This window comes from Amycolatopsis sp. NPDC004079, from assembly GCF_040610415.1.
Classification (GTDB): Bacteria; Actinomycetota; Actinomycetes; order Mycobacteriales; family Pseudonocardiaceae; genus Amycolatopsis; species Amycolatopsis halotolerans.
Map to the genome: position 1 here is coordinate 1 of NZ_JBEXMH010000029.1, position 105,833 is coordinate 105,833.

At 69.2% G+C, this 105,833-nt stretch carries 134 protein-coding genes and 1 pseudogene (1 of these 135 running past the window's edge); 66 read left to right on the forward strand and 69 right to left on the reverse strand.

The features are described from left to right. The 3 genes from ABZX37_RS26850 to ABZX37_RS26860 all read right to left on the reverse strand — a co-directional run. Positions 1 to 215: hypothetical protein (locus tag ABZX37_RS26850; protein ID WP_354744000.1), on the reverse strand; the 215-nt coding region annotated here is incomplete at its 3' end. Positions 216 to 537: 322 nt separating this feature from the next. Continuing rightward, entirely contained in the window at positions 538 to 1,287 is a 750-nt protein-coding gene (locus ABZX37_RS26855; RefSeq protein ID WP_354744002.1) for a M50 family metallopeptidase, read from the reverse strand. Then, on the reverse strand, positions 1,284 to 1,586 hold the full coding sequence (locus tag ABZX37_RS26860; protein WP_354744003.1) for a hypothetical protein: 303 nt from the start codon (positions 1,584 to 1,586) through the stop codon (positions 1,284 to 1,286). Before ABZX37_RS26860 ends, ABZX37_RS26855 begins: the two co-directional genes overlap by 4 nt. Before the next feature lie 366 nt (positions 1,587 to 1,952). Between ABZX37_RS26860 and ABZX37_RS26865 the strand changes: the two genes are divergently transcribed. From ABZX37_RS26865 to ABZX37_RS26880, 4 genes are all read left to right on the forward strand, one after another. Further along, positions 1,953 to 2,456 carry a hypothetical protein gene (locus ABZX37_RS26865; RefSeq protein ID WP_354744005.1) on the forward strand — a complete coding sequence of 168 codons (504 nt, stop codon included), beginning with the start codon at positions 1,953 to 1,955 and terminating at the stop codon, positions 2,454 to 2,456. Further along, positions 2,453 to 3,487, forward strand: a complete 1,035-nt coding sequence (locus tag ABZX37_RS26870; protein ID WP_354744007.1) for a hypothetical protein — start codon at positions 2,453 to 2,455, stop codon at positions 3,485 to 3,487. The genes ABZX37_RS26865 and ABZX37_RS26870 overlap by 4 nt, the downstream gene beginning before the upstream one ends. A gap of 104 nt (positions 3,488 to 3,591) precedes the next feature. Beyond that, positions 3,592 to 3,759, forward strand: a complete 168-nt coding sequence (locus ABZX37_RS26875; RefSeq protein WP_354744009.1) for a hypothetical protein — start codon at positions 3,592 to 3,594, stop codon at positions 3,757 to 3,759. Positions 3,760 to 3,950: 191 nt separating this feature from the next. Continuing rightward, entirely contained in the window at positions 3,951 to 4,277 is a 327-nt protein-coding gene (locus ABZX37_RS26880) for a hypothetical protein (RefSeq protein WP_354744011.1), read from the forward strand. A gap of 228 nt (positions 4,278 to 4,505) precedes the next feature. Here the strand turns inward: ABZX37_RS26880 and ABZX37_RS26885 are convergent, their stop codons facing one another. Further along, a complete protein-coding gene (locus ABZX37_RS26885) occupies positions 4,506 to 5,042 on the reverse strand; it encodes a hypothetical protein (protein ID WP_354744013.1) in 537 nt (178 codons plus the stop codon). Positions 5,043 to 5,389: 347 nt separating this feature from the next. Here ABZX37_RS26885 and ABZX37_RS26890 point away from each other — a divergent pair, with 347 nt between their 5' ends. After that, entirely contained in the window at positions 5,390 to 5,677 is a 288-nt protein-coding gene (locus tag ABZX37_RS26890; RefSeq protein WP_354744015.1) for a hypothetical protein, read from the forward strand. A 173-nt stretch (positions 5,678 to 5,850) separates the two neighbouring features. Here ABZX37_RS26890 and ABZX37_RS26895 read toward each other — a convergent pair whose 3' ends face one another. The 8 genes from ABZX37_RS26895 to ABZX37_RS26930 form a co-directional block, all read right to left on the reverse strand. Further along, positions 5,851 to 6,363 carry a hypothetical protein gene (locus ABZX37_RS26895; RefSeq protein ID WP_354744017.1) on the reverse strand — a complete coding sequence of 171 codons (513 nt, stop codon included), beginning with the start codon at positions 6,361 to 6,363 and terminating at the stop codon, positions 5,851 to 5,853. Then, a complete protein-coding gene (locus ABZX37_RS26900; RefSeq protein WP_354744019.1) occupies positions 6,353 to 6,703 on the reverse strand; it encodes a hypothetical protein in 351 nt (116 codons plus the stop codon). Before ABZX37_RS26900 ends, ABZX37_RS26895 begins: the two co-directional genes overlap by 11 nt. Further along, positions 6,693 to 6,950, reverse strand: a complete 258-nt coding sequence (locus tag ABZX37_RS26905) for a hypothetical protein (RefSeq protein WP_354744021.1) — start codon at positions 6,948 to 6,950, stop codon at positions 6,693 to 6,695. Before ABZX37_RS26905 ends, ABZX37_RS26900 begins: the two co-directional genes overlap by 11 nt. Beyond that, positions 6,937 to 7,326, reverse strand: a complete 390-nt coding sequence (locus ABZX37_RS26910) for a hypothetical protein (RefSeq protein ID WP_354744023.1) — start codon at positions 7,324 to 7,326, stop codon at positions 6,937 to 6,939. Before ABZX37_RS26910 ends, ABZX37_RS26905 begins: the two co-directional genes overlap by 14 nt. Positions 7,327 to 7,689: 363 nt before the next feature. Beyond that, positions 7,690 to 8,919 carry a helix-turn-helix transcriptional regulator gene (locus ABZX37_RS26915; RefSeq protein ID WP_354744025.1) on the reverse strand — a complete coding sequence of 410 codons (1,230 nt, stop codon included), beginning with the start codon at positions 8,917 to 8,919 and terminating at the stop codon, positions 7,690 to 7,692. A 243-nt stretch (positions 8,920 to 9,162) separates the two neighbouring features. Beyond that, a complete protein-coding gene (locus tag ABZX37_RS26920) occupies positions 9,163 to 9,360 on the reverse strand; it encodes a hypothetical protein (protein WP_354744027.1) in 198 nt (65 codons plus the stop codon). Between the two features lie 74 nt (positions 9,361 to 9,434). Continuing rightward, positions 9,435 to 9,752, reverse strand: a complete 318-nt coding sequence (locus tag ABZX37_RS26925) for a hypothetical protein (protein ID WP_354744029.1) — start codon at positions 9,750 to 9,752, stop codon at positions 9,435 to 9,437. Between the two features lie 96 nt (positions 9,753 to 9,848). Continuing rightward, positions 9,849 to 10,172, reverse strand: a complete 324-nt coding sequence (locus ABZX37_RS26930) for a hypothetical protein (protein WP_354744031.1) — start codon at positions 10,170 to 10,172, stop codon at positions 9,849 to 9,851. Positions 10,173 to 10,691: 519 nt separating this feature from the next. Between ABZX37_RS26930 and ABZX37_RS26935 the strand changes: the two genes are divergently transcribed. Further along, complete coding sequence (locus ABZX37_RS26935; protein ID WP_354744033.1) at positions 10,692 to 11,081, forward strand: hypothetical protein; 390 nt, start codon at positions 10,692 to 10,694, stop codon at positions 11,079 to 11,081. 274 nt (positions 11,082 to 11,355) lie between these two features. Here ABZX37_RS26935 and ABZX37_RS26940 read toward each other — a convergent pair whose 3' ends face one another. Continuing rightward, on the reverse strand, positions 11,356 to 12,363 hold the full coding sequence (locus ABZX37_RS26940) for a GNAT family N-acetyltransferase (protein WP_354744035.1): 1,008 nt from the start codon (positions 12,361 to 12,363) through the stop codon (positions 11,356 to 11,358). Positions 12,364 to 13,129: 766 nt separating this feature from the next. On the opposite strand from ABZX37_RS26940, the gene ABZX37_RS26945 reads away from it, so the two are divergent. Continuing rightward, a complete protein-coding gene (locus tag ABZX37_RS26945; RefSeq protein ID WP_354744037.1) occupies positions 13,130 to 13,561 on the forward strand; it encodes a hypothetical protein in 432 nt (143 codons plus the stop codon). 630 nt (positions 13,562 to 14,191) lie between these two features. Continuing rightward, positions 14,192 to 14,527: a hypothetical protein gene (locus ABZX37_RS26950; RefSeq protein ID WP_354744039.1), complete on the forward strand. Its 336-nt coding sequence runs from the start codon at positions 14,192 to 14,194 to the stop codon at positions 14,525 to 14,527. A 91-nt stretch (positions 14,528 to 14,618) separates the two neighbouring features. Here the strand turns inward: ABZX37_RS26950 and ABZX37_RS26955 are convergent, their stop codons facing one another. Beyond that, entirely contained in the window at positions 14,619 to 15,149 is a 531-nt protein-coding gene (locus ABZX37_RS26955) for an endonuclease domain-containing protein (RefSeq protein ID WP_354744041.1), read from the reverse strand. Between the two features lie 316 nt (positions 15,150 to 15,465). Here ABZX37_RS26955 and ABZX37_RS26960 point away from each other — a divergent pair, with 316 nt between their 5' ends. Together ABZX37_RS26960 and ABZX37_RS26965 are read left to right on the forward strand one after the other, a co-directional pair. Beyond that, the gene (locus ABZX37_RS26960) at positions 15,466 to 16,098 is read left to right on the forward strand and encodes a hypothetical protein (protein WP_354744043.1); all 633 of its coding nucleotides are present in this window, start codon (positions 15,466 to 15,468) and stop codon (positions 16,096 to 16,098) included. Next, positions 16,095 to 16,382, forward strand: a complete 288-nt coding sequence (locus ABZX37_RS26965) for a hypothetical protein (protein ID WP_354744045.1) — start codon at positions 16,095 to 16,097, stop codon at positions 16,380 to 16,382. The genes ABZX37_RS26960 and ABZX37_RS26965 overlap by 4 nt, the downstream gene beginning before the upstream one ends. A gap of 83 nt (positions 16,383 to 16,465) precedes the next feature. Here the strand turns inward: ABZX37_RS26965 and ABZX37_RS26970 are convergent, their stop codons facing one another. Then, positions 16,466 to 16,795, reverse strand: coding sequence for a hypothetical protein (locus ABZX37_RS26970; RefSeq protein WP_354744047.1), 330 nt, complete (start codon positions 16,793 to 16,795; stop codon positions 16,466 to 16,468). 558 nt (positions 16,796 to 17,353) lie between these two features. Between ABZX37_RS26970 and ABZX37_RS26975 the strand changes: the two genes are divergently transcribed. The 7 genes from ABZX37_RS26975 to ABZX37_RS27005 all read left to right on the forward strand — a co-directional run bounded on the left by ABZX37_RS26975 (position 17,354) and on the right by ABZX37_RS27005 (position 21,632). Beyond that, the gene (locus ABZX37_RS26975; RefSeq protein WP_354744049.1) at positions 17,354 to 17,626 is read left to right on the forward strand and encodes a hypothetical protein; all 273 of its coding nucleotides are present in this window, start codon (positions 17,354 to 17,356) and stop codon (positions 17,624 to 17,626) included. A gap of 312 nt (positions 17,627 to 17,938) precedes the next feature. Next, positions 17,939 to 18,133, forward strand: coding sequence for a DUF4314 domain-containing protein (locus ABZX37_RS26980; protein WP_354744051.1), 195 nt, complete (start codon positions 17,939 to 17,941; stop codon positions 18,131 to 18,133). Positions 18,134 to 18,310: 177 nt separating this feature from the next. Further along, the gene (locus ABZX37_RS26985) at positions 18,311 to 18,490 is read left to right on the forward strand and encodes a hypothetical protein (RefSeq protein ID WP_354744053.1); all 180 of its coding nucleotides are present in this window, start codon (positions 18,311 to 18,313) and stop codon (positions 18,488 to 18,490) included. Between the two features lie 534 nt (positions 18,491 to 19,024). Further along, positions 19,025 to 19,288 carry a hypothetical protein gene (locus tag ABZX37_RS26990; protein ID WP_354744055.1) on the forward strand — a complete coding sequence of 88 codons (264 nt, stop codon included), beginning with the start codon at positions 19,025 to 19,027 and terminating at the stop codon, positions 19,286 to 19,288. A 655-nt stretch (positions 19,289 to 19,943) separates the two neighbouring features. Further along, positions 19,944 to 20,363, forward strand: coding sequence for a hypothetical protein (locus tag ABZX37_RS26995; protein WP_354744057.1), 420 nt, complete (start codon positions 19,944 to 19,946; stop codon positions 20,361 to 20,363). A 122-nt stretch (positions 20,364 to 20,485) separates the two neighbouring features. Continuing rightward, the gene (locus ABZX37_RS27000; protein ID WP_354744059.1) at positions 20,486 to 20,773 is read left to right on the forward strand and encodes a hypothetical protein; all 288 of its coding nucleotides are present in this window, start codon (positions 20,486 to 20,488) and stop codon (positions 20,771 to 20,773) included. A 163-nt stretch (positions 20,774 to 20,936) separates the two neighbouring features. Further along, the gene (locus ABZX37_RS27005; RefSeq protein ID WP_354744061.1) at positions 20,937 to 21,632 is read left to right on the forward strand and encodes an AAA family ATPase; all 696 of its coding nucleotides are present in this window, start codon (positions 20,937 to 20,939) and stop codon (positions 21,630 to 21,632) included. A gap of 346 nt (positions 21,633 to 21,978) precedes the next feature. Here ABZX37_RS27005 and ABZX37_RS27010 read toward each other — a convergent pair whose 3' ends face one another. From ABZX37_RS27010 to ABZX37_RS27025, 4 genes are all read right to left on the reverse strand, one after another. Further along, on the reverse strand, positions 21,979 to 22,545 hold the full coding sequence (locus tag ABZX37_RS27010; protein ID WP_354744063.1) for a hypothetical protein: 567 nt from the start codon (positions 22,543 to 22,545) through the stop codon (positions 21,979 to 21,981). A 146-nt stretch (positions 22,546 to 22,691) separates the two neighbouring features. Beyond that, positions 22,692 to 23,339: a GIY-YIG nuclease family protein gene (locus ABZX37_RS27015; protein ID WP_354744065.1), complete on the reverse strand. Its 648-nt coding sequence runs from the start codon at positions 23,337 to 23,339 to the stop codon at positions 22,692 to 22,694. A 178-nt stretch (positions 23,340 to 23,517) separates the two neighbouring features. Further along, a complete protein-coding gene (locus ABZX37_RS27020) occupies positions 23,518 to 23,976 on the reverse strand; it encodes a hypothetical protein (protein WP_354744067.1) in 459 nt (152 codons plus the stop codon). 421 nt (positions 23,977 to 24,397) lie between these two features. Continuing rightward, positions 24,398 to 24,895 carry an endonuclease domain-containing protein gene (locus tag ABZX37_RS27025; protein ID WP_354744069.1) on the reverse strand — a complete coding sequence of 166 codons (498 nt, stop codon included), beginning with the start codon at positions 24,893 to 24,895 and terminating at the stop codon, positions 24,398 to 24,400. A gap of 444 nt (positions 24,896 to 25,339) precedes the next feature. Here ABZX37_RS27025 and ABZX37_RS27030 point away from each other — a divergent pair, with 444 nt between their 5' ends. Beyond that, a complete protein-coding gene (locus tag ABZX37_RS27030; RefSeq protein WP_354744071.1) occupies positions 25,340 to 26,359 on the forward strand; it encodes a hypothetical protein in 1,020 nt (339 codons plus the stop codon). A 96-nt stretch (positions 26,360 to 26,455) separates the two neighbouring features. Continuing rightward, positions 26,456 to 27,085 carry a hypothetical protein gene (locus tag ABZX37_RS27035; RefSeq protein ID WP_354744073.1) on the forward strand — a complete coding sequence of 210 codons (630 nt, stop codon included), beginning with the start codon at positions 26,456 to 26,458 and terminating at the stop codon, positions 27,083 to 27,085. 399 nt (positions 27,086 to 27,484) lie between these two features. Here the strand turns inward: ABZX37_RS27035 and ABZX37_RS27040 are convergent, their stop codons facing one another. From ABZX37_RS27040 to ABZX37_RS27050, 3 genes are all read right to left on the reverse strand, one after another. After that, on the reverse strand, positions 27,485 to 28,036 hold the full coding sequence (locus ABZX37_RS27040) for a hypothetical protein (RefSeq protein ID WP_354744074.1): 552 nt from the start codon (positions 28,034 to 28,036) through the stop codon (positions 27,485 to 27,487). A gap of 582 nt (positions 28,037 to 28,618) precedes the next feature. Next, positions 28,619 to 29,044, reverse strand: coding sequence for a DUF6283 family protein (locus ABZX37_RS27045; RefSeq protein WP_354744076.1), 426 nt, complete (start codon positions 29,042 to 29,044; stop codon positions 28,619 to 28,621). Between the two features lie 161 nt (positions 29,045 to 29,205). Further along, positions 29,206 to 29,598: a hypothetical protein gene (locus tag ABZX37_RS27050; protein ID WP_354744078.1), complete on the reverse strand. Its 393-nt coding sequence runs from the start codon at positions 29,596 to 29,598 to the stop codon at positions 29,206 to 29,208. A gap of 1,028 nt (positions 29,599 to 30,626) precedes the next feature. Here ABZX37_RS27050 and ABZX37_RS27055 point away from each other — a divergent pair. After that, a complete protein-coding gene (locus tag ABZX37_RS27055; protein ID WP_354744080.1) occupies positions 30,627 to 31,067 on the forward strand; it encodes a hypothetical protein in 441 nt (146 codons plus the stop codon). Between the two features lie 52 nt (positions 31,068 to 31,119). On the opposite strand, the gene ABZX37_RS27060 is transcribed toward ABZX37_RS27055, so the two are convergent. Next, the gene (locus ABZX37_RS27060) at positions 31,120 to 31,980 is read right to left on the reverse strand and encodes a phosphotransferase (protein WP_354744082.1); all 861 of its coding nucleotides are present in this window, start codon (positions 31,978 to 31,980) and stop codon (positions 31,120 to 31,122) included. A gap of 759 nt (positions 31,981 to 32,739) precedes the next feature. On the opposite strand from ABZX37_RS27060, the gene ABZX37_RS27065 reads away from it, so the two are divergent. From ABZX37_RS27065 to ABZX37_RS27080, 4 genes are all read left to right on the forward strand, one after another. Beyond that, on the forward strand, positions 32,740 to 33,726 hold the full coding sequence (locus ABZX37_RS27065; RefSeq protein WP_354744084.1) for a hypothetical protein: 987 nt from the start codon (positions 32,740 to 32,742) through the stop codon (positions 33,724 to 33,726). Positions 33,727 to 34,262: 536 nt separating this feature from the next. Next, positions 34,263 to 34,697: a hypothetical protein gene (locus ABZX37_RS27070; protein ID WP_354744086.1), complete on the forward strand. Its 435-nt coding sequence runs from the start codon at positions 34,263 to 34,265 to the stop codon at positions 34,695 to 34,697. A gap of 1,616 nt (positions 34,698 to 36,313) precedes the next feature. Then, the gene (locus ABZX37_RS27075; protein ID WP_354744088.1) at positions 36,314 to 37,057 is read left to right on the forward strand and encodes a DddA-like double-stranded DNA deaminase toxin; all 744 of its coding nucleotides are present in this window, start codon (positions 36,314 to 36,316) and stop codon (positions 37,055 to 37,057) included. Next, positions 37,045 to 37,476 carry an Imm1 family immunity protein gene (locus tag ABZX37_RS27080; protein WP_354744090.1) on the forward strand — a complete coding sequence of 144 codons (432 nt, stop codon included), beginning with the start codon at positions 37,045 to 37,047 and terminating at the stop codon, positions 37,474 to 37,476. The genes ABZX37_RS27075 and ABZX37_RS27080 overlap by 13 nt, the downstream gene beginning before the upstream one ends. A gap of 308 nt (positions 37,477 to 37,784) precedes the next feature. On the opposite strand, the gene ABZX37_RS27085 is transcribed toward ABZX37_RS27080, so the two are convergent. Continuing rightward, positions 37,785 to 39,323: a hypothetical protein gene (locus ABZX37_RS27085; RefSeq protein ID WP_354744092.1), complete on the reverse strand. Its 1,539-nt coding sequence runs from the start codon at positions 39,321 to 39,323 to the stop codon at positions 37,785 to 37,787. 363 nt (positions 39,324 to 39,686) lie between these two features. On the opposite strand from ABZX37_RS27085, the gene ABZX37_RS27090 reads away from it, so the two are divergent. Beyond that, positions 39,687 to 40,622: a phosphotransferase gene (locus tag ABZX37_RS27090; RefSeq protein WP_354744094.1), complete on the forward strand. Its 936-nt coding sequence runs from the start codon at positions 39,687 to 39,689 to the stop codon at positions 40,620 to 40,622. A 198-nt stretch (positions 40,623 to 40,820) separates the two neighbouring features. On the opposite strand, the gene ABZX37_RS27095 is transcribed toward ABZX37_RS27090, so the two are convergent. Continuing rightward, positions 40,821 to 41,090 (reverse strand): hypothetical protein, encoded by a 270-nt coding sequence (locus tag ABZX37_RS27095; RefSeq protein ID WP_354744096.1) that lies wholly within the window; start codon positions 41,088 to 41,090, stop codon positions 40,821 to 40,823. Between the two features lie 243 nt (positions 41,091 to 41,333). On the opposite strand from ABZX37_RS27095, the gene ABZX37_RS27100 reads away from it, so the two are divergent. Together ABZX37_RS27100 and ABZX37_RS27105 are read left to right on the forward strand one after the other, a co-directional pair. Further along, positions 41,334 to 41,582, forward strand: a complete 249-nt coding sequence (locus tag ABZX37_RS27100; RefSeq protein ID WP_354744098.1) for a diguanylate cyclase — start codon at positions 41,334 to 41,336, stop codon at positions 41,580 to 41,582. Beyond that, a complete protein-coding gene (locus ABZX37_RS27105; RefSeq protein WP_354744100.1) occupies positions 41,566 to 42,057 on the forward strand; it encodes a hypothetical protein in 492 nt (163 codons plus the stop codon). The genes ABZX37_RS27100 and ABZX37_RS27105 overlap by 17 nt, the downstream gene beginning before the upstream one ends. On the opposite strand, the gene ABZX37_RS27110 is transcribed toward ABZX37_RS27105, so the two are convergent. Next, a complete protein-coding gene (locus ABZX37_RS27110; protein WP_354744102.1) occupies positions 42,025 to 42,591 on the reverse strand; it encodes a hypothetical protein in 567 nt (188 codons plus the stop codon). The genes ABZX37_RS27105 and ABZX37_RS27110 overlap by 33 nt on opposite strands. A gap of 129 nt (positions 42,592 to 42,720) precedes the next feature. Between ABZX37_RS27110 and ABZX37_RS27115 the strand changes: the two genes are divergently transcribed. Both ABZX37_RS27115 and ABZX37_RS27120 read left to right on the forward strand, forming a co-directional pair. Then, entirely contained in the window at positions 42,721 to 43,170 is a 450-nt protein-coding gene (locus ABZX37_RS27115) for a hypothetical protein (protein ID WP_354744104.1), read from the forward strand. 47 nt (positions 43,171 to 43,217) lie between these two features. Continuing rightward, positions 43,218 to 43,388: a hypothetical protein gene (locus ABZX37_RS27120; RefSeq protein ID WP_354744106.1), complete on the forward strand. Its 171-nt coding sequence runs from the start codon at positions 43,218 to 43,220 to the stop codon at positions 43,386 to 43,388. A gap of 329 nt (positions 43,389 to 43,717) precedes the next feature. Here the strand turns inward: ABZX37_RS27120 and hisS are convergent, their stop codons facing one another. Next, positions 43,718 to 44,995, reverse strand: a complete 1,278-nt coding sequence (hisS, locus tag ABZX37_RS27125; RefSeq protein ID WP_354744108.1) for a histidine--tRNA ligase — start codon at positions 44,993 to 44,995, stop codon at positions 43,718 to 43,720. An 82-nt stretch (positions 44,996 to 45,077) separates the two neighbouring features. After that, positions 45,078 to 45,638 carry a helix-turn-helix domain-containing protein gene (locus ABZX37_RS27130; RefSeq protein WP_354744110.1) on the reverse strand — a complete coding sequence of 187 codons (561 nt, stop codon included), beginning with the start codon at positions 45,636 to 45,638 and terminating at the stop codon, positions 45,078 to 45,080. A 443-nt stretch (positions 45,639 to 46,081) separates the two neighbouring features. Between ABZX37_RS27130 and ABZX37_RS27135 the strand changes: the two genes are divergently transcribed. After that, positions 46,082 to 46,555: a hypothetical protein gene (locus ABZX37_RS27135; RefSeq protein ID WP_354744112.1), complete on the forward strand. Its 474-nt coding sequence runs from the start codon at positions 46,082 to 46,084 to the stop codon at positions 46,553 to 46,555. Between the two features lie 14 nt (positions 46,556 to 46,569). On the opposite strand, the gene ABZX37_RS27140 is transcribed toward ABZX37_RS27135, so the two are convergent. Continuing rightward, positions 46,570 to 46,902 carry a hypothetical protein gene (locus tag ABZX37_RS27140; RefSeq protein WP_354744114.1) on the reverse strand — a complete coding sequence of 111 codons (333 nt, stop codon included), beginning with the start codon at positions 46,900 to 46,902 and terminating at the stop codon, positions 46,570 to 46,572. Positions 46,903 to 47,498: 596 nt separating this feature from the next. Here ABZX37_RS27140 and ABZX37_RS27145 point away from each other — a divergent pair. Next, a complete protein-coding gene (locus ABZX37_RS27145) occupies positions 47,499 to 47,759 on the forward strand; it encodes a hypothetical protein (RefSeq protein ID WP_354744115.1) in 261 nt (86 codons plus the stop codon). 235 nt (positions 47,760 to 47,994) lie between these two features. Here ABZX37_RS27145 and ABZX37_RS27150 read toward each other — a convergent pair whose 3' ends face one another. Next, entirely contained in the window at positions 47,995 to 49,134 is a 1,140-nt protein-coding gene (locus ABZX37_RS27150; RefSeq protein WP_354744117.1) for a UDP-N-acetylglucosamine--N-acetylmuramyl-(pentapeptide) pyrophosphoryl-undecaprenol N-acetylglucosamine transferase, read from the reverse strand. A 223-nt stretch (positions 49,135 to 49,357) separates the two neighbouring features. Next, on the reverse strand, positions 49,358 to 49,744 hold the full coding sequence (locus ABZX37_RS27155; RefSeq protein ID WP_354744119.1) for a hypothetical protein: 387 nt from the start codon (positions 49,742 to 49,744) through the stop codon (positions 49,358 to 49,360). A 303-nt stretch (positions 49,745 to 50,047) separates the two neighbouring features. On the opposite strand from ABZX37_RS27155, the gene ABZX37_RS27160 reads away from it, so the two are divergent. Together ABZX37_RS27160 and ABZX37_RS27165 are read left to right on the forward strand one after the other, a co-directional pair. Further along, the gene (locus tag ABZX37_RS27160) at positions 50,048 to 50,503 is read left to right on the forward strand and encodes a hypothetical protein (RefSeq protein WP_354744121.1); all 456 of its coding nucleotides are present in this window, start codon (positions 50,048 to 50,050) and stop codon (positions 50,501 to 50,503) included. Between the two features lie 38 nt (positions 50,504 to 50,541). Next, positions 50,542 to 50,880 (forward strand): hypothetical protein, encoded by a 339-nt coding sequence (locus tag ABZX37_RS27165; RefSeq protein WP_354744123.1) that lies wholly within the window; start codon positions 50,542 to 50,544, stop codon positions 50,878 to 50,880. 529 nt (positions 50,881 to 51,409) lie between these two features. On the opposite strand, the gene ABZX37_RS27170 is transcribed toward ABZX37_RS27165, so the two are convergent. Next, positions 51,410 to 51,832: a hypothetical protein gene (locus ABZX37_RS27170; RefSeq protein WP_354744125.1), complete on the reverse strand. Its 423-nt coding sequence runs from the start codon at positions 51,830 to 51,832 to the stop codon at positions 51,410 to 51,412. A gap of 64 nt (positions 51,833 to 51,896) precedes the next feature. Here ABZX37_RS27170 and ABZX37_RS27175 point away from each other — a divergent pair, with 64 nt between their 5' ends. The 3 genes from ABZX37_RS27175 (at position 51,897) to ABZX37_RS27185 (ending at position 54,283) form a co-directional block, all read left to right on the forward strand. Continuing rightward, positions 51,897 to 52,331 (forward strand): hypothetical protein, encoded by a 435-nt coding sequence (locus ABZX37_RS27175; protein WP_354744127.1) that lies wholly within the window; start codon positions 51,897 to 51,899, stop codon positions 52,329 to 52,331. Positions 52,332 to 52,609: 278 nt separating this feature from the next. Further along, the gene (locus ABZX37_RS27180; RefSeq protein ID WP_354744129.1) at positions 52,610 to 53,008 is read left to right on the forward strand and encodes a hypothetical protein; all 399 of its coding nucleotides are present in this window, start codon (positions 52,610 to 52,612) and stop codon (positions 53,006 to 53,008) included. Between the two features lie 276 nt (positions 53,009 to 53,284). Then, entirely contained in the window at positions 53,285 to 54,283 is a 999-nt protein-coding gene (locus ABZX37_RS27185; RefSeq protein WP_354744130.1) for a helix-turn-helix domain-containing protein, read from the forward strand. Positions 54,284 to 54,445: 162 nt separating this feature from the next. Here the strand turns inward: ABZX37_RS27185 and ABZX37_RS27190 are convergent, their stop codons facing one another. After that, positions 54,446 to 55,051 carry a hypothetical protein gene (locus ABZX37_RS27190; RefSeq protein ID WP_354744132.1) on the reverse strand — a complete coding sequence of 202 codons (606 nt, stop codon included), beginning with the start codon at positions 55,049 to 55,051 and terminating at the stop codon, positions 54,446 to 54,448. Positions 55,052 to 55,414: 363 nt separating this feature from the next. Between ABZX37_RS27190 and ABZX37_RS27195 the strand changes: the two genes are divergently transcribed. Next, entirely contained in the window at positions 55,415 to 56,077 is a 663-nt protein-coding gene (locus ABZX37_RS27195; protein WP_354744134.1) for a hypothetical protein, read from the forward strand. Positions 56,078 to 56,693: 616 nt separating this feature from the next. Here ABZX37_RS27195 and ABZX37_RS27200 read toward each other — a convergent pair. The 3 genes from ABZX37_RS27200 to ABZX37_RS27210 all read right to left on the reverse strand — a co-directional run bounded on the left by ABZX37_RS27200 (position 56,694) and on the right by ABZX37_RS27210 (position 57,943). Further along, positions 56,694 to 57,134, reverse strand: coding sequence for a hypothetical protein (locus tag ABZX37_RS27200; RefSeq protein WP_354744136.1), 441 nt, complete (start codon positions 57,132 to 57,134; stop codon positions 56,694 to 56,696). A gap of 172 nt (positions 57,135 to 57,306) precedes the next feature. Continuing rightward, positions 57,307 to 57,732 carry a hypothetical protein gene (locus ABZX37_RS27205; protein ID WP_354744138.1) on the reverse strand — a complete coding sequence of 142 codons (426 nt, stop codon included), beginning with the start codon at positions 57,730 to 57,732 and terminating at the stop codon, positions 57,307 to 57,309. Positions 57,733 to 57,751: 19 nt separating this feature from the next. Then, positions 57,752 to 57,943, reverse strand: coding sequence for a hypothetical protein (locus tag ABZX37_RS27210; protein ID WP_354744140.1), 192 nt, complete (start codon positions 57,941 to 57,943; stop codon positions 57,752 to 57,754). Positions 57,944 to 58,389: 446 nt separating this feature from the next. Between ABZX37_RS27210 and ABZX37_RS27215 the strand changes: the two genes are divergently transcribed. The 4 genes from ABZX37_RS27215 (at position 58,390) to ABZX37_RS27230 (ending at position 61,359) form a co-directional block, all read left to right on the forward strand. Beyond that, positions 58,390 to 59,028: a hypothetical protein gene (locus tag ABZX37_RS27215; protein WP_354744142.1), complete on the forward strand. Its 639-nt coding sequence runs from the start codon at positions 58,390 to 58,392 to the stop codon at positions 59,026 to 59,028. A gap of 621 nt (positions 59,029 to 59,649) precedes the next feature. Continuing rightward, positions 59,650 to 59,907: a hypothetical protein gene (locus ABZX37_RS27220; RefSeq protein WP_354744144.1), complete on the forward strand. Its 258-nt coding sequence runs from the start codon at positions 59,650 to 59,652 to the stop codon at positions 59,905 to 59,907. Positions 59,908 to 60,388: 481 nt separating this feature from the next. Then, the gene (locus ABZX37_RS27225; protein ID WP_354744146.1) at positions 60,389 to 60,904 is read left to right on the forward strand and encodes a hypothetical protein; all 516 of its coding nucleotides are present in this window, start codon (positions 60,389 to 60,391) and stop codon (positions 60,902 to 60,904) included. A gap of 269 nt (positions 60,905 to 61,173) precedes the next feature. Then, positions 61,174 to 61,359, forward strand: coding sequence for a hypothetical protein (locus ABZX37_RS27230; RefSeq protein WP_354744147.1), 186 nt, complete (start codon positions 61,174 to 61,176; stop codon positions 61,357 to 61,359). A 313-nt stretch (positions 61,360 to 61,672) separates the two neighbouring features. On the opposite strand, the gene ABZX37_RS27235 is transcribed toward ABZX37_RS27230, so the two are convergent. Both ABZX37_RS27235 and ABZX37_RS27240 read right to left on the reverse strand, forming a co-directional pair. Continuing rightward, a complete protein-coding gene (locus tag ABZX37_RS27235; protein ID WP_354744149.1) occupies positions 61,673 to 61,885 on the reverse strand; it encodes a hypothetical protein in 213 nt (70 codons plus the stop codon). Positions 61,886 to 62,014: 129 nt separating this feature from the next. Beyond that, positions 62,015 to 62,386: a hypothetical protein gene (locus ABZX37_RS27240; RefSeq protein ID WP_354744151.1), complete on the reverse strand. Its 372-nt coding sequence runs from the start codon at positions 62,384 to 62,386 to the stop codon at positions 62,015 to 62,017. A gap of 531 nt (positions 62,387 to 62,917) precedes the next feature. On the opposite strand from ABZX37_RS27240, the gene ABZX37_RS27245 reads away from it, so the two are divergent. From ABZX37_RS27245 to ABZX37_RS27255, 3 genes are all read left to right on the forward strand, one after another. Further along, complete coding sequence (locus ABZX37_RS27245) at positions 62,918 to 63,910, forward strand: hypothetical protein (RefSeq protein ID WP_354744153.1); 993 nt, start codon at positions 62,918 to 62,920, stop codon at positions 63,908 to 63,910. 102 nt (positions 63,911 to 64,012) lie between these two features. Then, entirely contained in the window at positions 64,013 to 64,147 is a 135-nt protein-coding gene (locus tag ABZX37_RS27250; protein ID WP_354744155.1) for a hypothetical protein, read from the forward strand. 99 nt (positions 64,148 to 64,246) lie between these two features. Next, positions 64,247 to 64,489, forward strand: a complete 243-nt coding sequence (locus ABZX37_RS27255; RefSeq protein ID WP_354744157.1) for a hypothetical protein — start codon at positions 64,247 to 64,249, stop codon at positions 64,487 to 64,489. Between the two features lie 71 nt (positions 64,490 to 64,560). Here the strand turns inward: ABZX37_RS27255 and ABZX37_RS27260 are convergent, their stop codons facing one another. From ABZX37_RS27260 to ABZX37_RS27305, 10 genes and pseudogenes are all read right to left on the reverse strand, one after another. Then, positions 64,561 to 65,205 (reverse strand): hypothetical protein, encoded by a 645-nt coding sequence (locus ABZX37_RS27260; protein WP_354744159.1) that lies wholly within the window; start codon positions 65,203 to 65,205, stop codon positions 64,561 to 64,563. Positions 65,206 to 65,345: 140 nt separating this feature from the next. Next, positions 65,346 to 66,116 (reverse strand): hypothetical protein, encoded by a 771-nt coding sequence (locus ABZX37_RS27265; RefSeq protein WP_354744161.1) that lies wholly within the window; start codon positions 66,114 to 66,116, stop codon positions 65,346 to 65,348. Next, positions 66,113 to 66,673, reverse strand: a complete 561-nt coding sequence (locus ABZX37_RS27270; protein ID WP_354744163.1) for a sigma-70 family RNA polymerase sigma factor — start codon at positions 66,671 to 66,673, stop codon at positions 66,113 to 66,115. Before ABZX37_RS27270 ends, ABZX37_RS27265 begins: the two co-directional genes overlap by 4 nt. Before the next feature lie 46 nt (positions 66,674 to 66,719). Further along, a complete protein-coding gene (locus ABZX37_RS27275; protein ID WP_354744165.1) occupies positions 66,720 to 67,319 on the reverse strand; it encodes a hypothetical protein in 600 nt (199 codons plus the stop codon). Positions 67,320 to 68,513: 1,194 nt separating this feature from the next. Further along, complete coding sequence (locus ABZX37_RS27280; RefSeq protein ID WP_354744269.1) at positions 68,514 to 68,858, reverse strand: hypothetical protein; 345 nt, start codon at positions 68,856 to 68,858, stop codon at positions 68,514 to 68,516. Between the two features lie 52 nt (positions 68,859 to 68,910). Further along, a pseudogene (locus ABZX37_RS27285) lies at positions 68,911 to 69,081 on the reverse strand (zinc-ribbon domain-containing protein); the annotation flags it as partial. 23 nt (positions 69,082 to 69,104) lie between these two features. Continuing rightward, the gene (locus ABZX37_RS27290) at positions 69,105 to 69,836 is read right to left on the reverse strand and encodes a GNAT family N-acetyltransferase (protein WP_354744167.1); all 732 of its coding nucleotides are present in this window, start codon (positions 69,834 to 69,836) and stop codon (positions 69,105 to 69,107) included. 350 nt (positions 69,837 to 70,186) lie between these two features. Then, positions 70,187 to 71,158, reverse strand: a complete 972-nt coding sequence (locus ABZX37_RS27295; protein ID WP_354744169.1) for an endonuclease domain-containing protein — start codon at positions 71,156 to 71,158, stop codon at positions 70,187 to 70,189. Between the two features lie 221 nt (positions 71,159 to 71,379). Further along, a complete protein-coding gene (locus ABZX37_RS27300) occupies positions 71,380 to 72,414 on the reverse strand; it encodes a hypothetical protein (protein ID WP_354744171.1) in 1,035 nt (344 codons plus the stop codon). Continuing rightward, a complete protein-coding gene (locus ABZX37_RS27305) occupies positions 72,414 to 72,656 on the reverse strand; it encodes a hypothetical protein (protein ID WP_354744173.1) in 243 nt (80 codons plus the stop codon). Before ABZX37_RS27305 ends, ABZX37_RS27300 begins: the two co-directional genes overlap by 1 nt. Before the next feature lie 593 nt (positions 72,657 to 73,249). On the opposite strand from ABZX37_RS27305, the gene ABZX37_RS27310 reads away from it, so the two are divergent. Further along, positions 73,250 to 73,522: a hypothetical protein gene (locus ABZX37_RS27310; RefSeq protein ID WP_354744175.1), complete on the forward strand. Its 273-nt coding sequence runs from the start codon at positions 73,250 to 73,252 to the stop codon at positions 73,520 to 73,522. Next, positions 73,519 to 73,935 (forward strand): hypothetical protein, encoded by a 417-nt coding sequence (locus tag ABZX37_RS27315; RefSeq protein WP_354744177.1) that lies wholly within the window; start codon positions 73,519 to 73,521, stop codon positions 73,933 to 73,935. Before ABZX37_RS27310 ends, ABZX37_RS27315 begins: the two co-directional genes overlap by 4 nt. Positions 73,936 to 74,288: 353 nt before the next feature. Here ABZX37_RS27315 and ABZX37_RS27320 read toward each other — a convergent pair whose 3' ends face one another. Then, positions 74,289 to 75,293: a hypothetical protein gene (locus ABZX37_RS27320; protein WP_354744179.1), complete on the reverse strand. Its 1,005-nt coding sequence runs from the start codon at positions 75,291 to 75,293 to the stop codon at positions 74,289 to 74,291. Then, positions 75,293 to 75,865 (reverse strand): hypothetical protein, encoded by a 573-nt coding sequence (locus ABZX37_RS27325; protein WP_354744181.1) that lies wholly within the window; start codon positions 75,863 to 75,865, stop codon positions 75,293 to 75,295. The genes ABZX37_RS27320 and ABZX37_RS27325 overlap by 1 nt, the downstream gene beginning before the upstream one ends. 30 nt (positions 75,866 to 75,895) lie before the next feature. Here ABZX37_RS27325 and ABZX37_RS27330 point away from each other — a divergent pair, with 30 nt between their 5' ends. Beyond that, the gene (locus ABZX37_RS27330; RefSeq protein WP_354744183.1) at positions 75,896 to 76,354 is read left to right on the forward strand and encodes a hypothetical protein; all 459 of its coding nucleotides are present in this window, start codon (positions 75,896 to 75,898) and stop codon (positions 76,352 to 76,354) included. Between the two features lie 4 nt (positions 76,355 to 76,358). Here ABZX37_RS27330 and ABZX37_RS27335 read toward each other — a convergent pair whose 3' ends face one another. Then, entirely contained in the window at positions 76,359 to 76,946 is a 588-nt protein-coding gene (locus ABZX37_RS27335) for a hypothetical protein (protein ID WP_354744184.1), read from the reverse strand. Between the two features lie 173 nt (positions 76,947 to 77,119). On the opposite strand from ABZX37_RS27335, the gene ABZX37_RS27340 reads away from it, so the two are divergent. The 5 genes from ABZX37_RS27340 to ABZX37_RS27360 all read left to right on the forward strand — a co-directional run bounded on the left by ABZX37_RS27340 (position 77,120) and on the right by ABZX37_RS27360 (position 82,075). Next, entirely contained in the window at positions 77,120 to 78,325 is a 1,206-nt protein-coding gene (locus tag ABZX37_RS27340; RefSeq protein WP_354744186.1) for a helix-turn-helix transcriptional regulator, read from the forward strand. A 210-nt stretch (positions 78,326 to 78,535) separates the two neighbouring features. Further along, positions 78,536 to 79,939: a hypothetical protein gene (locus ABZX37_RS27345; RefSeq protein ID WP_354744188.1), complete on the forward strand. Its 1,404-nt coding sequence runs from the start codon at positions 78,536 to 78,538 to the stop codon at positions 79,937 to 79,939. Positions 79,940 to 80,756: 817 nt separating this feature from the next. Further along, entirely contained in the window at positions 80,757 to 81,020 is a 264-nt protein-coding gene (locus tag ABZX37_RS27350) for a hypothetical protein (protein ID WP_354744190.1), read from the forward strand. A gap of 398 nt (positions 81,021 to 81,418) precedes the next feature. Further along, positions 81,419 to 81,733, forward strand: a complete 315-nt coding sequence (locus tag ABZX37_RS27355) for a hypothetical protein (RefSeq protein WP_354744192.1) — start codon at positions 81,419 to 81,421, stop codon at positions 81,731 to 81,733. Positions 81,734 to 81,913: 180 nt separating this feature from the next. Next, positions 81,914 to 82,075, forward strand: coding sequence for a hypothetical protein (locus ABZX37_RS27360; RefSeq protein WP_354744194.1), 162 nt, complete (start codon positions 81,914 to 81,916; stop codon positions 82,073 to 82,075). Between the two features lie 714 nt (positions 82,076 to 82,789). On the opposite strand, the gene ABZX37_RS27365 is transcribed toward ABZX37_RS27360, so the two are convergent. Genes ABZX37_RS27365 through ABZX37_RS27380 form a run of 4 tightly spaced genes read right to left on the reverse strand, consistent with a single transcriptional unit; the run spans position 82,790 to position 84,232 of the window. Continuing rightward, positions 82,790 to 82,972, reverse strand: a complete 183-nt coding sequence (locus tag ABZX37_RS27365) for a hypothetical protein (RefSeq protein ID WP_354744196.1) — start codon at positions 82,970 to 82,972, stop codon at positions 82,790 to 82,792. A gap of 5 nt (positions 82,973 to 82,977) precedes the next feature. Further along, complete coding sequence (locus ABZX37_RS27370; protein WP_354744198.1) at positions 82,978 to 83,346, reverse strand: hypothetical protein; 369 nt, start codon at positions 83,344 to 83,346, stop codon at positions 82,978 to 82,980. A 17-nt stretch (positions 83,347 to 83,363) separates the two neighbouring features. Then, positions 83,364 to 83,939 (reverse strand): hypothetical protein, encoded by a 576-nt coding sequence (locus tag ABZX37_RS27375; RefSeq protein WP_354744200.1) that lies wholly within the window; start codon positions 83,937 to 83,939, stop codon positions 83,364 to 83,366. After that, positions 83,933 to 84,232 carry a hypothetical protein gene (locus ABZX37_RS27380; protein ID WP_354744202.1) on the reverse strand — a complete coding sequence of 100 codons (300 nt, stop codon included), beginning with the start codon at positions 84,230 to 84,232 and terminating at the stop codon, positions 83,933 to 83,935. The genes ABZX37_RS27375 and ABZX37_RS27380 overlap by 7 nt, the downstream gene beginning before the upstream one ends. Before the next feature lie 389 nt (positions 84,233 to 84,621). On the opposite strand from ABZX37_RS27380, the gene ABZX37_RS27385 reads away from it, so the two are divergent. Beyond that, complete coding sequence (locus ABZX37_RS27385) at positions 84,622 to 85,584, forward strand: hypothetical protein (RefSeq protein WP_354744204.1); 963 nt, start codon at positions 84,622 to 84,624, stop codon at positions 85,582 to 85,584. A gap of 1 nt (position 85,585) precedes the next feature. Here the strand turns inward: ABZX37_RS27385 and cutA are convergent, their stop codons facing one another. From cutA to ABZX37_RS27420, 7 genes are all read right to left on the reverse strand, one after another. After that, positions 85,586 to 85,912, reverse strand: coding sequence for a divalent-cation tolerance protein CutA (cutA, locus tag ABZX37_RS27390; protein WP_354744206.1), 327 nt, complete (start codon positions 85,910 to 85,912; stop codon positions 85,586 to 85,588). A gap of 158 nt (positions 85,913 to 86,070) precedes the next feature. After that, positions 86,071 to 86,475 (reverse strand): hypothetical protein, encoded by a 405-nt coding sequence (locus ABZX37_RS27395; RefSeq protein ID WP_354744208.1) that lies wholly within the window; start codon positions 86,473 to 86,475, stop codon positions 86,071 to 86,073. 196 nt (positions 86,476 to 86,671) lie between these two features. Next, positions 86,672 to 87,013 (reverse strand): hypothetical protein, encoded by a 342-nt coding sequence (locus tag ABZX37_RS27400; RefSeq protein ID WP_354744210.1) that lies wholly within the window; start codon positions 87,011 to 87,013, stop codon positions 86,672 to 86,674. After that, positions 87,010 to 87,393: a hypothetical protein gene (locus ABZX37_RS27405; RefSeq protein WP_354744211.1), complete on the reverse strand. Its 384-nt coding sequence runs from the start codon at positions 87,391 to 87,393 to the stop codon at positions 87,010 to 87,012. Before ABZX37_RS27405 ends, ABZX37_RS27400 begins: the two co-directional genes overlap by 4 nt. Before the next feature lie 13 nt (positions 87,394 to 87,406). Next, positions 87,407 to 87,721, reverse strand: coding sequence for a hypothetical protein (locus ABZX37_RS27410; protein ID WP_354744213.1), 315 nt, complete (start codon positions 87,719 to 87,721; stop codon positions 87,407 to 87,409). A 111-nt stretch (positions 87,722 to 87,832) separates the two neighbouring features. After that, positions 87,833 to 88,474, reverse strand: coding sequence for a hypothetical protein (locus ABZX37_RS27415; RefSeq protein WP_354744215.1), 642 nt, complete (start codon positions 88,472 to 88,474; stop codon positions 87,833 to 87,835). A 101-nt stretch (positions 88,475 to 88,575) separates the two neighbouring features. After that, positions 88,576 to 88,995, reverse strand: a complete 420-nt coding sequence (locus tag ABZX37_RS27420; protein ID WP_354744217.1) for a hypothetical protein — start codon at positions 88,993 to 88,995, stop codon at positions 88,576 to 88,578. Between the two features lie 157 nt (positions 88,996 to 89,152). Here ABZX37_RS27420 and ABZX37_RS27425 point away from each other — a divergent pair, with 157 nt between their 5' ends. The 3 genes from ABZX37_RS27425 (at position 89,153) to ABZX37_RS27435 (ending at position 91,323) form a co-directional block, all read left to right on the forward strand. Further along, the gene (locus tag ABZX37_RS27425) at positions 89,153 to 90,358 is read left to right on the forward strand and encodes a hypothetical protein (RefSeq protein ID WP_354744218.1); all 1,206 of its coding nucleotides are present in this window, start codon (positions 89,153 to 89,155) and stop codon (positions 90,356 to 90,358) included. A 175-nt stretch (positions 90,359 to 90,533) separates the two neighbouring features. Next, the gene (locus ABZX37_RS27430; RefSeq protein WP_354744220.1) at positions 90,534 to 90,842 is read left to right on the forward strand and encodes a hypothetical protein; all 309 of its coding nucleotides are present in this window, start codon (positions 90,534 to 90,536) and stop codon (positions 90,840 to 90,842) included. 232 nt (positions 90,843 to 91,074) lie between these two features. Then, positions 91,075 to 91,323, forward strand: a complete 249-nt coding sequence (locus ABZX37_RS27435) for a hypothetical protein (protein WP_354744222.1) — start codon at positions 91,075 to 91,077, stop codon at positions 91,321 to 91,323. A 26-nt stretch (positions 91,324 to 91,349) separates the two neighbouring features. On the opposite strand, the gene ABZX37_RS27440 is transcribed toward ABZX37_RS27435, so the two are convergent. Together ABZX37_RS27440 and ABZX37_RS27445 are read right to left on the reverse strand one after the other, a co-directional pair. Continuing rightward, positions 91,350 to 91,595: a hypothetical protein gene (locus tag ABZX37_RS27440; RefSeq protein ID WP_354744224.1), complete on the reverse strand. Its 246-nt coding sequence runs from the start codon at positions 91,593 to 91,595 to the stop codon at positions 91,350 to 91,352. Between the two features lie 22 nt (positions 91,596 to 91,617). Continuing rightward, positions 91,618 to 92,004: a hypothetical protein gene (locus ABZX37_RS27445; protein ID WP_354744226.1), complete on the reverse strand. Its 387-nt coding sequence runs from the start codon at positions 92,002 to 92,004 to the stop codon at positions 91,618 to 91,620. A 306-nt stretch (positions 92,005 to 92,310) separates the two neighbouring features. Between ABZX37_RS27445 and ABZX37_RS27450 the strand changes: the two genes are divergently transcribed. Continuing rightward, a complete protein-coding gene (locus ABZX37_RS27450) occupies positions 92,311 to 92,613 on the forward strand; it encodes a hypothetical protein (protein ID WP_354744228.1) in 303 nt (100 codons plus the stop codon). A gap of 558 nt (positions 92,614 to 93,171) precedes the next feature. Here the strand turns inward: ABZX37_RS27450 and ABZX37_RS27455 are convergent. Both ABZX37_RS27455 and ABZX37_RS27460 read right to left on the reverse strand, forming a co-directional pair. Then, a complete protein-coding gene (locus ABZX37_RS27455; protein WP_354744229.1) occupies positions 93,172 to 93,495 on the reverse strand; it encodes a hypothetical protein in 324 nt (107 codons plus the stop codon). A gap of 960 nt (positions 93,496 to 94,455) precedes the next feature. Beyond that, positions 94,456 to 94,644 (reverse strand): hypothetical protein, encoded by a 189-nt coding sequence (locus ABZX37_RS27460; protein WP_354744231.1) that lies wholly within the window; start codon positions 94,642 to 94,644, stop codon positions 94,456 to 94,458. Positions 94,645 to 95,258: 614 nt separating this feature from the next. Between ABZX37_RS27460 and ABZX37_RS27465 the strand changes: the two genes are divergently transcribed. From ABZX37_RS27465 to ABZX37_RS27485, 5 genes are all read left to right on the forward strand, one after another. Continuing rightward, positions 95,259 to 95,657, forward strand: a complete 399-nt coding sequence (locus tag ABZX37_RS27465; protein WP_354744233.1) for a hypothetical protein — start codon at positions 95,259 to 95,261, stop codon at positions 95,655 to 95,657. After that, on the forward strand, positions 95,650 to 96,354 hold the full coding sequence (locus tag ABZX37_RS27470) for an NUDIX hydrolase (RefSeq protein WP_354744234.1): 705 nt from the start codon (positions 95,650 to 95,652) through the stop codon (positions 96,352 to 96,354). Before ABZX37_RS27465 ends, ABZX37_RS27470 begins: the two co-directional genes overlap by 8 nt. Before the next feature lie 562 nt (positions 96,355 to 96,916). Next, on the forward strand, positions 96,917 to 97,177 hold the full coding sequence (locus ABZX37_RS27475) for a hypothetical protein (RefSeq protein ID WP_354744236.1): 261 nt from the start codon (positions 96,917 to 96,919) through the stop codon (positions 97,175 to 97,177). Positions 97,178 to 97,502: 325 nt separating this feature from the next. Continuing rightward, entirely contained in the window at positions 97,503 to 98,042 is a 540-nt protein-coding gene (locus ABZX37_RS27480; protein ID WP_354744238.1) for a hypothetical protein, read from the forward strand. A 227-nt stretch (positions 98,043 to 98,269) separates the two neighbouring features. Continuing rightward, positions 98,270 to 98,578 carry a hypothetical protein gene (locus tag ABZX37_RS27485; RefSeq protein ID WP_354744240.1) on the forward strand — a complete coding sequence of 103 codons (309 nt, stop codon included), beginning with the start codon at positions 98,270 to 98,272 and terminating at the stop codon, positions 98,576 to 98,578. A gap of 5 nt (positions 98,579 to 98,583) precedes the next feature. Here the strand turns inward: ABZX37_RS27485 and ABZX37_RS27490 are convergent, their stop codons facing one another. From ABZX37_RS27490 to ABZX37_RS27500, 3 genes are all read right to left on the reverse strand, one after another. Further along, complete coding sequence (locus ABZX37_RS27490) at positions 98,584 to 99,546, reverse strand: HNH endonuclease signature motif containing protein (RefSeq protein ID WP_354744242.1); 963 nt, start codon at positions 99,544 to 99,546, stop codon at positions 98,584 to 98,586. A 553-nt stretch (positions 99,547 to 100,099) separates the two neighbouring features. Next, complete coding sequence (locus tag ABZX37_RS27495; protein ID WP_354744244.1) at positions 100,100 to 100,672, reverse strand: hypothetical protein; 573 nt, start codon at positions 100,670 to 100,672, stop codon at positions 100,100 to 100,102. 978 nt (positions 100,673 to 101,650) lie between these two features. Beyond that, positions 101,651 to 101,941, reverse strand: coding sequence for a hypothetical protein (locus ABZX37_RS27500; RefSeq protein WP_354744245.1), 291 nt, complete (start codon positions 101,939 to 101,941; stop codon positions 101,651 to 101,653). A gap of 144 nt (positions 101,942 to 102,085) precedes the next feature. On the opposite strand from ABZX37_RS27500, the gene ABZX37_RS27505 reads away from it, so the two are divergent. From ABZX37_RS27505 to ABZX37_RS27520, 4 genes are all read left to right on the forward strand, one after another. Continuing rightward, positions 102,086 to 103,909, forward strand: a complete 1,824-nt coding sequence (locus tag ABZX37_RS27505; RefSeq protein WP_354744247.1) for a hypothetical protein — start codon at positions 102,086 to 102,088, stop codon at positions 103,907 to 103,909. Between the two features lie 335 nt (positions 103,910 to 104,244). Beyond that, positions 104,245 to 104,382: a hypothetical protein gene (locus ABZX37_RS27510; protein WP_354744249.1), complete on the forward strand. Its 138-nt coding sequence runs from the start codon at positions 104,245 to 104,247 to the stop codon at positions 104,380 to 104,382. Positions 104,383 to 104,761: 379 nt separating this feature from the next. After that, positions 104,762 to 105,025, forward strand: a complete 264-nt coding sequence (locus tag ABZX37_RS27515; protein ID WP_354744251.1) for a hypothetical protein — start codon at positions 104,762 to 104,764, stop codon at positions 105,023 to 105,025. Positions 105,026 to 105,816: 791 nt separating this feature from the next. Beyond that, on the forward strand, positions 105,817 to 105,833 hold the 5' portion of the coding sequence (locus tag ABZX37_RS27520) for an NUDIX domain-containing protein (protein WP_354744268.1). The gene runs 376 nt beyond the window's last position; only the first 17 of its 393 coding nucleotides appear in the window; its start codon is at positions 105,817 to 105,819; its stop codon lies beyond the right edge, outside the window.

The following is a 105,833-nucleotide window of genomic DNA, read 5'->3' on the forward strand; positions in this document are numbered from 1 at the left end:
TTGGTGCCGGGCAGCGTGATCGGTGCATGGCGGACAATCGCGAACTGAGCACTCAGGGCTTGATCGAAGGCGTTTTCGCCGGTCATGCCTTCACCGGCGAGATCGCCGGTCGCGAGTGCGCCGTGCGGACGATCGAGGCGAGCCGCGACGGCGACTGGGTCGTTCGTCGAGGTGTCCGTGACGCCGAACGACGGTTCCGACGACGACGGTGACACCTGCCATTTTCGAGTCGAGCCGCCCCCGCCCGTATTGCGACGTCACGGGAGGACGCGCAGGCGCGCTGCTCAGCGCGTTGAATACGTCGGCAAGACGGTGAGTGCAGCCGGTGGCCCGAAGGCCAGTCGGTGGTCGGAGTGGCGGGGGTCGGGCTGCCCGGGGACGTTGTTCGTGCGCTCGGCCGCGCCGACGCAGCCTGCCCGGGTTGCTTCCGTCTGCGCAACAGCCTCCTGACGTCGCCGACCACTCCGGCGATCTTGGTCGTCGGCGACGTGGGCGGGAGATCCGACGGCGTCGGACCCGAGCGCGACGCCAGAAGCGTTATCCGCTTGGCAAGAGCATCGGCACTGCGGTCCAGATGGCCCAGGTGATCAGCGCAATCCATCCCGCGATCCACACGGCAGCCGGCAGCGGGCTGGCCTCGGCCAGCTTGGACGCGTCATCGGCCTGGTCACGGGAGCCGTGACGAACCCTGTTCGCCACCAACGTCGCAACGCCGCCGAGTTCGCTGGTCAGCAGCAGCCATGTCTCGAGGTAGGCGACGGCATTCTGGAGCCATTCAGGGCCCCGCCACAGTGTCATGCCTGCGATCGCCCCGAGGGCGGCCACGATCCCAAAGGTGAGCCAGTCGCGGGTGACCAGCAGCACCAGCGCCATGACCAGCACGGTCAGCGCGAGCACGGCCGGCGAGAGGCCGCGGTGCAGCAGCGCGGCCGCGCCGAGCCCGGCCAGCGGGGGCACCGCGTACCCGGCGAACGTCGTCGGGATCCGCGACCAACGCGAGGTGCGCCAGGTGCGGGTGAGCCCGCTGTCGGCGCTGGTGATCTCGATCCGGTACACCCCGCCGCGGGTGAGGATGCTCAGCAGCGCGTGCCCGCCCTCGTGGAAAACCGTGCCCAACGCGTTGGCCCGGGTCAGCGGCCGCCACTTCGTCGGACCTGCCAGCATCGGCGCGAAGGTCGCCGCCGACACCAGCGCCGCGATCAATCCGGTGGCCAGCACCAGCGCAATTCCGGGTGTCGCGGTAGCAGTGTTCAAGACGTCGAATATTCCGCCGCCAGTGGTCGTCATCGAGTCGACCCCTCCTCTGAGCCGGACGCGGCATCGTCGCTCTGGCCGTCGTAGCCGGACTGCTCCCGGAAGCGTTTCACGGCGATCCCCCCGCCGAGGTGCGGCTTCTTCGGCGGCCAATGCGGCTTCAGCAGGGCAAAGAGTTCGCCCGGGTTCTTCGTGAGGGCAGTCAGGCATGCGACGACGAACGAACGCATTTGCAGGCCGCGCAGGGCGAGTTCCTTCTGAGCGTCATTCTTCAGGTTCTTCGGGACCCGGACGGTCAGCTTCGGCTCGCTCTGGTCGTGCTTGCTGGGCATGGGTCCATCCTTGCATATGTGGTGGCTGGCCACCAGACTTTCGGGCAGGTAGTGTGGTGGCCAGCCACCACAAATTAGGAGGGCGTAGTGAGCATCGAGGGCATCGGCACGGGCGATGCATGAGACGCGGAAGACGTTGCGGGACAGGCGAGCGCCCGGGACCGTGCGCGTGGAAGCAAGGTGAAGCGCGTGGCGGGGGTCGTCCAGGACGCCTACCGCGTCGCCGCCCTGTGTTCCGGCCGCTGAAGCTGGCGGCGTGAACGGCGCGCTCGCGCCCGCTGCCGTGCAGGGGAGTCGTCCGCGGATCGAGCGCCGGACGTCGGAGGTCATTGACCAGGACACCCGTAGAGAACCGGAGCAACCACCATGGATCGGGACACTGTCGACCACCGCGCCGCGCACGACCGGCCCGCTCGCCTGGCCGGGATGTGGCTGCGGCTGAAGGACGGTGATCTGGTCCGCGCGGACCAGATCACGCGGGTCTGCGTACGCCGCCGGGCGTTCATCTCCGCAAGTTCTCTGCAGGAAGCTGCAGCAGTAAGCGCGAAGACGGTCGAGCGGCGTTCCCGATTCCGGCGCAGCACCCGTGCCCGTCGAGCGGCGATCCGTCCGGATGACCGGGACGTCTGGACCCTCTGCGTCATGGTGACAGGACTGCGCGAAACGGCAGTCGGCGGCGGAACAGCGTTGGAAGATGTCGCGAGCGTCGGCAGCGGTGGGATTGCCCGGTGCCTGCAGCACCAGCTTGTTGCTGTGCTGGCCCGTGTGGACGTCGTCTCCGGCATCATCGCTTGCGACGATGTCACCGCGTCCGTCGCCGTGTCCCAGCCGGAACCTCCGTACGCCAGCAGCGAAGGGCGAAGCCGATGAACAGCAGCACTCACCGCCCGGCCGAGGCCTGTCCCGTCCGGAAGTGGCCGATCACGAACCCGTCCGCTCCGAGGCGTCCGGAGATCCCGGTCGAACAGGTGTCGCGAGACCTTCCGCCGGAGCCGCTGCCGTATCGGCTGTCTTGCAACCGCGTGGTGCCGCTCTCGGTCAAGTTCGTCCTGGCCGCGGCGGTGCTGGCCGTCCCGACTGTGCCCGGGTACGGCGTCAGCGTGCTGATGCACTGGCTAGGCGCCGAAGACTGGACTCCGCAGCTGTCGTCGGCCGCGGTGCGCGTGGTGGCAGCGCTGGTCATGATCGCGCTGCTCACCCGCCCTCTGCGGTGGTGCATCTGGCAGATCCGTGCGGGCCGCGCCCGGAGTGCCTCGCGACGATCCCTTCTGGCGGCGAGGAACGCGCGTGATCAGCGCCGGGCATGGTGCGAGCAGCACCAGCTCGAGCGGGATCAGCTCCCGCGCGGACCGGTCCGGGCGGCAGCCGACCGTCTGGCCGGCGCGGTCGCCGCAGTCGAGTCCTCCCGCGCTTGTCGCGACGGATGGATTGACGACGACCAGGTCCGTGCGCTGCGGGCACGGCAGTGGTCGACGTTGACCCGCGAGCGCGACAGCGTGGCCGTGCGGGCGCAGCTGGCCGAGGCCGCGCGACTCGACGAGCACGATCCCGGACTGGCGGACATCGCGCGCAGCCGCGCCGAGGAGATCGTCGCACTCGACGACGAACTCGCGGCCCTGGTCGAAGAGGCCGAACTGCTGCGGAACCTTGTCCAGGACGTGGACGAGAAGCTCGCCGCGGCCGACGAGAAGCGGGCGCTGCGCGAGCGGGCCGCTGACCTGGCCCGCCGGCTCGGGTCCGCTCCGTTGTCCGCCGAGGACGCCGATGCCTGGCACCGACGGCTGCGCGACCAGGTGCTGGCCGAGAGCGGCCCTGCGGACGACCTGTCCATTCTCGCCGCGCAGCTGCGCGCAATCGCACGGCATCTCGCCCGCGACACGACCGCGGCACAGGTCGAGTGACGGGCCCCGGCGAACGTTTCCCGTTGTGAAGCGGGACCGTCGCGGCCGTGCGCGGAAATAACGTCGTCGCGTTGCCCGCCGAACCCGAGACGAGAGGAAGTTCCATGAGCTATCGGATCCAGGTCGTGCTCGGCGCCGAGGTCCACGAGGTCGGTTTCGTGGGCGGCGCGGACATCCCGAACCCCGACGATCCCGCCGAGGCGGAGATCGTCGCACGGATGGTGCGCGATTGGGCGGACGACTACGGCCGGTCCGAGGACGGCAGTGCATGACGACAGCGAGCTGATCGCCGCAGCATTGAGGAGGCCGCAACGCTGGTCGGCGGCGCGATCGAGGACGTCGGCGACATCACGGTCGACTCCGCGGGATGGAGCGATGCGCTGCCGAGGAGGAGGACGATCCGCCGCTCACGGCAGACCGGTGCTGACAGATGGGAACGCGACCGCACAGAGGAACGCTGCAGGTGCGGCGGCTCCTGCTGGCGATCCTCGACGAGGCCGACCGGCCGGTGTCGACGCCCGCCGTGCTGAAGGCCATGGCCCGGCGCGCCGGCTGCAACCGCCCGGGCACGGAGCCTGCCTGCCCGTTCGACGGGGACAAGCACGACTCGTGCCCGGCGTGGTGCTGGCGCCAGAGGGTGTACCCGCAGCTGCGCGCGCTGGCGAATATCGGGCTGGTGCAGCGCATCCGCGTGCCCGACCGCCGGTGCATGTACTGGAGCCGCGTCGACAACGAGACCGACGCAGCCATGAACCGACTTCTCGGCGCCGATCCGCCTGTCCAGCCGTAGGCATGTCGCCGCCGGCCCAGGGCCGCGGAGGCAGCGGAGTCTCTTGCGCCGCAGCAGGACATGCGTCGACAAGCGCGCTCATCGGGAGCGGAACAAGCGGCTGTCGTCGATCGCGCGGGCGGCCTGAGCGGGCGTGCGGACCTCCATCGCGTGCGGAGCGCACTCGTTGGCCCTGAGCCACAACGCCAAGTTCGCGGGCGCGGGTTCGGCGGGGTGCGCGGTGCCCCATCAGTAGCCGACGGCACGAGCCACGTTCCATACCGTGCAGCGGTACCACGACTCGTCGTCAGCAGCGTCCGGATCGAGCCCGGCGAAGAATCGAGCGAGCGCGCGCCGGGCGAACGCGCCCGGGCCGTGGTCGTGCACCTCCTCGACGCCGGCGACGACGCCGGTGCCGGTTTCCGTGCGCGGGCACCAGGATTCGCCGTTGTGGCTGTCCTCGATCGCGAACGCGTACCGCTCGGCGGGCAGATCGTGCTCCCCGGCGGTGAGCACGGTGTCGGCGGCGGGATCCCATCCAGCTTCGGCGCTGCGGACCAGGATCGGGTCGCCCGCGGCGCAGACCGCGTCCTGCACAGCGTGTCCGGCACGGCGCAGGTCGCGGGCCAGTTGTGCGTCGAGGCCAGCGTCCCGCTGGTGCAACTGCGCGGAAGCCAGCATCAGCAGTGCGTCGCCGCGCGGCAGGGAGAAGGTGATCGGCGGGTCAGTCCGCCCTTCGTGTCTGATGTCGGCATGACGGTGCTCAGTCGCAGGGTTGTCGGTCACGGGCTCCGATGGTCCTCCGATCGGCGCCGCGACGGCCCGCATCCGGTGCAGTCCGCCACGGGCAGGTGACAACGGAGAACCCGATCGTGTGCGACCCGGTTGCGTCGCAGTCCCTTTCCTCTCGGCGGCCGGCCCTAACAGCCGCGTTCGTGGCTGTTACTGTTCCCGCAGCCCCCGTTAGTTGGGGGTGGTTCTGCGTCGTCCGCTGTCGACGCAGAACATGTTCCCCGCACAAGCAGGGTGAGGGCCGCACGCGGACCCCGGGACGGCCGGGGCCGGTGCGCTCACGTCGTCGGCGAACGCGACGGCCGGATCACCATCGCCCAGGCATGCGAGGGAGCGACTCGATGAACCCCGACCGGAACGACAGCGACCCCGGGCCCACCCCGAGCACGGGCGAGAGCTACGGCGCGCAGCTGTGGCGGTTGATGCCCGCGTTGTTTCGACATCTGATCGGCGGCGGAGGCGGCGGGGCCGGCCGGTCGGCGGATGCGCTGCGGCGGTTGTGGTGGGACCTGCGCCACGGCCACGATCGCGCCCGCAGGCGCGCTCGGTTCATCGTCGCCGCATCCTCGGCGATCGCCCTCGCGCCTGCGGTCGCCGTCGGGCTGACGATGTGGCTGCTCGTGTGCTAGTGCCTGATTCTGAACTCGAAAGCCGTTGTGGTGTAACGATTGCGACGTTGTCCGGATTGTTCCTTGGCGGCCCTGGGCAGTGCCGCCGACGGTCTCGAACTCGTAGCCCGGCTTGGTCTCGACGACCCGGTGCAGTGCCGGTGCGCGCCTGCACCCGGGCATCCGCCTGCGACCTAGTCGGCATACGTCACCTCATGCTGCCCTGAGCTGCTTCCGGCACCGGAGGAGGCCACCGCCTGGAGGACGCGGATCACGGCGTCGCGCCCGAGGCCGAACCGTCGAGCGATCACGCCGACGTTCTCGCCTTCGGCTCCCATCGCCCCGATCAGCTCGTCGCGCCGTGCTCGAGCCAACAACGTCAGCGGGTCCCGGGTGCCGCTCAGCTCACCCCAGTGACCTGTGCATTCCCGCAAGCGGGCATCCACGTCCGCGCTGGTCCACGTCTCCGAGCCGGCGGTCGCGCGAGCGGCGATCTTCCGTCTGACGACGCGACCCACGCCGTCGAGGGAAAGGCCGAACTGGTCGGAGAGCGCTTTCCGGCTTGCGCCGCTGGCGGATTCATTCACGATCAGCTCGTCCCGCAGCGCCCGCGCCTGCGCCGTCAGCGGGTCCCGGTCGTTGCTCACCTCCGCCCATCGGCCGATGCACTCCCGCATCCGCGCATGCACGTCCGCGCTAGTCGGCATACGCCGCCCCGCGCGGCTCGGCCGACCGGGGCGCTCCGCACAGCAGCGGCGCCGGGAGTGGTGGCTTCCGGTCCGGGGCGGGCGATGTCGGCTCGGGGCCGCTGGGCCTGCCTGCAGCGAGCCCATCCTGCGCTTTGATGAGGCGTTTCACGGTGTCGATCGCCATGCCGTTTTTCCGGGCGATCCACTGCGGGCTCCGCCCCTGGGCATGCCACAGTCCGATCAGCTTGTTCCGCCGAGCCCGCGCCAGCATCGTCAGCTCGTCCCGATCCCCGCTGACCTGGGGCCAGCGACCCCAGCACTCTTTGATCCGGGCGTCCACCTCGGCGTCAGTCGGCATGTGCGGCCCCGGTCCCCGAGGACAGCGCCGCCCGCGTCTTCAAGACTCGGGTCACGCCCTCGCGCCCGAGGCCGACCCTCCGGCTGATCTCGCCCACGCCTACGCCTTGGTTCGACATCTGCACGATCCGCTGGTCCCGCACCTCGCGCGCCAGCACCGTCACCGGGTCCTTGCTGTGGCAGACCTGCGACCATCGACCGAAGCACTCCTTGATCCGAGCCTCGATCTGCTCGCTAGTCGGCGGCATACGCTGTCCTGCGGCTCTCGTGGGCCTGGCCGACGATCCGGGACGACACAGCCGGCGAGGACGGGGTGGCATCCGTCCGTGCCGCCGGCTGTGTCTCCCAGGAAGGCCCGGCTGCTTCCGGCGTCGTGGTGATCGGCGGCAGGCCGTCGGTGATCATCGCCCATTCCCCGACGATGCGCCGCACCGCGTGGGCCGAGAGCCCGAAATGATCGGCGATCTCCTTCGTGCCCTTGTTGTCGGCCGTCATCTGCGCGATCTGCCGGTCCCGCCGCTCCCGCGCCAGCATGGTCAACTCGTCCCGGGTGCCGCCTACCGCCGCCCAGCGGCCTTTGCACTCCGCGATCCGGGCATCCACCTGCGCGCTAGTGGGCGACATGCGCAGCCGCCTCGAAAGCGGGCGTGGTGCGATTTCCGGGCTCTGGGGCGAAGCATCCCCTCGGGCAAATTCGGACATCGCCGACCGGGTAGCCGCCAGGCCAGAATATGAGGGGTTCCAATTCGTAGCGGTAATGGCGGTCCGGATAGGAACCGGCCTCGGAGTGCCGCGGCTGCGGCCAATCCCACCCGCGTATTTCGAACCTGGGGTACGCGTGAATAGTGCGGTCCCAGCGACAGAACCGCACCGCGTAGTCCTCGTGCGTGAACCACTCGGGCGGCAAGGCTTTCAGTTCGCCGCAGGTCTGTCCGCTTCCACGCGCAGTCACTTGATGAACTCTAGAAGCGTCCGCGTGCTAAAGGTTTACTGGTTGTAAACCAACCCGAAACGGTTGCGCAGGCTGTTCAGCTCCCACGTCCGTCGAGGTGCACGGCTGTCCAGCGTCGAGACCAGCTCCCGCAGCACGGGGTCTTGCCTGACTCTGCTGGGCGCAGCGCGATCAGCAGCGTCGAGCATCCGCACTGCGTCCAGGTCGCGCGGCCCTCCCTCCAGCGCGAGCGCTCGAGCCGAATCGGCGTTGAGCATGGCGACACGGTCGGCGGAGGCCAGGTCGGCGACGTTGATGGTCGGGGCGACGGCGTCGGCCACGGCCGCGCCTTCTTTCAGCTCGACACCGAGCACGGAGATGCGCCAGACGCCGAGATTCGCGGGCCCGAAGTGCTGGGCGAGAGCGTTGCGCTCTCCCGTCCAGGTGGCCAGCTCATCGGCCGCCTGCAAGTGGTCGTGCGCGGCGGAGGCGTCGCCGCCGCGCGCAGCGTTGAGGGCGGCGGTGAGGTGGAGCAGCCCCACACCCTCAGCGATCCGGGTGTCGCTGTTGCTGGGGTCGGCGAGGTCGACCGTCTCTGCGAGGGCCCGCTCAAGCTCTCGTCCCGCTCGACGCACAGCCCCTACTCGCTGGAACGCCTGCCCTCGGCGTTGCGCGGCAAAGGCGAGCAGCGCAGGGTCTCCCGACTTCAGGGCAGCCTCGTAGCCGCGCCCGGCCGCCGTGAGCGCCAAGTCCGGATGACCGACGTTCTTGGTGACGCCGAACGCCACGATGCACCCCTCGACGAGCAGGCCCATCGCTTCGCGTCTGGTGTCGCTGTCACCGGTCACGGCATGAATGTGGAGGTCGGTCAGGAGACGTCCCAACCCGAGGCCCGCCAAGTCGTAGCGTGCTTTGTCCATGTAATTGGCATGCGCGATGCGCAATGGCTCGCGGAGCGCAGCGAGCGGACGCGCGGGAAGGTCCGGGACGTCGTCGAGCGTGCAGTCAGCAAGCGCCAATTGCACGTCGGGAACCGTGCGGAGAGCGTCAGCGACGTGCCTGTGCATGGGAGCATAGGGCTCGCCGGTGAGGTCGAGCACCGAGCAGCCCAAGGCGTGGGCCAGCCGATCCAACAAACCTCGGGAATCGACCCGACGCTTTCCGTTCTCGATCAGCGAGATATAGCCCTTGGTCAACCCGGCCAGGCCGGCGACCGTCTCTTGTTTCATCCCGCGACGTCGCCGAATGGCCTTGACTGCCTGCCCGATCTCGTTGCCGTCGCTCATCTCGACTCCCTCGCACGTCCCGGCCCCGGCACCCACCGCCCGCAGCGCAAAACCGGCCTCGTCGGCGTCGCTCCCGGCGAGCTTGCCTGCTAGGGCCTGCGGCGGACCACTCCGCCGGACGATCGGTGTCCTCGGCCTACATGCTCGCCAGACTATGACCCGCCCCTGACGCAAGGCCCGGCCGACCGCATCGGACACACCGAAAAACCATCGTTGCGAGCCCGGTGCCGCGGACGCCGTTGCTCAGAGAATGTCCTCGGGATGCTCCAGCAAGTGGCCGATCCGGTCGATGATCCAGTTCGCGGCGCTGTCGCCGTCCATGTCGCCGAACGTCCCGCCGGAGCGTTCGTTGTGAATATGCGCGATCAGGAGGCCCGCAGTCGCCGAGTCCAACTCCGGAGCCTCGACGGCCTCGCCGAGGCCCTTATCGATGCTGGTCATGCCAACGAGCTTGCCAGACAGCGCCGACATCCCCGGCTGCATGCCGCCGCCCGACCCGGTTCGGAAACAGGTGCTTAGCCGTGTGCGCGGCCGGCATCGGTCTCCGTCGCATTCGTTGGCTCGTTGCCCAGCGGCCGGCCGGAGAACGTGTCGCCCATGAGCGTCAGGCTGTGTTTGGTGCGGGCGAGGAATGTGGCAGCGCGTTCGAGCAGGTCGCGAGCGTCGTTCTCGGGCATCGCGGCAGGCACCAGCAGTTCGTTGTCATCGCCGCGCACGAATCCGTACCTGCACAGGATGTCGGCGACATCGGATTCGAGACGCCCGTTGATCAGGAAGCCGCGCTCGGGGTGACGGACAAGAATGAGGTGATCGGAAGGATCGGTTTCGTCCATGAGACGTGCCTTTCGTCGGGTGCGGGTCGCGCAGCGGGCTCGCGTTCGGGGCGAGCGGCGACCCGGACAGGCGCCAGCGCGATCCGGCCGCGTTGGTCATCCGGGTTGTGCCCGCGCAACGGAGAGCGTGCCGTGCATGCCGTACTTGTCGTCGACTTCGTAGTAGCAGCCTCGGCACACGGGGCCCTCGCATCCGATCGATCCCTTGCCCGTGGCGTAGCAGCACGGGGTCAGCGGGACGAGGTATTCGCTGCCGTCGGCCCGGTAGATCGGCCGGCCCGGTTCGCCGAGAGGGATCAGCAGGTCGTCGTCGGCGTCGACGCCCACGACCCGGTCGGCGAATGCCGCGGGTGCCTGGACCTGCCGGCCGTCGGCCAGGGCGATGCCCACCGTGTCGGCAGGAGGCGTGCGCCCGGTCATGGCCGGTTGGGCCCGGACGCCGTCGGCGTTGTCGTACGGGGCCGGATGTTCGGGTGGTCGTTCATCGTCTGTCCCTTCGGGGATGGTCCGGAAAGCGCGGGCCGCTCGGGCAATCCCGTGCTCGTGCGGCGCTCCGGTCGGAAAAGCGGTGTCAGAGCGCGGGTGTTTCGCCGCCCCATCGTCTCCGGCACTGGCATGCGGCGGACACTGTCTCTGTTGGCAAGTCGTTCGGCGAGTGTTTCCCGATGTTCGCGGATGCGGCGTCCGGTCGGGCTTGTGCGGCAAGCTCTCGGTCATTCGCGGCAGCGGCGCTAAGACGACCGCGGGCCGTGCCGTACTCATGCGAGACACGGAATCCTTGCCGGTGTACGGAATTCGGTCGCCGCCTGGCGACCGTCGCGCATCGTGCGCGAAGCCTCGGTCGTCCTCGGCAGGCAGAGACGTTCAAGTCCGGCGCCTGCCCGGGAGACCCGTCGCACCGGCTGTGCCCGCACGGCTGAAACAGAACGAGGGAGCAGGATGGCGGACGCATTCCCGTACCGGCTGGGGCAGGCCGTGGCTGCCGTGGTCGCCGATACTCGCAAGGCTGAGTTGTTCAACGCCACCGTCGTCGATATCGGGCCGCGGGACCCGGACGGCGGCCGGATGGTGCGCGTCAGATTGGTCGGGCCGGACCGGCGGCAGCAGTCGTACTACGTCCGGGGCGATGCCAGCGCCGCGCACCTGAGTCCGTGCGTGCTGCGCCCGACCCTCGACGACGACGGGTTGGTGACGGACGAGCGCTACGCCGCGAGCTGCGACGGCACCGGGGACGCCCCGTGGGTGCTGAGGTTCGAAGGCGAGATCATCGCCGAGACGGCCACCGAAGCCGAATGCTGGTGGGAAGGGATCATCCACAGCCAACGGTGATCGATCGGCCAGACCGACGTCGCGCGCTGGTTCGCACTGCAGGTCGGCCCGCAGCAGGGGACGCGACCGAAACGGCGGCCGACGCCCCGCCTGAGCCGCCGTTCCCCGGACGTGCGGCCTGCGCTGGGTCGGCGGCTCAGAATTCCACGGTGGCCACCGCGTCCACGAACCCATCGCGTGCGGGCGAGAGGTTCTGTCTTCGGTCGGCCGTCGTCCAAACAGCCACGCCCGGCACCTGCCTCTCGCTCCGCAGCTTTCGCCGGCAGCGCCCGGTTCAGCCGCTCTGCCGCAGCCGGGGTGGGCGGCCGACGGGCCACCCGTCGTCCGCGTCCGAGGGGCCGGTGCACGTCCAGTTCGCGCCCGCACGGGACAGCGTCGCCAGCCGGCGGCGGACGAATTGCAGTTGCGCGCTGCGCGACGAGAACGCCCGCGACCCGCGATGCCGGCCCGTCACGGTCTTGCCGTCCGCGTCGGTGTGCTCCTGCACGACCTCCCAGTCGCGCCGGTGCGGGTTGCGCTCGTTGGCGACAGAAACGGTGTACGTGTCCCCGAGGCGCTCGCCGGTGTAGACGGTCGGCTCGAACCGACCGTCCAGTGTCTGGCCGAGTCCGGGGTCCGGGCACGCGGCCAGGAACGCGGCACCGGCCGCTGTGTAGGGCTCCTCGACGCTGGTGATCGGGAACAGCGAGCGTGCTTCGGCGAGCAGGCGCCGGGCGATCCCGCGGCGCTGCCAGGCGGTCGCGGTCCAGATGTGGCCCACCGACTCGTACGCGCCGTCCTCGTCGCGGTCGTAGACCACCACGAACCCGGCCAGCCGGCCGTCGTAGGACCACTGGTCGTCTTCTCCTCCGACGGCTGCCTCAGGAGCCAGCATCACCAGCCACACGCCCGCATCGCCGGGCGGGAAGTCCCATCCGCACGCGCGCTTGTACGCCATGCCCGCGCGGTCCAGAGCGCTGCCGCGCCACGTTCCGGCCGGGCCCTCGACGGTGTTGGCGTCGAGCCGGACGTCGCCGAAGCCGTACGCGTCGTTGTCGCAGTCGATCCCGGACACGGCGAGGTCCCAGTCGTCGTCGCAGCGCGGAGCCTGCCAGGAGACGGGCGGGCCGATCTGCGCAACGGTCGCGAATTCCGCCTTGTCGACCAGGTGCCGGAACTCCGACAGCACCTCGGGCAGGGACGCGGACGCCTCGGCGTTGACCGCATTCGAGGGCACGAGGGCCGCCAGCGCCCGGTACGCCTCCTCGACGTCCGGCAGCCGCGGGAACTCGTAGTCGGCCATCAGATTCCCCCGTTTCGTTCGCGCCGGCGGCGACGTCCGCTCGCCCGGTCGAGCCGGGGCACCGAACGCGTCCCGACGCTACCCGCTACCGCCGGCACGCATGATCGCCGAGGTCCTCGCCGGTGCAGACAGCGGACAGGCCCGGTGCGTCCGGAACGCCGCACGTCCGCGTCGGCCGGTCGCGTGCACCTGCCGATCCTGCTCTCCGGAAACACCGTCGCCCGGTGTTGGAGACAGCGACGCGTTCCACAGCCTGCCTTCCCCGGGAGATAGTCGGTGGCGTGGTCCGTCGCCCGGGCGCGTTCGCAACACAGGCCCGTGCGCCGCCGTGGAGCGCCGCCCGGCTCGCATGGAGGAAGAGGAGCCCGACGATGGGATGGGCCTTCACGAACGACGAATGCCGTCGCGAGAGGACCTGCAACTGCGGTTTTTGCAAGTGGTCGGACGGCGGTCGCGACTGCTGCGAGTACGCGGATTGACGGGACAAGGCGGAAGGACATTGCCCGCGATTCGGCTACCCCGTGTGCAAGCGTCACGCACATGCCAACTGCCATGACCATGCCGAGGGCGAGGAGTGCACCACGATCAAGGCACGGGCGTAGAGCCCGCCGTCCCGATCGTCGTGCCTCCCACCGCGACGGGAGACGGGATCTCGTCGTCGGAGCGAAGGAGAAGTCGCGGCCGAGACATTCCGCAGGTGGCGCTCGACCCTGCCGAGCGCAGTACGTCCCGGCGAACCGCATGCCGCCTGAAGGAGGGCGCTTCCATGAACGACGACACGGGCACCACCCACACCGGCGATGTCGTGACCTTGTGGGTCAACGGGCAGGACTCGCGCGAAGGCGCGGCGACTCTGACCCTGGTCACCGACACGATCGACGGCCACATCGCGCATGTCGTCTCGGTCGACGAACGCGCTACCGAGTACTACGGCATCGCGCAGCCCGTCAGCGTCGTCGGCAGTCTCGTGCGCAGCGGGGGACGATGGTCGCCCACCGCCTTCCACGACCGTGCGCACCTTTTCGACGACGAAGAGCCGGTCTACTACCTGCCGGACGCGCGCAGCCGTGTGCACGGGGTTCGGGTGCTGCTGCGTTGGTGGTGGGTCGTCGCACGCCGGACCCGGGAAGGCGCCGATCCGCGCCTGCTGGACCCGTTCCAATTGTCGGCTTCGGATCGCCGATTCCTGCTGGGCTGACCGTTTCACCCGCCAGGTCGGCCGAGCAGGGGAAGGCACTGCCTCGAAGGCGTTCATCGAGACAGGCCAGGCGAAGGACTGCAGCGTCACGGTCGTGGACGCTGCGCCCGACGACCTCCCGGAGGTGCGAGACCCGGCAACCCTGACGAGGTTCTCCAGCCGCTTCAAGAAACTGCCGTCGCTGCGGCAGACGATCGTCCCTGGCAGCAAACTCATCGGGAAACCGGAAGCAACGGGTAGGCGGATCCCGGCCAGGGAAGTCCTCCGGATCGGCTTCATCGCCTCAAGCCCACCCGGACGACATCAGAAACATGGGCCGAAGGCATCCGCGACCGCCGCAGCGCGAACCTCCGAGTCCGGTCAGACGACGTCGACGAGGAGCTGTCGCGCCTGGCTTCGGGCCGAAGCGACGGCCGCGACAACGCGCGTCCCGCTCCCGGGATCACCGCCGGCGGCGGATTGCGGAGGAGATCGGCGCATCGAATTGCTCAGATCCTGTGCACGCATCGTCGAGACGCTTGCGAGGGCTGCGGTTGGCGTGTCGTCGACGCAGCGTCCGCCCCTCGCGCCAATGGAGACCGACTGACCAGGACGCGTCCGGCGAACGCGCACCGCGAATGGAGGAAGGACATGCCAGGCAACGGTCGGGACGACCTCGCCGACGGCTGCAGCCTGATAGTGACGGCCGACCTGGAACACGGTCGCCACCGTCCGACCTGGACTGTCGACGTCACCAGCGTCGCCGACGACACGGTGGTCGGCGAGAACGAGTTCGGCGACTCGGTCGTGCTCGACCTCGCCGCGGGCGGCGTTGTCCTCTGGATAGCCGGAGGAGCCCTGCGCGGACGGATCGAGGATTGGCGCCCGTGCCGGCCGGAGGAACCGGCTGCCGCCGAGATCCGGCGCAGGATGGAGGAACGGACGTACTGGCGTGCCCGCACCGCCCGGGAATCGCCGTGGCCGTAGCGCGGCCGGTCGACGCATCCCGCAGCCAGACGTGGAATCCCGAGCCGAAACCGAGCGTCCTGCGCTCTTGGATTCGCCTGGCCGTGGTTGTTCAGGCGCGGGGTGTCCACGAGCGAGCCGGAACAAGCGGGTCGATTCCCAGGTACTCGATGCGGGCGCGGTCGTGTTCGCGGACCCGGGCCGCGCGCGGGTGGCGCAGCCGAAGGGGCAAGGCCGGCGGTGCGTTGAAGTAGCTGGCCCAAGGACGGTCGTCCAGGCGCGGGCAGGTGTCGACCCGGGCGTTGCACTCCCAACAAAGCAGCCCGCGGCACAGCCCGGTGAAGTGGTCGTGGTCGACCACGACGCCGATGGTCCGTCGGCAGGCGTGGCACAGGGACCCGGCGTGGTCGATCAACTGCCGCCGGATCCGGCTGAGGCGGGAGGTGCCGTTGTGGTGCGGCCAGACGTTGCGTCCTCCCACGAACGAGCACCGCCGCGCCGGCGGAACGGTGCTGGAGTCGACCGGGTCGCCGAGCAGGCCCACAGCCCACGCGACCCGCTGTTCGGCCCCCGGACGTCGCTGCTGCTCGTCGGTCGCTGTTTTCGGGGCGAACACGCAGTAGGTCGGTCCGCCGGGTCTCACGCTAGCGGCTGGCGATGCATCCAGGCCACCGTCGGCACCGGGGTTGGCCCGCGCTGCCGTCTCTCCGGAGCAGAACGCGGACGGCGGACGTGCTGGCTGGATTCCTCCGTGCCTCGACCGGAAACACCGGATCAGGGATCGGAAACAGCAAGTCGCTGTCGCGGTCCGGCCCCGGGGCGGACAGTCGGTTTCGCCTCGGCCGCAGTGCTTGTCGCGCCGCTGGATCTGGCCGGCCGCTCTGGCGGACCGAACGAAGCCGACGACGCCGCGCGTCCCGCCGGGTTGGTCGGCACTCGCATCGCCGGAAGGTTCCCCAATGACGCGTTCCTATGTGGACATCAGCATTGCCGTCGGTCGCCCGGTCGACACGCGCGCGCTCTTGCGCGAGTGCCGGAGACTGCTGGGCACTCCGGACGAGGCGCCCCCGATCACGTACCGGTCGAGGTTGCCATCCGGGCACGGGTTCCTCTCCAATCCCTTGTTCTGGGATTTTCCCGCGAGCCTGACGATCGAGTACGGGATCGACGGCCCGATGGCGGAGATCCCGTCCGACGACGCCAGCGAGGCGGACTTGCTCCTCATCGCCGAGAACCCGGTTCGCAACGGGTGGGCTGCGGCCGATGTGCAGCTCCAGCCGTTCGTAGGCTGGCCTGAGATCTCACCGGTGGGCGCGACCGACCAGGACCTCGGTGCGTGGCTCGTCCGCGAGCTGGGCCGATGGCTGGATCGCGGCGGGCTGCCGTGGCAATGGGAAGTCAACGGTGCCAGCGTCTACGTTCCCTACACCAGCGGCACCTCGAACGTGGCGGCGCTGGGCGACGCCGATGCCGGGGCAGTGACCCCCGAGACGATCAGGCTGGTCAACGAACGCTATCTGGCCGAGTGGCTGCGCGGCTGGCGCGGGCCGAGCCCGGCGCAAGGGGAATTGCTGCAGGGGTGGCGATCGTGACCCAAGGCAGGGATCCCGCAGCTCCGCTGTCCGCGTTCCGCAGCATGGCGCCCGGTGACACGTTCACCTATCGCGGCGGCGAATACACCTTCCACGGCCACTCCGGCGGAACGAGCGGAATGGTCGTGGCGTTGGCGCTCGGCGGTCCCGTGGACAGTCTCGTGATCGAGGACAAGCTCGGGCAGGTCCTGGTCGAGTACAAAGGCCAGAAGTGCCTCTATGAGATCCAGGCGGAAAAGTTCGGACGCTTCGACTTTGTCGCCGTGTGGCAAGGGGAAGACTGACACCTGCGGGCGCGACACCGATCGACTGCGGCGCGCCGCTCCGCTGCGCGGGCATGTCTGCCGGCGCGGCGCGTTGTGACGGGCTACCGCAGCGTGCCGCCATCGACTGGTCCGCCGATTGGTCCGTGTTGGCTGTCGATGGCCTCGGTGACGGCGAGGCGGAAAACCTGTCCGACGGTGGTGCGGATGACGATCGCGGGAGGTTCTCCCGGCACGACGTCGATGCCGTTCCCGTCGATTTCGCTGGCCCACCAGTTGTCAACGGGATAGCGCCCGGCGAGTACGTTCGCGACGATCGCAGCGAAGATTTCGGGGCTCTTGGACTGGAACCGGTACGGCGAAGCGCTCGAGCCGGCACCAGCGTCGCGATCGTGCGCGTCGCCGACGTGGCTGAAACCGTCCGTGTCTCGCAAGCTGCGTGTTCCCTGTCTTGTGTGGCGCTGGCTGGCATGGAGGTGCCTGCGCAGCGTATCCGGACCGGTCGCGGACGGCAGGCCCGCGTCAGCCCACTGCGAGTCGTCGCCGTGAAGGCGAGGGAGACGGGCCGCTGCGGCATCTTGCGCCGTGCCGAGTCCTACCCCCGCATCCGGCTGTTCATGTCGTGGCGGTTGGCATCGCGGAATTCGCCTCCGGGCAGGCTGCGCGGGCCACTGCCCAACGCGAGCCTGCCCAGACCTGTTCGCCGGTGATGCCGCTGGAACCCCGTGTGCAACGACCGCCTGCGGGGAAGGAAACGTCGGCCAGGGGATTGGAAACAGCAACAGCGGTTCATGCGGAGGTTCTCACAGGGATAGTCGGCTGGACGTCTGGATGGCGGCGCGACAGTGACCGCGGTGCCGGTTCGGCGCGCATTGCGCGCTTGGATCCCTCATCCGGCGCCGGAAGGCCGAGCCTGAGGAAGCGGAGCGCGGCCGTGCTGCGCCACCCGTCTGCAGACTCCGGCCGCTTCGACTGCGAAGGAGAACACAACGGTGATCTCAACATGGGCCGAGTTGTCGGCCGACCGGCAGCGCACTGTCCAGAAGTATCTGGACGACACGGCCATCGGCAAGGAGATCGCTTCCCGCGCGGAAGGCGATCTCGACTTCGCGCTGTGGCTCATCGCGGTCGAACGCGCCTGCCAGAGGCAGTTCGGAGTGTCGTTCACCGACCTGGCCGACTACAACTGGCGCGAGTGCCACGCCGACGAGATGAGCCCTCAGGGCGCGCTCATGGAAGCAGTAAAGGACGAGGGACTGGTGTGAACGGCGCTCCGCGCGATTGAGTACGCGCTGGCATGGGCAGTTCGCCCGTCGCTGTTGTGTGGGCGTGAACCTCTGTCGGGAGTCGCGGTCATTGCCTGCGGTGGCCTGAACCCGTTGGCGTTGTACAGCCGATCGGCGAGCAGCGCCGCCCGCGTTTGCCTCGGCAACACCGGCTCCGTGCGGGAACGGCCCGCGGGAACGGCCGGAGCCTCTGCTGTCGGTCCTTGCCGAAGACGGCCGACGGCGGGAAGTCCCAAGGCGAATCCGGAGAGTCCCGCATGGGCTCACGCGACGAGAAAGGCTGATCGGAACGTGTACGAGTTCGAGAGAGGCCAGCGCGTAAAGCTGGTGTGCGTCAACGACGAGCACACGGACCTGAAGCCCGGCGCGAAAGGCAGCGTCCTGTTTGTCGACGCGGTCGGCACGCTCCACATCTCCTGGGACTCCGGTTCCAGTCTGGGCATCGTGCCGGAAGCCGGCGACCGGGTCATCGCCATCGACGAGTAAGGCCGCAGACGAACATCCGGAGTCCCGCTGCGGAACAACCACGATGATACCCGCCGGCTGCAGGTCGAGATCCCGCATCGGGACCCCACGGTCAGGCGAGGCGGGCGAAGCGCGGCGAGATTCGACGAGAAAGCCTTGGCAGACATGGAAACATGCCCCGCTACGCTGTCCACCGCGGTGGCTGAGCTGCAGAACGAAGGACCCGACCCGTTGGCACTGCTGCGAGGAGGACCGCCGGTAACGGTCGTCGAGTATCGCGCGTGGGCCGGAGAGGACCACATGCTGACGGTGACGTGCCTGACGCCGTTCGGGATCCGGGGCGAGAGCGGCGACGCCACGCGCCCATGGACCGCGTGAATCTGGCCTTTCCACAAGGACGGGACGCGCCACATCTGCCACAGGTGGTGTGACCGCCGGTACCGAACGGCTGGCGAGGCCGCGCGGGCGCTCGAAGCGGAGTACCTCCGTCGCTACCGCCCCGACACCGACTGAGGGTGCCCTTGACAGGCACGGCCAGTCGCCGAGGCCGCAGTGTCGCGGAGGACCGGACGGAATGACGAACGGCCGCAAGAGCCGACGCGGATAGCCCGCGGGCGCGTCGCGGTCGGCACCGCGTGGGGCAGCAGCCGCCGGGATCGAGGGCGCGGCAGTCGGCGAATCGGCGTTCTGCCACGACCTTCGCCGTTCCCGGAACGTCCGGCACGCCATGCAGTCGGAGCGGTGCAGAGGCGAGACGTTGCGCGCGCTCGGTTGAGCGTCAAGGTCCGCTTCGTTCCGGTGGGAACAGCGGCGCAGTCAGCCCGCGACGTCTGGTTGGCGCGGTTCCCGAAAGATCGCGTGGCGACGCCGTGACCGCGCCGTCAGAAGGGAAGAACGAGAAGGGAAAGCACCGTGGAACCGAAGTTCCGGGAACTCGGCACGTTGGAACTCACGCCGGGCATGCGCGTCGCCATCGGCTCCGCCCGGCGCATCACGCGCACCGTGGGACAGGTGACTGACAGCGGTTGCCGCACCGCGCGCGGACTCGTGATCTATTGCGTTCGCTACGACGGGCCTGTGCCGAACGACGGCTGGAGCGACGGAAACTCGGGGACAGCCGAGACGCGCTGGACCGTGTTCGAGGACAGCATTCCGGCTGCCGACACCAGATTCTGACCTTCGAGGGGCCGCGGACAGGCACAGATGTTCGCGGCCGCGGGGAACGTCAGCCCCTCGGCGAGCCCGCGCTCCGTCGCCACGTCGGTCTCCAACACGCAGAGATTCTTTGCCACTGGGGCGGTCTCACCCTGCCAGACGCAATGCCCGGAGCTGTCGCAGCAGATTCTTGGTCGCGATCGCCGGTCCCGCCGGTCGCGAAATGCCGTCTTGCCGGAACCTCACCGGCCCAGGAGCGTCGCGCGGCGGCCGAGGATAAAACACGCGCCGGATCGACACTGGCACCTGGCCGTGCAAAAGGAAACGCGAACGGCGTGCTTGGAAACAGCACAGCGCCTGCTGTCGCGGATCCATGCGAAATAGTGAGAGGCGCCTGAGCTCGTGCCGAAAAGCGCGTGAGCGTACTCGCCGGCTGCCGGGATGGGTTCGATCCGGCAGAAGGACTCGACCAGAAGCTCCGAGCCTGATGCTGTGGGGCTCTGAGGACGACATGCTCACCGGCTCAGCCGTGCGCATGTCTGCGGCGATCGCTGTATCGGCTTTGGGACGCAGCACTTGAGGCATCGCGAAGCGAATTGCGCACACACGTTTTCCGGATTCCGCGCGCTGATGACGCGCGCCCAGGTTTGGCACCAACGAACGAGAGGGACAACACGTGAAGACTCTGACGAAGATCGGCAAGGAACGGTCGAAGCGGACCATGGCAGCGGCGGCTCTCACCGGGGCGCTCGCGATCAGCGCCCTTGCCCTGGACGTGTCCACGGCCTCCGCCAGTTCCATCGAGGAGACAGCGGGTCCGGCGGCGACGTCCGCCGCCGCTTCGGCACGCGCGGAGAGCGTGACGATGTGGATTTGGATGAACGGTGCACGGCTGCGCAGCGCACCGACCACCTCCCGCAACAACGTCATCGACTCCGCGAACGCCGGCAACGGATTCCAAGCCGACTGCTGGACCCAGGAAAACTTCTCCCACGAAGGCTTCATCTGGTTCCACGGCACGATCTGGGGAGGGCGTACCGGCTATATGCGAACCGACATGTTCCCGTCGCCCGACGGCCCGTCCCGGCGCTGCTGAGACAGAACGCGGTCCTCCGCGCGCGACGTGCGGAGGACCGCGTTCTCCGGAAAGGAAAACATGCCCACCGGCCGCGGACGGTCGTCGCGACGGCACGGTCATCGGGAAGAAGGACAGGCAGCATGACGGGCGACCAGCAGACGGACGCGGCGGGCATCGTTGCGGAATTTCCCCGCGACTGGGCGGAAACGGGAAGGGAGTGGTACATCGGGGCGTACGAAGCGTGGGCCGATGCGGCGGAGAGCGCGGGCGCGGAGTTCGACGAGTCGGTGTACGAGTACTTCCCTTTCCTGCACGGTGAATTCGACCCGGATACGACGGCCGCTGCGGTGCGAGTGGGCGAAACGTGGTATGCACTCGTTCTCGAGGGCGACATCGTGCGCCTCGTGCCCGCGGACGCCTGCACGTAGCTACGCGTGCGAAGATTCGGCTGAGCACGCTTCTCCCCTGACCTCGTGCCGACCTCGCGGCCGCGCCGGGCCTCGGTTCGAGCGCTGTCGGGCGAGCACGACGCGCCGCCGGCACGGCGGATGCTGGCCGCAGGCGCTCTGGGAACATGGAGTTCGTGAGCCCATGCGAGGACGACGATCGCCTGCCCGGGCCTCGGGCGTCGACAGCAGAGTCCACGAGCTCCGCCTCCGCACGGTCAACGACGGCGACCTGGCCCTGGGCCGGGACTTTCCCCGTCCGCCTGAGGACTTCGCGTCGAACTCCCGGACCTGCGGCATGAGCGGGGCCATCGGGCACGAGGACACCGTGCTGCTGGTGTTGCGCGGTCCTTCGGCCTCGGGCAAGACAACGGTGGCCGAAGCCTTGCGCGCGTCATACGGTCGCGGCCTGGCCCTGGTGCAGCAGGATCTGCTCCGGCGCCAGGTGCTGCGCGAGCGGGACCTGCCCGGAGCCTCGAACATCGGGCTCATCGACCAGACCGCCCGCTTCGCCCTCGACGCCGGATACCACGTGGTCGTCGAGGGAATCCTGCGATCCGACCACTACGGGACCATGCTTCGCCGCCTCGTCGACGACCATCGCGGCCGCACCGTCGTCGTCTACCTCGACGTGTCGTTCGAGGAGACTCGCGTCCGTCACGCGGGCCGCCCGCAGGCCCGCGAGTTCACCGACGAGGACATGCGCGGCTGGTATCGCCCCGACGACCGCCTCAACCTCCCGGGCGAACACGTCGTCCACGCCAGCGCCCCGGCCGCGGACACGCTCCGTCTGCTCCTGCGATGCCTGGCCGCGTCCGGACGCCACCATCCGCGCGAGTGACCGCCGAGCCGGACGCTCGCCGAACTGCCGTCGGCTGCGGACAGCTCGCCGCGGCGAAAGAGACATCCCGAGAACTGCGCGCCCGTCGTGCCGGGGAAACCGCTCGATCCGGGCACAGGGACGGCCACGGCGTCACACAGCACGATCGCGGAGGAAACTCCGGACGCGGTCGCAATTCGGCAGCTTCCGCTCCGCCGCACACGGCATCGAAAGCCGGGGTGCGCAGCTCGCCGCACCGCGGACCCTCGCCCGGCCGGTCACGCCCGCAGGCCGGAACTTCTGGTCGGTGCCAGTGCCGGCAGCGAACCGGATCACCGCAGGCAGCTGGCTCCGGCGGGCAACGAGGTCAGGGGAGGCTGTCGACGTCGACGGTGGCGACGACGTCCAGCTTCAAGGCGAAGGACGCGCTGCCGCCGAAGAACGTTTCCAGGTGCGCGAGATGGTTCAGGATCCCGGGAACGCCGGCGGCGATCGCCTCGTACGCGGCGGTTTCGTCCGGGATCCCGCCGGCTTGGCCTCGCCGGATGCTGCCGCACAAGTCGGCCCAGCGTTCGGCCGCCGCCGCGAGCGGATAGACGGCGGCGAGCAGCGCAGGCAGACCGACCTGGGTGTCCGGCCCGGGCGGGGCAGCTTCGGCGGCGGGCAGGCCCCAGCCGCCGGCCAGCATCCCGAGCCGGATGGCCGGCGCGCAGTGCGCCAGCCGGGCCAGCCGCAGATCCAGCGGCTCCTCCGGCCACGGCGGTGCGGACGTGTGCACGAGCGCGGACGCGGTCGAGAGATCCCAGGCGATGTCGGCCTCGATCGGCGCGGGTCGCCAGAGCCCGGTCCGCAGCTGGCGCTCAGCTGTCGTCAGCCACTGGTCGGCGACCTCGTGCCGTGCGTTGTAGTCGATCGCTGCATGTTTGTCGCGCACTGGCGCATCCTCTCCTGCTTCCGCCGGATTCGCTCGCTACCCTGCCAGGCCTGCCGATATCGAGTTCCGGCAGAGCCGAAGGTGCCGGTACAGCGGATTTGGTGGCACGTGCCGATCCGGCCCCGGTGCATGCCGGCCCCGGAGCCTCACCGCGGTCGGATATCGTTGACGGCCGACTCGACTGTCGTTACCGGGTTCAAGCGACCGAATTCGAACCACTCGCCCTGAGTTCGGTACTTAGCGAATCGCCTGTGAAGCGCATCCTCCAGACTCCGGTTCCCGCGCGTGTGCCAGAGCACCTCCAGCTGGTAAGGATTACTGGTCTGCAGGTTCTTCAGCCTGCTTGTCACGTCCCGCGCGTATCCGATCTTCACGCGACTCGTTCCGGCCTGCGCGATTACGTAAACGAATCCCTTGGCTGCCGCTCTTGCCTGGCCGGTGCTTCCCTCCGCGCGAAGCTTGGCACGCTGTTCCTGACGCCAGCGCTCTCGCTTGTCGTCCTCTTCCTTCTGGCTGGGGCTCAGCTCGTTCACGATAAGAACGGTTCTGACCGTGCCCGCCTCGTCAACGCGATGGTCTTCCTCGACGGCGCCCACCGCGATGAGTTCCTGACGGGCAGCTTCGTACTGCTCGAGGTCGAGTTGAAGAGTTGCGGCCACCTGCGCCGGGCACTGCGGGAAGTGCACGGGCGGTCGGCTGAAGTTGGGAAGCTGCAGCTTGTAGAGACAGTAGAGCCTCAAGGCCTGAGCGGAGATATCCGCTAACACCAGCCACGCTGGCACCAACACGGGCATGCGTAGTTCATCGGCTGGGTCCACCGACCACGACACTGTCACAGGGCCACGGTAGCCAGCAGCGCCGACAAAACTTCTCAGGAAACAACTTCCAGCGCGGAAGCCCCGCCGGAGAAGCAGACCGGCGGGGCAACGTCACGATCGCAGTCAGGGATGCAGGTGCATCGGCCCGGTGGGACTATGCGAGGCCAAGCTTCTCGGTGGCGTCGTTGTGCAGGGTCATTACTGCGGCGGCGGTGGGTGCGACAAGGGCGGGCCAGTTGTCGGCGACCTGCTGCCATCGACCCCGGCGAGCCAGCAGCATCTCGACGTCGGTGCCGTGACTGTCGGGCAGCGCGCAAGCGGGATCGGCACGGGGAACCAGGCGTACGACGAGATCGCCGTCGTAGAGCCCGTCTGCCGGGGGCTGTCGGGTTACCCAGGCCCCGCTGAACCACGTCACTTCGCCGGGCCGCTCGGGTGCACCGTCGTCGCCGGCGATGTCGACCTCCGTCACGATCATGGCCCAAACGTCGTCGGGCTGGCGCATCGGCGGCGGCGCGGACTCCGGAACGAGGACCATGATGCCCGGTGCCGGTCCTTCCCGCGACGCTGCTTCGCAGTCGGCGGGTTCGTGCATCCTGCGGTCAATCGTCATGGTTCATGCGTCCCTTGCATCTTCCGGGTTTCCGACCGGGCGGCCGGGCGCGACCATGGACGCTTGGCGACCGCCGTTCCGTCAACGGTTCTGTACGCGAAGTGCAGGGAATCGACCCTTGTGGGGCAACGACTTCCCGGACACGCCGTAACCCTGTCGGGATCCCGGCCGTGAACCGAATCCCGTGTCCTGCCGTGCCCCCTGCGGCAGGACTTCGTTGTGATGTCGCGGTCGGGTGTCTCATCGGTGGCCGATTGCCGATACGAAGACGTCATGGAGAACGCCGGGACGCAGGGCGGGGGGTGCGCAGCCCGTGCCGAGTTCAGGATGGAGGTGAGCGGCTCCGCGGTCAGGCTTGGCCTCGTCGACGACAACGTCGAGGTGCGCCGGGCCGAAGACGAGCTCCACGACCGTTCTTGGCTCAGGTGTGCGGGTTCGTGCTCGGCGAGTCCGCGCGGGCCATGTGCCGTGCAGCGTCCTCGCGTGACAAACGCGGCTTCCGGCCTCGGTTCGGGTACCGGATTCCGAGCAGCCGGGCGGGAGGGTCGGTCAAGTAGTCCGCGTACGGGCACCTGCAGGGATGCGGGCACAGATCCACCCATTTGTTGCAGGAATAACACAGAAGCCCGCGGCACAGGCCGGTTTCGTGGTCGTGGTCGACTACGGCGGCTTCGTTGACGACGCAGATCGCGCACATCGGGCCGAACGCCTCGAGCAACCGGCTCCGGATCTTCCCAACCGGAGTGGCCGACGACCATGCCGGCTTGACCGTCGGAAATCGGTGCGGCAGGCGGCACGGGATGTCGGCCGACAGCTGCACCATCTTCTCGACGTCGTCGCGGTCCATGCCATGCCAGACGAAGTACCGGAGAACGAGGTCTTCGCGTCTGAAGGGCGGGAAATCGTCGAGGGACGTCACCAGACCAGCCTCGCATCCAGGCCCGACAAAATCCGCGTCGAAAGCCGCGCGATGCGGACTTTCCATCGCACCGGCCGCGGAACGCGCCCCGGTGCCGGACTGTTGTCGAGATGGGCTGGGTGGCGCGGCGGTGAATCGGACCGAGGGCGAGCCGCCCTCGGCGCTGAGTCCGCCGCCGCGATCGCCTGGACCGGGCCCGGCTTTCCGGCGCCGTTGTTCCCGGCCAGAAGACGGCGCGCCGCCGCGATACTGGAGGATCTGCGCCCGCCCGCCGGCATCCGCCTACAGTGGACAGCGGTCGCATCCGCACGTGCCGGACCTGTGCCCAGACAGGGGACCCGGACGGGGTCCGGTCCTCATCGACGAGGATTCCGGGCACGCCGGTGAGCGGCTGCGCGACCGCGAGCAGTCCGGCCGGACGCCGGATTGGGGGAGGAGGAGGGAGTGGCAGGGCTGATTCGGGCGGTCAGCTGGAACCTGCTCGACTACGGCCGGGCGGGCGAGGACCCGGCTCGGATCGAACGGGTGCACCAGGTGATCATCGGCGAGCGCGAAGCCGCGCGGGCAGAGGGCGACGCGGTCGTGCTGGCCGTGCAGGAGCTGATCGCCGCGGGCGAGGACAAGGCGCGGCTTGCCGGGCGTCGGCTGCGGGAGTTGGGCGAGGCCACCGGCCTGTGCTGCGACCGCGCGCCGAACACGCCTGCGGTCGCGGTGGGGAATCTCGAATTCCACACCGGTCTGCTGTGGACGGACGGGCTCGACCCCGTCGGCGGCTGGGCGGAGATCTCGGGCGTGGACATCCGCCACAGCTTGGCGATGCTGCATTTCGACGTCGGGACCGGGCAGCCGGTCATGCACGCCTCCTACCACGCGCCGCCATGGGGAAAATATCGTCGCGCCGACGAGGCGGAACGGGTCGCGGCGGCGATGACCCTTCCCGGCGACCGGCCGCCCGGCCTGGTCGGGGGCGACTGGAACGCGCCGTCCGCGGATCGGGTCCTGCGCCGAGGCTGGGTCACCGAGGACGACCTCGTGCCGGATGAGCGCAGGTACTACGACGACGACCCGTTCCGCGGGACTGAGGCCTGGGACGGGCAGTTCGTCCACCAGACCCGGTGGAAGCGCGCGAAGGCCGCAGACCTGAGATGGGCGTCGCGCACCGCAGCGGTCGGCGACATCCTGTCGTGGCGCGCCGAGCGCGAGCCGGGGGAGATCCTCGCCGCCGGCGGGCTCCGGGACGTCGCCGCCGAACTGAACCACCAGCCGTGGACGGCCACGACCGGGCACTGGAACGGCGGGGCCGATCCGTATCCGCCCCGCCGGATCGACCGCTGGCACGTCACCGGCGAACTGCTGCCCGCGCTGGTCGGCTACCGCGTGATCGACAGCGACCTCGCGCTCGCCGCGTCCGACCACCTGCCTGTCGTCGCCGTGTACGACCCGAGGCTGGTTTCCGGCGCGTAAGCGTCCCGGCCCTGGCCTGGCGCTGGGGCGGTGGGCGCCGGCCGCCCGGTACCGGGCGGCATGATCTGCAGGGTCCAGTGCAGGAGGAGAGGACACATGATTCCGCACGAATTCAAGTTCGGGGACAAGCCGTGGCCTGATGGCGAGGGCACGCTGCAGATCTACGCCCCGGTCGACCTGGCCGCCAATCCGGAGCTCGCCAGGCTGGTCGCGAAGGCACGGACAGCAATGGAAGGCGCCCCGGTCGCCTTCGTGGGGGACAACGAACTCCACATCACGATCGACATGCTCTCGGGAGTGCACGCGGATCAGGTTTCTCCCGGCGAGCGCAGGAAAATCGCGGAGACGCTCCAGGAAGCACTGGCGGGCACGCCCGTGTACCGCGGAACCGCGGGAAGCCCCCTCGTGTATGTGACCGGGCCGATTCTGGACGTCAGCCCGGCCGCAGCGTTGGACGCGGTGCAGAAGACGACACGATCGGTCCTGTTCGACCTGTACGGCGAGGCCGGGTGCACGTTCCATCAGAGCAAGGCGCACATCACGATCGCCTACTGCCACACCCCGACGGACCCGACACCCTGGATGCGGAAGGTCCGCAAGATCGACCCGGCCCATGCCCCGCTGACGATCGACTCGGTCGAACTGGTGGACGTCCGGCCGGACAACACGACCAAGGCGCTGCCCTGGTCCCCGGTCGCACCGCCGATCCGGTTCGCCGACGCGTAGGGGCCAAAGCAGATTCTCCCTGGACTCGGGCGAGCACCGCCGACAGCGGAGCGTCGACCCCACGCCGCCCGGCCCCCTGCGGGCACGCGCGCTCTGGACGGTTGCGCAGGCGGTCGCGCGCAGTTCCAGCGTGATCCGCAGTCTGACCCCGTCGTCGGCGTTTCGTCGCCGAGCCGAACACATCGCGGTCCTCGGCGATCGTCTCGAGCACAGGAGTTCCGCATCCCGTAGCTGGTGCAGATCTGCGACACCTGGTCGGCACCTGCCCCCGAGGGCGTGTTCCTCGGCGGGCATGCATCGGCCTCGTCCTTCTCTGTCCGGTCGACGTCAGCTGTGCTCGCGGGCGGACCCGTCTGATGCCAGCTGCGAGGGCCGGGGAGGGGGGTGAGGCCGCCAGTCCTACGCTTCGCCGAGGCTGCGTACGTGCTCGAGGATGTCGACGATCCGTTCCGGCGTGCTGTTTCCGCGTCTGGTCACTTCGTTCTCCGCTGCAGCGACGAGTGTTCGGGCAATGTCGACAAGTCGAGTCAGATCCTTCCGGGCATGCGCGTATTCCGGACCGCGTTGGTCCTTTCCATCCCAGACGGCCAGCATGACGTCCTCGGGAGCGGGCATTTTCTCCACGAGCGCTGTGAACACGTCGAATCCGGGATCGTCGGGCTCGGGCTGGAACCGGGCTCGGGCTGGCTCGACGAAAGCCTCGTGCATGTCAGCCACGTTGTCCAACGTCAGGGCGGGCAGAGCCTCGAGCGCGGCCTGGGCATCGCGAGCCTCCGTGATGGCGAGCATGTGCAAGGCCATCACGACCACTGTCTGCTCTAGCTCTGCCGCGGTCAGATTCAGATCTGCAACGGTGTCATCGCGGCGGGAGGCGGCGTAGACAGCGGTTGCGCTGAGGTAGGCCGCAAACCATGGCGTGACGTCGGCGTCGGGTTGAGCCGTGCGACGCAATTGCCCGTCTCCCCTCGGTCGCGTTCCCGCATAATGGCATGGCCTTTGTCCGGGGACCATGCTGCGCCGCCTGACTTCCGATCGCCGCGCGCGCACTTCGACGTCGCCCTCGTGGGCTAGCGGGCCGCGGTGTGGGGCTGTGGGAGCGACAGCTGGCTTTGATGGTGGCGCACTCGGACGACGAACTGGGGCATCCCGCGCGTCCCAGAGGCGTTGCTAAGTCGGCGGTTCCGTCGGTAACAGAGTCCCGAACTGTCGATGCCGCGGGCGCGGGGATCTGCGTCGTGCGGGGGAAGCCGGTTCCGACCTGCTTGCCATGTCAGAAAGGCCGCTGCACGGACCTGACGGGGGGACAACGCTGTTTGCAGTCGGCGATCGGGTCTTCATCGTTGAGGTATTCCGCTCCGGGGGAGCCTGCCGACGTTGCCGGAGCACCGTCGCGTGAAGGGCGACGCAGCGTTGGCTTGGCTCCGGGCCCGGATCAGCTGAGTTCGCGCACCCCGGTCAGGCCGAGTGCGCTCAGGCGCCCCTCCGCCCTGCGGTTGCCGTGCTGGTGCTTTCGGCCGGGGCGTCGAGCAGCTTTCAGGTTCGGGGCGCGGTCTGGTGCCGGACGACGTCGTTCCAGGTTTGGTGGAGCGGGGGCCAGTTGCGGCCGGGTTCGAGGGCGCTCGCGGGGAGGCGGCCGGTGGCGGCGGCGAGGCGAACGCCGATGTGGTCGGAGCCGAATCGCGCGAGCCAGCCGGCGCAGGCAAGGTCGTTGTCGGTGCCGGGCTCTCCTTTGTGGCAGCCGAACATCGGGTCGCCGGGCATCGGTTGCGCGCCGGTGTCGGGGTTGCGCACAGTGTCGCTCAGCGCGGTCCATCGCTCGGCGGGAAACTTGGCCTTGGGGTTGTCTCGGTTGTCGGCGCGGATCGGGCACGGGCCGCAGGGGAACTCCCGGCGCGGGAGCGGGCATGGCGCGGCGGGCGGCGTCGCGTCGGCCGGCTCGTCGTCGGGGTGCGTGGTCATGGCAGCGAGAGTCCTCTCACGGTCGGTGTGGTCGCCTGGCCGGTGCTGTCTCGCCGGGCAGTCGTCAGTCGTCGTTCGTGCCGCGTGCTCGTCGACGTCGGCATCGAGGGGGTGGTCGGCCAGATCGAGGACATCGTCGTCGATCGACGTTTCGACACGTTCTACCGGGTCAGGCAGTTCGGGCAGTTGATCGGTCGTGTGGCGTCCTCGCCGGAGAGGCGGCGAAGGCGGCCGCGCGTGCCGTCCGAGCAGGCGGCGACCAGTTCTCCGTTCCGGTACTCGCCGCGGTGCACGACGTGGGACCCGAATTTGCCGAGCTTGAGCACCTCGTTCCCGGCGGCCTCGCTCGTGCGCGGGTCGCAGTCCGGGAGGTCGGGCAGGTGCCGGGCGGTGCCTGCGCCGCGCGGCTGCCCGCCGACCAGCCGAGTGCGCCCCGCGGGCATCTCCCATGCCCAGTCCGGATCGCCCTTGGCCACGCAGATGCCGCAGATTTCGCACCGGCGTGCGGTCGGTTCGGCGAGCATCACCCATTTGTGCTTCGGCTTCGGACTCATTCGCCGGCCCGTCCCATCTTTGGGTCCTTCCTCGGCGATTTGCTTCTGGTGCGCGTCGAACAGAGGCCGGGAGCGGCAGTGATCGGGTCCGCGCGACTCGCCGACCCGCAATGCCGGCTCGCGGGGCGGTGCTGGATCCGTGCCGTCGTGTCGTACTGGCGGACCCCGCGCAGCACCTCGATGCCCCCGCGCGCGACGCCGAGCTCCGAATCGGATGTTGCGATGCTGATCGTCGCCGGAACGGGCAGGCGGGGACGGCGTTCTCTGTTGGCAATCCGCTTCGCAGGTGTTTCCCGATCCTGGCAGGGCACGTCGTTCCGGCGCTCTGCGGATCTTCCCTCGAAAGCGAGGATTCGACTTCGAGGCAGCAGTCGCGTGATCGCCGTCGTCGCCTCACGCCGCGTCGCATTTTCGCGGCCGACCGCGTTCTAGGCCGCGGCAAGGCGAGTCGCTGCGACGCTGCCGAAGCGCCCCTCGGCCCCGGGAGAGGGGCGTGCCGGGAAACGCGAGCGCCCGGAATTGGAAACAAGAAGGTCTTTCGCTGCCTGGTTCTGCTGCTGCTGAATGAGATCGGGGCAACACGCCGCGACCGGAGGACAGGCATCGGGCCGCGGCCTGCTGGCCGCCGTCGTGGATACACGGGCCGCAGGAGCGGTCCGGGAGATGACGACGCGAGGACACAGCGAGCACGTACTTCGTCAAAGACGCGCGGAAAGCGCTGGACCTGTATGCCAGGGAAGCTGCTCCGCGCGGTGACGGGGCACAGACTGTCGGTGCGGCGGCCCCGGGCATGTATCACGCCTTGTCTGCAATCCTGGCCAAATGCGAACGGGCCGCGACGATCACCGGCGACGACGCGGCGAAAGCGACTGCCGACGCCGTCAGGAAAACCCAGCTGGGCTGGGATCACTAGTGCCCGGTCGCCGCGCCCGGCGGAGGTCGGAAGCGAAATCGTCAGGCAAGGCCGAGACCCGGCATACGGGCCGAGTCCAACTGCTCAACGACGTTCCGAAGAATGCGAGATAGCCATGACGATCCTGGGACGCCCCGTCACGGGCGTACACACCGGGGGGAACGAGGCCCGGGTCGACCGCCGGTGCGTTGAGGAATTTCTCCGGCTGGTGGATACGATCCTGGCTGACAGAACCGTAGAAGCGTTCCGCTGGAACCAGTACACCCCGTTCGAGAATCCCGGCGGCGAGTGCCTCTTCGGTGCGGATCGGATCGAGGTCAAACTCCGCGGCGGCGTGTTCACTCACCCCGACGACATCATCGAGAGAATGCCAGGCCCAGGCGGCTACCGGTTGCAGGTCCGGCCCGAGTACGAGCAGGTATTCGCGGCGCTGCACGATCTCGAGGAGATGTTCGACCTCTGCGCGGACCTGCTGAAGGAGGCCTTCGGCGACCATGCTGAGATCACTGCGACGCGGGATGGTTTCGACGTCGCCAAGTACGACAACCACGAGTGACCCCGTTGTCCAGCACTAAGCCGGTCATTGTCCCCCGACTCTGCCGGCCCCTTCAGTTGCCAAGGGTCTCGAGTTCGGCGAGTCGCCGGTACCCGTGCGCGGCGAAGCCGGTCAAGCCCGCCGCGCAGGAGTACGCGAGCACGCCGCAGACGGTCCACAGCCGCACGGTCGCCATGGCGGCGGGCCAGGGAAACACCGGCGGCGCGTGCTGTTCGTAGCCGGCGAAGAACGTGTCCTGCAAGGCTTCGTCCGGCAGCCCGTCGAGGTCGACGAGCTTGCCGAAGTCGACAATCGCCGACGCCGCTTGCATGTTCTCCAGATCGAGGAGGACGGGAACGTCGCCGTCCAGCGCGAGGTTGCGGGCGTGGAAATCGCCGTGGATCAGCACGGGGGTCCCAGGCAGGTCGGCGGGGCCGATGCGCGCGTGCAGGGCGCGGATGCGGTCGGCGGCTGCCGGGTCGAAGGCGTCCAGGTCGTCCGCGCGCCGGCCGATCTCGGCGTCGAGGTTGTGCTCGGCGAAGCCAGCGGTGTCGCCGACGGTGGCGGCGTGCAGGCGGCCCAGCATCGCCCCGGCCCGCCGAAGATTCTCGGCAGTCGGGGCGAACGGCTCCAGATCGAGCCATTCGTAGCTGATCCACCACCGGCCCGGGCCGAGGGGACCGAAGTCGAGCAGCCGCGGGGTGCGCACCAGCGACTCGACCCGCTCCGCCGCGGCGAGAGACCGTCCCCAGTAGTCCTTGTCGTCGAACACCTTCACGAACACCGGGCCGGACGACGGGGCGACCGCGCGGAAGTGGATGTTGTGGAAATCGGCCGCGTCGCCCAGCGGCACGACGCCTCCGCCGAAGACCCGGCCGAGCGAAACCGCGACCGGCTCCCGCCGCACCAGCGGGAAGGCTTTGTCGTCAAACACGCCGAGATACTCTCAAACCCCTGGCCGCCGCAGGACACCTTCGCACCCGACGGCTGGCCTGGAACCGGCACCGGCTCGTTGCCGCCGTGTCCTGGCCGGTATCGGCAAGAGCGCATGCGGCTGCGCAGACGGATTCCGGTTCCGGGGAATCGCCGAGGCCTTTCGCCGCCCAAGTTCGCGACTGCGGTGAAGGGGCGCAGCCATCGCACCGCAAGCCCCGGAGGAGATGGCTCAGCAGACAGTCGCCCGGCTGATCGAGTCCGTCGGTGCACGGTCGTCTGTCCTGCGCGCCCGAACGCGTCGATGCGCCGTCTCGCTGCGATGCAGAGGATCCACGGTCTGGCTGTCGCTAAGAGCGCCTGGTCCTGCCGAAGGCCATCTCCGCAGGCTCAGCTCCGCAGGTTCGCCGCCGCCCCATCGAGTTGCTTGGCGCGCATCCGTGCCCCCGCGATCCAGATTCCTGCCTTTCGCCCGGACAGGGGCTGCCCCGGTCGGAACGAAGCACTCCGGAATGCCGGTCTCATCCGATCGAGTGGTCCTGAGCGCGCGCGATGCGAGAGGTGCGCGTCCTGGGGTTTCAAGGGCTTCCTGCTGGTCCCGAGGCCGCCGCAACCTCCGTTTACAGGCCAGGTTCGCCGGTGGACGATCGGGGCGGCACCAGGCACTCTGCTGGTCCGCGCGACGACGGGTCGCGCTCAGGACAAGTCTAGTGAGGATGCCAGACCGTTGACCGGACTCGTAGATTCACGCGCTCGCAAGGTGAGCGAGCGCATCCTCCGCACTGCCCGGGAACCGCGCGATCGGCTGCTGCGCACCCGACGTCTGCTGCTGGAAGCGCTCGCCGACGGTCGGACGACGCTGTCGTTCGATACGCCCGGATGGGATCCTCGCGACCGCGCGCAGGCGATGGGCATGTTCCACACCGCGGCGGTGACCCACCTCTGGGACCGCCACCGCATCATCTACGCCGCGCATCCGCAGATGGTCGAGGCTCTTGCCAAACTCACAGCGAAGGCGATCCCCGGCGAGGTCTGGCAGATGATTCCCCACACCGAGCCGCTGGTCGTCCTGCCTGAACCGGTCCCGGCGGAACTGCCGACCGGGGGGACCGGCCGGCTGGCCGGCTTCTTCGTACACGGCCGCATGGCCGACGGAGGACTGTGCCCGGTGCATTCCCCGCTCTGCTCCGGGTTGGGCGTGAACTTTTTCGTGGAGCTTCCCGGCCGCGCCGTCCTCGACGTGGTCCGGACCACGGTGCGGACTCAGGCGGCGCAGACGCTGGAGGAGATGGTCGCCGACGGGCTGACGCGCTTCACCACCGCGGACGGCCCGCCGCCCGAAGACGAGCGATGGACCCGATACCTGAGGACCCTGCTCACCACGGGAGTGTCGATCCTGTTGTACGCCTGCACCGACAAGCGTGATCTCGACCTGGGGCCGCTGCCAGCGCCAGCCGGCCGGAGCCTCGCGCGCCGCGGCAAGCCCGGCAGCCCGAGGATGCTCGCGCTCGGCTGGCATCGAGGGCCCGCGCTGCACGCCGCCCGCCAGCGCCCTGCCGGGTACTACCGGACCGAAGGAGGCGGCTGGCGGCAGCCCCCGCACCAGCGTGCCTGCAGCATCCGGACTTATTGGACAGGGCCGGGAAGCCGTGTCCCGATCCTGAAACTGGTCGCGCCGTACGAGGTCTCACAGGACCTGCTCGACGAGACGGACGGCCGGCCATACAGCGTGCGTGACGTGCGCTGACCCCGCGAGATCCCCGGCGATCGGTTCGAGCGCCGCATCTCGCGGCAAAGCCCCGGTCCGGCCTGGCCACTGGGTGTCCGAGCAGTGGCCCTGCCGCGCAATCGGTGGTCTGACTCACGCTTCATCCCCCGAGATCGAGCACGCCTGCCGGGGAAACGCCCGCGCGATGCCGTCTGTTACATGCAGGGCGGACAGCATGACCGGCGACGCCGCACATCCAGGAGCAGCCCGTGCACCGCGCAGCCAGCTAACGCCGCGGCCGTTGGCGGCAATGATCCTTGGCCGCTGCCTGCCAACCGGAAAACAGGCGGTTCACTCGGTCAATAGCTCTCGATAGCCGCGCAGCCCACAAGCTCGTCACGGCCCTGTCCGACTGAGCCTTCACTGCCTGTTCTCCGTTGCGCTGCAACGGAGAACAGGCAGTACGACACGCCGAACGCCGGTTGCGGCGCGGCACGCCGAGCACGGGTGGCGCGCGACCCGCGCGCCCTGGCACAGTGACGGCTCCGCAGCCCCGAAGGAGAGGAGCCCTCGGCATGACCGGCGATGTCGTGGTGCCCGTGCCCGGTCCGCAGCACTGGACATGGGGGCCTTCGCGCAGAGGGTTCGGCGGCTACGGCGGCACCTGCACGCACGGCCCGACAAGGTTCGCCGTCACCGCGAACCAGCGCCACGACGACCGCTGGGAACTTCACGCCACCTGCTCCGTCGCCGAGGTGACGACGGCGACGCAGAGCTGGGAAGCCGAACGCCTGACCTGCACCCCGGACGGCATCCTCGCCGAAGTCGCCGCCCGCGACGTTCTGAGCCAGCTGGCCCGAACCACCCGCGCCCGTATCGCCGAGGCCGCGCGGCTCCTCGATGAATTCGACGTGCTCGCCCGCGCCGACGCCGGCTGCCCGAGTGCACCTCCGTCGATCGACTCGGCTCCCGGCGGCCCCGACGATCCTCGGGACATGCACGGCGGCTGACCTTTCCCCGGCACCTGCCAGCACGACAACCAGACTCCCGGTACAGGCTCGGGCTCCCCGGCGATGACCGACCAACGTCGGGAATGGACAAGCGCGTGGAGCGAACCGCGACAGCGGCCGAGTATTGCGACCCGTTCCAGCGGCACCGTCCTGCATGACTGGAGGACAACGCCGCCCCGGACCGCGCAGCCGGCGCGCGGACAGGGGGTGTCCCGCCGCAATTCGACCTGCTGCTCGCGTTTGGCCGGTGGTTCGCCCCGCCAGCCGACGGCGACGCCGACCCTAATTCAGCGCAGGCCACCCCTTCATCGTGTCCGCCCGCCTGGTCCTTGCGTACGTCGAGGGCTGCTCGCTGGCCGAACTCGGCGAGAGGCCCCAGAGGCATGTAACACGCGTGGTGAGCCAGCCGCGACGGCGTCGTCGTCGACCCGGCTTTGAGAAGCCGACGGCAGGAGGACTGCCTCTGGACAGCGATCGTCCAGGCGTTCCGGGCCGGAGGCGCGGCCCGCGATCCATGCCTGCGAAGCCGACCGTTTTCGCCTGCTCGAGAACGGCTCGCCGCCGGACGTCGTGGTGAACCTCTGAGTTCCCGCCGTTCATGCTGTCCTCCGGCGCGAGCGTGGCCAGGACGCCATTGTTCGGCCGTCGACGGTGCAGCACGCTCGGCAAGGCTGGCTCGACGGGTGATGCGGGAGCCGCGGGCACCGAGGTCGCAGAAACGGCGAAATCCACCCTCGCGAATAGGAAACTCGGCAAGCCGTGTTGGAAACGACGTTCGTCTTCGCGCGCGGGCGTTCGTGAGCGAGAGTCGGCGGCGATCGTCACCGCACAGGACGGAGGCCACGGAATCCATGTCGCGTGCACCGCAGACTGTTGACTCGACTGGGCAAATCGTCGTCGTCGGTAACTTCGTGCGCTACCACGGAAGCAAAGCCGACCATGTTCGTGCGAAGTGCCTGCGGGTCGGCCGCATCCATCCCAGCGGGGTTATGGACCTGCATCACGAAGGAACGTTTCCGTTCTGGCTGTACGGCGTCCGTCCGCAAAGCATCACGTTCCCTTGCTAGTCCTGCCTGCGCACCAGTGCGCGAACCGGCTCACGGGGCGCGCACATTGCAGGAACGAACCCGGATTCATCATCTCCGACGGGGGTCCAAGAGCGAAGGAAGGCGGCGAGAACCGGGAGGAACCGGCTGCGGCGGGCGCATTCCCAGCGACACTGTTCACCGTGCCGCCGCCGGCCGGTGCCATGGGTGCGGACAGAAGCGTCTCCATCGGCAAAGTGATCCGGGCCGTGCTGCCCGGCTCGCTCCTGCATGGCCTCCCGCTGACCTCGTGCGAGCGTGACGATTCCCGCACGTGGGGCCTTGAGCCCAAGACGCGCAGACTCGGGCTGCGACCTTGGGCGGCACCAGGGTCGCAGTCGGCACGGCGACGCCCGCCCGCGTACCGGAGGCCTCGGAGGCAGCACCGTCGCGGCCGCCGGGATCATCCGCCCCGCTCCGGCCCATGCCGCTGTCCACCGCGGTGCACTGACCTGCTGTTTAGACGTTGCTGGCGGGTCAGTCGATGTACGGTCCCGGTTAACAGCAGGGCACGGGGTGAGGGGCTCGGCGGTGTCGGTCCAGAAGATCGTGGCGGCGGTCGAGGTGGCTGCTGAGAAATCCGAGGCGGCCAGCGCGCGCCTGAAAGAAGCGGAGCAGGCCGCTGAGGAAGCCGGCCAGGCCCTCGCCAAGGCGGTGCACGGAAGTTCGGACGAGGAATTGGGCCACGCAATCGGAGCGTTGGCCCAGGCGATCCAGGAGATACCGGGGCTCGGCCGGATTGTCGCCAGGGTGACAGGCGACTTGACGACGTACGCGAGGTCGTTGGCCGGTGACCGGGACGGCCAGCCCGACGGCAGCCGCGAATCGTCGATCCCTGCCCCGCCCTCCGGCGGCAAGGATGACGGCCCGGACGAGGATCCGGTCGAGAAGGAACGACGGCAGCTGCCGGAACGCGGCATCGGCCGCGGGGTCAAGACCACCGGCCGCTGGTTCGCGCCTGGTAGAAATACGTCGGCAGTGACCAGCGGCGTAGACGACTTCACGCTCCAGGTGAACGCAGCTTTGGAGGAAGCGGGGTGCCCGTACGTGCCGGTGACGGCGGCAGCGGACGTCGAACTGAAGATCGCCGCGGCAATGCGGGCCAACGACATCCGGGAGGCCACGGTGGTCATCAACAATGTGCCGTGCGAAGGACCCGCGTCGTGCGACGCGTTGCTGGGCGTGGTGCTGCCCGAAGGCAGCTCGATGACGGTTCACGGGATCGGCGGATTCAGCAAGACCTACAGAGGAGGCGCTAAGCCGTGGCGACGTTAAAAGCCTGGTACGACCCGGGGCCGGGCGCGGGGTTCGTGGTGACAACACCCGCTCAGGCGGACAAGCTGCTGAAGCGGATGGTGTCCGAATCGGCCAGCGAAAAAGTCGGGTTGATGGCCCAGATCGCTCTCAAGGGCGAAGGCGACGACGAGGGCACCTGGTCGTCGCTCCTCCAGTTCGGTGTGCGCGAGGCCAAGCGCGGGTTCGTCGGTTGGGCCGGGGGCGGCCGGAACGAGCGAGGCGTCATCAGCGACAACGGCGCGACCTCGCCCACAGACGTCCTCTACGACTATCAACTCCACGAACGTCCGGTGCCGAGCAATGCGGAAGTCCCGTTGGCGACGGTGCGCCAGGCCGTCCTCGACTACGTGTCTACGGGCGGTGCGCGGCCGGACGGGGTCTCGTGGCGGGAGGTGTAGTCCTCGCGGCGGACGGTGTTCGCGGCAATTTCCCGGCGCTCGCTCTCCGCCGGGATGCGGGCCGGTTTCCGATCGTTGCCCGCCGTGAATCCCGGAAACACGGCGATTCGTCGGCGGTTGGCAACATGGTCATCCGGACGGTCTTGCCGATCTGCTGCCACATCCCGGACTCCCGGTTAAGTTGACGGCCTTAATATCATTGCAGCCGCTCGCACGGGCGCGTCATCGGCGGCGGACAACCTCGGTCATCTCGGACACACATTCAGCCTGAACTCCTCCGTGCACAATCCCGCCCGCACGGTCGGCCGTTATGGCTCGATCAGCCATCGTTCCCATTGCTGCGGGTCGAAGCCGACTTCGGGCGGGACGCCCAGCTGCGCCAGCGCGCCGGGATAGCAGCGCTCGTACAGCGTATTCACTCGCGCCGCGTAGCCCGGGGCCCGCAGCAGCCACGACGCGGGAAGGCGAGTGCAGCGCAGCACTGGGCGGATGCCGTCGGCGTGGAGGTCGCCGTCGATGACGCCGCGTCGGAGCAGGCCTTCGATCGCGCGGATCCGCTCGTCGACGCGCCGCTCGAACGAACCCGGATGTTCCTCACCGGTGTCGCGGTCGGCTGCGACGATCCCGGCCACTTCCCAGACCGGGGCTGTCGCCTCGAGGTACACCACCGTCGCCAGCCACGGCAGCTTCAACAATTTGGCGGCATGGATGCGGTGGTTGCCGTTCGACCCGATCCGGTACAACGGTCCCGCCCATGCCGGGGTCCGCAGCAGCGAGATGTCGTGGCCGAACAGCTCGGCGGTGAACGCTTCGAGGTCTGCGGCGCGCAGCAGTCCCTCGGCGATTTCCAGCGGGACTTCCGGGCGATGGTCGCCGAACTCGCCCCATTCGCTGTGGCCGGTGCCGACGACCGACCGGGTCGGAACCCATGTGACGGTGCGCGCGGAGCCGTAGTGGTCGCGGTTGTCCGACGTGCCGATCGGGCGCAGCCCGCCGTGGCCGCGCAGCTGCGGATCGCGCGCGTTGAGCTCGGCGGCCCGGTCGGCGAGATACGCGCCAAGGTTGCTGGCATGCTCGCGCAGCACCTGCTGAGCGGCCCGGCATGCGGCCAGGTGCTCTTCGTACACCAGGCCGCGCAACGCGAGCAGCTCGCGCAGAGTTGGCCCTTCGGCGGACCGGTCGGACTTCCACCCCGTCTCCGCCCAGGAACGCGGCGGTTCCGGTGCGCGCAGGCGGATCTCGGGCGGCCGGTGAAGGAACAACCGGGTCAGGGTGTGCTCGGCGCCGGCCGCGGTGGACGCCATTCCCGTGACTCTCCAGGGCTCGGTGCCGTCCGGCGAACGGCAGGAATCGGCGACGAAACCGCCGCGCTGGTCGTAGTTGATCGTCCAGATCTCGGCCCCGGGCGCGGGTGAGGGCTGCAGCGGCGCCAATTCGGCGTCGACGATCTCGCCGCGGCGCAGGTCGACCGCGCGGCGCACGTCTCCCATGTCGTCGCCGCGTTCGAGGCGCAGCCCGTCCAGCCGCGGCGCCTCGCACAGCAGGTTGTAGGCGTCGTCGATCCGATCGCGCAGCTTGCGAGCCGCACGGGCGAGACCGCGGTAGTCGAAGAACGCACGCTGCTCTCCCAGCAGCCGCGCGACGAGATCGGCGTGCCGGGCCGACGCGAGCAGAACCTTCCATTCGCGGTCCCAATCCGGTGCAGCCTCGCCTGCACCGTCGGCGTCGTCCCCGCTGTCCGGCCCGTCCGCCGGATCTTCTGCCCGGTCCCGGGACAGGCTCGTGCTTATCCCGACGACGATGTCCTCGCGCTCGTCCGCGGGCAGCCATCGGACCAAGGCACGCACCAGAGACCCGAGCGCGCTCACTTTTCCGCCGGTCCGATCGTGCTGTCGGCACGAGTCGACGCTCCGCGGGGCACGCCGGACATGACAAGGCCCGCCAACAACCATTCCATGGCCACGATCCTGCCCCAGCGTCGTTGCGGCGCGTGGGCACTGACGAAACTGGCCCGGCTGGTCGAGCTGGAATCCGGGTGGGCTGAGGCCGCAGCACGGCGTCACTTTGTTGCATGCGGACCTGCGGGCGGACAACCTGCTGCTCGCCACTGATGACCGGGTCTTCATCGTGGATTGGCCCTACGCGTTTCCAGCCAAGCTAGCGTGTCGGCCGAATGGGCGGGTTGCTGGCCTGGCTGAGATGGGGGTGCGATGAGCGAGGGTTCGGTGCAGAGGCTGGCGTGGGACGATCTTCCGCAAAGCGTTCGCTCCGCAGCGAGGGATGCGCTGGGCAGTCACGTCGTCGGCGAGATCGGCCAGACGGGTGGATTCTCGCCGGGTTTGGCGTCCAGGCTTCGGCTTGCTGATGGCCGGTGGGTGTTCGCCAAGGCCATCAACGGCGACCGGAATCCGACCGCTCCTGGGCTGTATCGACGAGAGGCGGCGGTTATGTCGGTGCTGCCGGATGAGGTTCCCGCTCCGGCGTTGGTGTGGACCTATGACGATGACGACTGGGTCATGCTCGTTCTTGAGGATGTCGACGGGGTGATGCCTGGCCAGCCGTGGGACCGGGTTCAACTCGACTCGGTCATCGCGGCGATGGCCGATCTCGCTGCGGTGCGGGGCGCGAGCGCGTTGCCGATCCCGACGCCCGAGGAGGACCTCGCCGACAACTTCCGCTCTTGGGCCGTGCTCGCGGAGGCGGAGGACATGACCGTGCGCCTGGGCATGTGGGAGCGCGCGAATCTGGAACGGCTGGTCGGTCTTGAGAGTCTCTGGGTGCCTGCGGCCGAGGGGGACGCCCTTGTTCACGCGGACTTGCGGGCCGACAACATGATTCTCGCCGACGATCGAGTGACATTCGTTGACTGGCCTTATGCCCTGGCGGGCGTCGCCTGGCTGGACATGGTGTTGTTTGTGCCGTCCGCCATCGCCGACGGGGGTGTCGATGCGGCCGAGGCGTGGTCCAGGTTCCCACCGGCTCAGGACGCCGACGACGATGCCGTCAATGCGGTCTTGGCCGCGGCGGCTGGGGACTGGACCTATCAGTCGTTGCTGCCGCCTCCTGCCAACGTGCCGTCGCTGCGTGCGCACCAACGCGAGAAGGCGCGGGCGGCGCTGACTTGGCTTCGAACGCGTATCGGTTGAGGCGCGGGCCGCGCGGGAGCACGCCCAGAGGCGCAGGACATCGCCGCGCTGGTTGGCCAGCACACGACGTTGGACGGGAGGTGACGACCTCCGGACCGTGGCGAGGAGCAGCGAGGCTCGTCGCCTCCAGGCCTTCCAGATCCCGACCGAGCGCGTCACCGACCTCGTCAGCCCGTTTGCCGCGCCCGCGACCTGCGACTATGCCGCTCGGGTGGAGTCCGGAGGTTCCTTCGTGCCGTTCGCGAGGTCGCCGAGGTCACTACCCGCTTGTTGCGGATACTCCTCAATTAACTCTCGCAGTCTTTCCTTTTCCAGCTCAGCAAGAAGTTCTCCGTACTTCTTCTTGATGGAACTATGCTGACCATGCTCGATATTGCAGATAGCCCCCGGGCTTACTTTTAACATCTCTCCAATCTCTCGCAGAGTCAATCCGAGCTTTATTCTGCGGACACTAAATCCGTGCTTCATGTCGAAATCCTTCCAGTGGCTCCTGCAGGCTCTTCCGTCCATCGAAAGCTTGCCTGCCAGCTAATACGTGCCAGATCGCCACCTGTTCAGGGCACGCGAAACCCCACTTCGCCATGCGGTTAGGTGGTCGCGAGTCGAAAGTAGGCCCGGCTCAAGAATTGTAGGGTCGGCCTGTGTCAATGCGCAAGTCGGTCACGAAAATGCGATCCCGTCTGCCGGTGATCTGGCCGGTCTGCCAATCGAATGGCGCACCGTCATGTTCGCTGCGAAGATCCGTCGACACTGATCACCTTTCCCCGGGTGTCAGGTCCGACCTCCATGCTGATGCTCGACATCGATCGCTTGAAGTGGTGGAACAGCCGCATCGGCCACCCCGGCGGCGACAAGGTGCTCGAGGCTGTGGCGACGGTGCTGCGCGCCGAGACTCGCGCCGGGGACATCCTCGCGAGGACGGGCGGCGAGGAAAAAGGCCGCCGTGCTCCCGGGAGCTGACTGGACCAAAGCCGTCGACATCGCCGAGCGGAGCCGCCGGTCGGTCGAGAGACTCGAGACCAAGGTCGTCAACCCGGCCGGCGGCGACACGATCCGGCTCGGGCACGACGGGCTTCCCCAGTGCACGATCTCGATCGGCGTCGCGACCTCGCCCGAGCAGGGTTCCGACATCGTCGCGCTGGAGCGCTACTCCGACCAATTGCTCGAAGCAGCCAAGCAGAACGGCCGCCGCAACCAGGTCGTCGCGCTGGCCATGCTCGTTCAATCGCCCGCCGTCGGGGGCGGCCCGGAAACGGCGGCCTCGGCTGTGCGCACGGAAGATCGCCGGGATGCCGCCGCGGCGCCGTCGCCGGGCAGCGGCCACAGCGACGACGACGGCGCTGTCGAGATTTCGCTGCCGCCGCAGGAGCATCGGCTCCGGGCGGCGCGCTTCCGCGCCTGCTTATCCGTCCGAGGGCTCCGCGTCATGGCGTGACGGCGGGTACTCGTCGGGGCGCACCGCGAGCTGCATCCGTGGCCGCACTTCGTACTCGCCCGGGTCGGACTCCAGCACCACTGCGATCGCGCACAACCCGGTCCGGCGGGCCAATGCTTCGTTGAGGTACCTCAGGGTCGCGCGGTGCTCAGGACGGACCGGGTCGAGGTTCAGGGCGGAGCCGCCCGCGGCTATCCAGACCACGATTTCGGCGTCCGCGTGGGCGGCGTAGGCAACGACCTTGCCCAGGTGTTCGTGATCGGTGGGACCGAACTGGTTCTCGATCATCACCGTGCGGCCGGTCTCGTCGCGGGCGAGGATGTCCGCCCGGAAGGAGCCGACACGCGCTTCGAACGCCACGAACCGGAGGTTCAGTCCCAGGAGGGCGCCGATCTCGTCGAGGTGGTCGCGCACCCAGGGCGTGAAGCCTCGCGCCTCCCCGTCGCTCCAGCGCCGACGGGCGTTCCACTGGAAGACCGCGGTCTCCAGGGGCAGGTCGCCCCAGTCGATGTGCTCGGGTTCGGAACGCGTCACGGCGGCATCCTGCCAGCATGCACCGACAAATCGGCCCGGCGCGGGGCGAGCGGCGTTTGGCGCGAGGCGGCAGTCGGCGGCTGGCCCGGCGCGACTGCGGCCGTGCGTCGTCCCTGTCAGACTGTCCGGATGGGATCGGGCGAGGGCGTGCGCACGAGCGTGCTGGCGCAGCTGGACACGCTGGTCGGGAAGCTGCGTGAGCAGTCCGTCGAGATGGGCAAAGGTCCCTACCAGAGCGACGAGAGCGCGCGGATCGCTGCGCTGAGCACGATCTGGCCGGTGCTGGAGTACCTGCGCGGCGTGATGCACGTGCTGGTTCCGGAAGTCGACGAACTCGCGGTCGAGGCGGTGCAGCGGGTGCTTGCCGACTCGCCGGCGGGCCGGTCGTTGTCCGAGGACGAGCGCGACGAACTGCAGGAGCGGGCGACGGTCCTGCTGCGGGACGTGCTGCTGGTGGGTCAGTTCGGGGGCGTGGCCAACCCGCAGACCTGGTCCTCGCTGCTGCCCTCGCTCTGCGTCGAGGCGCTGGTCGAGGCCGACGCGCTGGCCGATCTCGACGAGAAAGCCGAAGAATTGTAGCCGCGCCGTTGGTCGGCTGCGTCAAGCGGGCCGATAGCGTGGCACGCATGGCAAGCGCAGACCGCGTGACCCGTTACCGGGCGATCGCGAAGGAGCTGTCCGAGCTGATCGACCTCGCCGACAGCGCGGATTTCCCGTTGCGGGAGAAGGAAATGCTCCCGCGCGTGCACGAGCATTTCTTCGCGGCGGTGTCGGATCTGCAGCGATCGCAGAACTGATCGCTTCGACGGGCTCCGGATCGGGACGAGTCCATCGCGTCCGGCTCGACCTTCAAGCCGACGACGTCGGCCGGTGATCGCCCCCGAAGCCTCAGGGCCGTAGCCGGTCGTCATCAGGGCGCTTTAGCCTTCGCTGCTGGCGAGGCGGTCGAGCCGCCGTCGATCGCCGAGCTGTGTGCGGCGACTGGGATCATCGACCCGAAGCCGTACTCGCCGCGTTGACTGCGGCGCCGCTCGCGCACACAGGCCGGCTGTGGCCGCTGGTGAACCTGCTGTCGGCGGAGTTATGGATCCGCTCCTGGTCCACCAGCGGCTCGGGCGGTGTCCCCTCAGACCTGGCGACCGAGCGGGCGCGGCACCGGTAGCTCACTGATGTCCTGACCGGGCACCAGCGGCAGGAACCCAGTGAACCCGGCGGTCTCCAGCCGGGTCAGCTGCGCGGAGAATTTCCCGCTCCGGCGCAGCGAGGAGACGACGACGCCCTGCTCGTCGCGCAGCCGCCGCGCCACAGCAAGAGCATCGGCGACGGGGACGTCCGCTTCGTAGAGCACCGCGACCTTTGCCGCCTCGGGTTGCTGCTCGATGAGGTCGACGATGCGCTCGAACCCGATGCTGAACCCGCACGCCGGCACCTGCTGCCCGAGCGAGCGGCCGATCAGTTCGTCGTAGCGGCCGCCCCCGGCGATCGACCCGGCCGCGGCAGGGTGGGTGATCTCGAAGATTTGACCGGTGTAGTAGCCCATGCCACGCACCAGCCTCGGGTCGAATGCCCACGACACCCCGTCCAGCGCTGCCAGACACGCGGCGATGGTGGCCAGATCGTCGGCGACCTGGTCCTGCAGGCCGGGGACCGCTTCGGTCAGCACGTCGGCGACCTTGTCGGCGGGCAGGCCGGTCAGGGAGTCAATTTTGTCCCGGGCTGCGGACGCAACGTCGGCGGGCAGCCCGCGATCACCGACCAGTTCGGCGATAACGCCGTCCCAGCCGATCTTGTCCAGCTTGTCGACCGTGACGAAGAACCCGGGCTGGGCCTCGGCCGGGACGCCTGCGCACGTTGCGAGCGCGGCAAGGAACCGGCGATCCGACAGCCGTACCGTCGATCCGGTCAGACCGACCGCGGCCAGGGCTGCGGTGGTGGCCTCGATCAGCTCGGCCTCGGCGAGCACGCTGGGCTCGCCGACCAGGTCGATGTCGCACTGGTAGAACTGCCGGTAGCGGTCCTTCTGCGGCCGCTCCGCCCGCCACACCGGTCCGAACTGGAACGATCGGAACGGTGCCAGCAGCTCGGCCCGGTGCTGGGCGTAGAAACGCGTCAGCGGGACGGTCAGGTCGTAGCGCAACCCCATGTCCACCAGATCCGACACCGGCGTGCCGGCGGGCAGTTGTTCGTCGAGACCGCGGCGCAGTATCCGGAACGACAATTTCTCGTTGTCCCCGCCCTGACCCGCGGTCAACCGCTCGATCCGTTCCAGCGCGGGAGTTTCGATCCGTTGGTAGCCGAACCGGCGATAGACGTCCTGGATCAGGCCGAGCACCCGGTCCCGGTTCGCCACGGCATCCGGGAGCAGGTCGCGGGTGCCCCGGGCGGGGCTGTTGTTCATTTTCATGGCTCATTCCTCAAAGTGTGTTGGCAGGCAAGGGAAGCCGGCGTTCACGCCAGGCATTGACGGGTGGGGTCGATCGGCCCGGTCAATGTCGGTCCGGCACCGGCTCGCAGGCCTCCTCCGCCCCAGCCGGCTGCCGCGGTGCCGCAGCAAGACCCAGCGACGCCCTCAGGGCCGCCTTGTCCTCGCCGACCACGCTCGTCGCGGCGTCGGGCCGCGCACCCGCGGGGCGGCTGGCCGCGACGGTCGACAGCAAGTGCCCCGCCCGGTGAAACTCCCGGATCCTCGACGCCCCAGCATCGAGGTCGGAGCAGACGGCTTGCCGAAGGCCCAGCTCCTTGTCGTAGTCGATCCACCAGCCCAGCTCGACCGCGTCCCGAGCGACCTCCAAGAGCCGGTCCCGCCGATCGCACTCGACGCCGAGGGCGTCCAGGATCTTCAGGATCTCCGCCTGCGGCGGGTGAATCCGCTCGTTCGCCAGCCGGGAGATCTTCGATCGCGACCGGGGCTGCCCGATGCGCGCGGACAGTCGCTCATGCATCAGCCCTGCGGCCTCGGCCAGTTCGGCCGCAGCCGGCGAACGCAGGGGCTGATCACCGCTCCGCTCCGCACCCGACAGATTTCCGCACAGTTCAAATTCTTGCACACATGCCCTGATGGTCGGCGGGGCGCCGATATCGGCCGGCGTGCCCCGCGGCGACCTTCCCCGCCTATGACGACCACTGCGGTGTCCGCCATCGAGGCGGGAATCTCCGGGCGGCCGGATCGCCGGTCTCGTCGCGCGATGCGAGGGGCTGAGCGACGACGAGACGTGTTAGCTGCGCTGAACAGCCACTGTCCTCATGGGACAGGCGATCGTTGTAAGAGGCGCTGTATCCATTGTGGATGGAACGGCTTTGATTTCCCGTTTGCTGGCGCAAGCTTGCCGTCGACCCGACCATGGTCGGGTCGACGCGTGGGCGCGGACGAACCTGGCACGGCTGGTCCTCCGGTCGGATCCGGCCGGGCTGCGGAGGATGTGACGGAGAGCGCTTTCGAATGTCCACTGATGGACAGTATCCCGTCACGGGACGAGTCACAGTCGTGTCCATGATCGAACACGCGACCATGCTCGCAACCTTCGCTGCGAGCGGATTCCTGCTGGTGGCGGCCCACAACCTGGCCGATCACGTGACCGGCCAGTGCGACTGGCAGGCCGCGAACAAGGCCGCTCCGACACGGGAGGAGGTCGCGGCGGGGGCGAGCCCGCATCGCGGCTGGCGGGCGAATCTGGCGCATGTCGCCCAATACCATCTGACGCTGATGGTGCAGGGGTTCCTGGCGTGGCTGGTGCTGCCGCTGCACTGGTCCGTGCTCGGCGTGGTGAGCTCGCTCGGGTGGTCGGCCGTGACACACGCTTTGCTGGACCGCCGTTGGCCGGTGAGATGGATCCTGGAGCGCACCGGTTCGTCGGGCTTCGCCCGGCTCAACGCGGGCGGCCTGAACGGGATGTATGCAGCGGACCAGGCGCTGCACCACCTCGCGCTGGCGGTGTCGGCCACGCTGCTGACGGTGCTGCAGTGACCGCGAGGCACATCTCAGGGGCAGTGCGGGTCAGTCGTCCTGGCTTCGAAAGCTTGCGCGATGGCGAGTGCGTATTGTTTGGATTCCTCGCAGTCGAAGGATTTGTAGTGATCGTACGCTGCGGATCGTGTCGCGGAGGCGGCCCAGACGTATCGGTAGCCGTCCCGTGCGGCGGTCGAGATTCGTCCTTCAGCCCATTGGTCGTCGACCTGGGCCAGAGTCAGTCGTGAGAGGCGCTGTGCGTCGCACGGGATGCACTTGAGGTGCGGGAAGTGCCAGCGTGCGGAGTCGTTGTCTTTGGCATTGGGGCAGTCGGCGTAGGTCTGTTTGATGAACGTCGGGATCATGGCTCGTCCAAGGGCGGTCGGGGCGGGTTGACGGCGTGGGCGTGGGCTTGCAAGGCCACTGTCCCCGTTCGGCGTTGGGCATCGCAGGGAGCGCTGTTTCCGGCTTTTTCGTTGGTGTTTCCGGTTTCTGGCCGGTTGTTTCCCGGTCGCCGTTGCTTCGCTCGTGCTCGACGGCTTCGCGGCCGGCGTGCCTGCCTGAGAGGTCGGGCTTGCGGGTATCTCGCGCCGGGGAGCGGTCAGAGGAGTCAAGGCGGGTGACGGGGTGGCGGATGTGTCCGTTGGTCGGTTCGCGGTTGAGGCGCAGGTCGCCTTTGCCTGTGGCGGTCTTCGCTGCCCGGGTGCGGCGGTGTCTGTCTCGGTCAGATGCGGGCAACGTCCACAGCAGCAGTGGAAACAGCGGCCTCCTTCACAGACTGTCTTGAGCGGGAGAGAGTCGGGTCGTGTCCTGGATCGGGGTGGCCGGTGACGAGGCGGCCTTGTGCGGCCAGCCGTCCGGACAAGCGATGTCGCGGCTGTCGTCGAAGGAAAGGAGCCCTGCGAATGGGTAAGCAGAGCAAGGCCGGAGAGCGCGGGTACGACGGGGGCGGCAGCGAAGAATGACCCAGTCGAGTGGCGGGAAGTCCTGTGACGTCGTCGAAGTGCGGACGATAAAGAGCGGCCGTGCGTATCGCGTCGATCTGGATGGAGACGTGTACTTCTTCGAGCTCGACCAGGACGAAACAGGCGTGTTCGTGCGAACCCGCGCGCATTCCATCGGCGGGTATTTCCTCGAACGGTTCGGCGATGAGTTGTCGCCGTCCTCGATCCGCAGGTTCATCACGGGGTACTGGCGGGCGAACGACACCGACCGGGCATAGGAACAGGTGTCTGTGCCGACAGTCAGGATATCCGCCCGGCGGCAGCAGCTTTCGCGCTGATTGGTTCGCCGATGTGCCGCTGTTGCGGCGTGCGATTCGTTCCGTCGCGGCCTGGGGCCCCTCGCCGTCTCCGCCGGGGACAAGCCCGTATTCCAATCATGCGCGAATCTCGGCAGACCGCATTGGCTGTCCGGGATAGGCGGTGCCGCCCGGGGCGGGTCCGCGCTGGCATCGCCTAGCGTTTATGGGCGGCCGCGGCCAGCATTGCGTCGACCAGCCGGTCCGCGGCGTCGGGCTTGCTGTGTGCGCGGGCCCGACGCGCCATGTCCAGCCGCCGATTGCGGTCGGTCAGCAGCGGCGTCACCGCAGCGCGGAGGTCGGCCTCGGACACTTCGCTGGGGAGGGCGACTGCTGCGCCGGCGTCGTGCAGATTCCGGGCGTTGTGGACCTGTTCGTTGCCCGCCGAGGACGGGAGGGGGACGAGCACCGACGGTTTGCCCAGCGCGGTCAGTTCCGCGATCGTTCCCGCGCCGCTGCGGGAGATCACCAAGTCCGCGAGGGCGAACACGTCGGCGAGTTCGGAACCGACGAACTCGGTGACGATACAGCGCGACGCCAGTTCTTCCGGCAGCTGCGCGAATTGTTCGCGCAGCTGCGCTGCGTTGTTCTTGCCGCACTGGTGGACGATATTGGCGTGCTGCAGCAGCCACGGCGCGCTTCGGCAGACCAGCTGGTTGATCTGCCTGGACCCCTGGGCCCCGCCGGTGACGTACACGGTGGGCAGCTCCGGAGCGAACCCGCTCAATCCCAGCGCGCGCACCGCCCTGTCGGCCCGGCCGTGCAGCAGCTCTGGGCGCACCGGATTGCCGGTCACCACCGCGCGAACCCCGCGGGGCAGCAGCTCGAGCGTCGACTCCGACGACACCGCCACGCTGGTCGCGATCCGGGCCAGCAGCCGGTTGGTCAGGCCCAGCCGCACGGTCTGCTCGTGAACGACCAGCGGCCGACGGCACAACCGCGCGGCGAGCCCGACCGGCACTGCCACGTAGCCGCCCGTGGCCAGCACGACATCCGGTCGGAACCTTGCCACCAGGGCCCGCGCCTGTACCACCCCCAGCGGAACGCGTCCTATGTCCCGGACGTTGGCCGCCGAGATCATCTTCAGCGGATTGGACGCGCGCCGGATCTTCCCGGTGGCGACCGCCGCGAACCGGATTCCCTCGGCCTGCGCGACCCGCTGTTCCAGACCGCCGTCCTTGCCTGTCCACAGCACGTCCAGCGCAGCGCCGTCCGCCTCCAGACGGGACCGCAGCCCGCGCACCGCGGTCAGCGCAGGATAAGTATGCCCGCCCGTGCCCCCGCCGGTGACGATCATGCGGAGGACCCTGCCAGGGCTCCCCGGGGACTGTTGAGTGTTCACAGAGGCTCTTCTCCGCCATCAGCGCCATCAGGACACGGCGCGCGTGTCGTCCACACCATGCCGCAGCCGCGGACCCCACGTGCAACGGGGTCGAGAGCGCCCGCCGAATGCCGCAGTGCCGCCGCATTTCTGCCGCGGCGCCGGCGGACGGCCAGAGCAGCAACGGTGTTCGTATGGCTCAGGTAGCCAGCGAGGCGATTGCCTCGGCGACCGCCGCCTCGTGCCCGATGGTGTCGATGGGGCGAATCAGGATCCGCACGTTCTGGATGTGGACAGTGGTGCAGGAGCTCGGGTCGGCCTCGCCGTTGTGAACGGACACCACGTCGCCTGGCCGGAAGACTCGCGTGCGTTCGGCATCGGCGGCCAGTTCGAGCAGTTCGCCGACGACCTCCATGGCATGCGGCCCGCGTTCCCAGGTCAGGGAGAATCCGCCGTTGGCGGTCTCCCAGAACCGGAAGTTCTTGGCGCCTTCGAGGATGCCCGGGGCTCCGGTGTCGAACAGCGCGGACATCAGCCGGCCGAGCACCTCGTAGTGGTGAGGGGTCCATCGCGGTTCAAGGGTCACGAACACCAGGATCACCGTCCGGCCGCGGGGCCGGGCTGCTGACGCGCCGAACGCGGGGCCGAGGTCCGCTGATCAGGTGACGCTGTTGGTGGAGTCGCTCGGTCGGCGAACGGAGCTCCTGCCCAGAGGGTGCTTGGCTTACTGGGTTTCGGTGGGGAAGGCGGAGGGATCGCCGGGGCCTTGCTGTCGGATGAGCCGTGAATCGGTGTTGGCGTTTGGTCAGCGCAGGGCGTACCTGACCGGCACGGCCGTGCCGTCAGGGCTTGGGCTCGGCGGATCTGGGGCTGGCAGTACGTTGAGGCGGTGCTGGTGGATTGGGACCTGGATGCCGAGTGGACGCCGGAGCGGTCGGCCGTGGCGCGCAACATCGCGGTCTGGTACCTGCGGGACAAGGGTGCAGCCGAGCTCGAGATGGAGATCGCGCGCGGCGCACAGTACTGGCTGCCTGCCGAGGGCGCGGGCGTGCCGACCTCGGGCCGCGGTGCCAGGCTGGCGAAGTGGGTGGCGGAGGGTCTCGCTCGCGCACGCCTGTTCTATCTGGAGCCGGCCGTGGGCGAGTTGGCGATTCAGGCCGGTGCGGACGTCCGCACCGGTCCCGGCGCGTTCGGCCCTCCGGTCCCGTACGGAATGGTCGTGTCTCCTGGCGGGCTCGGCTACACCTCCGACGGGATGCAGCTGATCGCCGCGGCCTGGCAGCCGACAGAGACCGGCACGGCGGTCTCTGGTTCCTCGACACCCGCGAGTGGTTCGCATTCCTGACCGACGAAAAGCGCATCGCCCCGGACTCACCGGCCGCCTTGATCCGCAAGTTCGGGTTTCTCCGCTACGTCCACACCGTCGGGCTGGACTTCGTCGTGGGCGAGGCAGCCAGACGACGATGGGAAGCAGGGACCGAAAGCATCTTCCCGGCGGCCGACAACCCCGGCAGCGCAGGGCACGGAGCCGCCTCGACGCTGAACGGCATGTGGGCGTTGGTGGCGGGTGCGTCGGTCAACCTGGAGCGGATGCCCTGTCCCGCGGACGTCGTCGAACGCGACCGGGAACTCGGCATCCTCCCGTCGAAGATCACGAGGTGCTGGATCGAGACCACCGACCCCGGCCGTGTCTGGGACTACGAGGCCGGACCTGTGTCGTGATCGCGTCACCCGCGCGCGGGGTCGGCACGAGACGACGCGGCAGCGGGGCATCGTCGTCGCTCGTCGGTCTCGTGCTGCGTCCGGTCGAAAGTTTCACCCGCTGAACGAGGCGACGGCGTGCCTGCGGGAGCGTGCGGCGAAGGACGAACTGGCCGTCGAGGTCGTCGTCTGCGCGGCGTTCTCGATCGCCCGCCGCGTTCGAGCTGGTGTCGCCCGGCCCAGCGGGGAAACCGCGGCCCGGCGGAGCGCCGCCTCATGATCACGGCGGCGGTCCGGAGGCAATCGCAAGTATGCGAAGTCGCCAGGCGCGTAGTGATCAGTCAGGCGTGGGGATTGTGCTCGGCCTGGGCTGGTGCGTCGGATCAGGTTGTCGGCGGCCCGGCGCCGCGCGGAGCGGCTCGAGGGGCAGCCCGGGATTTCCCGCGCTCGCGGCGCGACCGGGCGGCGGCGGTTCACGCCTCCGGCGGATGACCGTCCCTCGTCGCCCGAGGCATCGACCCGCTGCTGTCGGGCCGGTTCACTTTCGCGGTCATGCATCGTTGTCGCGGAGATCTTCGAACGCGCGGTTTTCGACCTTCTCGGCCGCGTTGCGCAGGAAGGAGGCGATCGTGCGCAGCGACATCGGACCGGCCACAGACTGGCCTACGATCCGTCGGCCGTCGACAACAACCTCAAGCTGGAAACGGACATCCGGATTTCTGGGATGTTCCTCGCGATTGCCGGTCTCGGCCTGGTCCACGTCGTCGACCCCTCCCCGCTGGGTGCCCTTGGTCTCGTCGGGCGCGATCGTAGCGTTCCCTGGACAGGGCGTCAGGCCGCGGCGGAGCGAGGAACTCGTCGCACGGTCGCTGGCCTGCTGCGATGGGGTCGTGATCGCCTGGTTGAGCAGGCCTGTGCGGAGGGAGGGGCAGTCGGGCGGTTGACCGGCAGCGTCGGCCAGTTTTCCCTGCATCGCTTGATATCTTGGGTCGCGGAATCGTCGAGCTCGGCGGAAACGGGGCGGTAAGGAGTCGGACGTGGGTGACGAGAGCGGGTGGCGGTTCGCTCCGGATCCGGAAGTCGCGGCGGCCTACGCGGCCGTGTGCGACATCGTCGCCGAGGAGAACCTGCCGGTCGACGTCGACGAGCCGGGCTGCCTTCGCCCGGCCCCGGTCACGCCGATGCAGACCATGGCCGCCTGCGAGCCCGCTTACACCGTCAAACTGGTCGTCAACCAGGAGAACGTGTGCGTGAGCCGCACCGGTCGTTGGGGGATCGGCGGCACCATGACCTTCGTCGACTACCCGGTGCCGCCGGGCGCGGCCGGGTTCCGCGACCGCCTGGCCGCAGTGCTGGTCCCGCGCATCCGGCACGAACTGACGCTCGCCGCCGACACGCGTGCCGCGGACCTCGCGCAGAACGGCCCGTTCGCCGCATACGAAGCCGTCGACGCCGTGCAGCCTCTCGCCTGAACAAGAGATCGCGCCAGAGCGCTGAGACGGCACCGGGAGATCGTCGGTCCGTGCGCCGAGCAAAGCGGCGCGCTGACCACTCTCCTGAAACCCGCCCACGGCGATGGCGCCGAGCGAATGCGACCTGCGACTATGTCGCTTGGGGTGGAGTCCGACGGCTCCTCCTCGCCGCTCGGGAGGCCACCGAGGTCGCGTCGCGACGCAACGGCGGTCGTGCGGCTGCTGTCGCGCGGGCGGATTCATGACCCGCCTGGCACGAAATCAAGGAGGATTGGGTCATGCTGAAGGGCAAATCCGCTGTCGAACTCGCTGACGCTCTCGAAACAATGGAGTCTTTTCCGCACAACACAGGCGGTTTGTCGATGCTCGATGAGGCGACACTCGCGTTCGGCGGCAAATCTGCGGAGATCGGCGAGGCACAGCGGACCTTTTCGCAAGCCCGGCATGCTCACAAGAGCTCCTACTCATCTGCATCTGGCGGCTACTCCGATGACCAGTGGCATCAGGTGATGCAGGCCGCCCACCGCTTGGCCGCGCTTCTGCGGGCGCTGGGCGACGTCCGCATCGCCCGCTGCTCGAGGCCGGCAAGCTGGGGCGAATGCGGGCTTCCGCTCGACGAGGACGGTCAGTGCCGTTCTTCGCTCGGTCACGCTGACAGCAGCATCGACACTCGTTGAACCAACATCGAGGCGATGCTGCGGATCGTCGGCTCAACGACCGGCCAGCCCCAAGCGCTTTGCCGCGCAAGGGTCCGCCGTGGCGGACAACAACCGCGGGCCGGTTGAACCGGGGTCCGCGCGCGATTCCGCGCGAAAGCGTCCCTTGCCGGACGCGTCTGCAGCGAGATCACCGGCGTTTGATTCGCCACAGCAGGTCCTGGCGGACCGGGACGCGATCATCCGGCGGTGGGATGTTGGCGTGCCTGGGGCGTTCGGGTGTGGTGGGGTGTGCGGATGGGCGACCAGGACCTTCCGGAATCCGCTGCGATCGTTCAGGCGTGGTTGAACCACCACATGGGCGCGTCGGCGCCGGTGATTCGTGCGCGCACGGACATGAGCCTGTTCATCGATGCCGAGACCGGGCGGCTCGAGGTGTGCGCGGTCACCGAGGAGAATCGCCCCGACGATGCGGTCGCTCGAGGCTGCCTGTGGTGCTTGAGCGCCGCCGGTGAGCGTCGCTTCTTCCAGTCCTCTCCCACAGAGTCGGCGGTTATCGTCTCCCGCAAACCCGCGAGCGTGGCGGTGTGGAGCTATGAGCGCTGGCGCGACGGGGCACGGGAAGTCGCGACCGACGACCGGTCCTACGCCCACCACGGCCCGGCCGACGACGCTCCCGACGTCGACCCTCTGCGGCTGCGCTGGCTGTGGTCCCAGGCCGGCGTGCCCGACGAGGAGGTCGCGCGGCGGCTCCAGGCACCGCCGCGAGTCGTGGCGCAGCGAGCGTTCGCGCTGGGCTTGCCAAGCCGGTTCAAGGCCCGGCAGGAAGGGTGCGACCGGCTCGTGCTGATGGAGTTGTGGACCGACACGAGCCTGACGAAAACGGAGATCTGCCGCCGGCTCGACCTGTCCCCGACTTCGCTGACCCGGCTCGCGCGGGGACTGGAGTTGCCCGAGCGACCGAAAACACCGCCGAAAACACCGCCGAAAGGCCCGCTGCGCTCGCCGAACCGGGCAGGCTCGGCGCATCCGCCGGGCAACTCCGCGGCATTGCGCGCGGCGAACGAACGACGGATGCAGGCAGCCGCCGAGACGATGCTGGAGCGGACGCGGGCCGCGCTGGCCTTGCCCGAGGACGACGTGCCGGCGCATCTGCGCGATGCCGGGCGGCTGCGCCTGGAGCATCCGCGGGCGTCGCTGGCCGGACTGGCGGAGCTGGCCGGGTGCAGCAAGGACACGATGGCCGGCCGGTTGCGGCGGCTGTGTCAGCTGCCTGCTCAGGCCCAGTCTGTGTGATCCGTCGCCGACCTCGTCACTGCGGGACTGCCGGACGGCGTCGTGGAAGACCCGGCCGGCGTGAACCCAGCGGGGCATAACGGCGCTCGGCGAGTCGCCTGGAAGGCGGAGCCGGCCGCCTCCGGCGCGGCTACCGCGACGAGCAGGGCGCGGTAGCCGCGATCAGCGAGCCGTCGAGGCCAGGACCGGTGCCGCGGCGAGCGGAGTGCGGTGCGCGACGCGGGCGTCGCGCAGGTGCTTGCGTTCGGTGAAGTCCCGCCGGGCCGGTCCGAAGACCAGGGAGGCGTGCAGGTCGACGGGATCGCGGCCGTGCAGCCGGTCGAACAGGCGGGCGGCGTAGCCGTGGGCGCGCAGCGCAGTGACGACGTCGGGTTCGTCGTCAACGAACGCGGCGAGATAGCCGGCGCGGAGGCGGCGAGCGATGAGCCAGCAGTGCTGCAGCTTGATCTCCACCGCGGGACCGTTTGCCTTGTTGGGGCGGGAGAACAGCGCTGCAGCGGGCGGCAACTCGTTGTCGGCGAGCCACTGCCTGGTGGCCGGCATCGTGAAGCCGGGCCGGGTCGTGGAGTAGAGGACGGTGAACCCGAGCGCGGCGGTCGCGGCGACCAGATCCCGCCCGGCATCCAGGACTGCGGCCTCGTCGAGGCGGGCGAAGAACTGCTGCCAGACGTCCCGCCTCCAGGGCGTGGGGCCCAGTTCGCCGGCGATGGCGGACATGTCCGCCAGCCCTCCGTCGATATCGAACACGACGACGCCCTGTCCATCCATGTCCCGACACTATGAGCCGCGCCCCATCCGCAGGCTGAACGACACCCCGTCGAACTGCCGAGACTCCGGTTTCGCCCGGACGGGTCGGTCCTCCGCCGCGCAGCCGCAACGGACAGGGAAAAGGCGGCAACCGGCCTTGGCGTCATCGGTCTGCCAGCCGGCGGTTGTTGCGTCCCGAGGCGGGCTCGGGTGGCGTGTCGCCGCTGCTCAGTAGGCGGCCCGACCGAAGTCGCAGACCGCGCGAGCGGTCTCTTCGTCGGCCTCCCGCAATGCGGTCGAGCGCGCGGGCTCGGGGAGAACTACAGGGCACCGACCGCCTGGCACGCGGCGGCAGTTGTTCTCTGGGCGATAGGCTCGCTGCTCGTGAACAACCGGCTTCGCTTCGGGAACCTGCTGGCCTGGCACGTCACCAGCACCACCGCCGTAGCCAGTTCCTGGACAACCGCTCACGCTGGCCACCAGTACGACATGGCTCGAGTCAGCCTCGCCTGCGCTCGCGAACACGACCGCCGCAACGTCGGGGGCTATTACCTGCGCGCCGATCGCGAAGACGGCATCGGCACATTTCTTGTGCCTGCCGACCGCAGCGTTCACGCCGCTCGAGTCGCCGCTGACATTCTCGTCTGCGCGCATCCCGAGGACCTCGTCGACCACGACGAGATTCCGTCGCTTCTTCGCGCTCGCTCGCTTCGCGACGGCCTCGGCAGCACCGTGCAGTGGCGCGGCGAACAGCTCCTGCTTCGCACCTTCGGCACCGAGGACACCCTCACCGTGTTGCGCTCCATGCACTACGACAGCGGATGGTGGGAGAAGTTCAGAGAGGGAGAGGCACCCGTCGCCACCATCGTCGCCGAATTCAGCCGTCCTGGCCCGCCCGACGTGTGGACGGCCCGTGCAGCCGAAGAACGGCTTGACGACAGCGATACCTGGCACCAGGCGATGCGTCGGGTACTCGACCGTCTGACTGGCCTGGTCAGCAGCGGAGACCTGCCGTCGAACCACATGGGCGAGTACATCCGCGCCTGAGTTGCCGCGTCCCGTTCTCCTCTTCCGAACGGTGACGGACGTCCTCGTTTCCGGACGTTCTTAGGAGCAATTGCGTCGGGTCCAAGCTGTGCCGGTGCGCGGGCGAGAACCCCATCTGCACGGTTTCGAGCGCGGGGTCGCGGGCGTCGGAGTCGCTGAGGATCCATCAGCGGTCGTCGGCACCGCTCACCGTGCGGAAGCCGTGCGCAACGCGGATCTCGGCGCGGCGGCGCGGGACCGCCCTGACCTCAGCCCGTTTCCGTCCCGCACGGCGGTGCGGATGGCTTCCCGAGCCGCTGGGCGAGGTCGTCGGTGACCAGCGCCGTCCGCTCCCAGACGAGGCGTGCCGACTCGCGGTTGTGTTAGCGTGTTCTCGCTGCCTGCGCGACCGTGGCATTGCCTCGCATTCCCGCCGGCAGTGGCAGGCCGGCCGCTCGTCCCTCGCGTTTCGCATCTGGCAACCAGCGGTCGGCCCAACATCAGTCATTTTCGCTGTCGAAGATCGTGGCCTGGAAACCGACGCAGCGGCAGGTCGGGATCCGCCGACGCGACAGATGCGCGTTGTTTCCTGCGCGTGGCCATCGGCATGACGGAATTCTTGAAAGTCCGGCAGCGGCTAGCTCGATGGTGGCGTGCGTTCGGGGCGTCGAAAGAATCCGGCAACCCAAGGATCGCCCTCCCATCGCCACGACCAGCGCAACTCCTGCTCGGTCAGCCAGCGTCCGAGGCGATCAACGAGGGTGCGGTGGTGGTCGCGCGGAGTCTCGCGATTGATGTCGCCGCTAGTGCTGAACCGCACGAACGCGTGCCCGTCCGGGCTCTTCGGCTCGTCGTCGTCCTCGTCCTCGTCGGGATAGGGACCACCGTCTGCGGCGTAGTGAACCGTGACCAAGGCTTCGGCGCCCTGGTCGGGTGCGGCTTGCAGCATGCGGACTGCCCCCCAGCTGCGCAGGTGGCGATGAGCGTCAGATGGCAGTCCGACCGCCGCGCAGGCTTGGACGAATAGCTGTTCTGCGTCGACCGGGTCCTGGACCAGCACCTCGGATGAGATACCCATGCCGTCTCCTAGCGTGTCGGTACCCTTCGGGCCGCATGCCTGCGTCCCCGCTTTGCTTCGTCCCGGGGTTCGTTCTATCGCACCATGGATGCCGCGGCAGTCGGGCGCGGCGGTGCGCGCGCCGGGCGTCTGTGAATGTTTCCCTCGCTGCGGCCGTGTGTGCGCTGCGAGATTATCGGCGTTCGATTCGCGTGAGCAGGTCTTGGAATGCGGGTTCTTCTCCGCCTGCTGCCGCAAGTTGGTCGTACAGGTCCGCTTCCAGCCAGCCCTGGGCTAATCCGCTGTTCAGGACGCGGCTCAGAAACGCGGTCTTCAGGTCGAACTGGGTGCAGACGCCGAGTTGCACGAGGTGTTGGGCCAGCTTGGCATAAGGATCCGGCGTCGAGGGCGCTTCGGCGGCGTGCTGGAGGCTCAGCTCGATCAGGCCCATCGCCAACATGCGGCCCCGGGGTCCGGCCACGAGTTGGCGTTCGACCATCTGACCCGCGATGTCGATCGCTGCGGCGGCGTTGCCCTGAGAAGTCGCCGCGACGATCAATGCCGTTTCTAGTTGTTTGGCCATGCTCATGGCCTCGGGGTCGGGTCCTGGCAGTTCCATTCGCTCTCCGGCAGTCGGGTCAGGCGAGGTCGGCTTTGCGAGCTGCGGCGGTGGCGGCCTGGAATTCGTGGATTTCGTCTAGGGTTTCGAAGACGTCGTCGCGTGCGAGGTCGTCGGTCGACTGGATCGGCTGCACGTCTTTCTCGGCGTACAGCGCGGCTCGGAGGGCGGGGCCGTCGAGATCAGGGGGATGCTCGTTGTTGGTTGGCATGGCCAGCTAGCCTACCGTCCCTTTGGCACTGCACCTCGCTCCTGCATGATCAAGCGCGACGCCAAAGCGTCCCCCTGCCCTCGTCATGCTTCGGGCGGACTCATCGGTGTCGGGAGCAGAGCTGTTGTGAGTCTCGTCGTCTCCGGCACGAGCACAGTGGCCGGAGGGGGAGGAGGCGATCTGCCCAGCCCGCCCGTTATGAGCCGCGGGCGAAGGCGGCCGCGGGCGACGGCCGGATCGCCACGGCCCGAGCGGAATCGGATGCCGCTATTCGAGAAACACCCTGTGCGCGGTTGGAAACAACGGACGCTCCCCGTCCCGGTCGTCGCAGGAGATAGTCGTCTCAAGGACATCCGCACCTTGGTAGCCGCGCGATCCAACAGCGGAATCCAGTCGGCAACCCGCATCGCGCATGCCCTGCCGCCACATCGCCCGAAGGCGCATTCATGACACGCTCCTATTTGGACCTCAGCATCGCCATCGGCCGCCCGGCCGACGTACTGGCGCTCTTGCGCGAATGCCGACGACTGCTCGGCACACCGGGCGAGGTGCCGGCGATCACGTCCAGGACAGAGTCCCCGCTGCTGCCCTCCGGCCGCGGCCACGTCTCCAACGCGCTGTTCTGGGATTTTCCCGCGAGTTTGTCGATCGGCTACGGCATCGACGGCCCGATGACCGAACTCCCGCCCGACGACGCCAGCGAACGGCACCGGAGGTCGCTCGCCGAAAATCCCGTGAGCAACGGATGGGCCGCGATCGAGGTGTCCCTCAAACCCTTCATCGGCTGGTCGGAGATCTCGCCCGGCGCGACCGACCACGACCTCGGCGCCTGGCTGATCCGCGAACTCGGCCGGTGGCTGGACGCCCGAAGGCTGCCGTGGCAGTGGGAAGCCAACGGCGCCAGCACCTATCTTCCCTACAGCACCGGGCCCACGTGCCTGCCGAAACTGGGCGACGCCTCGGCCGGCGCGGTCACCCCCGAAACCGCCATCCGGGTCACCGAACGCTACCTGCCCGACTGGCTGCGCCGCTGGGACGGACCGTCGCAGGGGGAAGGGACCGTGCTCGAGGGGTGGCAGTCGTGACCACGCCACGCGTCGCCGTGCCGCCGGTCGTGTGTGCCGAGGCGTTGGTGCAGGATCCAGGCTTGCCGCCCGGCTCGGACCCGCTGCCTGCGGTGCTCGCCTACCCGGATACCGGGCGGCTGCGTTCCGAGCAGACGTTCCGGCCGCCCACGCTGGCCGCGCTGAACGACGTCCTGGCCGGCGCCGGCCAGCGGAAGCACATCTGCCGCCGGGACCACGAGGCCGGAACGGTCCGCCTGGTCCAGCCAACCGGGCAGGCCGCGGCGACGAGGTTCGTGAGCGACGAGCTGCCGTTCTGCCCGCCGCCGTCTCCCGCGCCCGGGACCCTGAAGGACGGACCCCGGCCCGGCCCGGCGCCAGCCCAGGGCGTGGGCTGGAACGCGGACACCCGCCTGGCGATGCCGACAACGGCCGACCGGCGCGAGGTCGAGGAACCTTACGTGCGCGCCCCGCCGGACGTCGAACAGCGTCCCCGCAGGAGACGGTGCACGTCGCCGCGCTGTGGACGATGCCCTTGCGCGCGACCCGCCCCGAGAGACCCGTACGAGTCCGAACGCTGGTCGAGACGCTTCACGGCGTCGCCCGACTCGCCCGCTGACCTGTCGCGACGAAAGGAATGTCATGGCCGAGGCAGAGAACGATCCGGCGCGGCTGCGGATGCTGATCGACACGACGGTCGGCTCCGCTGCCCTGGCGGACTACCGGACGTGTGCCGCCGACTACCGGGCGGCCGCGGAGGAGCTGGAGCGACTGAACGCGGCTGCCGCGCACTCGGAGGACCACTCCGAAGCAGACGCCTTCCGCAACGACCAGTACGTCGAGGCCGCAGTCGACGCCTTCGAGGCTGCGCAGCGCGTGCTCGCCGCGCTCGGGTACTGACTGACAACCCGTAGCCGCACGAGCCAGGCGCACGGTCGCGAACCGCAGTTCCTCGCCGGGTTCGACGACATCGCGGTGCTGCGCTACCGCGCCGCCGGCGCCTGCCGCCGCGTCCACCTCGAGCAGGCAGCGCAGGTTGTCGACGGTCAGGCGGTCAGCTCGCCCGCTTAGCCGGTCATGCCGCCGACGCTAAGAGCCCCCGCCGACACAAGTCATCGTCTGGCCCTTGTGCAGCGCGTGGTGGCAGATCTTCGCGACGACGAAGACGACGGGAAACATCGTGGGGCCAAGTGGAAACGAGTCCCTGCCCACCGTGCCGCCTTATGCGGGCGACAGTGGAGTCCACGCCCACGCGTTGCCGACGACCTCGAGGCCTCAGGTGACGAGCACGGCAACCCTGTCACCGACGGCCTGGGCACCCCGGGCGACCGACACCCCGGTGACGTCCCGGGAACGGCCGCCGCGAGACAAGAGGAAAGCCATGGGAGCGAACAACTTCTCTGCGTACCAGCCCGGGACCGATCCCGAAGAGTCGTTCCGCGCGGCCGTAGCGGCCGCGGAATGGGAGGACGGCGCGGGCGGCTACACAGGCACGATCGCCGAGAAGGCCGTCGAAGGATTCCGGATCATCCGGAGCGAACCGGTCGAGCCGGAAGAAGCCGCGAGGATCGGCTCCGACGTCCTCCGCGAGGACGGCGACGAGCGGTGGGCGGATATCCGCGACAAGTGGGGCCGGGCCGGCGGGATCGCGGTGAAAGCCGGGCTGCGGGAACACCAGGTCGACATCCCGGAGACTCCCGGCGGCTACCCGGACGAGGACGCAGCGGTGGCCGCGGCGATGACGGACAGGCTCGTCGAGGGCGAGCACGTCGTCTACGGCCGGTCCGGTTCATGGAAATACGAAGGCCGCCGGGTGGTGGGCGGGTCGCTGACCGTGCCGACCGAAGGTGCGCAGGTGCACACCGGTTGGCTGTGGGTGGGCAAGGCGCCGACCTGACGCGGGAACCGGCCCGGGCGAACGGGAACCGGCCCGGTGCTCGCGCCGACTCCGCCCGGCAGCGCATCCTGGCCGTGAGCGGTGAACCCAGCCTCGCGCTGCAGCGCGATCCCCGGTCCGGCTTTCCGAACTGCAACATCGGCAGAACAAGAGGAACAGCGATTCATGTCCTGCCCCGATTTCGATGGGATGTAGTCGATGCTGATCCGGGTGCCGAGCGGGTTCCGCCGCCGCAGCGATCTCCGTTCGGCGCTGAGGAGGAATGCGACATGACGGCCCGTCAACGGGATATCGCGGTCAACACCCTGTACGCGGCGTTCGGGCTCGAGGACGTCGCTGAAGCCCTCGCCCCGCGCATGTCCGACACCGAATCGGAAGCCATGGCCGCCTTCATGGACGCGATGGACGACCCGGTGCACGCGGAAATCTGGAGGAGAGAAGCGCGGAAGAAATGACTGCGCTGGAACACCGGCTGGACCTCGGCGTCGCGGCCCTACTCGGCGGCCGGATCGCGTGGGTGTCCGAAGTGGACCCGAACGGCGGCCGTTCTGGCCGCACGGTTGCCCAGCGTGCCGAACCTCGGCGATCTGCGCACCACCGACTTCGCGCGCGGGGAGCGGGTGCAGGTACCACTGTGCGCACTGCGTCACCAAGCCTGATGTCGACGGTGCGCCCTACACCCGATCGATGCGAGCCTAGAGCGCGAGGCTGTTCCGGAGCCTTGCGGACAGGATCCGTCGCGCGCAGGGATCCGGCAGGCAGCCCCGATCAGCTGGAACCGTCGGTGGGCGCTTCTCCCCAATACGGGTGCGCTTCCCTCCAGAGGCGCGCGCCTTCCACGTCGCCCATGGCTGCCATGAAGTCAGCCATGGCGTCCGCTTCCACATCCCTCATTATCGGCGCGAGTTTCTCGGCTGCTTCCTTGCGGGAGAACACGGTGTAAAGCATGTCGACCGCAACAGAAAATGGACTGTTTTTCATTTCGCCTCCTGCCGGCATCGCACAGCAATCTCTTGAATAAGGCATCAGGGGACGTCGAATCGACCAGGCGCGGTAGTACACGAGGACTCAGCGAGGAGGCCGCCCGCTGGAGGAGCCGTCGGCGGGCGGTCAGCGCAGCGGCACGGTCCCAGGGGCGGCGCGCCGCTCGACGACGGGAGCGTCGGCCATCGCTCTCCATTCGAGCGAGCCGCAGATGTAGAACCGGCCGTCGACGGAGACGACGTCGCCGGGGAACAGCGCCCGGTTGCCTCGGGCGTTGTAGTCCACCACCCTCGGATCCGAGGAGAACGAACGAGGATCGTCGTTGAACAGATTGAGCGCTTCCTCGGTCAATTCGTAGTCGGAGTCGCGGCTCCCAGGTCGTGCCGCGTAGGCGAAGACCTCGGTGACCCGGTGGCCGGACGCGTGCAAGGACGGCTTCGGGTCGTCGCTGTTGTTGTGGAATATCCGGACCCACACTGGGGGACAGTCGTCGAACATGACGGCTCCGAAAGTCTGATGGTGTTCACAACACGGTGTGCAGCCTCCGCTGACGGGGTCGTGGATTTACGAGACGCTGCCAGATTGGGATACCGCCGACTGTCCCGTGAAAAGAGCGCCTGTGGCAGTGGCGGCTGTATCCAATCGGCGCGCCGGTGTTTCCGAAGGCGTCGGCTTCCGTCAGTGCGCGGTCGGCGGGATGCAGGGTGGTGATGAGGTGCCCGAGTTTCGCCGCGAACGTGTCGCCCGCCCGCGCAACGGGTTCGCCGGTCGTGCCTCCGTCGTCGGTCACGGCTGCGACTTCCTCCCTCGCCTGCATGGTCATCGGACCGGGCGGCGGCCCGGCGGAAGTACGCTTCTTCCGCGTACGACGGGTCTGCGCTCCGGTCAGGCCTTGTGTACCACGCGTCGGCAGTCATCGGATTCTTCGGTGTCCTGAGGGGAACGCTGCCAGGTGAAGTACAGCGGCAAGCCGCCTTTCCGGTTGGCTGGGTTTCCGGTGTGCCCTTGATTCGTGCCATTATCGACCCCATGAACAGCAACATCGTCGACCCTCCGACGGCGACGCCCGATGGCCAGGAACTTGCCTCAGTGGCAAGTATTTGTGTCGCATCGGGCCTGCCCCGGACCTACGTCTCGACGCAGCTGCTGCGGAACTACATCATCCCGTGCGTGCAGGCCACATTTTCCGATGGCGAGCTGTCTCTGCTGCACGCCGTCGAAACCGACCCGGTGCTCCGTGAGCATTTTGGCGAGTCCGACTTCGACGAGGGAGCGTTCGGGAACCGCCTGCGCGGGTTGACCGGGGCCAGCGACCCGAAGCTGCGCTACGCCGTCGATGCGCTGATTCGGCGCGCTGGGCGAGGTCTGGCCCGCCTTGCCGTCAGCTCGCCGCCAGTTCTTCCTCCGGAACAAACCGTTGCCATAGATGCCCCCAACGGCACCATAACGTTCGACGGCCAGACCGTGAGCATGCTCCGGCCGCTGGAAGTCGTCGTCGACTTCGGGCCCGGCGTACAAGGCAGGTTCCACATCGACACACAATGGAACGATCTTCAAAACCGCCGCCGCCCCTTTGCGTACTTTGCGTTCACGCGCGGTCCTTTCATCAACGAATTCCTGATGTCCTACTGGCTTGAACTCACCCAGGACCCCGAGATCGCCAAACAGGTCGTCGGCAGTCTGTACATGGGACGCGAGGACGGGATGGCATCGTCGAGCGAGTATCTGGTCCAAGTGCAGACTGGGCACGTTGGCAGCCCCGAAATGGCCGACCTCGTGCTGGCCTCCGGCATCTATTCAGCGGGCCGCGCGGAGCTCCGGCCGGCCATCGCCAATGCTCACAAGATCTTGCGGCCTGGCGGGGCGCTTCTGGTTCGCAGCCCAGAGTCAGTCGATGAACCTGAACACGTGGACGCGACAGAGATGATAGATCTCGCTACCGCGGCCGGTTTTAGATGCAGCGACACCTTCCAATCGAGCTATCCGCGCAGAAAGATACTTTCCGCCGTTCTGCGGAAGTGATATTCCATAAGCGACTGACGCAGAGAATGGCGCGGGCTGATAGCCCGAGCCGCAGGACATAGCGCGAGTGCCAGCTGCAGTCTGCCGTCATGGCTGAGTTCCGTGAACCGCGTGGTGAAGGTGTACTACAACAACCACTACAAGGGTCGCGACTTCGCCTTCAACCCGGGCGGCCAGGCCAATCTGGGGACTCTGAGCATGCAGAACGCCTCGCACGACTACGAGAACGTCACCTGAGGAGCTCGCGACCAACCCGAATGACGTCCGGCCGCAGCGGCGGGCTCAGCATCCCCCGGGCCCCTGCCGACCGCGTCGCGAGCGCGCAGGCTGGAGGTCGTGCCGACCGCGGACGGCAGGCTCACCGCGCAGGACCGCGCGCGGATCAAAGGCGAACTCACCAGGACTCGCCGTCTGATCACGGGCACCGTGCAGCCGGCGCTCGAGCGCTTCCCCGACGACGCGGCGCACTGGCAGCACAGCCTCGGCGACGACGAGCGGCTTGCCCAGGCGCTCGAACAGCTCATCGTCCGCGAGGGACAGCGGGCGCTGCGCGAAGGATCGATCGACGAGGACGGTTGAAACCGGCCCTCACAGCACACAACGGTCGGCGAGGTGCCTCGGGCCTCGGCCTTGTTGTCCGGACGTGCGGTTCAGTCGGCGGTCTCGCCGGCCTGGGCACGGAGAGTCGCTTCGCCGAATTGGTCGACGGCTCCGACGATCCGGTGGTATCCCTGCCGCAGCAATTCAGGGTCGAGTGCTCCGGCCGGGGTGCCGTCGGCCAGCTCGTCTCCGCGCTGCCCGGCGTGCTGGTACACCACGCGCCAGGCTTCGATCACGCGGATCACGCCTTCCAGCGAACCCAGCACCAGATCGGCCGGCGGATTCCACGTCGGTCCTTTGGATGCGACCAGGTTGGAGTGCGCCCACCGCAAGCGTTCGATCTGGAGGTTCAGCGCGAGAGCTGACTCCTCGTATCCGTCGCCCATGTCGCCGATCGCTTCCTGGTCGGCGTCCTGGGCCAGTTCGGCGGCCTCGGCGAAGGTCATTGAGCCCAGCGACTGGCAGGTCGTTTGGTACAGCACCAGCCACGGGCTGATCCGGGCCAGGATCTGCGCCCGCCGCACGATGTCCGGCACCGACTCGTCCGCCGCGAGCGCGCGGGCGGCCTCGGGGTCGGGGATGTCGAGGGCGTCCCACGCCAGCAGCAGACGGTCGAGGTCGGGAACCCCGGCGGCCACGGCTTCCGGGTCGGAAAACTGGTCCGGGCCGCCCACGGCCTGATCGGTCTCGTGCATGGGCAGCAGGCTACGACCCAGGCCCGACATTCCGGCGGCAGCCCCGAAAGCCCCTGCTTTGCGGCTCGGGCCGACTAGCCCGGAACATCGCCAGGCATGCCGTCGCCAAGATGTCTTGCGTGGTCCTGAACGTGCGGGGGTCAGCCGCTGCCCGCAGGCACGGACGACAGGTCCTCGGCGTCGTCGAAGAGCCTGTCCACCGCGACGGACAGCTCTTCCAAGGCCGTCCTCAGCCTGACGCAGCGGTCGGCCTGCGCTGACAGCACCGACTGTTCCCGTACGCGGCGCCAGGAGACGGCCGCCATGCCGGCCCCGGCCCCGCCGGACCAGGCCCCTGCCAGGACCGCCACCAAGACGGGGTTCGGGTCGAGTTTGAAGACGAAGGAAAGGGCGGCGAGAAGGCCGAGCGTGGCAGGCAGGATCAGCCGCAGAGACCACGGCGCCGTCAGCTCGGAGTCGCAGGCCTTCTGTGCGCGCTCGATGAGCGGCGCCAGGCGGGCATGGGCGTCCGCGAGGGCGCGCTGCGCGTCCTCGCGGCCGATGGTGCGCTGGGCGAGCTGGCTGTCCAGTTGTTTCAGGTCCGGGCCGAGGCCGGTGAGCTGCCGCGCGATCGTCTTTGCCGTCTTCCCCCTGTCCTGGGGAAACTTCTCGATCATCGTGATCGCGATGCGGAGTTGGCCGCTGACCGACGCCCGCGCCGCAGTGGTCGTCTGCGCGGCCCCGCGCTCGCCCGGGTTCGCCGACGCCGGGGCCGGGGCAGCCGCCTGCCGGGGTGCGGGCATGCCGGTGACGGAGGCCAGTCCGGCGGGGATGTCTAGGGCGAGGGCGAGGGCGTCGTCGAGACGCCCGGCCGCCGCGGCGAGGACGGCGTCGAGGTCGGCGTCGCTGATCGGGTGTTCGTTGGCGGTCATCGCTCCTCCTGCGACTGCCGGTCCTCGCGGATCCGGTCTTTCAGGGTCGCGCGGGCGCGGGCGGCGGCCTTGGCCACGGCCGCGGGGGTGGTGCGGATCGTCTGCGCGATCTCGCGGTGGGTCAGGCCGTCCATCAGGCAGGCCATCACGAGCCGCTGCTGCTCCGGCAGCGGCGCCAGCAACGCCCGCACCTGCGCCGCGGACTCGGCGACCTGGGCGTAGTGCTCGGGCGGGAAGAACGCGGCGCTCGCCGAGTCCGGCACGACCTCGGCGAGTATCTCGTGCTCGTGGGAGGGCGGCTTCTTGTACAGGGCCCAGACGGCATTGCTGCGGGTCCACTGCCGGGGCGACCGGACGAGATCCCAGTTCCGGAACAACTCGGTCAGCACGGTGTGGGCGATGTCGGCCGCGTCGTGCACACCGGCCCCGAGCCCCATCAGGAACCGCACCAGGCGTTGGGCGTCCTCGTCGTAGTATTCCGCGAACGTCGCGGAGCCCGGCGGCGGAGCGCTCCCGACCGCGACGCCGACGCTGTCCACGTCGCCGGCACTGTCCACGTCGCAAGGGTGCCCCACGATCGGCACGAGCGAGGCGCTGGCCACGTCATCGCCGGCCATGTTTTCCCCGCGCGTCCGGCGTCGGGGCGGGCAGCGGATCGATCTCCACGAGCGTGCACCCGTCCGGGTCGATCGCGGTGAGCCTGCTCCCGCGCGGCAGCCCGGACGAGGCCTTGAGCCGTTCCTCGTCCCGCCGTTCGCGGCGCCGATCCCGCCGTGTCTCGATCACGACCCTGGTGCCGCACAGCATCGCGACCACGAGGATCACCACCACCACGACGACCACCGTCGTCACCGTCACCGTCACGCCAGCTCCTGCCCGAAACCACCCCGGCACCGTCGCGGCCGGCTGCCCAGTAAGGGTGGTTTCCCCGGGAAATGAGGACTTTTCGCAGGTCGCAGCCCCTGCAGTGGAGTTACGACGACGGCGACTGGCGATGCTCGTCGAGGGCGACATCGACGGCGCCATGCCTGCTCTGCCGTGGGAGCCCGGCGAGCCGTGGGTGAGGTTCGCGGCGACCACGGCCATCTCCTGGACACGGGGGAATCGGTTGGCGACGGCGCAGTCCAGCACGGTCACGGTGCCGTCGTCGGCGAGCAGCACGTTGCCCCGGGTCAGGTCGTCGTGGTTCAGCGCCGTGCCCATGCCCGCGTCCCTAGCGGAGGTTCGCCCCGTCCGGATCCGAAAGGTACGTGTCGACGTCACTCCATAGGATGGTTGCCCCTGTGACGTCTTCCGGACGGACGTCCGTCCACCGGCTAGACGACTCAGCGCGGTACAGCGTCGCGATGTGATCACCGCCTTCAGCGAAGATATCCACCCGGTCCGCGTCGCCTTCTCCGGACGCGGGAGAGTCGCCGTCAACGTATGCCCGCCACTGAAAAATTAGATCATCCACTGTGGTTCCCAGTCCTCTGTTCGACCGTGCCGTCACGTCAACAACCGTCCACACCGGACTTCGAGCATCGATGGCACAGGAACAGCTCATGACCGTGATGCGGATTCCGGACAAGTCCACTCCGCGGCCGCCGGGGGTATCCCAAGCGCTCGATCGCCTCCCGCGATTCGCGCGCGGTCGCGGGGCGCTCCGGTCGGAACGGGGCGGTGTCAGGGCGCGTTGTTCTGCTGCCCATCGTCTCTGGCGCGGGCCGCGGAGGACGCGGTCTTTGTTGCCAACCGGCTCGGCGGGTGTTTCCAGATGCCAGCCCAGCGGAGTCGCGGCGAACCGAAGTCCCGTCGCCGCGTTGGAGTTGGAACGCCCCTAGATGCGCTGCAGTAGCACATGCACAGGTGTTGTAGCCGTCGGAGAAGCGCTGCGCGCTGCGCTTGGAATAGGACCTGTATGGCGACACGCCGGAGGGCAGGATGCTGAAGGACTGGGTCGCCGAGTGCAACGTGACCCTGCCGGAGGTCCTGCCGTGACCGCGAACTGCGGTTCTCCTCCAGCCCGCGCTCGACCTGGTTGTGGGCACCGGACGAAGCGTCCGCACGCAGGGTCCGCGGCTACGGCCGTCCCGCGTGTCGCAAAGGCGAGGGGGTGGATTCGCGATCGGGGTTCGTTGTCGCGTCGGCGGAGGTTCCGACCGAAGGTGCGCAGCGCGACGCGACCTTCCGCCCCGGGGCCTCGGCCTCGATCCGCCGTGGTCCCTGCCCAGGGACCGGCGTGATTCCGCGGCAATTCGTGACGGTGCAGCGGCTACGACGTCTCCCGCGACGCGAGAGAAGACGGCGCGGAGCTTCTGCTGGTAACCGACGCGTCTGCTACGCAAGACCTGATCGGCTGGGAACGCGACCGGCCGATGGCGACGCGCGGTTGCAGGCCGTCGGCCACGGCGCGGGTCAAGTCCTGTCCGGCGGACGCGGTGCCGTGTTGCCGCGGGCGCCGGACTCGGTTCGCTCGGTCGGAGCTTGTGGCAGTGCGCCGAGGCTGAGCAGCGCCGCGCTGTGCCAGTCGATCGCCAGCGGGGCTGGCGCCGACTCCGGGATCTCGATGCCCGCCAGCAGCTCCCGCGCCTCGGCCGCAGGGTCGGAGTAGGCGGTGCGGGCCTTCTCGCGCTGGGCGCCGCGTTGGTTCTGGTTCTCGGCCCAGGCCTCGCGGCGGCAGGCCGGGCAGGCCCGGTCCGGTCGTGAGAACTGGGCCTCCACCAGCACGGTGTGCCCGCAGGCGAACGCTGTGGTCGCCACAGACCCGGCAGGCCGCACGGTTTCCTTGCTTCCAGGCGGGCATCCCGGTCCGGGCGGCCGCCGTCTCGCACCACACGTGCCCGGCCGGGCAGCGCCAGTAGGCGCGCAGCGAGTTCTTCGCCGAGGTGTTCTCCGGCGTGTGAACACCGTTGCGGTCCGGGTGCCAGGTCTCGGCGAGTTCCGGGTGGGCCACGGCCAGCGCCTGCTCCGGACGCATCCGCATCGAACCTCTCGCCTCGCTCTCCGCTAGTCGTCGCGGGGTCGGCCGCGGACGAAGAAACGTTCCCCTTGATCGGGCAGGATCCCGCCGGGGATGCCGAACACGACCCACAGATCGAGGCCTTCGTCGGGTTCGCGGACGTCGAAGCCCTGGCGGCGGTAGAAGGCGGCCAGGCCGGGGCGGTCCGGGCGGATCTGGCCGTAGACGTAGATGTAGCCGTTGGCGAAGTAGACCTTTTTGGTCCGGCTCAGCAGGGCGGCGCCGATCCCGCTGCCGCGATGGGGCTCGGCCACCGCCAGCGCGGACACTTTCGCCAGCGCGATCGCGCCGCCGGCGATGATCTTGCGGACGTCCGGCGCCGCGGCTCCGGTGCGTTCGGCGTGTTCGACGTACTGCTCGGCCACGTTGCCGGGCGGGAACGCGATCACGGTGCCGATGACCCCGTGCTCGCGGTGTTCGGCCACCAGCACCAGCGCGGCGACTGCGTAGACGTGGTCCGGGCCGTGCTCGGCGAAGGCCTGCGCGATGGCGCGGGAGAAGGCCGGCTGTCCGTGCTCCCGGCCGCGGCCGGCGAGTCCGGCCCGGTGCGCGGTTCCCATCGCGCCGCTGCGGATCGCCTCGGCCATCTCCGCGCCCAGCTCGAGCCCGGCCGCCGGGGCGAGTTCGGCGATCGCGGGGATGTCGTCCGCTGTGGCCAGGCGTATCTTCACCCCGGCCGTGCCGCTCGCCCAGCCGCGGATCAGTTTCTGCTCGGTCATTCCCGACGAATCAGTGCCCACCCGGTCGATGCTCCCAGTCCGCACCGGCGGAATCGGCTACGCCGCCCGGCGAGCCGGGTACGGTTCACCGGCTTGCCGTAGCGTTCGGCTCGCGGCACCGGGCCACGGGCGGTCGCCGAGTTTCTGCCCTGCCGGTCTACCGGCGAGTCCGTTGCCGCCTTGCATGTTTGCTTGCGCACAAGATCCGTGCACAGATCTTGTGCGCAAGGGATGGATACGCGACGGCGCGCGGACCCGGCCGAGGCTCCGGTGCTACGGGGGCGCGGCGTTCAGCGACGCGTTCGCCAAGGCCTGATGACAGGCAGAAAAGGCCTGAGGCGCGGCGGAAGTCACCTCCGGCGTGTCCAAGGGCGGACGGGAGCGAGCGGGTCGATTCCGAGGTACTCGATGCGGGCTCGGTGGTTTTCGCGGTCCCGGGCGGCATGCGGGTGGCGCAGCCGCAGCGGCAGGGCCGGCGGCGAGTTGAGGTAGACAGCCCAGGGGCAGTCCTTCAGGTGCGGGCAGGTGTCGACCCAGGCGTTGCAGTCCCAGCACACCAGGCCGCGGCACAGGCCGGTGAAGGGATCGTGGTCGACCACGGCGCCGATGGTCCGACCACACGCGTGGCACAGCGATCCGGCGTGATCGATCAGCTGCCGCCGGATCCGGCCGAGGCGATCGGTGCCGAGGTAGGGCGGCCAGACGCTGCGTCCGCCGACGAACGTGCACCGTCGCGCCGGCGGCACAGCGCACGGGTCGATCGGGTCGCCGAGCAGGCCCACGGTCCACGAGACCCGCATTCGGTCCCGCGGTTGCCGTTGCTGCTCGTCTGACGCTGTCTTCGGGGCGAACATGCGGTAGACCGTTCCGTCGGTCCACCAGTCGCAGATCCGCTCGTGCGGGATGCGTCCGCCGTGGCGTTCGCGGTCCTGTGCGGCGAACCGGTGCTGCAGCGCGTTTGTCTCCGCGAGCAGCCGCGCAGCGCGTTCGTCGCGGCCGGCGTCGTCGCGGTCTCTGCCTGTTCCGCGTCGTTCGCGCACCGCGGCGACGACTTCGTCGCTGTAGTCCATCTCGGTGCACAGCGCGGTGTCGTCCCGGAAGAGGTGATGTCGGCCGTCGTCGCAGAGCACGGCCGTCAGCTGCCCCGAGGGCGGCCGCCAATCGGGGTTGAGGCAGGAAGCGCCGTCACACGCGCGGACGTAGTCGTCCACGCCGTCGTAGTCCAGCGTGAGCGCCAACCGCCACAACAGCGTTTCCCTCCGGCGCTCCGGCCATGCGTCCAGCCCGGTCGGTGCCTTCCCGCCGCAGTGCGTCCGCGCCATGCTGGTCCCCCGGGCCTCAGGTTCTCGTCCGCGCTCACGCTAGCGGCAGATGCGGCGTTGCCTCCAACGTCGCGGCGTGCTGTCGTTGCAGCGCTTTGCTGCCTCGAACGAAAACGCCGGCGCAAGGAACAGCGCTGCAGGAGCGGCGACCGTGCCCCGAGACAGAGGCCCGGGGCACGCGCTCCCCGGCAGGCGTTCGACGCGGTACCCGGCGCGGGCGCTCAGGCCGCGCCGCCGATCGTGTCGACCATGCACCCGCAGCCGCCCCAGTCGTATGGGTCGAACAACTCGCTGTCCCCGCTCTCCGCTCGGCGCCGCAGCACCGCGAGCGGAAGCCGGGCGCTCGCACCGCCGCGGCGGTCCCGCAGCACCGACACCTCGCGCCCGAGCAGGTCGCTCATCTCGGCCTCGTGCCGCTCCCACGACGCATACAGCGACGGGTTGTCGCGCAACAGATGCGCCCACTGGGCCTGGCCTCCGCGCACACACGCCCCGCCGCAGTTGGCATGGGCGTATCCGCGGCGGTACATCGACGGCGGCTCCAGCCCGATCGCCCGCGATTCCCGAAGCCAGTGGTCCTTCGGGCGATAGGGCGGGCTCATCAACGGGAACTCCACCGGCCACGGGGCCCACATGCGTTCGATCGCCGGCCGACGCTCAGGCTCGGTCCAGTCGACGCCGACATAGAGGATCGTGCTGGCAGGGTCGGTGTTGTCCTGCAACCATTTGCGGCACACCTTCTGCTTCAACTCGTGACTGCACGGCGCCAGCCGAGAATTCCCCAGCCACCGCTCGTCCCGATTGACCTCCTGCGGCGTGCGACCGTCGCGCACCACCGTCAACGGCACCCCGAGCAGCGCGCTCGCGTCGGTGTTGAACCGGTAGTTGTCCGCGTCCTCGGCCCGCGTGTCAGCGAACAGCAGCACCACGTTGTCCCGTCCCTGCGCTTCGACGACCATCCGTGCCACGGCCCAGGACTGGATCCCTGAGGACCACTGCGGGACATGCAGCGTGTCAGCCACGGCCTGCCTCCGGGGTGCCGCGGGGCGCGGGGGCGGCACGTCCCCGTTCAGCCTTACGCGGTCGTGGTTCGTGACGGTCTTCGGGGCGGTGCGGAGGTCGTGGCGGCAACACCCGCAGACGCAGATGTGGTAGCCGCTGGACGAGCCGCAGCAGTGGTGGAGCTTGCCGCTGCTGAGGGTGTGCGGATTGACGCGGCGGCTGTGGGTGCGCGAGGGGCTGAGGTGCGTCGACATCAGGACCGTCCCTGCTTGCGTGGATTCGCCTCGTCGGCTGGTCCCTCGTCGTGCGCCTGGTAGCAGCCGACGTCGCCGCATCCAAGATCCGGATGCGCGAGGGCATGCCCGACAGAGCAGCAGTCCTCGCAGTGGCCGGGGTCGCCGTTTTCCTGTCGTGCGGTGTTGCTGCCGCACAACGGGTGCGGATGCTGTCGATAGGGGAACCGGCCGGTGCGGTGCTGTTTGCTTGTTCGGGGCACGGGAGTCCTTCCGCGCGGCGGCGTTCGTTGTCGCTCTGGGGCGGGGCCGCGGTGATCGGTATTCCGACTCAGACGTCGGTTTCGACTCTTCTCCGGCGGAATGCGGCGATGGAAGGTCCAGCTGTTTCCATTCGGGTCGCAATCGTTTCCTGGATGTGAGCGGTCTTGCCGCGAGCACCGGCTGTCTCCTTCGGCCGGCATCTCCTGCCCAGCCGATGCCTTCCCTGATGCGTTGCTGTGACTGACTGCGGGCGATGCTGGCCGGAGGGCGCCTTCGCGGCGGCGCGGGATTCGTTGGCACGGCGGCATCTGCGGGCCACAACTCCACGGAGCGCCCCGTGCGCGCAGACGGAGCGGGGGAAGGAAACGCCTGCGAGGGAATTGGAAACGACAACGTCGTTCCTGCGGGCCTGCTCGCAGGGATAGTCGGCTCAATGTCGGTAACAGCGGTGCGGCGTCGGCCCCTGGGCTTGTAACCGGCGCTGCAGCGCACGCGGCGCGCCCTGCCGGCCTCGCAAGGCTGGTCAGGGGGCGGACGGCTCCGCGCGGTGCCCGCCGCTGATTCCGCCGCGTCGATGCCGAAGGAGCGAGCGGTGCGCACACGATGGGCCGAGCTGTCGGCCGCCCGGCAGAGCGAAGTCCGGAAATATCTGGAAAACACGGCCCTCGGCAAGGCGATCGCCTCGCACGCGAACGGCGACCTCGACTGCGCGCCGTGGCTCGTCGCGGTGGAACGCGCGTGCCGGAAGCGGTCCGCGGTGTCGTTCACCGACCTGGCCGACTACAGCTGGCGCGACTGCCACGAGAGCGGCATGAGCCCGCAGGACGCGCTCGCTGCAGCGCTGCAGGCGGAGGGACTGGCGTGAACGGCGCTGCGAGCGACGGAGGCTGGGGAGCCGCGGACAGCAGGCGATCCGCGTACGCGTCCCTCGGGGCCGTCCGCGACTGCCTCGAGGCCAGACGCGGCGACGACTACCGGGCCGAGGACGTAGCCTTGCGCGAGGTCGCCGGCATGGTCCTGGTGTCGGTGAACGTGAACATGTCCGTACCCGGCCGCGCACCCGAGCCTGCTTTCATGCCCGACGAAACTCCTGAGCGCTACCAGGAACGCCACGAACTAGAACGGCTCAGATGGCAGAGCTACGTGGCAGAACAGGTGACCGCGAACCTGCGCCGCGACGACTTCGAACTGGAGTCGATCAGCAACGACCCCGACAACGCGGATCCGATAGACGCCTTGGCGTTGGGCAGCGCTCCCGTGGCGGTCGTGTACGCGTGAACCGTTGTGCCGGTCGTCGACGTATCGCGCCACGTTCTACCGGCTCCGCCCTCCGCCGCGTCGCCTTGACCGGAAACACCAGGCCGAGGGCCCACCGTAGGCGCGCGAGCGCACACCGACTGGCTGTTCTTCGGCAAGTCGCCGTGCTGACCAGGTAAACCTGCACCTGCCCGGCGCCACCACGCTGTTCTGGTTCCCGGAGCGCGACCAGATGACGGTGCAGCCGATCGCAGGTTCGAGGTGGGCCAGGCCCTCGGCGAGGGCCGCTGGATCGTGGTCGGCGCCGATCCGGGCTACCCGTGCGCGGCCGACGTCTGGATGCTGTGCCAGCCCGCCCGGCCCGGCATGCCGGGCTACGCCAGCCCCGGCAACAACCTCGCTGCTGTTCTGGACGTCCTACCGCGAGCCGGACGCCCGGAGCTCGCCGCGATGTCGCTGCCGCCGTCGTCGGCGTCGAGCAGGTCGACGGCGCCGGAGAGCTGGCGGCGCAGGACGGTGGCGTTCCTGGTGTCGGTGTCGGGGGTGTCGATGCCGTGGATCGCGCAGCCGAGCAGCCAGTGGGCGGCCTGGACGCGGTGCCAGCCCAGCGCCCAGCGCTCGGCGGGAAGGTCGCCGCGGTCGTCCAGCGCGGCCGGGTGGCCGCCGGCGCGGATGTACTGCTCGATCAGTGACCTGGTGCTCGGCGGGTCGGCGGGTCGGCGCAGTCCGGGCCAGGACGCCAGGTCGAGCAGTCCGGGGCCGTGCAGGGCCATCGCGAAGTCGAGCACGCGCCAGCCGCCCGGACCGATGTGGATGGCGCTGGGGTGCAGTTCGCCGTGGCACAGCCCGAACGGCGGCCGTTCGGCACCGGCAGCGCGCCGGGCTGCGACCTGGGCGAGCGCGGCGAGGAGATTGCGGAGATCGCGGCTGTCGCCGTACCGGCCGTCGGCCTGGAGCTGGTCCAGGTAGGCGAGAGCCTGGCCGGGCAGCGCCGCCAGGTCGCGCTCGCCGAGCCGGTCCAGCCCCGCGGGCACGTCGGCGCCGTGCAGGTGGACCGCCGCCGCCGCGGCGTCGTGCTCGGTCGGGTCGCGGACCGGGTCGCCCAGGTCTTCCAGGATCATGCCGAGCATTCCGTCGATCACGGTGGCCGCCCGCACGGCGGGAACCCGAATCCCGTGGCGTGCCAGGTCGGCGAGCACGATGTGTTCGCCGGTGAACGGAGCCAGCGCGTACTTGAACACCACGCTCGTCCCGTCGCGCAGGCGAAGCCGTTCCACGGCGGACAGCCGCCAGATCCGGATCGGATCGCTGGTCACGACCGGCACGCCGAGGTCGGACAGGACGGCGAGCCGTTGGCGGGATCGCACGAAGCCGTCCATCACCGCGCTCCGCGCGCGGTCGCGGTCAGGGTGTCCAGCACCTGTTTCAGCTGCAGGGTCATGCTCGCGGGCACGCGTCCGTCGCCGGCGTCGGCGAACGCGGCGAAGTGCTCGAGCAGGTCGAGCAGTGCGGGGCGGGCGGCGAAGAACGCCGCCGGGTCGCCGGACTTCCCGGCTCGCCGGGTCAGCGAGGTGAGCGCGACGATCTTGTCGGCGGTGCTGGCCAGCAGCACCGGCAGGTCGTCCACCGTGATGACCGGGTGGCCGGTGTCCAGGGCGTGATGCTCGGCTTCCAGGGCGCGCACGATCCGCACCACCGCAGGGCCGTAGCGGTGGCCGAGCACGGCGTCCAGGTCGAGGTCGGGCGGCGCGAACTCGGGGCTGTCGTGCAGCAGCACCGCCGCCACCAGGTCCGGGTCCGGGGCGGTGACGTGCTCGCCCAGGACCACCGCGACCCGCACCGCGTGGGCGAGGGCGGGCCGGTCGTCGATGACCTGCCCGGCGCACCAGCGGCGCGCGTCGGCCAGCGCTCGGTCGACGGGCGCGGCACGGGGCGGTGTCAGCACCGTCATCTCGGATTCCCTCCCGGTAACGTTGAACGCGTGGACGACCGGCCGGACGGGTGGGGCGAGAACGCCTGCGTGGTGTGTCCTGCCCGCTGCGGGCAGGCCCCGGGCACGTTCGACGTCGTCGACGGCCCCGGTCCCGAGTACCGCCTCGACCGGTCGGTCGGCTGGCGAGTGGACGTGCGCACCGGCGCGGGGGTGTGCGTGCACCCGTACCGCATCGGCATGCCGCCCGGCCGGTACCTCTCCGGCGACCAGCCGGTGCCCGAGGCCGGCGAGGAGCGGCCGATGCCGAGCGCGGCGGCGCTGGTCATGCCGGAGGACGAGACCGACCTCGAAGGATGGCTCGTCGCGGTGCTGCGAGTCGCGCCCGCCGACGAGCTGTTCGACGCGGTCGCCGGGGCGGAGCGGGCGGCGGGTCAGCGCTTCGTACCCGACGCAGTGACCGCGGCCCTGCGCCGGGTGCTCGGCTACGAGCTGGCCCACCGCGACTGAAACGTCAGGCGACGACGGCCTCGTCGAAGATGTGGGCGTGGCTGCGGCCGTTCGGGGCGAAGCCCGCGCCGCGGTAGCGCTCGTTGAGGATCGCCAAGCGGCGGTCGACCTCGGCGGCGTCGAGCCAGTACCGCAGCGGCTGCTCGCCCCAGCCGGCCGCCGCGTAGCAGTCGTCGGTGGCACAGCCGCGGACGTAGTCGAAACGTTCCAACTCGGTGGCGTGCGGGAACACCACGCCCAGGTCGGTTTGCATCCTGGTCATCACGGTGAACTGCGCGAGCACGGCGTGGATCATCTCGTCTACCGGCGCCGGCACCAGCAGCTCGGCGGCGGCCTCGTCGCCGCCGGTCAGCTCGAACACCGCGGCCTTGAGCGCGAGGACCTTCAGGGCCTCGTCGAGCAGCGGCGCGGCGTCGGTGTCGAGGTTCCACTGGCTGACCAGGGGATACCCGGTGAACGTGGCCCAGCACGTGCTGTACTTCATCGAGCTGCTGGTCAGCCGCTCGTAGCCGGGGTGGGCCTGCATCGCCCGCAGGATCTGCGCGGCCCGCTCGCCCACCGCTGTTGCCTCCGGCGTCGTCGATGTCGCCATCACACGTGTCCTTCCCTTGGTGTGCAACACAATCCGGACCCTGAAAGGGCACCACGGCCGCGGTCGGCGAAGTTGCACACGACTTGCACACGCTCGCCCGGCATCCGGCGGGAAGCACTGCCGCAGCGACCGCTCCCGCCCTTACGCTGAAGACCCGCGCGAAGGGAGCGACCGTGAGCGACTACCTGCTGTCCGCCGGCCACGTCATCGCCGTGCTGCGCAAGGCCGCAGGGTTGACCCAACGCCAGCTGGCCACCCGCGCCCACGTGTCGCTGAGCCTGCTGTCCAAGGTCGAGGTCGGCGATCGACCCGCCAGCCACGCCCTGCTGGCCGCGTGCGCCCGTGCCCTGCGGGTCCCGGTCGAGCGGTTGAACGGGCAGCCCTACTCCGAAACCCGCCACGACGAGCGCGTGCACCGCGACGTCGATGCGCTGCGCACCGTGCTGCGCTGCTACGACCTGCCCGACGACGTCGCACCGCGCCCGCTGGCCGAGCTGGCCGCGGATGTCCGGACTCTGGCCCGGCTCCGGTCGTCAGCCAGCTACAGCAAACTCGCCACGCGCCTGCCCGCCCTGCTGCCCGAACTCATCGCAGCCGGCCACCACGGCCGGCCCGCGGACGTCGAGCAGGCGAACGGGCTGTTGGTCGCGACGTACCATGCGGCGCACACGCTTACCTACCGGCTGGGCTACCCCGATCTGGCCGAAAGCATCGAGCACAAGCTCCTCTACGCGGCCGAGCGAACCAGCGATCCGCTCGCGGGCGGCTTGGCGCAGTGGGCGCGGGCCCAGTCCTTCCAGTCCGCCGGCGATTACGCCCACGGCCTGCGGCTCATGGCCACCGCGCGGGATCAGCTCGACGACCAGCTCCAGGTCCGCAAGCCGACCTCGGGCGTGCTGGTGGTGTGCGGGTCGCTGCACCTGCGATCGGTCACGCTCGCCTCCCGCGCCGGCGACGCCGATCTGACCCGCGACCACCTGGCCGCCGCGCGCGAACTGGCCGACCGGTTGCGCGGCTTCGACCAGGTGCAGTACGGGCTGACTTTCGGACACGCCAACACCACCACCCACGAGGTCGCCGGGCACGTCGAACTCGGCGACGGCGGCGCGGCCATCGCCGCCGCCCAGCGGTGGCGTCCCTCGAGGCAGATGCCGCGCACCCGCCGAGGCCATCACCACATCGACCTTGCCCGCGCGCGCCTGATCCACGGCGACCGAACCGGCGCTCTGACCGAATTGCAGCAGGCCAAGCGGATCGCGCCGCAGCAAACCCGGCACCACCCGATGGTCCGGGAGACCACCGCCGTCCTGGTCGGGTTGCACCGCCGTTCGAACCCGGACCTGGTCTCGTATGCGGACTGGCTCGGCCTTGCCTCCTGAGCGGGTTTCGGGTCGCCAGGGGAACCTTCGTCCGTGAACACGAGCATGTACAGCGTTTCGGCCTTGAGCCGTTCCCGCGCACGGCGAGGGCGACTCCCCTGGTCGAGGCGATCACCGGTGTCCCGGCCAAGTAGACCTTCAACCGGCTTCGACCGGTCCGGAAGCGTGCAACTGCGCGACACGAGGGCGGTCGCCTGGGACGCTGTGTGCATGATCGATGACACTGCCGTGGAAGAGCAGGTCGTGAATCCGACCTGGACGCCCTGGCGCGCGGCTTACGCCTACGCGGAAGTGATGCGAGACCTCATGACAGCCAGCCTCGACCCGGCAGGGGAGCGGGCCGAGTACTTCGACGTGCCGACCATGCTCGTCGCCTACGCCCTGGCCGACTACGCCGACCAGGAAGGCATCGTCGTCACCCGGCCGGCGGACCTCGGGGAGCTCTCGGGCATGCGGTTGTGGGAGCGGCTGGCGACCGAACACCTGGTGGCGTCGCTGTCGAAGCTGTCACCGACACAGCGCGCGGTGGTCCCCGCCTCGGGAGAACCGATGCACGACGAGTTCTTCCGGATGAAGACCGAGATCGACCGCAACCACGCCGGACCGGCGGCCGGCCATGCCGCCGAGCAACGCGCGGCGAAACGCCTCACGGGCGAGCGTGCCTGGTTCGAGCGGGGCGAGGACGGGCAGGCGTTCGTCGCGCAGATGCTGATGACCTGCGGTCCCGCGGCCGGAGTGGCCGCCGAGGAGGCGACGCTGCGGGTCATCGCGGACCAGGCCGAGGGGCTCCCGGCCGAACCCCTCGGGTACCGACCGCCGCCGCGGCCGTACGAGTTGTCCGAATACATGGCCGTCGACAAGCCGTGGCCCCGGCGCGGCACCCCGCAGTGGGCGGTCCGCTTTGTGCAGGGCGAACTGGCCGGGCGGATGTTGCTCGCCCATTACCTCGACTCGATCCTCGGCGGCATTGACCTCCCGGAAGCCTTGGCGGAACCACGGAAAGCAGGCGAATCGGCGCGCGAGCACGCCGAGCGCGAAGACCTGGCTAAGCAGTTCGTCGAAGTGCAGGTGCTGCTGGCCGATCACGCACCCGACGTCGAGAACGAGCTGATGCGCATCCGCCCCTCGGACGCCCAACAGGCGGTCGGCGTGATCGTGCAGGAAGCCAAGGGGTGGTGGACGACTGCCCGGTACGACGCCACGATCAGCGACGTCCTGCCCGCGATGACGGCGCTGCTGGACGGCTTGGTCGCGCCGGAGCGCCGCGGCGACGTGCAGGAAACGCTGGAGGTCGTCGCTGTTGACGACGTGCCGCTGGTTCGGGTCGGGCTGAGGCTCGTCGGCACGGCCGAGGCCGAGCCGTTCGACGCGTTGCACCTGGCGGCGGCGTTCGCCGCGGCGCTGTTCCAGATCCCCGCCTGCGTTCCGGATCCGAAGGCGGAGTTCATTCGGCTCTCGCAGTTGGCGCTTCGGCTCGCGGAAGGCAAGACCGACCCGCCCCACACTGCGTCTTCGCCGTCCTCTCCGCCGGAGATGCCGACACGGCAGGCGGACGCCCGGAAGAAGAAGGCCAGGAAAGCTTCGCGGAAAGCGCGGCGGCAAGGCCGGCGGTGACGCTTGGCTGGAGCAGGTGGCGGGGAGGCCGGCCGGCCGCGACGGCGCGGACCGGGGCCCGTCCGGAACGGTGTCCAGCGGTCAGGTTTGCGGCGTTGTCCTTGCCGGTGAGCCGCAAGTAAGTGCGGACAGCAGGACGGGCGGCCAGGAAGACCAGCGCTCCAATGTCGCCTGAGGTGGACCGCGAGTAGCTCGGAGACAGTTCGACTTCTCCCGCGTGGTCGTCCGCTCTCGCCCATATCTCTCGAACGGCACATCGAACTCGTGCGCAGCCACGGCGTGCGCGGCTTCGTGGACCAGACCGGTGGCGGTGTAGAACTCGCGGACGCCCGCGGGCGCGAGCAACGACGACGGCTCCCGAAAGCGTCCTCGGTTGCGTCGCCGCGGTCGATGTTGGGCTGGTTCAGATGGAGGGGCCAGCAGCCGTAGCAGCGCGGCGAGGCCGGTGTCGGCGTCTGGGTCCAGCCTGCCTCGGCGGGACGTCGTCGGTCGTCAGGTCCGCGACGATCGAGGCCGTTGTCCCGGACCCGTCGTAGCCGGCCAGGATGTCGCGCACCTCGGCCTCGGCCCGGCGTGCGCCGCGTACTGCAGCAGTGCCCTCCGCAGCGCCTCCACGGGATCGCGTCGGCTGGTCTCCTGGCGTGGCCTGGATTCTGGTCGCGGGGCTAGCCCGGGTGAGGTGGTGGTGTCGGTGCAGGCGTGCTTTTGAGATCGGAAACGGCGTGGGCGCATTGGAAACAACCTAGGGCGCACTTGTCGGCTCCCGCTGCGTCATTCTGGGATTCGCCAGTGATGTCTGATCCGAAAGGCTCTCGTTATGCGCGGTGGCAAGGCGGTGTCGCAGTGGCAGCGAGACCACGAGGCTGCTGTGGTGGAACGCTTCCTCGTCGTTTTTTCTCGTGACTCGGCGTTTGCTCGGCTCCCGGCGCGCTTTAACTGTGATGAGGCGCATGTGCTCGCATGGTTGTTCGACGCGAACGATGCTCCGGCCTTGGCCCATACCTGGCGGGAGGAACATCGCCCGCACTGTGCCAACCCCCAGAAATGCCCGGCGTTGCGTGTGCTGAAAGAGCGTTCATAAATCCGGGGCAAGCGTGGTCGTGGCGCGAGCGCCGGTGCCGGTCGGAGGCGTCGTCTGCCGTGCTGAATCCGGCGCAGGATCGAGGACTCGGCGCACTGGCATGGCCGCATGGTGCGGGAATCGCCGTCGTTGTAGCAGCGGACTGGTCGAAGTCCGTTCGGCCGCGTTCGTCGTCGAGCTCAACGTGCGCGATCCGCAGCTGCGCGGCCATGGCGGGTTCCGACACCGGATGGCAGCCGTGTCGGTACATCGGCTGGGAATCGCAATGCGCGGTCTGTGTGCCGTGGGCCTTCAGTCCTGGCCGACGATAGCTGCGAGATCTGTGGGTGTCGAAACGTCGACTGCATCGCCCGGCGCCGAAGCAACTCCCTCAAGCTGGTCCTACTGGAGGCCTGAACATGAATGTCAAAGAGGTCGAAGCGGCTCTGGAAGCCTATCGGGAAGATGCGTGGGGGTTCTGGGGCCGCGACCTCGGTCTCCAGCGCCAGTGGTCGCGCGACCCAAAGCTCGGTGTCATCGACGGACTCGGTCGCGTCGAATTGATGGATCTCCAGCTCGGCCAAGGCGACAACGGTGAAGGCTGCTGGATGCTGCTCCGCGCCGGCGGACGCTACTTCCGCAAAGACGGCACCTACGATCCGGCTTACGATATAGCGACGTGGGAGGGCCAATTCCGGGAAGTCTGGCCGACTCCGAAGATCGTTTACGAGTGAGGCAGCGGGGCAGCGACTGAAGCCGATGAGGGGTGCTCGCACCCCATTTGGACAGCAGCGACGTCGCGGCCCACAGCCACTCTTGCACGCGCTCTTTTGCCAGAAGTGCATCGCGAAGGCCCTCTGATCCACCTGCCGCGGGATCCTGGAGGGTCGCCCATTTTCCCTCAGGAGGCAGCCGTGGAGCACGCGGTCACCATCACCGCCAAGACGCGCCAGCTCGGGCGCACCCGCGTGACCGACTACCACTGGCTGTGCTCGTGCGGCGAGCGCTCCACCGCGCCGACCGGCTACCGCAACGAGCGGGAAGCGCGCACCAACCACCTGTTCCACCGCCGCTGACACGGCACGACCCCCGGAATCCGCCGGCGATGACACCACAGGAACCCGTCTGCTTGCCCCGGGGAATGCTCGGGCGACGGGCGGGTTCGCGCGGAGTCTTCCGAAAATGGCCGGTGTGATGCGCGCACGGCCTTGGCTCTCGCGTTGCGCGGCCCGCTCAACCCTGTGCCGATCGGGAAACACCGAACAGCGAACGGAAACAGTGCGTACCTCCCGGTGCGTCTTCGACGGGTAGTCAATCAGTGCGCGGCGGGCGGTCGGGCGGCGTGACTGTGAACTACTCCAAGGACGGGAAGGCGACCATGCTCGAGAAGGGCGCGTACGGCGGAGAATGCTTTACTCCGGGATGCACGAACGATTCGCGGTGGATTTCTACGGCTGAGGCAACGGTGGCGGAGGTGCCGCAGGAGCGGTACCGGTGCGCGTCGTGCTGCGACTTGGTCGCTCGTGCTGCACCGGTCCGTCCCGCAGACGTCCTCCACGGGACGGAGGGGTGGGACGAGTGGCGCTCGGAGATGGTTCACATTCTCGCGCTGCCGCTGGCGGAGTTGACAGCCGTCTCTGCGCTAGCCGCGAGTTCACCGTTCCCCGAGCCGCAGGGAGACTGACGCACTGTGCTGATCTTCGGCGGACGTGCCGACTCCGGAAGGCCGGGTCGCATGATTTCCGTCGCCAATGGACTGCTGCGGCTGTCCTGGCCCAAGGTGACTTCGCTTACCGGCTTGACGAAAACGCCGGCCCCGCTGCGATCGCGTGCAGGGGGAGGGCGCGGTCCGTCAGCCGGTCGTTGTCGGCGCGGTGTTGCACGGTGACGCCGCCGTAGAAGGCGGACCAGGTGGTGCAGGCGGTGTTGTCGGCGGTCTCGGTGACGGGCGTTCCGGTGAAGGTGGTCAACATCGGCGTTACCGTTTCTCGCGGGATCGGGGAGTGAGCAGGGGCGAGATCTCGAGGGCGTTCTGGCCTCCGTGCGGGCGGATCTTCACGTCGTTCTTGATCAGGAGCCGGCGGATCGTGCCGTAGGACGCGTGGTGCGTGTCGGCTACCGCCTGCATGGGCCAACCCTTCTCGACGTAGTCGCGGATGATCCCGTCGACGTCCAGGTCGGTGCGCTTGATGCCCTGCCGGACGGGCGGCAGCACGGCCCCTTCCTGTCGCAGCAGCCGTCCGGTCCAGCTGAGGGACAGCCCGTGCTCGCGGGCGATGTCGGTGATCGAAGCACCGCCCCGCCACGCCTTCAGCATCCGCGCGTTGCGTGGTTCGTCGTCGGTCATGGCTGGCTGCGACGCGCCTACGACACGTCCGTCGCCGTTGCCAGGCAGGCTTCGTCTGCCCCGCCCGTCGGAACGACCTGACTGTCGTCGTCAGCGCCGGAGGGCGTGAATCGCACTCCGCACCCGCTGCGGAGGACGGTGTCCTCAGCCGTCGTGCCAGTGGCTGCCTCCGGATGCGGCGCGCTCCTCACGCCGGTCGCCTCGGCTTGACGGCGGTTTCCATCCTCGCTCCTCGACGCGTCGGCACCGGATTTGGCGAACACCCTGAAACGGGCCTTGCAGCCGGTGCAGTCCCAGGTGCGGGTCGACACCGCGCCGCCGCATGAGCGGCAGGTGAATCGCACCGGTCCCGGCTGCTCCGGCTGCGGACAGGGCGGCCCGGGGCGGGCGAACGCGGCCGGGTTGCTCAGCCATCCGTGCGTGAACGACCCCGCCTCGACGAGAGAACCTCCGGCGAGTCCACTCAGAAGTTTCCGCACGTATTTGGGGGTCAGCTCGTGCCGCTGGGCGATCTGCCCGATCGACATTCCCGACCGGTGCTCGCGCAGCATCGCGGCATTGCGGGCAGCGGCTTCCGCGCGTGTGCTCACCATTGCCGCTTCGAGTCCCTCGGGATCGGGCACGGGGCCGCATCGCTGAAGCACGCCCGGTGGTCCTCGGCGCGATCGCGCGTGTCGTCGAGTTCCGGGCCCAGCTCGTCAGGAGCCAGCGCCCACCAGGTGGCCGGTGCGCCGTAGACGGAGCACCGCGGCGCCACCATTCCGCCGGCCATGACGGCGTGGCGGAGGTACCGGTGGTTGAGGCCGTCGCGACTCCACCGGTGCACCGCGAACATCGCCTGATCCACCAGGCTGGCGGGCAGTTCGCCCGCGATCCTCGCTGTCATGACCGCTGCCTGTCTCTGCCGCGTGCCATGATGTGCAGGCAATCAGCAACACCCCGTCGCTGGAGTAGCCGCAGGGGGTGGCCATCGCCGGGGGTGGCCAGAAGAGGGGGCCGCGCATGGAGGCGATCGCCGTCGGCGCCCTGCTCCGAAACCTGCGAACCGGAACCGGCAGGTCTCAGGCCGAACAGGCTGCGGTCCTTTCCGAACTCTCGGGCCGGGCGGTCACCCGCAACGAGGTATCGCGCTGGGAACGAGAAGCCCGGATAATCACGCCATTCTGGCAACAGCACTACGCGGACAGTTTCGGTTGCGATGCCGGGAAACTCCGGGAAGCCGTAGCAATGACCCGCGCGGCCCGGAGGCGTGCGAGGAAGGGCGGCGACGACGCAATGCGGAGGCGCGAGTTCCTCGAGGCTGCGGCGGCCCTGGCCCTGCCGCTTCGTCTCGAACGGCCGGCTGTGGCCGGCCGGATCGGGCGTCCGGAGCTGGACCTCTTGCGCCGGCGCACGGCGCGGCTGCGGCGCCTTGACGACGTGCTGGGCGGCGGTGACACCGCGCCGGTCTACGCGGCCGAAGTCGAGGCCACGAAGCACCTCCTTCGCCATAGTTCCTACGCGGCCGATATCGGGCGCGAGCTGCACGTGCTGCTCGCCGAACAGATGCAGCAGGCAGGCTGGGCGGCGTTCGACCGCGGCGACCACCGGCGGGCGCGCCGTTTCTACGACGACAGCCGCGACGCCGCGAAGACTGCGGGCGCGCGGGATCTGGTGGGGAACGCTCTCGCGTACTCGGCGTACCAGCAGACCGTGACGACGAAGCAGGGCACAACCGACGCGGACGCGTCGTACGAGGTCGCCCGGGAAGCCGCGTCGCCGCGGGTGTCGGCGCTGCTGCTGTCGCGCAAGGCGTGGGCGCACGCGGTCGCGGGGGACGCCGGGCAGGCGGACGCCGCGCTCGGGATGGCACGCGAGGCGCTCGAGCGGCGCGACGACCGGCCCGATCCGGACTGGGTGTTCTGGGTCGACGCCGCGGAAATCGACATCATGGCCGGCCGCTGCTGGACCGAGCTGGCCCGGCCGTTGCGGGCGGTGCCGGTGCTCGAGCGCGTTCTGGCCGGATTCGACGACACGTGCGCACGGGACAAGTCCCTGTACCTGACCTGGCTGGCCGTCTCCTACGTGCAGGCGCACGAAGCGGAACAGGCGGCGGCGACCCTGCGCCGGGCGCACGAACTGGCCGGGGGTGTGACCTCGAGCCGCCCGGCGGCCCGCATCGCGGCGGCGGCGAGGAAACTGGAGCGCTACCGCGGCGTGCCCGAAGTCGCCGAAGCGCTCGACGTCGTGCGCGCCTGAGTCAGCCCTGCGGGGCCGTCGCGGCCTCCATCCACCGCAGGTAGTCCGCGGACCCGTGAGCCAGCTCGATCCCGGTCACCTCCGGCTTGTCCCACGGATGCTGGGCGCGGACGTGCGCCTCGAGTTCGTCGTACCGGACGCCGGTCGTCTTGAACGTGACGATCCATTCTTCCCCCTCGCCTGCTTCGCCGAGATGCCAGAAGTACGACGCGACCGGCCCGCGCACCTGCGCCGTGGCGGCCAGCCGCCGCGCGACGGCGGACGAGGCGATCCGGGCCGCTGACTCCTGGTCGGGGGTGGTCGTCATGACGAGCAGATGATCAGCCATGCCGGCCACCGTAGGCCTCGCCGGAAGCTTTCCGGCGGCGGGCTCGGCGCGGTATGTGCACCAGCCGGTTGGCGAGTCGTGCCGAAGAACAGGTTGCCATCTGTGCCGTCTCGCTCGTTTCGCGTTCGGCAGCTGAGGGCCTCTGTTGGGGCGGGCATTCAGACGTTCTTGTCCGCGGCCTGGTCGGCGAGCCGGATTTGATCGCGCAGGGTCGGGGTCCACGACCCTTGCCAGGCGGCCATCGCGACGGCTGTGTGCAGCTCGCCGAGATCCACGTCCTCGTCGGCGACGAGGTCTCCGGCCGCGGTGTGCACAGCCGGAGGTGCGCACCGCGGCGCGCGGGCCGTGGCGAGATGGGCTTCCAAAACGGCGAGCGCGTACTCGCGGACCGGGGAGAGCTGGCTGCGGGCGAGCACGTCGGCGGTGCCGCGGTAGGTCTCCCCGGCGTCGAATTCCCAGCCGCTGCGGTCGATGGCGATGCTGCGCCAGGTGCGCTGCTTCGCTCTTTCTTCCCCCGTGGCCAGGCCGGATGTCGGCCAGATCGGAGGGCAGGCGCGGTCCACCTCGGCAAGTATGTCCGGACGGTCGAGGAGCGAGTTGTTCCGCACCTGCGCCGCGCAGCCGCGGCGAAAGCCAGCCGCCGCCGGATCGGCGCAGCGGCACGGTGCTGGGCGCGGCGACCTGTTCGACGGCGGCCACGGTCGGGGGTAGTCGCTGGTCAGGTGCGGTTGCTGAGAAAGTGAGCCGTTGGCGTTGCGGTCATTCGGTGGTGCCGTTCATCAGGTCCTCGTACAGCTTCCGCATGGGTTCGGGCTGGTGCTCGCGGCGGACGGTGTGCCGGACGTCGCGGCCTTTGACGAGCCGGACGGTGCGGCGGATCAGGTACTCGCCGTCCTCGGTGACGCAGAGTTCGTACTGGCGCGTCGCCAGCGGGCACGACGCGGCGATCACCAGGGTTACCGGGTCGTCGGCACGGGGGTAGCGCCACCGGACCGGGGTGTAGTCGATGTAGGGGACGCGGCCAGTGCGGAACCGTTCGGCGTGGCGACCGTGGCCGTAGGTTTCGTCGGTGGCGGTCACGCAGTTGCGGATCACGGTCACATTTCCTCCGTCTCGTCGTCGCCAGACTCGGGCTCGTCGACGTGGTCGGCCTCGTGACGCCCGTCGTTGAAACGGGCGCCGATCTCGGCGAAATCGCGCTGGAAGGCGGTGACTTGGCCGTACAACGCGGCGGCGTGCTGGGCGGTGTCGCGGCTGTCGGCGGAGCCGACGATCGGTTCGGCGACGGTGCGGCTGCGGACGAGGGCGGCTGCTTCGTCCAGCTGCTTCCGTGGGCGCCGCGCAAGAAAGAGTGCTGAGCGAGCGCGAACCGGACCGTGCGGCGCCATCCGGGCGTGCCCGTAGAACACGTGCTCCCGGCCCCGGTAGGCGAAGGCGTCGCCGGGTGCAAGCGGAGCAGAACTGCCAAGTTCACGACGCATTCCCCCAGCTGTGTCACCGAAGGTCCCAGAACTCGGCATCGACGGACGCAATCTCCTCGACGAGCCGCTGTTCGCACCATTCCAGGTCGTAGGGGGACTCCTTGTTCCCGTCGTCGACGTGGCGGCCTGCGGAGAGCAGGAACTGGTACCAGAGGTAAAGCAGGTAGTGGATCCGATCGATCTGCAGCGCCGAGAGATGGGTGCAGGACGCGCGTGCAGCGATCCATTCCGGCGCGCGATGGCCCTGGGCGGCGAACAAGTTCCGCAAGATCCTTCCGCCGGCCTCGGCGAGGTCGCTGCGGTTGCCGGGCGCCCAGATCTCCGGCACCGGCAGGCAACCGGGCCGGGATGCATGCGGCCGAGCAGGTCGGTGAGCAGGTTCCGGCCGCGGGCGAGCGCGTCGTGGGCTTCGACCGTGCGCGGACCGCGGCGGTGCTCTTCACGGCCGCCATCCCTGCAGCAGAGCGCCTTCCCACGGATCCGGGCCGCGCCAGCCGCGCTTCCAGCCGGGCAGGAAACGCTCGCTGATCCGCGCGACGGCCTCGGGCGTGACGGCGCCGACCGACGCGTCGCCCAGTTGCGCCAGTCTCGTCGATCCCATGCTGTAGGGGAGGTAGACGCTGGCACCGTTGGCCTCCCACTGCCACGGCAGCCCTTTGCCGTCCAGCCACCGGCCCAGTTCGCCGATCAGCCACGCGCCGAGATCGCAGTCGCGCGCGTCGCTGCGCGAGACCTCCGACCAGCCGACGAACGGCTTCAGCGTCACCTCGGCCGCGGCCCACCCGTTCGTCACCGGCGACGCTTCGATGCTCCGCCGCTCCGCGGCCGGGGCGTCCTTGTCCGGCAGTTCGACCATCGGGCCGTCGACGCCCCAGGCGAGAGAAAAGGATGCCGGGAAGTCCCAGAAGACCGGGTGGGAGATGCGCGCGAGACCGTTCGGATACGCCGGGGACTCGTTCCTGGATGTGATCGGCGGAACCAAGTCCGGGGTGCCGAGCAGCCTCCGGCACTCGCGCAGGAGCGCCAACTCGTCGACTGGCTTTCCGATCGCGACGCTGAGGTCCAAATAGGAGCGTGTCACTGGATCACCTTCCGAAGCGGCGACCGCGAACCGACGCGGCGCGCAACGCCGACCTCGGCCGAGGCTATCGGGGCATGATCGGCCCCGGTGCCGACTCTGTCCTACGAGGACCGCGCGGTGGAAGCAATCGCTGTTTCCAACACGGGTCTGCGTTGGTTCCTGATCGCGGGAGCCTCGGTTGGCCCGGCGGCAGGCCTTCGTAGTTCTTCGGCCGGCGAAGCCGCCGCGCGGGAGACGCCCGCCCCGGCCATGCTGAGCTGCCAGGGCCCAGTACCCGTTCCCGCGCCGACCTCGACCACACTGCGGCCGTCGAGGACGGCGGCGATCCAGTCGATGTCGGCGGGCGTCGGGATCGCGTGGCCAGTGCCCGCGTAGCCGGCGGCGTCGCGGTCCAGTGGCAGCGACCGGATCCCCTGCCAGTACGGGTTCGGGCGGCCGGGCTCCGGCTGCTGGTCGTACGGGGACTCCGCCAGCAGCGGCGGCCCTGCGGGATCGCGCCACCGCGGAGGTTCGACAATCACGCCCGGCGATGATTCTCCGTCGTCCTCTTGCTCCGCAACAGACACCGCGGCCGCGCGGCGAACGGGTGAATCGCTCCGCACCGCTGACAATCGCTTGTCAGTGATGCATTAGGCGTGACAATCTATTGTCAACGTGAACGCACTGGAAGAGAGCCCGATGAGCACGTCCGTCCTGACGACCCCGGTGCCGGCCGACCTGACCGTCGTGCCGGTCGACCGCGGGCGGTGGCCCGCCGACCCGGGCCAGTACCTGCCGAACGCCTACATCCGCGTCACGCTCGACCTGGCTGCCGGGCAGGCGGCGATCCTGGCAGACCCGTTCCGCCGCGGACCGGAGAAGAACGACCGCACCCTGCAGAAATACCCCGGCAGCTACGTGCACCACTGGGACTTCCCGGTCCCGGTTCCCGGCCACATGACCTGGGAGATCGGGCAACATCTCACTCCGGATGAAGCCGAGCAGCTGCTGGAGCTGATCGCCGAGCAGGCCCGCGTCATCCTCCGCGAGCTGGTCCCTGTCGAGGGACGTGCCGCCGGCGGCTTCGACTGGTCCCTGCGCGCGGCCGCGGCGGTCCGGGTGATCGACTCGTTCGCGCTCAACCCGTGGCACGCGCTGTCGGAAACCAGCGTGACGGACGCGGCGTGGACCATCGAGCACTACTACGAGTTCCGCGGGCTGCTCGACATGACCGACGCACTGGCGGCCACGCCCGAACTGGGGTCGCCGGAGTGGGCGGTGATGACCGACGCCGAACTGGACGAGGCCGCCGCACGACTGGCCCGCTCCGCTCCGTGGGACCTGCGCGAGAAGTGGCTCGACGCGGCGCACCTGCAGAACTCGCGGCCGCCGGGCAGCACGCCGATCTACCTCGTCGGCGTCCTGGCGACGCTCTACCGGCTGCGCGCCGAGCAGGCCGGCGCTCTCGTCCCCGCCGACGCGTCGGCCTGGTTCGCCGCGCGCACGACCAGGCTCGCGGTGGTCGACGACTGCACCGACGACGCCGAACTGGCGCAACTCGCGCAGGCCGAGGAGCGCCACGCAGCCGCTGCGGGCAAACTCCTGCTCGGCGCCCCGGCCTACCTGGCCGCGATCCGGGCCGGGCACCGCGACCGCGTCCGCCAGGAGCTCGTCGCCACCGGACGACGCGCGGCGGACATCGCCGGCACGTACAAGAAGATCCGGTCGAGCCGCGCGGCGCTGCTGCTGCGGGTCGACGGCTGGGGCGACCCGCAGGACGGCGACGAAACGAACCGCAACGCGCTGCTCGCCCGCCTCGCCGGCATCTCCCGCCAGGCCGTGCTCAGCCTCCGCGAGCGAGCGCTCGCGGTGAACGCAGCCGACACTGACGACCGCGAGGTCTGACTCCTCGCCCGCGGCGCGGGACGGAAGCCTGCCGCGCTGGCTCCTGACCCGGCCCTGTCGAGCGGCCGGCACAGACTGCGGCACGGCCCTGGCGGTCCGGCAGGCTCCGACGACCCCGGCGCGAGGACTCTCCGCCGCCCGGGGAAACCGAACAGGCGAGAAAGGGAGACCAACCGTGAACGAACGACCCGACCATGGCACTTCAGCCCCGGCCGTTGCCGAGGCCGTGCGCGGTATGGCCGACCTGGTCCGGGAGGCGAACGCAGTCCGGCGTGCTGCCGGGCTTCCCGAGGCTCCTCCAGACGAGCTGTTCGTCGTGCTGGTCGAAGAGGAGGGTCACCTCATCCGGCAGACGGCGGACGACACCCACGAGACGGCCGAAGCGCTGCGCCGTCTGGCCCGCGACGCCCGCGCCCCGTTCTCCCGGTGGCAACTCGACATGATGAAGAACCTCGGCGCCGAACAGGGAAACCACCCGCGGTAAGCGAGGACCGGACACCGAAAGGGCGTGCTGTCGCCGCTGCGCCGCCAGGGAGTCATTCCGCGGAACGACGGACTTCCCGTTCTCGGCGGCTCGCCGAGTGGGCCGGCGGCCGTCGCGTGTTGAACCAGTGAGGCAGCATCTCAGCAATAGCGGAGCATGTCGCCCAGAGAAGTAGATCCTGGCGTGTTGATCGGCGTGCCCGCGACCGGGTTTGAGCAAAGGGGAGACGGCAATGACCGATCGGGAACATTTGATGGCCGCGGCGCGGGCGGAGGCGGATCGCCAGCTCGCGCTGGTGGACGACACGTTGGACGAGGCGGTCGACGAGGCGCGGGTGTTGCTCGCGACGAAGGGAAAGACCGATGCGTGGGCGCTGTTGGGTGTGTCGATAGCCCGGCAGGCAGAACCCGTCACGCGGGAGCACCAGCTGGTTGTCGAACTCCTGGCTGCTGCATCCATCCGCCTGGCGCAGAGGGCCTGAGCCCAGGACTGCAGGGCGGGCCCGAGTTAGCAGTGTTTGCGGGCTGTCGGCGTTGAGGCGATGCGTTTGCCGACGGCGACGGTATGCCGGGATGGGGTCGGTGCGGCCGCTACGGGATCACGTCGCGCAGCCCCGGCCATCATCGGGCCGAGCGAGCTGCGCACCTGCTCGGGCAGGTTGGCGACCAGGTGGCGGCTGGCCTCCTGGCAGGCCTCCAGTACCCGCTGGCGGTCGTCCTCGTCGGCCTGGGCGGCCGGGGCGACGCTGTCCACGCCCTGCACAACGGGTTGACGTTCAGGCCTGTGGCGAGACTGTCTCGGCGAGGTGGGATCGGACAGCCTCCGGAAGCCCCGGCATAGTTTCCGGAGGGAAGATCCCGAGCCGTTTCAGCTCGCTCTCGACCCACAGGTACAACCGGATCGCGGGGCCGTCCCCGTCCATCGTCTCAGCGTCGAGCTGTTCCAGGATCGGATGACGCCCCTCGTAGGTCGCTGCCCTGATCGGGTACTCGATCATGCGGATCACGTCGGCGTACCTCAGCGGCTGCTGCTTGGACGGATCGCCGATCCTCCTGCTGCTGCACATGCTCATCACCGAGCGCACGACCGCGTCCTGCGTGATGTTCACCTTCATCACCAGCGCCGGGCCGTTGCCGGTCTCGCGCAGCGTCAGCTTTCCCATGCGGACCACTCCACCAGAGATCCGTCCGCCGGTCCGTCCGGACGCGGACGAAACACCGAATCGGATCACGGTTTCGCTCGGACGGCGGAAGACCTCATGCGCGGTGCGGCTGTGCAGCCCCCGGTATGGACTCCGGCCCTGACAGTCGGGCCCCGGGGCGGAGGCCGACGCGCGGGCGGCGGTGAGCATGATCGATGCCGCCGTGAAAATGACCGCGCCTGGTCGGGGTTCGTCGGAACCAGGGTGTAGGCGCATCCCCGCTCATGAGGGACAATACTTGCACACATGAGCGGCAGGGATTTCTCGATGGATGACGATTTTTGGCGCGACTTAGACGAACAGCGGTTCCTTCTCCTTCTCGATCAAGAGGACGACGCCGCTGCGGCAACCCCCGGGGATGCCTCCGAGAACTCCGTCGATGCGGCGCTGCGCGAGGAACGCGAGTGGCGGAGGGCGGCCGGGGACGCCGTGCTGAAGCGGCACTTCGCCCGATTGGCTCGCGGGATCACGGAGGACAACCGTGCCGAATTCGACGCAATGGCGTTGTTCCGAAGGGGAGTGCGGGCATACCTAGACCTGGGCGAGGAGCCGCACGGCATTCCGGATTGATCCCCGGGCGCACCCGGCGCAGTCGCTGAAGCACCGTCTGCAACGCGGCTGACACGGCCAGCGCCCGATGGCGCAGTGCCTATAGACAAAGTCTTCATTCTCTGTAAACCAGTGCTGGACGTGGACTCCGACCGAATCCAGGTTCGGCGGGCCCGCGTAGCATTGCGCGCATGCCGCGTTTCCGGACCTGCCTGCTGTGCGCGGCCGTGGTCGCGGGACTGGTCGGGGTCTTGGTCCTCGTCGCCGGGCCGCTGAGCTGGTGGCTCGCCCCTGCCGGAACGGTGCAGCTGCCCGCGCGCGACCGGCTGGCGGCGGAACAGGACGTCCGCGAACTGCTGCTCTGGATCTTCTGGCCTGCCTGCCTGCCCGTCGGGGCCCTGCTCGGACACGTCACCGCCCGCCGGCCCGCCGACAGCGGGCTCCGTGCCGGGCGAGCGGCCGCGTCACAGGTCTGCGGCCACCGGCTGGTGGACGCTCCGGTCGATCGGGCATGGGTCGCGGCGAAGCGCGCCAGCCCGGAGATGCCGCACGCGATCCGGGATGCCCGCTCGCCGTTAGTCATCGGTCAGTCGGTTTCGGGGGCTCCGCTGCAAGCTTGTCTTCGGTGGCCCAGGTTTCGCACGTCTTGCCGTTGCGATCGGTGAACCGGATCATGTACTGCCACAGGCCGGTGTTCGGCAGGGTGGGCGCGGTGACTATGAACAGCTGTGTGGGCTCGGCGACCACCTCGGCGGCGATGTCGTAGGCGGTGCTGTACGTCGTGGTGAATTCGTTGATCCACCACAGCCGGTCGCCCATGGTCCATCGCGGCTGAGTCTGGCCGACCTCGGCCTGGCCGGTGATTGGCAGTACATGCGGAAATGATTGGCTGAACTGCTCCATGCGCCGGGCGCACACCGTCAGCGTGTGCGCGGAGCCGGCTGTGAACCGCAGGACGTGTGTCGCCTGGTCTGGACACCGGTCGGGATTCCACCTGCTTGTCGCAAGCCCGCACCGTGCCGTTATCGACCCAGGCATGTTCGCGGGGTTGTCCGCCATTGCCTTTCCGCTCCAATCGCGATCTCAATAGCCTGCAGTGACGCGATCTATGGCGCGGTCATCCGCAGGAGTGGCGTGCGGGAGTCTCCGGGGGTGTGAGTCGCGGTCGTTCAGTGCTTGTCTTGGTGGAGGGTCTCGAGGCTGAGGCGGGCGAGGCGGGTGATGGCTATGGCTGCTTGTGCGGCGACGTAGTCAGGGTTTTCTCGAGCGAGCCGCCTGGTGCGTGCGTCTTCGTCCTCTGGGGTTGATTTCCTTAGGAGCGCTGCGGTGCTTTCCTGAAGGGGCTCGGGTCCGATCGACGGTCACCGTCCCTGCGCTCCCCCTCTTAGCTCGACGTGCGTCGGCTGGTGATCGGACACGGGCAGTGGCGGCTCGGTCTCGGAGGTGGCCGGCCCGGTTCTGCGCAACGGGGGGTCCGGCATTTCGCTTGCCCATCCGTCGCTGGCGTTCCAGTCGTCGCCCAGGTGATTGAACTCGCCGAAGAGGAAGTACGGCAAGGACGGGGTTGTTTGAGAACGGGCCGAAAGCAGCCGCGCTGCTGCAACGTTGGTCGGAAGGCGATGCGCCCCGTCCCAAGGGGGCGGTCGCAGAAGGGGTTCCGCCGGACAGGATGGAGACGGTTGCGGTGCTGCTGGCGTTTCGTCCTGGGCCATTCGGCCACTGTAGCGTCGGCTTCCGATCAGGTCCGGTGCCCATGCCCGCAGCATCCCGGCCGTCTCGGCGTGCTCGAATTGCCACCGGTCCAACCCGGCCTTGTCGGCCATTCTGGGGGTTTCGATCGCTGTCAAGTCTCCGCGTGCGAGATCATTGCGGTGCCGTCCGCGTCTCGTCGGCATGGTACTGGTGGCCGTCGTAGGTTGTCGCACCGGAGGCGTGCATCCACTGGATCGTCCGTTCCACGATGTCGGCGCGGGAATAGTTACCGCCCGCGGTCTTCGGCATCTGCCGCTGCACGAGGGTTTCCTTGCCCAGCTCGCTACGCAACTCAGTCACCGACTGGCCGTTGAACCTGCGCGTGATCTGTTCAGGGATCGGCTCGTTGCCCGGCCGGGACGGCGGTAGCGCGGGCTCGGCCCCGCGTAGCGCGTCCCGCAGCCCGAAGAACGCGCCGGCGGAGGTGGTTCTGGGCGGCAGCGGTCTCTTCCACCGGTTCGTTGAGCATGTCGGTCAGCTCGGAGGTGGCCCCGGCGAGTGCATTGCCGTCGACTCCGTGCCGCGTCGATCCCACGCGTCGGCGTTGGCCGAAGCGGCGGCGCCGGGCAGACGGCGAACCGGCCAGGCGGATTCGGCCGCGCCGGTAACCACGGTTTGAGGTTTGGGTCGGCGCGCCCGACAGCGGCCCGTGCTGGATCTCGTGGTTGGGGCCGGGGGCAACGCGGTCGCGGTGTAGGTGGCCAGAGCCTGCGATGCGAGCGTCGTCGACGCGCGCGGCGGCGAGGTCTGCCTCGGCGAGCGCTTCGTCTCGTCGTTCATCGGCGATCCTCCTTCCTCCTGCGGTTCCATGCAGGCAACCTTTTTCATGCCATCGGCTTTTCGAGCGCGGTGTCCGACTGTTCCCTCCGCCGAAAACTGCGCGGGAACGGGGGTGATGGTCAAGAATGGCTGTCATGCGCAGAAACCGCCCCTCCGCCGAGGGCCACGTGTTGTGGCCGCTCTCGCTGGCCGGAGCAGAGATGCTCGCGGCCGCGACGATCCTCGTCGAAACCCCATCGCCCGGCTCGCAGTTCGACCCGCTGGCCGGGATCGGTCTCGGTGCGCACCGCGCTTTCCACGATTCCGTCCTGAACGCCAGCGCCGCCCGGACCCGGGCCGAAATCCGCGCCGCCGGCCAGCTCGCGCCAAGGGGCGCGGCCGCGGTGGCACGGCTGGACAACCTCGCCGCCGAATTTGAGCGGCCACCGGCAAGGATCACCGATGAGCATCTCTCTCAGCTGCGGGCCGTGCTGGGGGAGATGGACGCCATCGGCGGCTACAGCCTCGACGCCCTCGAGATCCGACGTGGTTGAGCATTTCTGGGACGGCACCTTGATCCCGTCGAGTCCGTGGGCGCTGCTCGCACGTCGGGAACTCGCGGCGAACCCGTTCGCGAATGTTCGGGTGGACACTGTGCGCCGGCCGGACGGCAGCATCGGCCCCTACCTCGCCGTCGACACCGCAGACATGGTGCGGATCCTGGCGGTATGCGAGGGGCATGTACTGATCGTGGAACAGCACCACTATCTGACCGGGCCCTGCTGGCAACTGCCCGGCGGACGGGTGGACCCGTCCGACGGCGGAATGCCCGGTCTCGGCCCGGATCCGATGATCGCGGCGGCGCGCGAACTGCTGGAGGAGACCTCTATTTCCGGTAGGCTGACGCGCCTCGCGACGTGGGAACCGCTGCCCGCCCTGACAGCCAGCCGTACCCATGTCTACCTCGCCGCCGACGTCCGCACCGACGACCGACGTGCCCAGCTAGACGACACCGAAGCCGATCTCGCGAAGCGCTGGATCCCGGTGCGCGACGCGATCGCGGCGACGCTCGACGGCCGCGTGCGCTGCGCCCCCAGTGCCGCCGCGATCCTCACTCTTGCCCTGCGCCCCAGATTCCCTCGGCGCCGTCTCCGGCGACGGCTGTCCGCTTCGAGGCGACTCGGTTGGCTGTGGTGTCTCACGACTTTGGTTCCGCCCCGTGGTCGATCGACGACGACCCCTCGGCGATGATCGCCGAGCAGAGATTCGGGGTGGTCGCCCCCGGAGACGTCTGGCCCGATGAACAGCCCCACGCGCTGCTGGAACCGGTGGCCCGCTTCAACGACCGTTTGCCTTAGCCGCCGCTCGAGACATGCTGAGCCGTCGACCGCAAGGCCGGACCCGTTGACTCGACTGGCCAGGTCAGCACAGGTGCGAAGGTCGGGGGGATTGGTCTCGACGGCCAGCTGGAGAAGGCCGCGGTTCCTCGGGGTCGGCCCGGTAGGTGTCCACGGCGGTCAGGCGTGGGTCGAACATCGACTCGCAGTGGGGCGGCTCCGGGGCGCGCGCGGCGGACTGGAAACAGCCCGCGGTCCGGAGTGGAAACAGCGATCGCTTCCGCCGCGGGGGCTCGTGAGCGAGAGTCTGCGTCGGGGCGACCGTGCCGCGATCCCGCCGGACGCCATCGCCGGCGGCGCGTGCATCCCTGGTCTCCGGAGTCTTGGCCTGTGCGCACGACCTGCGGCTGCCGGGTAGGCGACGGCCGGCATCCGCATTCCTGTCGCCCGGAACGTCGTGAGACAAGGAATGGAAGATGATTGCACGCTCCGACGTCACCATCGTCGCGACCGCCCTCAGCGGCTGGAGCGGCGATGTTTGGCATATTCGCGTCGGGTCCGCCGACTACGTCGTATCCGCAGCGACCTCCCCATGGGGTGGAGGCAGCGAAACTGCGGTGTTTCCGGCCACTCCTGACGGGGAAGCCACGAGCAGGCGCGATGTCGTGGTACATGCCGGATACGACCATGAGGCGGCGATCTCCGATCTGATCCGCCATCTGAATTCCCGGGACTGATCGGAATCAACGCAATCCGGTGTCCGCGGCAGCCGGACCGGACGCCGCGTCCGGAGCCCAAAAGAAGTGCGGTCCTCGCAGGCGCGAGTGTGGTGAGCGGTCAATTCGGTGATCTGAGCCCGAATCTATGCGATATCACGATCCGCGCACCTTGGCGCATTTAGGAAGCAGAGCACATGGCGGATCCCGGCACGTCGCCAGCGCGGCGATTCTCGATGGACGACGCGCGAGCCCGGACATGGCTGCGCCACGCCGTCTTCGCCCGCTCGGCGTCGAGACAGTGGTTCCACCGGTCGGCCGTCCACTTCGGAGCAATTGGAGCGACATGCCCGTCACCACGTACGTCACGTTCCCGGCCGACGATCACCGGCCGCGCCTGCACCGCGTCTACGACACCATGGACGACTTCGCGGCCTGGCTGAACGACGAGGGCTACACGGCCACGGCGATTTCCGTCGTGGCGTGGGACCCCCTCGGCTCCAGGTACGGCACCGCTTCCCATTCCAAGGAGGTGCGCGCGGACTGGCGCAACGTCTCGTACTTTGGCGACATCGGGGAGCGCGCGCTGTACCACGATCAGGCGCGGTTGCTCGGTGTCGCCCGGACCGTCATGGAGGAGTGGGCCGAGGTGGTCGAGACTGACTCTCGGCTCGACTGGGTGTGGACGCTCGATGACATGCAGGACTGGGATTTCGGGACAGCCCGCGAGGACGAGAACACGGATATTGGTGGCCGTGACTGGTTGTGGGTCCAGGAGCGCGTGCAAGAGTGGCTGTGGGCCGGGATGCCGACGGTGTCCAAGTGGGACGCGAGCGAGTTGTCCCTCGCGTCGTTCCGAGCGTTCCTGACGGCAGAGGGAGTGTGACGGGATGACGGCCGCCGGCAGGGACTCATCGGGTTCACGCGACCCGATCGACGGACCGCGCAAGCACATCTGCCCGGGATGCGGACTGGATCCGGAGAGGACGGATCGAATGATCAGCAACGGGCGCGACGTCGGATACCGGTGTTCCTGCGGCGCAGTCGTGATCGAAGGTGAGCTGGCGGGATTCGTGGGATGACTGCTGTCAGCGGCTTGCTGGGGAATCCCGGTTGCACCTCAATACCACCGCCGCGGTTATGCTCGACGGCCTGCTCGTCGTGGCTGGCGACGCCGACCTCACCGGAGATCTGCAGGCACGGCTGCGCGCGTTAACCGCCGGCGGCGGCTTCCCACCTGGGTCCGGGTCGAGATGCTCCGGTCGAAGCGAGACGGGAATCGACGATGACTTCATCGGACCTCTCGGTGGCCCGCACTGCTGCGGAGACGTGTTCGGCCTTGCCTGTCTGGTTGTGCCGGAGCCGGCGTTCGGGGTTAATGCGCTTCGCCTGGCGGAGATCGCCCGCCTGCTTCAGCGGTAAGCCCGCTACGTTGATCGCTTGCCGCTGGAGGGGTGGGTCTTGTCGGTGATGACAGATTGCGGCTCCAGGTAGAGGTTGCTGTAGCGGTTGTCGAGGTGGTCGCCGTTGCGGTGGATGACCACCCAGCCATCGGGCACGGAGCGGGAGTTGACTGCCTCCCACACCACGCGGCCGATGCGCCATTCCCTTTTCTCTCCTGTGGTCGCGTCTGTCCGGGTAGCGCACAGCTGGTTGCTCTTGACGAACCCGAGGAGCTGCGGAGCGCGGTTGCTGCGCAGGCTGTAGACCATGCCGTTGTTGGGATGGACTTCCCAGGTTGTCGGCTTGTGGATGAGCGTGCCGGGTAGGCGGGCGTCGCACGGAACGACGGATGCCAGAGTGCTGTCGTGTTCGACCGTCTGGCGGCGGTACAGCTCGAAGACGGCATCGGCCGGGTAAGCGGTCACCGGGGCGATGAGGCCTTCCGCGATGATGTCGCGCGCCCGTTTCTCGGTCACGCCGAACAACGCGGCGACTTCTTCGAGGGCCAGCAGTTCCTTCGCCGAAGTCATGTTGTCAGTCCTGTCTGCGACTGTTCGGAGATGCCCAGACTCGTCCGCTGCCGTCCGAGAGCCCTGTTCACGGTCGTTCAGTACGGGCTTGTCATCGTCGGGATCATTCGAAGGGATCCACTGCGGGACGAGATCGCGCGGCGGCATCGCCCCGAAACGCTCGGCCATCTCCGCCGGGACTGGCGCGTGCCGGGCCAGCGATTCCCACGGAGACAACAACGGTGCCGGCGTGACATCCGCCAATGCTTCGAGCGGGTCGTGCCGGGCTCTAGGAGTGCGCATCGTCTCCGCCTCGTGTCGGAACCGGTGGAAATCGTACGCCGACGTCAAGGAACCGGAATCACTCGCATCCGGCTGTCCAACCGCTCCGGCGAGCCAGTGCTCGACGATCGCGTACCACACGGCGCTCAGCGACACGTCCGCCCTCGCCGACCCGCGACCCGGCTTCGCCGCTGACGGCTGATCGGCCCATGCGCGGTCAGAACAGGGTGTCGCGCATATACGGGTAGCTGGCCCCGGTTCTGGCGGACTGAATCCTCTGGCGTTCGAGAACCGCGCCGACGACTTCGGCCCGGTCGCTGGATATCCCCGCACCTGTGCCCAGATCCGGGAACTGTTCCACGACATGGAGCTGATCCCGAGCGGGCCGAACAAGCCTGCGGAGATCGTGCCGGTGGTCGACTGGTGACCGGCGTGGCGCGCAAAACCTGATTGCAGGATCGCGCACCTGCGGCAGCACGACCGCGCGGCCGTAGCCAGGGAGGTGACGACCTCGTTCAATTCGCGTCCGGCAAGCTCGTCCGTACCTGTCACGATTCCCGGCCCCGGAGAGAGCTGCCGGCCTGCATCGCGTCTTCCCTCTCCCGGAGCGATCCAGCCTGGTGGGCCACGGCAGATTCTGGTCGTCCTCAGCCGGGTCGAAGATCTCGATGTCTCGCCAGAGCCCGTCCCCGGCGGTTGGGCCGTCGGGTCACGCGCGAGGGCGTTTGAGATGCGCGCCTACGGCCCATTCTTCGGCTCCTTGGCGCGCCTTTGTGAGGATGAGGATTTTGTTTCGCCGTTTCGCTTCGTCGATCCATTCCGGGATGGCAATGATCGGGCCTTGGTAGAAAAGCTCGGTCCCGCCGTCGGGCCCCGGTCCGCGGACGACTCCGGTCAACGCAACGAATCGCGGGTCGTTGGGAAGCCGTTCGGCGCGGCCGAGCTGGACGGTCCAGTCGACGTCGACGCCGATGTCGTCCAGCAGATGCTGATCGATAACCTTCCGGAAGCCCATTGTCGGCAGGCTCTCGGCCCAGCTGTTCGCCGCCGCGGTGCCGTCCTCGGCGATCACGTGGATTTCGTGGGTGGTGGTGCAGATCAGCACCGGGGTGCGCTGCTTTTGGGTGAAGCCGATGTTGGTGTTCATGTCCGATCCCGCGCGGTCCCGCCACGGCCGGTCTTTGTCAGCTTCCAGGTCGACGACGTAGGCGGTGTCGGGGTCCGCCGCGCGGCGGTTCTTCCCGGTGGTGCGGCTGCGCTGATGCCCTCGGTCTCCGGACATGGATTCCCTCTCCTCGTGCTGGTTCTGATCGAGAGTTCGAGGCGGCCGGCCGAAGCGACGGGCCTCGCACGACGCGCTCCTGGCCTGGCCTTGGAGCGTACCGGGCGATGGGACGCCGCGTTTGCTCCGGCAGCTGCGGGAAAACGTGTCGTCCCGCTGAGCGTCTGCGCGGCGGAAAGGAAGCGGCTCCGGTTGCGGGAGCGCGTCGATCGGGCGCGCCGCACCCCGGCCGGCTGAACCGGATCGTCGGACTGGCCGTCACGACAACGGATCGCGAACGGTTCCTGTCGTGGTCGCCTTAGACGAGCGCGCGAACCGCCACGACGGCGTGCTCCGCAGAGGGCTTGCTTTCGGCGGGAGGCGGAGGCGACCACATAGCCGGGTCCTCCGGCCCCGCGGGTGGTGATCAGGTAGAAAGCCGCTGGCCCGTGCGGGGATCGGGACGGAGGCGTTCGCCGCTCCCCGTGCAGCGGCCCGTGCTCGAGTAGCTGTTTCTCCGTCCGCCGGAATGCCGACGCGGCACCGCTGGCGTAGCACGGCGCGTCGTGACGACCATCCGATCGGCTGTTTGTTCCACGAATCCGCCCGGGCGGACGACAAGAGGGCAGCGTTCGCAGCTGCTCGCCGTCGCGCAGCGCACGCGAATGCCCAGGTGTTCCGATACGTTCGGCTCAATCGGGCACAGGCCGTCCGACACGCGGTCCAGCCATGCCGTGTCTAAGCCGATCGTCCTGTGGGGTCGCGTTCTTTCGGCACCGCGTATACCCGCCCCGGCTGGCGAGGGATCGTTCTCGACGGTGCGGTCGTGTGCCCAGCTCGCAGGTCCGCGTGGATTCCGGGCGTGTCGCGGCGGACGCCGCAGGGGAGGACTGCCGTCCGGTCGGGCCAGGCGGCAACGGTCGCCGCGCTCAGCTGCGACGACGTCCCCGCCAGGGCGAGATCGCCTGTGCAGCGTCGAGGGCTTCGGTGCGGAGCTTGTCAGCCTGCCGGGGGAAGGGGCTGATTCGCGAACAGTTCTTCGACCGGCTTGGGACCGTTGTACTGACGGCAGGTGCACTCGGTCCACTGGTCCTCGGCCCACTTGCGGTTCCTCAGGACGGAAGCGTGGCATTTTTTGGTTTCGGGGTCGTGGTGCTCCATGCCGTGGCTGCAGCGGCAGACAGGTTGCGGCGTGGTGTCGGGTCGGGATCCTCGCCGGGGGAAGCGGCCGAGGGCCCATCCAGCGAGAACCAGCAAGCCTCCTGCGCCGAGGCTGATCGGGTCAAACATGCTTTCTCCTGATCGCGTCGATTGCGCTCGAACGTAGCATGGAAGCGCTCAGGAATGCGAGCGCTTCCGCTCGCTTTAATGAGCGTAATCATGCTAAGGTCGCTTCGGCGCGAGCTGTATCGCTCGCCTCAAGAGGAGGTTGTGATGTCCTATCCCGCCGGAAATCAGCCGCACACTCTTGCCCAGCTCGCCCGCCGTGCCGGCATCGCCGAGAGCCGCGCACGCGCCCTCTACAGGACCGACCCGTCCGGGCTGCCCAAACCTGACCGGTACGACGCCGACCGCAAGCCGTTGTGGTTCGGGCCGACCGTCGATTCCTGGTCCCAGCGCACCGGCCGTGCCGTGCCGGAGGACTCCCTGTGGTTGTTCCGCGCTCCGGCGGCGGCCGAGCCTGCGGTCGAGATGATGCGCCGCGTGGTCACCGTGGGCGGGCCGGGTGCGCGGCGCACGATGTTCGCGATCGTGTGGGACACCGACCGCGGGCACGTGATCTACCTGCAGCCGTTGGGCAACACCGGCGGCGACCACAAGGACTGGATGGCTTCCGGGGCGGCCGAGCTGATCGAACCGCGTTGGTGGTCGACCGCCGTGGTGATCATGCCGATGGAGGAGGACCTGGCCTTCTACACCGAGTTCGCCCCGATCGCCTACGTGTACAAGCTCGTCGCCGAGCCCGACGAGGGCGAGGGCCCGCAGGCGGTCCTGCGGCGCTGGCTGCGCAGCGGCGCCGGGCGGCCGCAGGCCGCGGCACCCCGGGCGAAGGCCGTCTGGCAGACGCATCTCGACCTGGGCGACATCGCGAAGGTCATCGGCCGGCCCATTCCGTTCTGGCTGCGCGGCACCGCCACAGTCGAGAACGCCGAGCGCAGCCTCGCCTACGCCTCGACGTTCACCGTCCCGGACACCGTCACCGAGTGGCCCGCCACGCAAGCCCGGCTCGAGCGGGCCGTCTCCGCCCGGATCGCCGAGCAGCACCCGGCCGCGTTCGCCGCACTGGCCGCGGACGCTGCCGACGGCATGGAAACCCTGCGCACGTCCCACGAGAAGACCCCGAGCACCGGCGACGGCTGGTACCTCGTCGCCCGCCCGGCGCGACCGGCCCCGCCGGTCGAACTCGAGCGGCTGCTGGCCAACGCGGTGCCGGTGCGCGACCTCGACATCGTCGCGGCCGAACTAGCCGAGCTGCGGTCGCTGGAAGCCGACCTCGACGTCGACGATCCGCTCGGCGACGTCTACGAGGAATCCGCCCGGGCGCTGGCCGAGCAGTTGCGCGCCGCCGCCGACGGAGGAGACAGCGCTCACGCCGCGCTGACCGACGACCCGGTCGAGTTCTACAGCGCGCCGTGGGAAGGCCCGGTCGTCGACGCCTGGCGCGCGAACCTGACTCCGGCCGACCTGGACCAGGCCCGGCGGCTGCGCCGGGTGCGCCGGCTGCTCGACAACGGCTACGAGGAACTGGGCATCGAGGCCTTCCGCGATGCCCAGGGCCGCTACGTCGTGCCCGTCCGGCTCGCGAACGGCGACACCTGGTTCCGTGCCGAATGGCCGACCGCCCTCGACGTCGTCGGCTCCTGGACCGACGAGACCGTCCTCGCCGCCGACGAATCCGGCTCCTCCGCCACGCTGCTCGCCCTGACCCCGGCCCCCGACGGGAAACTGCGCACCGATCCCGTGCCGCTGCTGCCGCGCAGCGGCAGCGAGGGGTTCGGCTACGGCTACAGCGGCGGCGGCCCCGCCGGCACCTACGTGGCGCTGCTGCGCTGCGCGCTGAGAGCCGATCGCGACGAGGCCGGAGCCATCGCGCGATTCGGCAACGGCGCGGACGGCGACGGCGGAAGCCAGCTGTGGGAAGCGATTTCCGGCACCAGGGGCCCGCTGCGCCTGTCCTGGCCCCAGGTCGAGCTCTGGGCGCGCGCCGACCGCGAGCACGCCGCCCAGCGCGACAACGCCGCGGACCGGCTCGGCTGAAGAACAGCGCTCTCGAGGACGATGCAGTCGGCATCTCCCGGCGATGCTGATGCTTCACGGTTCCCGGCAGCGCAGGCTCCCCGTCCGGAAACACCGCCCTGGGTATTGGAAACAGCGGTCCAGTGTCACCGCGGTTCCCGGGCGGTCATAGTCGGGTCGTCTTCCGGGCGAGGCCCCGGCGGCACCGGGCATTCGCCCGGGTCCGTGCGCATCGGCCCGGGCTCGCGGCGGGGAGGCCTCGTCCGGTGCCGCCGGAAGCCCGGAGGAACCGTCGGGATCGGTCGTCTGCCGATGGCCGGTCCCGAGGCAGCTGTCTCGAGGGGGAGGAACCTGACGTGGGAAAGCACAGCAAGGCCGAGGAGCCCGGCAGCGACGAGGGCGGCAGCGCCGGCGAAGAGCGGAGCCCGATGCCGTCCGGAGCGCGCGCACCCCAGTCGACGAGCGAAGCGGCAACCGCGGCCGAGCGGACCTGAATGGACGAGAAATCGTTGCCCTGCCCGGACAACGGGGCGGGAGCGATCGGCGAGGCGGCTCGTGCGGCATGGCCGCAGGAGTGGCGGGATGCGTACGAACGCGTGTCAGCCGTTCCGTGTGCCGCGCACGGCGCGCGGGTCGGCGAGCCGTGCTTCCTGCCGCCGGGGAAAACCACGTCCTTCCGCTGGCCGAAGCTGTTCTGCCGCGAACGAGGCGAGTCGGCAAGGGCGAACGCGGCGCCTGGCGGTTCCGGTCGGAGCTGATCGACCTGGCGCGCTGGCCGAACATGCCGTCGTGGTGGTCGGCGCGGCGCAGGCTCCGGGCACGGCAACGTCGGCGATGCCGGGGCGGCCGAGTCGGGATCGGAGGCGCGTCACGGTGGTCCGGAGCGCCCGGGAACAGTACGTCACCGACATGGTGACCGAGTGGCTGGTGAACGACGGCCCTGTCCGGGCAGAAGCCGTTCGGATCGTCGCCCGGTCGGGCAAGACCGCAGCACACGACCTCGGAGTGTGGCTGTGGCGCCATCTCCGAGAGGCACGGCGCGGTACCGCAGCCTGGCATCTGGCCCAGGAACTGGCGGAGAACGACTATCTCCGCGTTTCCTGGGGCGAGGTCGCGCGCTCGGTCCAGGAAGGCTGAGTCGAGGCGCGGATTCATAGCTCCATTGCGAAGCCTGCCGCCTGCGGGCTCGCCGCCGTTCCGCATGCCTGGGCATCCGTGCGCGGCGAAGCCGTTCCCGGTTCGGCCGCCGTCTTTCTGCGGTTCGCCTGAATTCCCGGCGAGAAGCCGCCGGCGAAGGCGTGGGAGTCGTGCGGTGCAGGAGCAGGTATTCGCGATCTGGGCGAGCGGCATCGCGCACAGGTTATTGCATTTCTGATTGCAATGACCTGAATGTGCTTTGCGGGCGGGGAATGCGCTACCTTGGCAGGAGGCAGAACATTGCCTTTCGTAGAGGTTCGGCGGCCGGGCTGCGGTTCCTGTTGTGTCGGCGTGCTCGCACGCATCCGCCGCCTGCGGGGCATTCCGCGGGACGCGCGCACCTGGTGCGGGGCGAGCCCTCGGCTCGTCGCTGCGCGGCGAACCGCGAGGTTGGCGGCAGGCCGACAACCTCGCGGGCGGCATGGCAACCGGGCGATGCGCACAGCCCGGCATTCCGGACGGAGAACGTCCGGGCGCTCGGCGGGACGCCGATGGCGCGAGCCGCAGTGGAAAAGCGCGCATCGGGAGCGGGCGTTGGGCGCGGGCGAAGCTGCGGCTTCCCGCAGCCGGACTCGTCGGGCGGTGCGTCGGTGTGGGGCGTCGCCGGGCTGACCGGCGGCGTTGATCGAGCGGCGACGTCCTCGGTCGTCCTGGAATCCTGCCTGCATTGTCCGGGCCGGATTGACTGAAGGGAACCACGTTCGTGGCCGACATGACGCCCGAGACCGTTCCTGGCCGCCAAGGTCGC

Excerpts from the sequence above, each read along its gene's own strand:
- ABZX37_RS27050 (WP_354744078.1), bottom strand. The coding sequence starts at position 29,598 with ATGAGTCCGAAGCCGAAGCACAAATGGGTGATGCTCGCCGAACCGACC.
- ABZX37_RS27245 (WP_354744153.1), top strand. The coding sequence starts at position 62,918 with ATGAACAGCAACATCGTCGACCCTCCGACGGCGACGCCCGATGGCCAG.
- ABZX37_RS27150 (WP_354744117.1), bottom strand. The coding sequence starts at position 49,134 with ATGATCGTCACCGGCGGGGGCACGGGCGGGCATACTTATCCTGCGCTG.
- ABZX37_RS26905 (WP_354744021.1), bottom strand. The coding sequence starts at position 6,950 with ATGCCGCCGACTAGCGAGCAGATCGAGGCTCGGATCAAGGAGTGCTTC.
- ABZX37_RS27495 (WP_354744244.1), bottom strand. The coding sequence starts at position 100,672 with ATGTCCGGAGACCGAGGGCATCAGCGCAGCCGCACCACCGGGAAGAAC.
- ABZX37_RS27350 (WP_354744190.1), top strand. The coding sequence starts at position 80,757 with ATGCGCGGTGGCAAGGCGGTGTCGCAGTGGCAGCGAGACCACGAGGCT.
- ABZX37_RS26860 (WP_354744003.1), bottom strand. The coding sequence starts at position 1,586 with ATGCCCAGCAAGCACGACCAGAGCGAGCCGAAGCTGACCGTCCGGGTC.
- ABZX37_RS26935 (WP_354744033.1), top strand. The coding sequence starts at position 10,692 with ATGGCGGACGCATTCCCGTACCGGCTGGGGCAGGCCGTGGCTGCCGTG.
- ABZX37_RS27465 (WP_354744233.1), top strand. The coding sequence starts at position 95,259 with ATGCGCAGAAACCGCCCCTCCGCCGAGGGCCACGTGTTGTGGCCGCTC.
- ABZX37_RS27275 (WP_354744165.1), bottom strand. The coding sequence starts at position 67,319 with ATGGGCACGGCGCTGAACCACGACGACCTGACCCGGGGCAACGTGCTG.
- ABZX37_RS27215 (WP_354744142.1), top strand. The coding sequence starts at position 58,390 with ATGACACGCTCCTATTTGGACCTCAGCATCGCCATCGGCCGCCCGGCC.
- ABZX37_RS27180 (WP_354744129.1), top strand. The coding sequence starts at position 52,610 with ATGCTGAAGGGCAAATCCGCTGTCGAACTCGCTGACGCTCTCGAAACA.
- ABZX37_RS27035 (WP_354744073.1), top strand. The coding sequence starts at position 26,456 with ATGATTCCGCACGAATTCAAGTTCGGGGACAAGCCGTGGCCTGATGGC.
- ABZX37_RS27220 (WP_354744144.1), top strand. The coding sequence starts at position 59,650 with ATGGCCGAGGCAGAGAACGATCCGGCGCGGCTGCGGATGCTGATCGAC.
- ABZX37_RS27300 (WP_354744171.1), bottom strand. The coding sequence starts at position 72,414 with ATGTCGACGCACCTCAGCCCCTCGCGCACCCACAGCCGCCGCGTCAAT.
- ABZX37_RS27455 (WP_354744229.1), bottom strand. The coding sequence starts at position 93,495 with ATGGAGCAGTTCAGCCAATCATTTCCGCATGTACTGCCAATCACCGGC.
- ABZX37_RS26940 (WP_354744035.1), bottom strand. The coding sequence starts at position 12,363 with ATGGCCGACTACGAGTTCCCGCGGCTGCCGGACGTCGAGGAGGCGTAC.
- ABZX37_RS26945 (WP_354744037.1), top strand. The coding sequence starts at position 13,130 with ATGAACGACGACACGGGCACCACCCACACCGGCGATGTCGTGACCTTG.
- ABZX37_RS27235 (WP_354744149.1), bottom strand. The coding sequence starts at position 61,885 with ATGAAAAACAGTCCATTTTCTGTTGCGGTCGACATGCTTTACACCGTG.
- ABZX37_RS27380 (WP_354744202.1), bottom strand. The coding sequence starts at position 84,232 with ATGACAGCGAGGATCGCGGGCGAACTGCCCGCCAGCCTGGTGGATCAG.
- ABZX37_RS26855 (WP_354744002.1), bottom strand. The coding sequence starts at position 1,287 with ATGACGACCACTGGCGGCGGAATATTCGACGTCTTGAACACTGCTACC.
- ABZX37_RS27295 (WP_354744169.1), bottom strand. The coding sequence starts at position 71,158 with ATGGCGCGGACGCACTGCGGCGGGAAGGCACCGACCGGGCTGGACGCA.
- ABZX37_RS27020 (WP_354744067.1), bottom strand. The coding sequence starts at position 23,976 with ATGACGATTGACCGCAGGATGCACGAACCCGCCGACTGCGAAGCAGCG.
- ABZX37_RS27290 (WP_354744167.1), bottom strand. The coding sequence starts at position 69,836 with ATGACCGAGCAGAAACTGATCCGCGGCTGGGCGAGCGGCACGGCCGGG.
- ABZX37_RS27120 (WP_354744106.1), top strand. The coding sequence starts at position 43,218 with ATGGCAAGCGCAGACCGCGTGACCCGTTACCGGGCGATCGCGAAGGAG.
- ABZX37_RS27230 (WP_354744147.1), top strand. The coding sequence starts at position 61,174 with ATGACGGCCCGTCAACGGGATATCGCGGTCAACACCCTGTACGCGGCG.
- ABZX37_RS26915 (WP_354744025.1), bottom strand. The coding sequence starts at position 8,919 with ATGAGCGACGGCAACGAGATCGGGCAGGCAGTCAAGGCCATTCGGCGA.
- ABZX37_RS27375 (WP_354744200.1), bottom strand. The coding sequence starts at position 83,939 with ATGGTGAGCACACGCGCGGAAGCCGCTGCCCGCAATGCCGCGATGCTG.
- ABZX37_RS27355 (WP_354744192.1), top strand. The coding sequence starts at position 81,419 with ATGAATGTCAAAGAGGTCGAAGCGGCTCTGGAAGCCTATCGGGAAGAT.
- cutA (WP_354744206.1), bottom strand. The coding sequence starts at position 85,912 with ATGGCTGATCATCTGCTCGTCATGACGACCACCCCCGACCAGGAGTCA.
- ABZX37_RS27405 (WP_354744211.1), bottom strand. The coding sequence starts at position 87,393 with ATGCGTCGTGAACTTGGCAGTTCTGCTCCGCTTGCACCCGGCGACGCC.
- ABZX37_RS27320 (WP_354744179.1), bottom strand. The coding sequence starts at position 75,293 with ATGGACGGCTTCGTGCGATCCCGCCAACGGCTCGCCGTCCTGTCCGAC.
- ABZX37_RS27480 (WP_354744238.1), top strand. The coding sequence starts at position 97,503 with ATGCCCGTCACCACGTACGTCACGTTCCCGGCCGACGATCACCGGCCG.
- ABZX37_RS26890 (WP_354744015.1), top strand. The coding sequence starts at position 5,390 with ATGAACCCCGACCGGAACGACAGCGACCCCGGGCCCACCCCGAGCACG.
- ABZX37_RS27225 (WP_354744146.1), top strand. The coding sequence starts at position 60,389 with ATGGGAGCGAACAACTTCTCTGCGTACCAGCCCGGGACCGATCCCGAA.
- ABZX37_RS27365 (WP_354744196.1), bottom strand. The coding sequence starts at position 82,972 with ATGTTGACCACCTTCACCGGAACGCCCGTCACCGAGACCGCCGACAAC.
- hisS (WP_354744108.1), bottom strand. The coding sequence starts at position 44,995 with ATGAAAATGAACAACAGCCCCGCCCGGGGCACCCGCGACCTGCTCCCG.
- ABZX37_RS27115 (WP_354744104.1), top strand. The coding sequence starts at position 42,721 with ATGGGATCGGGCGAGGGCGTGCGCACGAGCGTGCTGGCGCAGCTGGAC.
- ABZX37_RS27445 (WP_354744226.1), bottom strand. The coding sequence starts at position 92,004 with ATGGGAAAGCTGACGCTGCGCGAGACCGGCAACGGCCCGGCGCTGGTG.
- ABZX37_RS26920 (WP_354744027.1), bottom strand. The coding sequence starts at position 9,360 with ATGACCAGCATCGATAAGGGCCTCGGCGAGGCCGTCGAGGCTCCGGAG.
- ABZX37_RS27170 (WP_354744125.1), bottom strand. The coding sequence starts at position 51,832 with ATGCAGGGAAAACTGGCCGACGCTGCCGGTCAACCGCCCGACTGCCCC.
- ABZX37_RS26895 (WP_354744017.1), bottom strand. The coding sequence starts at position 6,363 with ATGCCGACTAGCGCGGACGTGCATGCGCGGATGCGGGAGTGCATCGGC.
- ABZX37_RS27210 (WP_354744140.1), bottom strand. The coding sequence starts at position 57,943 with ATGCCAACCAACAACGAGCATCCCCCTGATCTCGACGGCCCCGCCCTC.
- ABZX37_RS27450 (WP_354744228.1), top strand. The coding sequence starts at position 92,311 with ATGGATGACGATTTTTGGCGCGACTTAGACGAACAGCGGTTCCTTCTC.
- ABZX37_RS27140 (WP_354744114.1), bottom strand. The coding sequence starts at position 46,902 with ATGATCCCGACGTTCATCAAACAGACCTACGCCGACTGCCCCAATGCC.
- ABZX37_RS26900 (WP_354744019.1), bottom strand. The coding sequence starts at position 6,703 with ATGCCGACTGACGCCGAGGTGGACGCCCGGATCAAAGAGTGCTGGGGT.
- ABZX37_RS27370 (WP_354744198.1), bottom strand. The coding sequence starts at position 83,346 with ATGACCGACGACGAACCACGCAACGCGCGGATGCTGAAGGCGTGGCGG.
- ABZX37_RS27055 (WP_354744080.1), top strand. The coding sequence starts at position 30,627 with ATGACGATCCTGGGACGCCCCGTCACGGGCGTACACACCGGGGGGAAC.
- ABZX37_RS26910 (WP_354744023.1), bottom strand. The coding sequence starts at position 7,326 with ATGTCGCCCACTAGCGCGCAGGTGGATGCCCGGATCGCGGAGTGCAAA.
- ABZX37_RS27505 (WP_354744247.1), top strand. The coding sequence starts at position 102,086 with ATGTCCTATCCCGCCGGAAATCAGCCGCACACTCTTGCCCAGCTCGCC.
- ABZX37_RS27005 (WP_354744061.1), top strand. The coding sequence starts at position 20,937 with ATGCGAGGACGACGATCGCCTGCCCGGGCCTCGGGCGTCGACAGCAGA.
- ABZX37_RS27095 (WP_354744096.1), bottom strand. The coding sequence starts at position 41,090 with ATGAAGCACGGATTTAGTGTCCGCAGAATAAAGCTCGGATTGACTCTG.
- ABZX37_RS26870 (WP_354744007.1), top strand. The coding sequence starts at position 2,453 with ATGAACAGCAGCACTCACCGCCCGGCCGAGGCCTGTCCCGTCCGGAAG.
- ABZX37_RS27070 (WP_354744086.1), top strand. The coding sequence starts at position 34,263 with ATGACCGGCGATGTCGTGGTGCCCGTGCCCGGTCCGCAGCACTGGACA.
- ABZX37_RS27335 (WP_354744184.1), bottom strand. The coding sequence starts at position 76,946 with ATGGCGACATCGACGACGCCGGAGGCAACAGCGGTGGGCGAGCGGGCC.
- ABZX37_RS27145 (WP_354744115.1), top strand. The coding sequence starts at position 47,499 with ATGACCCAGTCGAGTGGCGGGAAGTCCTGTGACGTCGTCGAAGTGCGG.
- ABZX37_RS27205 (WP_354744138.1), bottom strand. The coding sequence starts at position 57,732 with ATGGAACTGCCAGGACCCGACCCCGAGGCCATGAGCATGGCCAAACAA.
- ABZX37_RS27325 (WP_354744181.1), bottom strand. The coding sequence starts at position 75,865 with ATGACGGTGCTGACACCGCCCCGTGCCGCGCCCGTCGACCGAGCGCTG.
- ABZX37_RS27185 (WP_354744130.1), top strand. The coding sequence starts at position 53,285 with ATGGGCGACCAGGACCTTCCGGAATCCGCTGCGATCGTTCAGGCGTGG.
- ABZX37_RS27000 (WP_354744059.1), top strand. The coding sequence starts at position 20,486 with ATGACGGGCGACCAGCAGACGGACGCGGCGGGCATCGTTGCGGAATTT.
- ABZX37_RS27385 (WP_354744204.1), top strand. The coding sequence starts at position 84,622 with ATGCGGAGGCGCGAGTTCCTCGAGGCTGCGGCGGCCCTGGCCCTGCCG.
- ABZX37_RS27425 (WP_354744218.1), top strand. The coding sequence starts at position 89,153 with ATGAGCACGTCCGTCCTGACGACCCCGGTGCCGGCCGACCTGACCGTC.
- ABZX37_RS26875 (WP_354744009.1), top strand. The coding sequence starts at position 3,592 with ATGAGCTATCGGATCCAGGTCGTGCTCGGCGCCGAGGTCCACGAGGTC.
- ABZX37_RS27045 (WP_354744076.1), bottom strand. The coding sequence starts at position 29,044 with ATGACCACGCACCCCGACGACGAGCCGGCCGACGCGACGCCGCCCGCC.
- ABZX37_RS27190 (WP_354744132.1), bottom strand. The coding sequence starts at position 55,051 with ATGGATGGACAGGGCGTCGTCGTGTTCGATATCGACGGAGGGCTGGCG.
- ABZX37_RS27135 (WP_354744112.1), top strand. The coding sequence starts at position 46,082 with ATGATCGAACACGCGACCATGCTCGCAACCTTCGCTGCGAGCGGATTC.
- ABZX37_RS26930 (WP_354744031.1), bottom strand. The coding sequence starts at position 10,172 with ATGACCGGGCGCACGCCTCCTGCCGACACGGTGGGCATCGCCCTGGCC.
- ABZX37_RS27435 (WP_354744222.1), top strand. The coding sequence starts at position 91,075 with ATGACCGATCGGGAACATTTGATGGCCGCGGCGCGGGCGGAGGCGGAT.
- ABZX37_RS26960 (WP_354744043.1), top strand. The coding sequence starts at position 15,466 with ATGACGCGTTCCTATGTGGACATCAGCATTGCCGTCGGTCGCCCGGTC.
- ABZX37_RS27240 (WP_354744151.1), bottom strand. The coding sequence starts at position 62,386 with ATGTTCGACGACTGTCCCCCAGTGTGGGTCCGGATATTCCACAACAAC.
- ABZX37_RS27260 (WP_354744159.1), bottom strand. The coding sequence starts at position 65,205 with ATGCACGAGACCGATCAGGCCGTGGGCGGCCCGGACCAGTTTTCCGAC.
- ABZX37_RS27090 (WP_354744094.1), top strand. The coding sequence starts at position 39,687 with ATGAGCGAGGGTTCGGTGCAGAGGCTGGCGTGGGACGATCTTCCGCAA.
- ABZX37_RS26925 (WP_354744029.1), bottom strand. The coding sequence starts at position 9,752 with ATGGACGAAACCGATCCTTCCGATCACCTCATTCTTGTCCGTCACCCC.
- ABZX37_RS27345 (WP_354744188.1), top strand. The coding sequence starts at position 78,536 with ATGATCGATGACACTGCCGTGGAAGAGCAGGTCGTGAATCCGACCTGG.
- ABZX37_RS27475 (WP_354744236.1), top strand. The coding sequence starts at position 96,917 with ATGATTGCACGCTCCGACGTCACCATCGTCGCGACCGCCCTCAGCGGC.
- ABZX37_RS26950 (WP_354744039.1), top strand. The coding sequence starts at position 14,192 with ATGCCAGGCAACGGTCGGGACGACCTCGCCGACGGCTGCAGCCTGATA.
- ABZX37_RS27200 (WP_354744136.1), bottom strand. The coding sequence starts at position 57,134 with ATGGGTATCTCATCCGAGGTGCTGGTCCAGGACCCGGTCGACGCAGAA.
- ABZX37_RS27265 (WP_354744161.1), bottom strand. The coding sequence starts at position 66,116 with ATGACCGCCAACGAACACCCGATCAGCGACGCCGACCTCGACGCCGTC.
- ABZX37_RS27015 (WP_354744065.1), bottom strand. The coding sequence starts at position 23,339 with ATGCCCGTGTTGGTGCCAGCGTGGCTGGTGTTAGCGGATATCTCCGCT.
- ABZX37_RS27500 (WP_354744245.1), bottom strand. The coding sequence starts at position 101,941 with ATGTTTGACCCGATCAGCCTCGGCGCAGGAGGCTTGCTGGTTCTCGCT.
- ABZX37_RS27100 (WP_354744098.1), top strand. The coding sequence starts at position 41,334 with ATGGCGCACCGTCATGTTCGCTGCGAAGATCCGTCGACACTGATCACC.
- ABZX37_RS26865 (WP_354744005.1), top strand. The coding sequence starts at position 1,953 with ATGGATCGGGACACTGTCGACCACCGCGCCGCGCACGACCGGCCCGCT.